We start from the raw sequence: 115,343 nt of genomic DNA, 5'->3' as shown, positions 1-115,343 counted from the left end.
GCATTAGGAGGGTTGACCTTATTTATACTAGGCATGAAAAAGAAAAAGATTCCTAAACTAGCAGCAGTCCTACACCCACTTATTGCTTTTGCAGGCTTACTTGCTCTGATTATTTATGTTTTACCCTAATTAACGTAAGGCCACGTCATGGTATAGAAATGCCTTGACGCTGTTGCCTGTTACTTTTATTCCGGCTCAAACCGATCTTTCAAACGCTGACGAACCAATTGAACCATATCTTGTGGCGCTTTATCCGGTGATCCTGTATTAAAAGGAGGTTCTGGATCATACTCCAAACCGAGTTGTAAGCACTGAGCGATAAGCTCATTAGTCAATTTTGAAGCCAAATAGAAAGCCATATCAATCCCAGCAGAAACTCCTGCAGCAGTAATAATTTTTCCATCGACAACAAATCGGTTTGGGGTAGGTGAAGCCCCCCATTGTGCTAATCTGTTCATTACTGCCCAATGGGTCGTTGCTTTAACACCCGACAATAGACCTGCAGCGCCCAAAATTAAACTTCCAGTACAAACCGAAGTAGTCCACAAGGTATGCTCATGAATTTTTCTAATCCACTCCAGAATTTCAGGATATTCACGTAATGCAGTCGCAGTGCCACCTCCTGGAATTACTAAAACATCTGTTTTTGAGATGTCGGCTAACGCATGTTCCGCGATTAAAGTAAGACCCGCTCCCGCATGAACTGGTCCAGGATTTAAACTTGCCCTTTGTACTGTAACACCAGGAAGCCTACTTAGTACTTCATAAGGCCCAATAGCATCCAGAGCAGTCATCCCCTCATAAAATAAAAATGTAATTTGCATGAATACTTTTCTCCTATGTTAGCATTTCTTAATCAATTGAACTTGTTTATGACATCAATTTCTTCAATTTAATAATCAATAACATATCATCATTTATTTGCAAATATATCGATCGAGCATAAATTTTTCTTTTTATTTGAAAAGCGCATCTTATAAAAATTTTAACTTTACGTGAGGTTCGCTAAAAACCTAATTAGTCCGGTCTTGATTTCGTTCAGAAAGTTACTTGATGCTGGAAAAATAATTATCATCACAGATCATTCTATAAATTTTCCAGCTTGCTGTTCTTTAGTTATAGCAAGCATGTATAACGATTTTAAAATACAATATAAAGATAAAATACAAATGTACATTCAAGCGGGCGGTGGACCTACTCTGTACCTCAATGAAAATCTATTTTTCCCCCTTAGTGGTTATTCGTTTTCTCGGGACAATTATTGGAGTCAATATAAAGCCATATATAAACCAAGTCGTCTCGACTTTAATTTACATCAAGATTTTGATTCCTATCCAAAATTTTGTATCGAATATGGATTCGTTTCCAAGCAGAAAAAATGGACACTAGAAGAGACTATTCACCTGCAAACGCAACGTTCTTTAATAGAACCAATGAGAAATGTGCGCCCTTACAATGTGACACTGCACAAGAAGCGCTTAATCTGACAGCATCCAGATAAGCAATTTAACGAGCAATGCTGGGACCTGCTATTCAACTCCTATGTCCTGCGAGCTGCTCACGGGCTCCAGGAGAATGGTCAAAATAAACCACATTGGTTAATAAGATCGAAACCGGATTCAGCGCACAAGCCGCGGAACATCCAAATCTGAATCGCTAACAGACTTTAGTCTGTTAATCGTTGGTTTCTACTCAGGATCAGGTCTTATGCTTTGCGAGAATATAAATATTGATTCAAAATAAAATACTTGGATCTACTAAGCAGTTCTTTACCCAAAGTACTTTGTGCCTGGATTTATCGCCACGCTTTAAAATAACTTGGCTTGATGGTACTTTAAATATTTGAGCAACATATTTTAATAATTCTTTATTAGCACGACCTTCAATTGGCGGAGTATTTAAGCGAATTTTAAGCGCTCCTTCATATATACCCACAATCTCTGTTTTTTGGCTCCAGGCTGAACATATAAATGCAAAATTAAATGTTCAGCTTCTCGTTTATACCACACAAATCCATGCTCATTGACGTTTTAACCTATTAAATAATGTATCATAAAGTGACAAATCATGAACAGAACAATTAATGACGAATATTTTTAGGAAGGTAATCCATGACACAATAACTCAAACATTTTGTGTTGATAATTTCAAGATTACGGAAATATGTAATTTCTTTTAAATAAAAATCGAAATGTTCTTGCATCGCTTCAAAATATCCCTTGATAACAACAGAGTAGCGCATTTTAGCTGCATGATGTATTTCAAGTACTTTAGAATATAATGAGATAATTTCCTGAGCAAATTCTGCATGCGCCATTTGAGCTCTATCAAAACAATTCACTTCCAGAAGCTTATATTTAAGTTTGTTGATTCGGACGATCATATTAAAAATATGATCAGAAATTTTTTCGGTTTGATTTTTATAATCCAAACCTAATAGAGTAGGAATAGAATAAATCGTATCGCGTATGTCATTTAAATCAGCAATATAGTTTCCCAATATTTTATTTTTATTCATGTCTATAAAGTTTGCCTGCAATTCTACCAAAGACAAAACAATACGTTTATAAGATTGTAGGTCTTTTTGAGCATGTTCGGAAAGAGCAAAATTATTGTTGGCTTTTAAATGTTCTATGTGTCCCATCACCATAAAACATGCATTTTTGATGTCTTCAAAAGTTAATAAGTCAAGCTCATTAGTCTCGATTTTTTCACCAATTTGCTCAATGACTTTTATCACATCATGAGATAACATTTTCAGTCCAAAATTTGATATCTCTTAATGTTGATTATAGTTTAGTATTGAACAATCTGTAGCTTATAAAACTCAACGCACTGGAGAAAAGTCAGTTTTGTTTATGGCGGTTTCTAAAGGCCACTATATGTGGCCCTATCTTTTGTCTTTATGCTAAATAGGTGAGATTAAATAAAACACCATTGGTGTAAAAATGATTAAGAGATAGGCCTGAGTTTAAGGTTTGACCTTCAGCACGACCTAACCTGCTTTTACCCCAATCAGCAAATTCATACCCAACTCCTACCTGCCAATGCTCATTCAGTGCTTTTTGCAAGCCAGCTCCCACTGTATAGGTAAAGCTTGTTTCAGTATGTGATGCAAAATTAGGGGTAGGCAGTGCTTCAAAAATGATAGGCGTATTATTAAATCCATGGGCATCATTAAAACCAACTCCGATGCTACCACTCACCCAAGGCATAGCCACAAGGCCCATTTCCGCCAATAATTTTGCTTTTACAGCAACATGAGTATGTTGTAACTTATAACTATAGATAAAATTGTCAAACTCTGGATCAGCATCATCCCAAATACTTCCATTCAATGAAGTATTGTTCGTGAAGCCAACGGCAACACCCAGTTGACCTTGAAGTGTTTGCGACAAGGTCTTTTGAATACCTAAAAAAACTTCTCCATCAAAAATAGCGTCATTAGATTCTTCCATTGTATATGTCTTGACAATATCTGGAGCTAACTCAATGGTCTGGGTTTCTGCACTCGCTCCCCATACAGGACCAGCGCTAAAGGTGCCTACCCAAGTCCAATCAGGTTTCGTTGGTCCCATTGTTCCTGCCTGGGCACTACCTATTAAAAAGCTCGTTGACAAAAACAACAAGCCCACCATTTTTTTCATGAAAAAACTCCTTTTCAATATCATTATCACCGCATATTAACAGACTCTATTAAAAAAAACCTCAATATTTGGAAACAGATTTTAAAAATTTTGCGAATTTAAATTCGATCTTATTTTTTATATTTTCGTTTTCATCCGTTCCTGCAATAATGGAAAAATTTTTTTATTATCAAACGACTATGGTCAAAAAATATCTAATACAGCATTTAAAAGCTGCCGTGTATATGCCTCTTTAGGATGTTGTAAAATAGTTGCACAAGGACCAAATTCGATCCCGACTCCATCTTTCATAACCAACACGTCATCGGCAATATAAGAAACGACCCCCATGTTATGAGTAATGAACAAATAGGAGACTCTTGTTTCTTGCTGTAATTCTTTTAATAAATTAAGGATTTGCGCCTGAACAGAAACATCTAAAGCACTAGTAGGCTCATCACAGATTAAGATGTCCGGCTCGGTGGCCAACGCCCTGGCAATACAAATTCTTTGTCTTTGCCCACCTGAGAATTGATGCGGATATCGCTGTAAACTGGTACTTGGCAAGTTAACATGATTTAATAGTTCTTTTTGTTTTTTGTGAATGAATGAATGTGCCATCCCTTGAGCATACATCCCTTCAGCAAGGATTTCCCCAACCGTCATACGCGGATTCATAGAAGAATAAGGATCCTGAAAAATAATTTGAACTTTTTTTCTATATTCTCTTAACGCTCGCCCCCTTAGCTTTAATACATTCTGACCTTTATACTGTATTTCTCCACCAACAACAGGTAGTAGACGCAATAAAGCGCGGCTGGTTGTTGTTTTGCCACAACCTGACTCGCCCACCAATGCTAAAGTTTTTCCTTGGTGCAACCGAAATGAAAGACCATCAACTGCTTTTAAGCACTCTTTATGACGACTAAATATCTTTTTTTTCTGAACAAAAGCAATAGATAAGTTCGTGACATGTAAAATAGTATTCATTTCACTATTAGTTGGGCTCCATTCTACTTTATTTTTTTCTAAAGGAGGTAATTCACTCAGCTCAGGATATAAATGACACCGCACAAGTTGCCCCTTTAAATCTTGTAATTGCGGCTGCTCCAATTGACATCGTGGAAAAGCATAAATACAACGAGGATGAAATCGGCAACCCGAAGGCATTTCATCCAAAGTAGGAACACATCCAGAAATGACAGACAAACGCTCTTCTCGTTTTGCAAAAGAAGGCACGGAATCTAGCAACTGCTGAACATAAGGATGTTGCGTCTGTCGTGAAAAAAATTCCTCTATGGGCGATTGGGCTACTATTTGACCTGCATACATCACACTCACATGAGTGGCCATTGCTTTTACTACACCTAAATCATGAGTGATCAATAGCATGCCCATCTTGCGAGTATTTTGTATTTTTTTTAATAAGTTAAGTATTTGTGCTTGAACCGTCACGTCTAAAGCTGTTGTTGGTTCATCTGCAATTAAAATATCTGGCTTACATGCTAAGGCCATTGCAATGACTACCCGTTGCTTCTGTCCCCCTGATAACTGATGCGGATATTGGTGAATTTTGATTTGAGGATGAGGCATTTCTACTTCGTGAAGGAGGGATAATAACGATTTTTCTAGTTCTTGAGAGGTAAGTGAATGGTGTTTGGTTAAAACTTCTCCTAACTGCTCCCCTATAGTCATTACTGGATTTAATGCCGTCATTGGCTCTTGAAAAATCATTGCAATCTTGCGGCCTCTTAATTGCCTCATCATGTATTCCGATAAATCAAGAATATCTTGTCCATCCACATAAATTTGACTTTCTATTCCATAGGCACCTGATTTAGGTAGTAAACGCATTAATGCCAGGGAAGTCAGGGACTTGCCACAACCCGATTCACCCAATAAAGCCAAGGTTTCACCTGGATGTAAATTAAAATTGAGTTGATCTAATGCTGGAACTATCTTTCGATGATCTTGAAATACTACCGATAATTGATGAATTTCGACACTCTTTTTTTGCATATTTCTTCTGATAATGCCTCGTTTTCTACTTGCCAAAAAAAGCTTCTTTAATATAGATTTACAAAGGAATATTCAACTACTGTAGCATAATATGTGGTAAAATAAACCTTAACTATTCACCTCAATTTTGATTATATTTTCATTGAAGCTGTGCTGAATTGTTACAATAGACTTAACTTATATTTGAGATATGCCCATGTCAGAAAACTACACTGCCCAAGCAATTGAAGTCTTAAGTGGACTTGAGCCCGTTCAGCGTCGTCCCGGTATGTATACCGATACGACTCGTCCAAATCATTTGGCTCAGGAAGTCATTGATAACAGCGTGGATGAGGTGTTAGCCGGTTTTGCCAGCCATATTCGCGTCACACTCCATGATGATGGCTCTATTGAAGTCGAAGATGATGGGCGCGGTATGCCTGTTGATTTACATCCACAATTAGGATTAAGTGGCGTCGAGGTCATCATGACCCGCCTGCATGCGGGCGGTAAATTTTCCGATAAAAACTATAGCTTTTCTGGTGGATTACATGGAGTCGGGGTCTCTGTTGTTAACGCACTTTCCGAACGCCTCGATGTGACCATCAAGCGCAATGGACTTGTTTATCAAATGTCGTTCGCTAATGGCGATAAATTATGTGAATTAAATGAAGTAGGCCTAACAAAAAAAAGAGATACTGGAACTACTATTCGTTTTTGGCCTAATTCCAAGTATTTTGATACGACCCGTATTTCAATCAAACATTTAATGCATGTACTTAGAGCAAAAGCAGTACTTTGTACTGGCTTATCCATGACTTTTATCAATAAAGTAAACAACGAGGAAATGCACTGGTGCTATGAAAAAGGTCTTATTGATTATTTAAATCAATCGTTACCTGATGGAGATTACTTACCTGAAGAGCCGTTTACTGGAGAGTTTAAAAGCGATGAGGCAACCGTTGACTGGGCCTTAGTTTGGTCAAATACAGCAAACACAGGCTTTAGTGAAAGTTATGTGAATTTAATTCCAACTGTCCAGGGCGGCACCCATGTAAATGGTTTACGCTCAGGTTTGTTTGATGCGATGGCTGAGTTTTGCGAATTAAGAAATTTGCTTCCCCGTGGCGTAAAACTCACTGCAGATGATCTGTGGGAGCCTTGTCAATACGTGTTATCTGTTAAAATGAAAGAGCCACAATTTGCAGGACAAACTAAAGAACGTTTGAGTTCTCGCCAAATTTCAGCTTTTGTCAGTAATGTAGTCAAAGATGCTTTTGCGCTGTGGTTAAATCAACATCGTAATCAGGGTGAAGCAATTGCTGCATTAACAATAGAGAGGGCACAAAAACGTTTAAAGCAAGCAAAACAGGTAGCTCGAAAACGAGTAAGCCAGGGACCTGCCCTACCTGGTAAATTGGCTGACTGTTTGCAAACTGATCTTAGCCAAGCCGAGCTGTTTTTAGTCGAAGGAGACTCCGCGGGCGGTTCGGCAAAACAAGCACGTAATAAGGACTTCCAAGCAATTTTACCTTTGCGAGGAAAAATTCTTAATACCTGGGAAGTAGATTCCTCTCAAGTTTTAGCCTCCCAAGAAATTCATGATATTTCCGTCGCTATAGGAGTAGATCCTGGTTCTGACGATCTCAGCGGGCTTCGTTATGGTAAATTATGCATTCTTGCGGATGCCGACTCAGATGGAGCACATATCGCAACATTAATTTGTGCTTTATTTTTACGTCATTTTAAACCCCTTGTCCAAGCAGGACATGTATTTGTTGCGATGCCCCCCCTTTATCGAATTGATGCAGGAAAAGAAGTTTATTACGCGCTAGATGATGAAGAAAAAAATCGTATTCTTAACCACCTAACCCAAACAAATCGCGCTAAAGCTAATGTTCAACGCTTTAAAGGGTTAGGAGAGATGAATCCGATACAATTACGTGAAACGACTATGGATCCGAACACACGGCGATTGGTTCAACTCACTCTAGGTGACCAAGGAGATGCCGAAGCGATTATGGATATGATGCTCAATAAAAAAAGAGCGAGTGATCGAAAAGTCTGGTTGGAAACGAAAGGGAATTTAGCAGAAATTTAGTTCTTCAATTTTAAAATTTTAATATTCAGCCCAGAATATTGCTGGGCTGAATATGCCAACTATTTAAAAAAGTATTTCCAGTTTTTTTCCGTTCGAAGTGATAGGCTTTTTTTATCTCTTAGGAGAGATAAAACTTTCTGACACTTTCTGCTGTTACTCTGTAATCGATAATTGCGATTAGAGAAGTCGAGATATTAATTCGCTCAATCCAGGCTATATCTTATACATAAACAGTTACCAGCCAGAACGATGGGGACATAGACAGGATCTAATAAAATTCTTATTCAAAATTCACATTAGCCTCATGTTAGTGTTCTCATGAGGAAATTATGAAACCTATTGAGGATATTAGAAATGAATTAAACGAATTATTTAAGCACAAAAAACGATTATAAATTTAAATCTCCAGAGCAAAAAACAGAATCTGATGAATATATATTATCTTTTGACACAGTAACTAACGAAGAAATAGATAGAGATAATAACACTTTTTATTATATCCTCTTTGCAGAGGAAATCAGTTATGAAATTTAAATATCCTTGAGATATTTGCATATTACAAGTATCCCTGGATTATCTGTAGCCTACACTCCGGGTCCCCCCTTCGAACTTTACCAGCAACTAAGGATAATATCGAAGCTCAATCTTATTATTCTCTGGGTCTAAAATATAAATAGAGATCCCAGATCCATGAGCTCCCCAGCGTTCTATAGGTCCCTCTTCAATGGGAATATTATGCGAAGTAATTCGTTTCTGTAATTCCTCCCATTCCTTTTTGTCCATAGAAAGACAGAAATGGTTTAAAGTATTCATATGCGACTGGTCTTTTTTCTCTCTAGACTTCATATCGATTAGAAATAAATCAACAATCGTATCAGCGTTAATTCGAACCGACGGAAAAGGCGTCTGCCCCGCACGAAACTCCTGAACCCGCTCGGAGGATAATCCCAGTACATCCACATAAAATCGCAACATGGCATCAATATTTCTTACATTTAACACAATATGATCCATAATTTTAGGCATTATTTTCCTTAATATAAAAAATTGTTCGCAGATAGATTACTTACTACTAAAAAATAAAGATATAGGAATCTTCTAGGTTATATGCCGAATAAGGGCATTTAATTTATCTTGCAATCCAGGTTTAGACGCTGCTGTCATTTTCATAAGTGAATTGCTCTTTTCAATCACAATAAGAATCATAAAAATCACAATAAGAGAAAGTATTTATCACATACCAACCTTCGAATGATGCTTGATAGTAAGCTTGCAGAAATATATGGAGTTGAAACAAGTGTGCCCGAAGCAGAATTTACTTTGATGGTTTAACTTTTGGTTATATCTTATTAAGTTATTTTTTTAAATAAATTTTCATCTAATTCATCTGAGATCAATCTATGACCATAAAATGGATACCGGATAACCAAATTGGTGAAGTGCAAAAAGATGGCTCCTTTACTCGCGCAGCTTCATATGGAGTAAGCATGATTAATGCTTACTTTTTTGATGAACTATCAAAACTTGGCGCGACCAATCAAGAAAAAAAATCTATTGGAAATTATTGAGACCGAATCCAAACTAGTACCTTCTTTGAAAGCTTTAGACATCATCGGTTTTTTCTCCCCTAAGGAGTGGTTGTAAAGCGATAACCAAGGGCGAATAATGATTATTTTGCTTTATTTTACGCAACAACCAGAAGCCGTTACCCCAGAAACTGTGAAACAATTAAAAGAAAAATCTGCTAATTTGGTGCCCCATTTGCAGAAAATGATTGATAAAATTTTAAATAGGTCTGCATCATGAAAAATCCCACTATTGCAATTGATCCAGACAAGCTAATCCCTGACAACAAACAAGGCATGATTACTGAAAATGGAACATTTTATCGTAAAGGAACATCACTAGCGACATTTGATAACGCAAAAAAATATCAAGCATTAATTGATAACGGTGTGAATGATGCCAATCATCCTGAAATTCAGAACACTATAAATGATCAACGATTTATTACCAATATGATGGCAGTAGGATTATATTTTTCTTTTTTTCCAGAAGCAGATTGGTTTGCTGATGAGCAACAAGAGGGTAGGATGATGCCTGCTTTGCTGATGCTACAGCAATACCCTAATAAACTTTCCCATGAATTACAACAACGCTTACTCTAATTAAAAACTAAGCTTAATCCCATTACCCGAGCTTTAATTGAAGAAACCTTGGATTATCATAAAAAATACATGGCACGACTCGGAGAAACAAAAAAATATTTATCTCATTTATTGATACAGTACATGCACAGCATGGCAAACCAAAATATTAGTGATATTGATGCACTCTGGCTAGATACACCAGAAAGTTGTTTCATTACCCCTTACGCTGATTAGCCTATCAAAGGCAAGAGTAACATTATAAATTTCATTAAAAACCATGTTGATCAAGTAATTTATCCAATTTCTAATGTGGATATTGAGATAGATTTAATAAAAGGCATTACTCATTTATACGCATTAAAGACTTTAAAAACTGAATCAAAAGAAAATCATATATCTAAAGAAAAACCTGCTTCGACTCAAGCCATAATAAATGTAGAATTTGTGCGTTTAGATGTCCCTTCCTGTCAGCCTATCTTAAAAGGGTTTGACGATTGGCGATTAGGCAATTGGAAAATTTACAATTGGACCGAAGTGTTTCCTTGCTCTAAATTTTAAGGATTTTATTCATGCTAAAAAACTCTTTTAAAATGCTTGGTCTTATTTTGCTCATATCTACTCGTTCATCCTTCGCTGCTTTATATCTAGAAACGCCCTTTCAAAAAGATTTATTGACTGATAGTAAGATGCATCTTTATCTCTGTGGGACTGGCGATCCAGAGGTAACGATGCAAAATATTCGTAAACCTGCCTGTCTTGCTATAATTGCCGATAAACAATTCATGCTCTTTGATGCAGGTGAAGGAACATCACAAACTTTAGCATCGATGGGTTTACCTTATGCTGCGATTCATAATGTGTTTATCACTCATTGGCATTCAGATCATTTCAGTGGCTTAGGGCAGGTAATTAATGCCTCTTGGAATAATGGACGAAATCAACCTATCAATGTCTATGGGCCCTATGGAGTAAAACAAGTAATAAAAGGATTAGCAAAAGCCTATCAACTGGATGTCATTTTCCGTGCCTCCAACAGCCAGGGGCGATTAGATCCGCAATTAGGATTTGGGATAGCTAAATTAGTGGATGCAGTAAAACATGATCACACCATTTATGATACTCCAAACATTAAAATTACTGCGTTTCCCGTTTCTCATGAACCTGTCTATCCAGCGTTGGGGTATGTTATACACTACAAAGGATGCAAAATAGTCATCAGTGGCGATACCAAAGTTAACCCTGCATTAGCCACTCACGCTAAGGATGCTGATATTTTAATTAATGAAGTGCTTAGTAACCCGTTAAACCAGGGGATATATCAAAAAGCCATAGCAAAAGTTGATAAACTGAATGCAGCATTTTCGTTAGAAACCAAGAACTATCATTCTGACTCATTAAAACTTGCGAAAATGGCGCAACAAGCCAGAGTAAAACATTTGGTTTTGACTCATTTTGTGCCTGCAATTCCAACCACATCAGATGCACAACAGGCTTTTGTCAAAGGAATGAGTAAATATTATACGGGGAAAATGACTATTAGCGCAGATAAAGATGAAATTATTATTGAATCAACAGAAACAACCTGTCAAATTCAATATAAACCAGCACCGCAACCCACGATCCCTGCATATAAAATTAATTAACTATTCTTAAGGGTCGTACCCATCGTATTTAACCTAATGAAGAGGAGTAACTATGAATGGTTTTTCTCAAGAAACATTTCCTAATGTGAATACCAATAATTATGAGCACATCAGGGATACCATAAAAACAGGAGACCTTTTATTTGCTTCAGGAAACTCATTGATGTCTTCGATGATTAAAGGAGCAACAAATAGTGTTTGGAGTCATGTTGCATTTATTGTTCGGCTGGAAGCAATTGACCGAATCATGATCATGGAAAGTGTTGAAACTGTAGGAGTCCGCACTGTTGCATTAAGCAATTATGTACGCAATTATAATGGCAGTGGACAAGGATATCCTGGAAAAATAATGATTGCCCGGTATCAGGATTTTCCAATTAATTCCTTTGCAAATCTTTCAAAACAGGCAGTTGATCTGCTGGGGTATCCCTACAATACAGAAGAAATTCTAAGAATTGCTGCACGCATAGGAATGAATGCTTTTGGTTTTGATAAAACAAGCCCCGAAGTCATTTCTTCCCATGCATTTATCTGTTCTGAATATGTATATACTTGCTATAAGTCTGTTGGAATTACTATAGATTATAACCAAGAGGGATTTATTGCTCCTGCAGACTTTGCCCGCTCGCCTAAAATTAATCCAATATGTTTTATTGCAACAGAATGATGCAATAAAACCATGGGCAAGGTGGCAATGGACCTTTGCTACTCATGCCCGGAAGCTTCCCCAATTTTTTTGTAATCGTGCTCCCCAAAAATAGCAGAAGCAAATGCATAATATTTAAACTCGAGCAAATTATTGCTAGGGTCCTTCAAGAAAAAAGATTGATGCTCAATTCGAGTATCTTTAAATCGTGTTTTAGGTGAAATTTCAAAAGGAATGTGTTGCATTTTAATTCTTGTGATAAAGCCATCAAAATGATCTCGCTCAAGAAAAATTAAACCAAAATGCCTTGGATAGATTCCTTCTTGAGACGGAAGAGTTAGATCTACTTTATGAGCCACAATTTGATGGCTACCGAAATTTAAAATCAATGCATTTTCGGATTCTCGTCCTAAAGAAAACCCTAATTTATAATGATAAAACTCTTTAGCTAAAGCTAAATCATGCACTGGAAATGCAAGATGAAATAATGTATTCATGAATTTGATTTCTTAGTTACTTTCTTGATTTCAGCATTTTTATCCATTTCCTTAGGTAGACGATTCCTCTTAGTATACCTATTTCCTGGATTTCCTGAGTCACTTTGTCTATGTTTAGGATTAATGGAACTATGAGATGAATTGTTCTTTTGCGTCATTTCATGCTCCCTGTAATGAATATTCTATAAGGATAGCAAAAGAAGAGCAAATTCGCGTAAAAATATATGTTTTAAATTAACAAATAAGTATGTAAGAATACTTATTCATTATTATTTCAATTTTATATAAAATGCATTTAAATATTTTGGATTATATAATTCACATTGATGTTTATCTAAACACTCTTGTGTCAAACTATGGATTTTGGACTTATTTAGCTTTATTCGCTGTAATTTTTTGCGAAACAGGTCTAGTAATAACTCCTTTTTTACCCGGAGATTCCTTGCTTTTTGCTGCTGGAAGCATTGCTGCTCAGCCTGGCAATCCATTACATGTTTTTATTTTGTTTTTATTACTTTTCTGTGCTTCGGTATTCGGAAATCAAATCAATTTCTTAATAGGGCGTTTACTGGGACCTCGTATTTTTTCGGCTGAAAAATCTTGGCTCCTCAATAAAAAGCATTTACAAGAAACTCATACATTTTACGAAAAACATGGGGGAAAAACGATTGTTTTCGCGCGTTTTTTACCTATTATACGCACCTTTGCACCTTTTGTGGCGGGTATTGGAACAATGAGTGTTATTCGTTTTACTCTATATAATTTAATAAGCGCATTTATATGGATTGCCAGTCTCTTAAGTCTTGGTTATTTTTTGGGATCCATCCCATTAATTAAGGACAACTTCGCTCTAGTCATTTATGGGATTATTTTTATTTCGATATTACCTCCTATTGTTACATTACTGAGTCGAAAACAAACTTGATTGAGCAAAATAATCCTTAGTGGCTTGATTGGCTCATTAGATCATTTTTGAAGGATGGTTACCCGCCTGCGCGGGCATGAGAGATTTTTTTCATGGATACAGGGAAATCAGGCTTTCTTAAAGATCTTGTCCTATTATTTTTGCGGAACATACTCAAAGCCATCATTTCACTAAGAGGCTTACCCTAAGAGACACTAAAATTATTCCGGGAGCAACAACTGCGATATCATGCCGTTTTGAATCCAGCCTTTTAAATAGGAAGCGGCCTGCATTCCTACTTCCTCCGGGTTTATCCAATGGCATAAGCCCTCACACAAAGCACCAAAAGAAAGACCTTGTGATAAATTATCTAAAGCCCAAGCCTCTTCACAAGACAAGCTATAAAACTGGATAAGGTATTCAGGTTTACGCCACACAATCCATGGAGTAGACTCCGAACTTTGTTGTAGCTCAGGCAATTTTTGCTCATGAACCAAGGCTTGCCAAAGAGGAATTGTATTACAAACGTAGTTGATTCGTTGCAAAGAAGGATGCAGAATAAATTGTAATCCTGCCCATGCTTCTGGAGGAACTGAAGCCATATCTTCAACCTGCACCACGTGTGCATCCACAGCATCAAAAGCCAAACTCATTTTCCATTCAAAATCAGCCAGTTCGGCTAAATGATGGTGTTCAGGATATTGGTTTTTAATAAAATCAGGGAGCAAATCTCCATACCATCGAATAGAGCGATAAGATGAGGGATGTGTATTAATATAAAGTGTAGCAAGCTCATTAAATTGCTCTGTACCTAAATAAGAATGTAACGCAGAAAAATTAGACGACAAACATTCGATCAATCGCAGTTGATAAGCATCACGATAAATACCTAAACGGGTATCTGCTGAAACCAGTTCAGTTTGAACAATTGAATTAAAAATATCTGATTGACCTGATAATAAAAACGTTTGAAATTGCTCTTGTAAATGCAGAAGTTCTGTCATGAAAGCACCTCTTCAAGGGTTACAGATTCGGCAATTTCCCGAGCATGCTTTATTTCTGCAAGCAAATCAACTAATGGTGGCATATTGTCATCTCGCTCTATCATAGTTGAGACAGCCCCCAATCGTTTTAACGTTGCTCCATAAAGATCCCAAACAGGCTCAATTACCGGTGCATCATGGGTGTCGATAATGTAATGGCCGTGATTGGAATGACCCGCTAAATGGATTTGAGCCACCCGCTCAGCAGGCATGGCAAAAATATAATCCAGAGGATCAAACTGGTGATTTATAGAACTCACATAAACATTATTTACATCGAGCAAAATATAACAATCTGCTTTATTCACAATTTCTAGAATAAATTCCCATTCTGTCATTTCAGATTGTTTGTAAGTAAGGTAGCTGGATACATTTTCAATTAAAATGGGGCGACCTAAAAATTCCTGAACTTGATGGATGCGAGAAACAATATGATTTACTGCTTGACACGTATATGGAATAGGCAATAAATCATGAGCGTTAACTCCATTAACTCCAGTCCAACATAAATGGTCAGAAATCCAAACTGGCTCAACTCGAGAAGCTAAATTTTTTAATTGCTGTAGATAATCACGATCTAAAGGATCTGAACTACCTAATGAAAGAGAAACACCATGCATTACTATAGGGTAATGGGTGCGAATTTGATCAAGATAATAAAGTGGTTTGCCACCGGGAACGAGATAATTTTCAGTTAATATCTCAAACCAATCTAAATCAGGTTTTTGTGTCAAGATTTCTTCATAATAATCAGGTCGTAATCCCAGACCAAAACCAAGAAAAGGCATGCGTGGAGCAATTTTATTTTGTGGGGTATTCATCATTAAACCCAATAAAAAACCAGGCATGAAATATACATGCCTGGTTCATACTATTATTTATCTAATTATTGAACAACAGTACCACCTGCTTTGTCACAATCTTCTTTACTCACTTCAGATATGCCTTTTCCTTTACAAGAATTTTGGCCTTTGCATGCATTATCAGCAGTTTTGCATGAACTTTGTCCTTTGCATGCATTACCACCTTGGCATTTCACTGTGCCAGTAGACGCGTCATTAGCAAAAGCAGGGGCTAGAGCAAACATAGAAGCAGCACCAAGAGCAAGAGCAACGCCTGTTAATTGTATCTTGTTCATTATAATTAATTCCTTTTAGAGTTAGTTAATAAGCTTAAAGGCAAAATATGATTTACCCGTTAGCATTTTAGGAAGTAATATTTAATTTTGTCAAGTTTGCCTCCTTGAAAATAAAGAACCAAAATTGGTCTACATGGTTATTTTTTAACCATTGACAGTCCTGCTAACTTAACCTATAGACTATATAACATTTATAAAGTTTTTGATTTATTTCGAAATGAGCTCTTATGAATAATGAAAAAAATAACATTCTTTATGTTGACGATGAAGTGAATAATCTTACCGCTTTTGTAGCAACATTTCGTCGTCACTTCAATGTGTTTACTGCTACCTCAGGACGCGAAGGTATAAAAATTATGCGTCATAATAATATTCAAATTGTCATTACTGATCAAAGAATGCCTGAGATGACGGGAGTACAATTTTTAGAATCCATTATTCCTGAATATCCTAATACCATCCGTATGATTTTAACAGGATTTACAGATATCGAGGCGATTATAAAAGCCATAAATACTGGGAGGGTATTTCGTTATATTACAAAACCTTGGGATCCAATTGAGTTAAAAATGGATATTGATACGGGTCTAAAAATGTGGAATCTTGAAAAAGAACGAATGTCTTTAGTTGAAAAACTAAACTATGAATTATCCTATCAAAAACGGGTTATGGATCTATTTCAAAGATATGTTCCTAAAAACATAGTAGATGAAATACTGCATGACCAAGACGGAGGCTCTTTAATTCAGGGTGAATATCGTATTGTCTCTGTAATGTTTATGGATATTCGTCAATTTACCACGATCTCTGGCAAGTTAGGTCCTGTTAAGACAGTAGAAATACTTAATGCTTATTTTGAATTAATGACCGAAATAATACGAAACCATCATGGGAGCGTTAATAAATTAATTGGGGATGGAATTCTAGCTTTATTTGGAGCGCCTGTATCTCATATTGATAACCAATTAAATGCTGTCTTTGCTGGCTTAGCTATGATAGATGCATTAAAAGAATTTAACAATAAATTCCATCACGAACTTGGCCGTGACATCACTATAGGGATTGGGATAAATACAGGAGAGGTTATTGTTGGTAATGTAGGAACCAGTGACCACATGGAATATACTGCTATTGGCGATACCGTAAATACTGCCTCACGAATCGAAGAACTGACCAAACACAAACCCAATACTTTGTTGATTAGCGAAACGACTTATAAACCAATTGCTGATGAAATCATCATTGAAGAATTAGAACCTCAAGTGATTAGAGGCAAAGAAGAAAAAATTAAACTTTATAGAGTCGTCGGAAGAAAACATGGAGCATGATAAAAAAAAACTGTGGGTAATGTTCCATCAGAATGTCATTACAGCTTTTTTTTATACAATGATGGGGTTTATAAGTAATATTTGGGCTATTCCTGACGCAATGGTATCCCCTCTTTGGCTTCAAGCGGGTTTCGCTTTAGCGATGGTACTTTGGTGTGGCAATCACGTTTTTTGGGGTATCGCACTTTCATCAGCAATTCTCACCATTAAAGTAGGGGACATAATATCCTGGCAAAACTTAATTGCTGATTCAATTGTAGGCATTGGCGCTGGATTACAAGCGATTTGGGCTGCTAAGTTTATTCAATACTATACTCATACAAAAACACCTTTTTATACAGTGAGAGATATTTTAATTTTTATATTCGGAGGTGATTTTCTCTTATCATTTACGAGCTGTACTATAAGCACTATTGGTTTAGCTGTATTTGGCTTGATTACCCCGGAATTAATGATTAAAACTTGGTTTATTTGGTGGATTAGTGACTCAATTGGAATTCTTGTGGTAACCCCTCTCATTATGACGTGGTATCATAATAAATTTTATTTTAACTGGAGGTTATTTCTTGAGTTTAGCGTCTTAGTTATTTTATTAGGTTGTACAATCAGTATACTCGATAAGTTGAGTCATCCTCGTCTCGCTTTTACTTTGCTCCCATTCTGTGTTTTAGCTGCTGTACGTTTCAATACACGAGTAGCGATAATCGTGGCTTTTTTAACTTCTCTAGCTGGGATTTGGCTCGATATATTTGTTTATCAATTTGGTATCATTGATCTTTCAACACGAATATTACTGTTACAATCATTTGTTGCCATTATATTTTTTACCACATTAATACTGTCAGCAGTAATTACTGAACATAGAAAAGCACAACAAGAGCTTCAGAAAGTGAATATCGAATTAGAATCTCGTGTAAAACAACGTACTCAAGATCTAAATGAAAAAAACAGCCAGCTTAATGATGCATTAGATACTTTAAAACAAGCACAAGCTCAATTAATTCAGGCTGAAAAAATGTCTTCTCTAGGAGTACTGACCGCAGGAATCGCCCATGAAATCAATAACCCCATTAATTTTATTTCGGCAAACATTGGCCCATTAAAAAATGATCTTGAAGACATCTTTCAGTTATTAAATAAATATAGAGAAATTACTTCTGAGACTCCTATACAAGAGAAATTATTAGAAATCACAAAATATTGTCAGGGAATTGACCTCGCTTTTACTTTGAAAGAAATTCACGATCTGCTTAATGGCATTGAAGAAGGTGCTAGACGGACAGCAAATATTGTAAAAGATCTACGTACTTTTTCGCGACTTGATGAAAGTGAATTGAAATGGGTTAATATTCATGAAAACATAGATTCTACGTTAACGCTATTACACAATCTGGTTCGTGATCGTATTACTATCAATAAAAACTATGGCAATATTCCTGAGGTAGAATGTTTTCCGGGAAAAATGAATCAAGTGTTCATGAACCTTATTACAAATGCAGCACAAGCCATTTCTGATCATGGTGAAATTACCATCAGCACTCTCAAGGAGAATGACAAAATTCTAATTAGTGTACGCGATACAGGTGCTGGAATGAATAAAGAGACAATGACCCAGATCTTTGAACCTTTTTTTACCACTAAACCTATAGGAAAAGGAACAGGTTTAGGTTTATCTATTTCCTACAGCATTATTCAAGATCATCACGGGACTATTTCAGTAAACAGCGCCCCAGGAAAAGGAACTGAATTTATCATAGCCCTTCCAATAGAACATGTCGCATAATTTAACGAATAACTTTTATTGGTATGAATATTAATCAGGCTTTAAATATTAAACAACGTTCACATCCTGTACAAGCTATTCGACTATAAGCTTCATTGATTAAGTTAATCATTAAAAGTATGCCTGCTTCAAAAACAAAGTCTATAATAAAAATAATAATTGAGATGAGTAATAATTATAAAAATGAATCATTCCTTATTCACAGAAAAAGAAATTTATGACTTCATAAAAATGTATGAGCCTTTTTGCAACCTTAGTGACGCTTGTCTTAAAAAACTGTCTCATACACTAGAGGTTGAATCTCATACTGGCGATGCCTTGCTTATAAAAAAAGGAGATTTCACAAATGATCTCTACATTCTCATCAAGGGCAGGCTTTTCTACCAGGTCACAGATGCAGAAGATAATGTAACTTATCAAGGTGAAATGAATGAAGGTTCCATTATTGGGGAAATGTCACTTCTATCTGATTTGCCTCGCTCTGCTAATGTATATACATTACGTGATAGTATTATTTTAAAATTATCAAAAAATAATTTCTTAAAATTAAGCAAAACATACCCTGAATTATTAAATAAAATCACGCAATTTACGATCAAACGGCTTACCAATTCTCTACAAGGTGTTCCTCCTCCCTCCTCTCGCAATAAATCAATCGCCATAATACCCATTAAACCAATACCAGATTTTGAATTTCAATTACAAGACATCATTTTTCGCCACTCCTATGGAGAAAAAATTCTTTTATTAACCAGTCGCTGCTTGGAAATTCAAAAAAACTTCTTGGATGCAGATGGCAACATGAGCAATGAGGGAATTTTATGGATTAACCAACAAGAAAAGGAGTTTTCTTTTATATTTTATCTTGCGGATGAAACACTAACAAATTGGACTAAATTTTGTATTCGTCAAGCTGATTCACTTGCTTTTTTAGCGATCGCAGAGGAGCATGATTTTGAATTATCGGAAGTAGAGCATTATATTATAGAAAGCCAACACCATTTTGCAAAACGAAGTATTTTATTAATTTTGCATAATACGGCAACGCGTCCAAATAACACTCAAAATTGGCTTCAGCAAAGATCCGTAAATGCACATTATCATCTTCGCAAAAATACAACAGCGGGTATTTCACGTATGATGCGTATTTTCACAGACAATACAATTTCATTGGTTTTAAGTGGCGGAGGAGCGCGAGGATTAGCTCATATTGGTGTCTATCGCTTATTAGAGGAACGTGGGATTCCTGTCGATTATATTGCCGGAACAAGTATGGGGGCCATGCTCGCTGCTACTTTTGCCATGGGATATACCTCCAGTGAAATTTTCGATTTAGTTGAGGAGTATTTAATTAAAGGGGCAAAAATAGATTTTACCTTTCCTTATATTGCAATAGCAGCGGGAAAAAGAGCTGCTGACAATCTTATGCGACTTTACGGTGAAAAAACCCAAATTGAGGATTTATGGCTTAACTATTTTTGCGTATCTACTGATTTAATTAGTCAAAATTCCTACGTACATGATAGAGGATTATTATGGGAATCGATACGGTCAAGTATTTCATTACCTTTTATTTATCCTCCGGTAGCTTTTAATGACAAACTACTCATCGATGGAGGGGTGCTCAACAATATACCTATCGATGTAATGAGGCGCTATTCTAACAGCAGTAAAATTATTGCGTCTAACATTAGTAGTAAGCATTCATTCCAACCCACACCATTGCCCTATTCACTCTCTGGTTGGAAATTGCTTTATAATAAATTTCTGGGGAGAAAAACGTTACCTATAAGCTTAGGCGAATTAGTTTTACAATTATTAACCATTAGTTCCCAACAAAACACAGACCGAGTAATGTCCATGGCAGATTATGGCATTTCTTTAAAAGTAGAACAGTTTGGTATATTAGATTTTAAAAAATATAAAGAAATTACAGATGCAGGTTACCAGCAAGCAAAAACTCAATTTAACATTCAAAGCGTAGCCGAATTATTAAAAAAATAACGCCTACTTTTTCATTTTTTTCGCCATGATCTGATCAAAAAGAGCTCTCTTTTCTGGAGACAATGAAACGCGACGCAAAGCCAGCATTTCTTCTACGGAACCTTGCACACAATCGGGTGTTAAACGATCAAGAATTAAAAACCCATTTAAATGATCTACTTCATGCTGCAAAACCCGGGCATAAAAGCCTTCCTCTGTTTGCTGATGAAATTGGCCTAATTCATCATAATAGCTCACATTAATTTGTTCATAGCGCGGTACTTTCCCAGACTTACTGGCTACAGAATAACACCCTTCAAAATCATGTTGAATCGCAGAACCTTCAGCAGGTGTGTAACTTGGATTTATCATAATATGCATGGGATAGAAGCGTTTCACATTATCACGTAATAATGTAGCTTCTTCTGGAATATAAATAGCAATGATCCGTTTCGGGAAATTAACTTGGGGAGCAGCAAGACCTACCCCACCAAGTTTTTGTAATTTGTTTTTCATTGCCTCAATTAAGTCTTTATCAGCTTGGTTCAATGGAAACTGCACTGCTTGAGCCTGATGCTTAAGAACCTGATGATACTCAGGTTGCTCTATAGTTACTATTTCCAGATCCATAGCTTGCCCCATGCCTCCCATGATGAAAAAAATTAGTCCAACAATAACCTTCATATTTACTAAGTAATTTATGGTTTATCTCACATTTTGCAGCGCTAATTACCAAATTTTGGCCAACAATTGCCTATAGCCTGTAACCACTCGTTCTGCAGTAAAAAAATGCTGTCGCTCATAAGTAGTCATGAGACCAATAACTTGCATTCCGGCAGCTTTTGCTGCGTTTACTCCATGAGGAGTATCTTCTATCACCAAACAATGGGATGGTAAAACATCTAATCGTTTAGCTGTCAATAAGTATCCCTCAGGTGAAGGTTTTCCGATTTGAACATCTTCGGCTGTAACGATAGTATCAAAATAAGCGCGTAGTTTTCCCTGTCTTACTTTAGAAAGAACGGCCATTATTTCGCTATGACTTGAACCGCTACAAATAGCAATTTTTTTCACTTTAGATGCAATTTTAAAGATAAATTGCTCAAAATCAGCCACTAAGGGCAGCGAATCACTTGAATTGATCATATGGATGTATGCGGTGCTTTTTTGTTGAATAAAATGATAAATTTCTGTATTGGAAAAACTAAATCCTTCATTTTTTAGTAGCCTAGGAAACATATCTTTATCTGCCAAGCCTAGATATTTCTCCATATACTGCCTATAACTTATTGTTATCCCCAAAGGTTTTAGTACTTCACAGCACGCTTCATAATGAATAGGTTCACTATCAAGAATAACTCCATCAAAATCAAAAATAATCGCATCAAGCATATATTTAATATCCATTTGGGCCATTAAGCAAATCATCCCTGAAATGTTATCATCTATCCAAGGTGTGGGTAAATCTAATCTTATTCAAGCAAAATTATGTGCAGCTATCCGATAATTGTAGTTTTATCTATTCAAGACTTTTCCGGGTTCACCGGTTTCAAGAGCAGGTTCTTCAAAAAAAACCACAGGCTCCTCGCTAGTCAGTTTTCTATTATTTTCTAATCCCATTAATTGCATGTTTTTAGAAACAGACTTACCTAATTGAGCCATTACTTGTGGGACATCAGATATTTCAGAATCATGACGTTCGTGAGTTGTTTTCTCCATAGAAGCCATACTCAAAGTTGCGGTATATTTTCCTTCAATTTTTCCTGTTTCTTGATTAATAAGCATTACATATGGGGGATGATATAACGAAGACGCCTCTCCATCGCATTTTATTTTATAAACGCTGCGTGTTTCACCATAATCAAAATCTGATTCAATACCTAAAACATGCTGGAAAAACGTTTTAAAGTTCTTTCCGTGCCCAAATAACCAACAATCTTGTTGCTCTAAGCCTTCAATGAGGGCTTTAGTATCTTTTATTTTATCACCGGAATAATCCAAGTTTTGACAAACGTCAGGCTTGCCATCAGCTCCAGATTCGAGAATTACCGGCATCCCATGAGTTTGTATGTTCTCTGCTGCGACCATTCTTTTTTTATAAAGTTGCTTGAAATCTTCATCACTAAAAATCCACATGGATATTTTTAAAAGAATTTTTTGGATAGGTGCTTTCCAAAATGAAAGTCGATCATATAATTTCTGCATATCTTTTTTTGATCGAACATCATATCCAGAGGGAGAGATACTATTTTCTACTAAAAAAGGAAGAATAGAAATTTGTGCATTATTAATTTCTACAGGAATCACCAATCCAGCTGTTTGCATCGCTCTATTCATCGGTGAAATCGCAATACGCGGATGTTGATTTGCAGGATAAAATAATAACCTGCCACTCAATTGATTGGTTATTTCCATGTTTTTTGCAGCTCTTTCGGAAATAGCGGCATTTGGACTTAACCCTAATCTCTTTTGTCCCCAGGTACTGCATTTCCCATGGCGAGTAAATAAAATATGAGCTGTAATTTCAACTCCTTTTGCTTGAAGGTAGAGTCTATCTGTTTCTTTGATTTGTTTTAATATTTTTCCACGTTGATCATCCTGGCTTTCATTTAATTGTTCTATGAGCTTACTAATTTCCTTGAGGTAATTTTCATGAATTGTTCTAAAAATTTCATTGCGTTGCTTGGATTCCTTTATTCCATCTAACTTTAATTTTTGAGTTTCGAGTAATTTTTTAAAAGACATTTACCATCTCATAAAACATAATGTATAATTATTTTACAATAAAAACACCTAATTGATAAGATAGCCTCATAAAATAGTTACTATGACTTGGGCTGCATCTAAACGAACTTCCTTGCCTAGAGGTAAAACACATCTTCTCGAGAAATGTCCGTAAGGGAAATTTTTAATGCACGGCGTATTAATCCGTAACGACCATTCCTCAATCACATCATCAATAGTCCCATCACGATCAGGGAAATACTTTGCAGTACAGCGAGCAAATTGGCCAAAAATAACTCCATTTACTTCCTCAAATAAACCAGCCATATCGAGCTGAGAAAGCCGGCTATCAACTTGATAAGGTTCGGCGCCTACATCTTCTATCACTAAAATAGAATTTTTTACTTCGGGTTGATAAGGTGTCCCCATTAATGAAACCCAGGACTCCAAATTGCCACCCACTAGTTTTCCTTGAACGATGCCTGGCTTCACTGTTTGACCTTCATGAATTTGGAAAGACTCCCCCCTGAGGCACGCCCAAAGTGTCGATTCAATTAAGGGATCAGGCTGTTCCCTGTCTAGATCGCCAAAAACAAATCCCGTACAAGAGATAATTCCCGCTTTTTTGAATAATCCTGCTTGTAACGCTGTAGTGTCACTAAATCCGCTTAAATATTTGGGATGTGCGCGTATAACCTCGTAATTAAGAAGAGGTAATATCCGTTGTGAACCATAGCCGCCCCCAATAGCCATAATCGTTTTAACCTCATTATCTATAAAACAATCCATGAGGTCTCTTGCTCGGTATTCATCTTCCCCCGCTAAAAAACGATCTCTAGCGAACACATGCTGTCCTACTTTCACTTTAAACCCTTTTTGTTGTAAATAAAAAGTGCCTTTCTCAAGTAAGCCAGGAAGCATTGGGCTGGATGGAGTAATCAACCCAATAGTATCACCTAATTTCAATGGCTGAGGGTAAAGGTAGTTCATCTTAGTTCTCCGAAATTTAGGTAATTTAGTCAACTCATAGGAGATTCAACTACAATTTGTCAACGGTTAGAAATTAGGTATTGAGTTAACATTTAGATTAATCTGTTGTTTGCTTGGTGCTACGTTTAAGTTAACGATTTTTGGTTATTTTTATCGAGCAAATACAAAAACGCAATCAGACTGGTAAACATATACAGCAACATATTCATATGGGAATGCCCAGCTTGATACTGAATGAATATTTCATCGGTAACCAAAAAACAAACAAACAAAGACATATTTAAGATAAATGCTTGCATCACTCGATATACATAATATTTCCCACATGTATAGTAAGAAATAAAGGCGCGCCAATAGAGCACTGCGATAGCCATCACCCATAAGTTGATTATTGAAAACAGGATAAGACACATCCGATCATTATCAAGCCAATACAATTTGAGGAATTGGTGAATCCAATCAAGATTATGAGAGGAAGCAGGAAAATCAGCTGGCAATAGATCAAACCCAACCATGAGATTACAAAAATCAGTCAAAAAGACGATAGAAATCCATAAGGCCCACATGAGGATAATACCCTGAGCAAAAATACGGAATGAGCGCTCCGTAACTGTATTGATATACATTTCTTCTTCCAAATATTAACTCCACAACGAAAGGTAAGTTCGGGACAAAAATCTATTAGATACTAACACATTGTACATACGCATAGTTTAATGAATTTGTACGTATGTTCAATATGCCATTGATCCTGAAAATTGATTGTCCTCTTTATGGCATCTCATTGGAAAGGTACCTCAAAAAATAACTGCTGATTCACAGTACACCACAAATACCAAAATTCCAGATCTATCTGCACTTGACTGCCTTGCATCAAAAATAATGTGATTTTTCGAGTCACCACAAGCAACGTGAAACTTGACAAAACAAGAAGTTGAACCAGAATTTATTAACAGGACTTTTTGCATGGATCACAAGGTTCATATGGAGGGAAATTATGGCCACTTCTAATAGACTTAAGGAACAATACCCTATGAGCGAAATAGAAGCAATTTACAGACGCCGGGCTGTACGTAATTACCTACCAAAAATACTAGACCGCGAAACAATCAACTCGTTACTTGATGCAGCAGTTCAAGCCCCTACCGCCATGCACGAAGAACCTTGGTCATTTGTGGTAATTCAAGACAAAGAAATGTTAAATAGCTTATCAAACAGTGTTAAGGCGCTTATCTACAGCGAAGCCAATAACTATCCGAAAACACAAATCAAACATCTATTGGAACTGGTGAATAATCCCGAATTTCATGCATTTTATAATGCAAGCACTTTAATCGTTATCTACAGTAAATATCATGGCCCTTTCGTCGCTGCTGATTGTTGGTTAGCAGCTGAAAATCTCATGCTAACGGCATGTGCCCAAGGACTGGGTACGTGTGTTATCGGGCTGGCAATTTCAGCTCTAAATACCCCTGAGTGGAAAATGAAACTGAATCTTCCATCAAATATAGTAGCTATTGCACCAATTATCGTAGGCATTCCTGCGGGTGAAACTCAAGTAGTACCTCGTAAATCACCAGAAATTTTAGTATGGAAATAAAATATTTTTAAGGACATAAATAATGAAAAAGAATCTATTAATATTCTTGTTATTAACACTCAGTTTCTCGGTAACCGGAAAAACATCCGATTTTATTCTTTGCAAAAGTAAATTTGCCTTATGCACTACAGCACCTTGTAATCCCATACCTGGAAAAAAAGGATGGGTTTCTTGTCACTGCACTGTCCAAGAAGGATATTCTGCAGGAGAAAAACCCTGTACTGGCGTAAAAAACACAAGCAAAGGACAAATCGTAAAATCACGCTATTATCCTATTAAAACTTTTGCGATTTGTAAGAATGATCGTCCTTGGGCCTGGTGTCTGGACAGTCCATGTACCATTGATAAAAAAGATCCTTCAAAAGCAAAATGTCTGTGTTCTGTGGTGCGCAACAAAGGACCTTATCTTATTGTTACGGATAAATATACTAAGAATACCTGTACTACTGGATTATATTCATCAGCAACAGTCCAAGGAGCAGAAGAGATCACCGATTTTTTAAAAGCTCACCAAGAACTTCGCCCTTTCCCTACTAAAATTCTTAACAAACACTAGGGGCTTCCCCGGATGGGGGATCGAATGTCAACAGCCTCTAGAATAATGAGAATTAGGTGGTTCATCTTATTAGTTATAAAAATAAGATGAACCTCAAACAGCTACAATAGACTATATCCCAAGAACCTCACATACAGATATAAAAATCTTTTCTATGCCCTTTATATCAAGCAACACGTTCACTTTAAAAAAAAGCCGACCATACTTTGCTCAAGAGCTTTGGTTCTCTGCCAGCAAATCATGGGTTGCTTTTTGATACGTATTTGAAAAATCATCCTGAACAACTACAGCCATATTATTAATTGCTTGTACAGTACCTGCTTTTTTAAGAACCCCTGTTTTAAATTGCCATTTGTTGGGTAATTTAAGCTTTGTGCCTAATTGTGCAAGCGATTGTTCTGTCTGGGGTGTTTTTTGGACACTGTAGGATTGCATGACATATACATTACCTTTAGGATCAATAAGTTCATAAACAGGTTTACCTGCATCATAAACCCATGTTGTTTGACGAGCTACCTGTAGTTGCTTATAGGGGGCGCCAGATCTAAATAAATCCCAGAAACTAATATGGAGTACACCTGCTTCACGCATCTTTAAGCCATTAAATGTTTTAACGTCAGGATTCACTAAATCGGAGTTTTTAAGTCCATCAATAACCCAATAACGAGGCCCGTTTAAGTGAACATGAGAAGAACCTGTTTCGTTCTTTACCACAGCTGGCGTGATTTTATCCCAAATTTTTTCCGGACAATTATTTAAACCAATCGTATTGTATACCGCGTAATCGGTTCTGCTTTTTTCTATAAGAATCTCGCAATATCGCTGTCCACGTAGATGAGATTTTTGTGCCGCAAATGAGAAAGCCGGTAACATTAATAAAGCAAAAATTAGACTTTTTTTGTAGCCAATATTCATTATTACTCCTGTAATTTGAATTGATAAGTCCTAAAGATGATACTCAACAAATGTGATAAAATATAGCTTATTTTTTAACAAGATGACTTTGAATACTGCTTATAAAGTGACAAAACATAACACAGACCCAACCGATTAACCCGCCTATAATAACATGCGTGAAGCGCTCTGAAGCTATACTCACCGAATGAGTTGCCAAGATTACGGCTATAGCAACAAACAAGCAACGAAAAGTATAGGCAATAATATAACGACGAAATGCCACTAGTGTTAAAAACACGCAGCAAGCAGCAAGTGTCAAATTTAAAGAAGTGTTAGGTATAAGAAATTGCCCTAAGAGAATACCTGAAGGGACACCAATCGAAACGCCAATAGCGCGTTGACGCAATTTTTGCGGGCTTGTCGCAACATCACCTGTTACCACACTTGCAGTTCCCCATATCATCCACTGTCCATTGCCCATATGAAAATACTCCACTAAAAATGCTGAAATACACACAGCAATCGCCATAGAAATCATATTTTCGATGTAAGGATTTTGCTCTCCAAAATCACCTAAACCACTGAGTCTTAGGGGATGATAATGAGTAAATTTCTTTTTATGAAATGCTCGTATTTTATCATATTGTGCTATTAATAAACCAGGAAGCAAAGCAACCAAGAAATAAGGTAAAAATTGCGGGGCTTGTTGCAGCAATTTTTCAGGTTGTGTTTCAGCAGCAAATTCTGTGGCAAGAATAATTGCGGGAATAAACGTCCAACTGCCCAAATGCCGTAGTTTACTCCCTTTCATTGTAATCCAGAATATAGTCATTGCGGCTAAGGAACAGGAAATAACATAAAGCACAGGCTTAAGTTGTGTTAAAAACAGTAAATAAAACATGCTAATCACAATAGCTCCATGGAGCAATACCCCTAATGCAGTCAATTCCAGCCGTTCCTCAACGATTAAAGTAGCCATGGTTAAAACAGAGGCTTGCAACCACAGAGGATTGTTTGTACTTAAATAAAGAAATGCAAAAGGGAGCAAAGCAAGAATACCGCGCAGCAAGGACCAAATCTTAATTTCATTCTTTAATGCGTTTACGGCTTTAAAAAAAATGTTCATACTAAACTTTTCAACTCATCTACAGAAACAATTGTGGCGATTTTTTCCATTAATTGGATAGAAGATAGATGCTCTTCTTGATTTACTGCCGCACAAATTTCCTCGACGATATAAACTTTGTAATCACGATCATGAGCATCACGTGCGGTGCTTTGCACGGCCCAAGAAGTGCTAACGCCTCCTAAAATGATACGTTCGATTTGATTTGCTCTTAACGCAGCATCAAGCGCAGTTCCATAAAATGCACTAATACGCGGCTTCACCAAGACTAAACTGTTGCCAATATGCAAATCCGGATGAAATTCGGTGCCTTTAGATCCTAATTTTAATGCATCCAACTCATGGATTTTTCCAAATACAGGAGAATGTTTAGGTTGTTCTAGATAATGTGCACTAAATCCCACTTTAACCATAATCTTTAGCCAGTTTTTCAATGTTGCGATTTGAAGTGCTTCATTCACCTTTTTAATGACATCACGCTCAAGAGCATGGGTGGCAGAACGTGCAATCTTCCCCTTAGGATGCATAATATCAATAATATAATCTAAACCTATAAATGCAGTACGCATCATTATCTCCTATAATTTTTTATCCAATAATAATTGATGGAATCATTTTATATTGTCCTACCTCAATAAATGGGACATAATCTAACCGATAATCAAATATATAGCCTAAATTGTGCCAAATTAATATACAAAAAATAAAGATTAAAATGTTACTATAGATAGCATTTCTGGTTAAAGAATAAGATGCATCGCAACTAAACCCTATATCAAAGAAACTCAATCAAATCAAAAGTTGGGACAAGGACTATTTTTTATGCAAAGGAAAAAGCTGTTATATTGCTGTTTTAGTTTGATGATGATGTTCGCTTCCTCAACGATGGCTTATGATGAACCTGTTGTCAATCTAGGTTATACCAGTTTCTATGACGGAAGCCCTCCCTCAGGACCAGGTTTTTATTTTCAAGATTATTTTCAATATTATACGAGTAACCGCTTTAATGACCAGAATGGTAATAAACTCCCACTTCCACGCACCGATCTGGATGTCATTGCTAATGTGACTCAGTTTATTTACGTCACCACGAAAAAAATTTTTGGAGCCACTCTCGGTTTTTCAACACTCCTACCCTGGGTTGTAGACGATAAAGTGGACGATGGCTTAAACAATAAAATACTTAAAGCAGAAAGTGGCCCTGGTGATTTATGGATTGGACCGGCGCTCCAATTTGATCCCATTATGCGCAAAGATGGCAAAGGGCCTTTATACGTTCAACGCATTGAATTAGACGTTATTGCACCGATAGGACGATATAGTAGTATCAATGCAATAAATCCCAGTAGTCACTTTTGGTCATTAAATCCTTATTGGGCATTCACCTTTTGGTTCACCCCCAAATTATCTACTGCAGCCCGTTTTCATTATCTCTGGAATGGAGTCAATCACAGTCCCAATGTTTCATTTGGACCTAACGTTCATTCGACTCAAGCCGGACAAGCTATTTTTGCTGATATCGCCGTAGGTTATGCAATTATTGAAAAATTTACCGTAGGCGTTAATGGTTATTTTTTCAATCAAATTACTGATACACGAGCCAATGGTGTTGGGGTACCTGGCAGAAAAGAAAGCGTTTGGGCAATTGGACCTGGTATGGTATATAGCCTGAGTAAAAATCATTTTGTCTTTTTGAATGTTTATTCGGAGCAAAACGCTAAAAATCGCCCTCAAGGCACTAATGGTGTACTGCGCTTTGTTACTCATTTTTAACTGTCGCCTATGCCACCATCAATACCCAACTGTGTAAGCACCACTTTTATCCAGAGTAATTTTGTCTGAAATACCACTTCAAAAAATGCTTTGAATTGGTTTTTTTCGATTTTTCAGACAAAATAAAATCAACAATATTAAGCCTGGGAAGGTATTTTATGGTTTTTTCTGATGCCTCTTAAAATCTAGGGCCTCGGTGCTCATCCATTTTATCTTTAATCGCCGCACCGACTAAAATAAGGGGAGAAGTGATGGCGGCGGCCACAGCAACACCTGCAGCAACAGTTGTGGTAACAACAGCGGCAGGAACTGCAGCAAAAAGTGTGGGAATGAATTTTCTTTTCTTTATATCAACGGAAAATCTTCCATGCCCAGGCTCTGCTGAACCATAGCCGCTGCTATCACCGGTGAAACAGCAGCATAGCCTAAGCCTTGAACCATCTTTCCATAACTCTCTTTTGCTTTTTCTACGTGAGTTTCGGGTTGGCATTCGTATGAATTTGGGAGGTCGTATGGTGATTGGTATCTATTTGTCATAATAATATTTTCTCGCTTTGGCTTTATAAAGTCGTATTGACTCTTTTACTTCTTTTTGAATCTTGAGTAGTGAATTTTACCGCGATAATATTAGGGAATATCTGTTGCTAGAGAATCAAACATTGGAAGGGGTATGCACATAATGAATGAATCTTTAAGATTTTAATAAGAGTGCCGTTGATAGAAGACTAAGATTTCATGAGAATGTTATGACTTTTCCATATAAAATTATTGATTTAACTCAAACCCTTTCTTCAGACAGCCCTTCATGGGATATTGGTTGTGGTTTTGCTCATCAAACGACTCTAAATTATGACGACTGTCCCTCCAGAGTAAAATTTAAAGTACAAAACATTGCTATGCCTGCAGGGATTGGAACACATCTTGATGCACCTGCTCACTGCATCAAAAATGGGCTTCATATCGCAGAATTGGATCTTGTTGGCCATCATCTTATCACTAATTGTTTTGTTATTGATGTAAGTCATAAATCTCACGAACATTATACCATTACAGAACAAGATCTTCTGGATTTTGAACACAAATATGAAATGATTTCGGAACACTCTTTCGTTATTTTTTATACTGGATGGGAAAAATTCTGGAATGATGCAGACAAATACAGAAATAATTTAGTATTTCCTTGCCTTAGTGAAAAAATTGCCGAATTACTACTGAAAAAAAATATTGCTGGCATAGGTATTGATACTTTATCACCTGACAGACCTGAAAATAACTATATAGTTCATCAATTGATGTTAGAAAACAAAAGATATATTGTAGAAAATATATGTAATGCATCAAAACTTCCCCCTTCAGGAGCGTATAGCATGGTGTTACCTATGAAAATTGCTGACTTAACTGAGGCTCCTATTCGTTTAATTGGTCTTTATTGATTTTGATTTTTTATTTTATATCAATATAATTATTTTATTGATTCCTCGCTCTGGAAATGCAATGAAAATCGCTATTATTGGTGGCTCCATCGCAGGTTGTGCTTTGGCCTTATTATTAAAGGATAAATCCCAAGTTACTGTTTTTGAACGAGGACATGACTTACAATCACGAGGAGCCGGCATTACTTTATCTGTTGAGCTATTACAATCCTTAATCAACAAAAATCTTATTGATAGAGATACTCCATCCCATAGTTTCAATACACGAAGCTTTTACTGTCAATCCAATGAAGATCCTGTTTTCGGCAAGTTTTTATGGCAACAAAACCTTTCAATGGCCAGCCTACATTGGGATACTTTGTTCACTAATTTAAGAAAAAGAATACCCAATCAAATATACCACCCAGATTGTAAAGTAGTAGAAGTACAGCTTCAGGAAGCAACTAAAATAGTGGTTTTAGAATCTGGAGAGAAATGTTTATTTGATTTTATCGTCTTTGCAGATGGGGCTCAGTCTATGGGACGAGAGCTAATATCACCTCAATCAAGACTTGAATATTCAGGATATGTAGCATGGAGAGGTACTTTAGATTTTAATGTAATAAGCAATAAATCACTTTTCAATACTCAGGGACTGTATTACTGCTTTAACAAAGGGCATTTATTAACTTATCCCATCTACCATCATCAAATTAATAAACTAAATTGGGTTTTTTATGAAAAATTAACCCTGGAAGAGCTAGAGGCATTAGGCTCCACCTCTTTGGTCAACTTTTCAACTAAAGCAAAACAACATCTACACCAATTAGCCCATAATAATTTACCCCAAATAGCCGCCCAAATCATACTCGATACTTCCTCACCCTTTATGCAAAAAATTGTGGATGTATGCGCCGATCAATTTACATATCAAGGAGCTCTTTTATTAGGAGATGCCAGTACTGTATTACGCCCCCATGTAGGAAATGGCTCTTCTCTAGCGATACAAGATGCTCTGAATCTTAATGAGTGTTTCATCCAAACTAATGACTTTCAACAAGCGATTGTTGCATGGGAAAAAGAGTCTCTTCCTAAAAGACTCGCTATGTATGATTTATCAAAACGAATGGCAGAAGCATTAGTTTTAAAGCCTGTAGTCTGGCAAGAAATGGATGAATCAAAAATGTCTTCGTGGTGGGAACAAATCATCCTAGGTGAGCAATGGTATACAACTATTGATCAAAAAAAATAGGGCCGTTGGTAATTGGTTTTCTTACTGTTCGCAGGTTATGCTTGAAAGATCCTCATTCTTAAACTTTGTGGGGTTAGAGAGCGCTTTTACAAACACCTTAAAAAGTATAGCGATTGGCAGGCTCAGGCCTGTCAAATCCCATTTGTTCAACTATATCAGCAACTTTTTCTTCATCATCCAATTTAATTCTGAGAAAATCCAAAGCTTCAGAAGGAATTGTAGCTTTATTTCCATCATTTTCGAATCTCACAATATGACTGAGCTGTTGACCATTGTGCTGCATAGGATATTTTTCTCCCGAACCATAATAGGAAAGCCCTTTGAATCCAAAGTCATCCAATAACTTCTTAAATGTTTGTGCATCTTGCGCATTATCAAAAGCCATTTTAAAGGTCCCCTTCATGTCCCCCTTACTTACTAAGGGGATATCGCTGTTTTTTGATACTGCCTTACTATCAACCATTTCTTGAATCACTGTGCTAACCTGGCTTGAACCTTCTTTTGGTAATGTTTGGCTTGATTTGGGTGAGGTTAGGATTGATTGAGGCACACTTGTATTCATGGTGTGTGGATTGGGTGAGTTCATTTGCTGTGTTTGATTAAAATGATCAACTAAACCTTGAAAACGACTTTTATCCGTACTTTTTTCCCAATTGGACGTTGAACTTCGCCTAAACTCATAGCCAACAATCCTATCATCGTGAATAACAAGACGTTGATTACCTCCTGAACTGTACATATGAGATTTAGAGGATTGCTTTTGTTGGGTTTGATTAAAGTGATCCACTAAGCCCTGAAAACGAGTTTTATCCGTACTTTTTTCCCAATTCGACGTTGAGCTTCGCCTAAATTCATAACCAACAATCTTATCATCTTGAACGACAAGGCGTTGATTACCACCAGAACTGTACACATGAGAAGATTGCTTTTGTTGGGTTTGATTAAAATGATCCACTAAGCCCTGAAAACGAGTTTTATCCGTACTTTTTTCCCAACTGGAGGTTGAACTTCGCCTAAATTCATAACCAACAATCTTATTATCTTGAACAACCAGACGCTGATTACCACCAGAGCTGTACACATGATTTGGCCGGGTAGATGAAAAAAGATTTTGAAAGGGATTACGATGATTCACCTGAGGCGGTGGCGTTGGTAATGGTGCTGTTGTAAATGATTGTGCATTTTGTTGTTTATTTTTAATTAATGTAGGAGAGGTTTTTTGTACGAGCGAGGGGCTTAAGTCCGACGTATCGGGTTGATTGAATCCCTGATCTTTTCCTGATTTTTTTCTAACATCCTTGAGTGCAACTTGGACTCCTTGCTGATATTGGATTTGGGCATTGGCATAGTAACCTGCTACTTGCGCTGTTTTTAGGGTATCTAATTTTGGCGCAGGAGAGTTTTCATCAAATTGCTTGTTTTTAATCATCATAGCAAATGCGGTTTGGGAATTACCAAGAATATTCTTCCCCTTCCCACCTGGACCAGTACCCCATTCTTCCTCTGGCTTTTGACCTTTACTTAAACTGCTCGTATCCTCAATAATAGTAGCAGGCCCCTGATTGTCGCCAAAAGCATCACCCAACTCAATGGATTTGTGAATGCTGTCGCGAAACTCTTGTGACTGCTGATATTTAGCTGCATTAATTTGCATTTGCACGAAAACTTTATCGTTATCCCATGCATTATTAAATCCATTAGGTGTCATGTATGCGTGATGCGCATTGGGAATATGGTAAGGACTGCCCGGATTTCTTAATCCACCAAGAATTGCCGCCGGACTTTTTTCATTTTGCCAAGCAGCTAAATATTGTTGTTTATATTCTGGTTTTATTTTTTGAAAATGCAGATAATGCTCAGAAGTTGGAAAATGAATTTTTCCTAAATGCGGGTCTACAAAATCATAGCCCTTACCCTTGTTATCATCAAAATTACTTAAAGCAAAATTCTCTTTTCCTCTCTCATAACCGGAAACACAAACATTTTTTCTATTCGGTGGACTTCCATCATTAAGATATAGTTGTCCGCCCATAATAGCCCCGCATACAAAGAAAAATATATATTTATATTATATACAACAATCTTACGAAGTGAGCAAAATCAGCACTAAAATCTGTCTTGTAGTCTAGATAAAGACACTGGATAGGAAAAAAATAATTGAAGAGTGTTTCACTATTTATGCTTCTCTCGTAGACTTCTCAGATAACGAGTACCCAAAAAGCCAGCCATCATTCCGGCAAAGTTCGCCCAATAAATTGGCCAAGAAAAAACACCAAGCCCTACAATATTAGGGCCAGGACAAACCCCAGTCATTCCCCAACCAATACCAAAAACGGCGGCTCCAAGCATAAGTTGCCAGTCAACTTTTTCTTTAGTAGGCAAATCATAACCTACATAGAGCAATGGTTTAACCAGCCATTTACGTAATTGGAACAAAAGAAAAGTCACCAATAAAGCAGTAGCGAAAGTGAGGTATAAATCGATACGAAATGTATCCGCACCAATTTTTAAACCAGATATAATGATATCTGGGCTATACATTCCTGTTAAAATTAAACCCAAACCAAATATTAAGCCAAGAATTAATGAAATAAGTCCTTTCATGTTCTATTTCCTTAATGAATCAGCCAAGCGGTAATAATCGCAATAGGAAAGAAAATTCCTACCGCTATCATAGAACGTTTACATAATAGAGATAAGCAGCATAATCCATGACCACTGGTACAACCGCTTCCAAGAAAGGTGCCTCCACCAACAAAAATTCCGCCAAGAAACATAAACCAATAACTTGTTTTAAAAATGGCGGTGGGATCTGCGACATTCTGAGTCAGATTAAAGAGTACCCCAGCTAAAAAATCCGGCTAAAAATAAAAGCTTATCCCTATTGGGTCTATGGGTTGTAAAATCCCATGAACCAAAAAGAATACCACTACACCCAAGAATTTTCCCTTGAAGCAATAACATCATTCCAGCAGCTAGCCCTAGAAGAATTCCCCCAAAAATTACTTTCATTTCAATGATCATTTTAGTTAGCCTTCTTTGCTTTCCATTTACTCCAACTCTCTGGATTCCCTTTCAAAAATTGTTGTGCAAACTGATAGAAACGAGAAAGAAAAAGAATTCTCTGCTCATAATAAGGCGTTAAGTAGGGATCGGCCCGATTCACATCAAATAAATTATAATAAGGTGGAATTGATGCATGACGTGCAATGATTTCATCAAAACTCACCTTATTCGCATTTTTTAACATATCATACATGACTAAAAAGGTAGTCGTACGCCCTTTACCACCTCGACAATGGATATGAAACCAAGAGTCTTTCGGTGCATTTTTTATTATGGTCACAAAGGCATCAACCTCAGAATCATTTGGGGCCATATGATCCGTTACATATAACCTATGATATTCAAAACCTAATCGAGAAACCAATTCCTTTTCACTTTCAATTTTTTTAACGGGTATGTTTTTGCCGCTTGAATACTCCTTTGCTGCAAACTGTTGCGAGGATAAAACACCTTTGGCTTTTTTCTCTACTTTTAATGTGTTAAGCCAATTTTCTTGTGCGATAAGACTTTGCTCATTACTTTTTCCTCGATTTATCCAATCATATTCACTCACCAAAGTTATTGCACGACCATTCAAATAACCATGGCTTTCCTGGCGTAAGTCTAACACCAACACAGATTTAGCCTCGATTTTCCTGTGTTTTGCAATGTAGTCTGCAATTTCTTTCCATCCTTTTTCACTGGGCTCTTCACTCCCTGAAATCCATAGCTCACTAATACCACAGTTATTGCCTTGATAAGCATCAGCAATCATAGATGCATCGCGTAACCATTTTAATGGAGAAGAAGAAAGCTCGCTGTCTTGAACAATACACGGGTTATTGATTGTCGCATCACACATGAGAGTCTCGGTTTGGGCAAAAAGAAATCCTTGAAATAATAATAGCGTCAAAGTAGCTATGATGCTCTTAAAATAGACCATGAATTAAACCCTAAGAGAAATATCAATCATTTTATGTTAATTATTTTTTTTTTACTGTAAGCCTGCAAAAATAAATAATTTTTTATTAGGGTCTGTTGACAATTCACCTGCCGCCTACGTGCCGCGGCTTGTCCGCGGCATCCAGTAGATGGTCAAATTAAAAGCTGAACAACCTAATTGATTGATTAATGGAAGCAAACTCATAATATAACGGCTCAGATACCAAGTATAAAACGAATTTGCAATGCTTAAACTTATGCTCAATGACGAGCGTTGGTCAAAGCTGAGGGTACAGCACAGAATTTATGACAAGCCCAATCTTGGTAGGATAGTTGAGGCAATGTTATATCGCATGCGGGTTGGGTGCCCTTGGCGTGACCTATCGATAGATTTTGGATGCTGGAATTGAATTTATCAACAATTTAATCGATGGTCATCTCAAAAAAAGTTAATTCAAATTTTTAAAACGCTTGTGCAAGAGCCCGATTTAGAATGGGAGTTTATTGATGGCAGTATTGTCAAAGCCCATCAACATAGTGCTGGCGTGCCTAATAAGGAAGAACAAGGCATTGGTAAGTCGGCTGCTGGAAATACAACGAAGATTCATATGGACGTTGATGCTCACGGATTACCTATTGATTTTGAAATAACAGGTGGCGAAGTGCATGATTGCAAAGTGGCACCAGAATTTATCGAAAAGTTACCTGCTGCAGAACATACTATTGCAGATAAGGGTTATGATAGCGAAGAGGTTCGAGATACCATTCGAAAAAAATCATCCATTCCCGTGATTCCAGGAAAGAGCAATTCTAAAACTGGCAATGCAGATATGGATTGGGGTATTTATAAATACAGACATCGAGTTGAAAATTTTTTTTTCAGAATAAAACACGTTCGTGCAATCGCCACAAGAGTTGATAAATTAAAGCGAAACGATGCTTCTCTTGTTGCTATGGCATGCGCATTTTTATGGCTACCTATGTAGCGCAGCTTCCGGTATTATCTCAGTGTTTGTCCAACAGTCAAGGAAGTACGATGAGTCTGGCTTATGTTTCTATTCTTGCGAGTCAGCATCATGGTACTCTTTACGTAGGGTCTACGTCAGACATCATTAAACGGACTTGGGAACACAAAAATAAAGTCAGTCCTGGTTTCACTGCTCAGTATAACGTACATATGATGGTCTATTATGAAGCATATGAATTATACGTTGAAGCAGCACGACGTGAAAAACGTTTCAAAAATTGGCCAAGACAATGGAAAATAAATTTAATAGAGAAACTAAACCCTCAATCGCGTGACCTGTATCAAGAAATTTGCCAATGATTTAGATCGAATGGATGCCGCGGACAAGAAGCGGCACGTAGGCGGCAGGTGAATTGTCAACAGACCCTAAGCTTTAATTTTAATGATGACAATAAGAATGGATAAATTGGCTCACGACGCAAGCAAAACGAGCGTCCCACAAATTTTGATGTCCTTTATCGGGAAAAGCGACCCATTTCTTTGGTTGATTTGCAAATTTGAAAAGAGTTAAACCCTGACTATAAGGAACAACCTCATCTAGTTGACCATGCAACATTAAGGTGGGTACATGAATCTTTTGAATACGTGATAAAGAATCATATTTATCGATTAAAGGAATGGGTAACCAAAAATAATGATATCGGGCTAAAGCAGTGAGTGATGTATAGGGTGATTGTAATACCAAAGCACAAATCGGAAACTCAGTAGCCAATTGAGTTGCAACCCCAGTACCCAAAGACTCACCATAAAGTATCATATTATTCCCTTGAATACCCTGTTGGTATAAAAATTGAATTGCTGCGCCACCATCCTGGTAAAGTCCTGCTTCTGTTGGGCTGCCAGGATTTCCTCCATACCCCCGGTATTCAAGTAATAGTACGCCGAATCCTTCTGAAAGAAATTGACGTACCAAACTCATACGATAGCCAATATGCCCCCCATTTCCATGCAAATACAAAATCGTCGGGTTATTATGCGTAGGCCGCTTGTACCAGGAATGCAGAATAAGTCCGCCAGTTTCATGTATTTGAACCACTTCCATATCTTGGGCTTGAAAATCTTTCGGATGAGGTTTTTCTTCATCAGGGAAATAAATAAAATGGCGTTGCAAGAAATACGCAATTAGGAACATTAAAAGAATCAGAAAGAGAAGAAGCAAAAATTGTTTTAGTATCATGAAATTTCTTCTAAATTTGTATTACTAAGTGTAATACCGCTCCCGATCATCGCGTCATTGAATAAAAAAGCAAGTTTATTTATCAATCGCATGATAATTCATTCGGTGCTGTATATACTAAATTATAGAATTAAGGAATCTTAAATGTCTTAAAATCAGGAGATGGTGGTGGAAAATAAGGAATGGCAGTTTTCACTATGGTATGTTCTGATGATTTTTTGGCTTATCTTCCTCATCCAAAATTTTTTTTTCGCACCAAGCCCGGTTGATGTCGCCTACAGTGATTTTATAAAGCTTTTGAAGGCAGATAAGTTGGATAATGTCTTATTAAGCGAAAGCTATATTACTGCAAATGTGAAAACAGAGGCCCTGGATGGATTGCTCCCCAAAGAAAAAATAAAAGAAATTGAGCATTCGAGCAGCAAAGAACATCAAATTACGACAGTCCGCATCAATGATCCTTCCCTTATTAGTAATTTAGAGACAGCAAAAGTAACATTTAATGGGGAGGCCGAGAATAAATGGCTAACCCTCATCTTATCTTGGGTTATTCCTGCGCTGCTTTTCTTCATTCTCTGGGGCTTTTTAATAAAACGCATGAGCTCAACTGCAGGTGGCGTATTAGATGTAGGGAAAAGCAAAGCTAAAGTATATATGGAAAAAAAAACGCATGTTTCTTTTCAAGATGTTGCGGGCGTAGATGAAGCAAAAACAGAACTAATGGAGGTAGTCGAATTCCTCAAAAATCCCCAACATTATACACGAATAGGAGCTCATATACCTAAAGGAGTTCTCTTGGTTGGTCCTCCTGGAACAGGAAAAACATTACTGGCACGCGCTGTTGCTGGCGAGGCGGGAGTGCCTTTTTTTTCTATTAATGGTTCAGAATTTGTAGAAATGTTTGTTGGGGTAGGGGCTGCACGAGTTCGCGATCTTTTTATCCATGCCCGAGAAGCAGCCCCAGCAATTATTTTTATCGATGAACTTGATGCTTTGGGCAGAGCACGCGGTGCCTATCCCATTGGTGGTGGGCATGACGAAAAGGAACAGACGTTAAATCAATTACTTTCGGAAATGGATGGTTTTGATCCCAGCGAAGGACTTATACTTCTTGCTGCAACAAACCGTCCAGAAATCCTTGATCCCGCCTTATTACGAGCCGGACGCTTTGATCGCCACGTATTGGTCGATCGGCCGGATAAAATAGGCAGAATAGAGATTCTTCAGGTACATTTGAAAAAAATAAAACAAGCACCAGATGTTGATCCCGAAAAAATTGCTGCATTAACTCCAGGCTTTTCTGGCGCTGATTTAGCAAATCTTGTTAATGAAGCAGCACTGCTTGCAACCCGCCATAATGCTGATTCTGTAAGCATGGATGATTTTACGAACGCGATAGAACGCATAGTAGCAGGTTTGGAGAAAAAGAACCGATTACTTAATCCCAACGAACGTAAAATAGTTGCCTATCATGAGATGGGGCATACTTTAGTTGCTCTTTCATTACCCAATGTAGATCAAGTTCATAAAGTCTCAATTATTCCACGAGGAATTGGAAGTTTAGGTTATACGATTCAACGCCCTACCGAAGATCGTTATCTCATGACTGAAGAGGAGTTAAAAAATAAAATGAAAGTGCTTCTAGGTGGAAGAGCAGCAGAATTTATTATTTTTGATCGCTTTTCAACCGGTGCGGCAGACGATCTTGCCAAAGCCACTGATATTGCTCGAAGCATGGTTATGCGTTATGGCATGGACAAAGTCCTTGGCCCAGTAACCTATCAAAAAGAACCCTCTTCTTTCTTGGAATTACCTATGGGACATAATGAACAAGAATTTAGCGATAAAACCGCATGTGAGATTGATGTAGCAGTTCGTAAAATAATCCAATCCGCATTTGATGATGCCGTAGATTTGATTAAAAAACATATTAAATCTTTGGAAACAGGGGCACAGTTGTTACTCCAAAAAGAAACCCTAAATGAAAAAGATTTAATTGCACTGAACATTAAATAATTATTCATTTGAGGGGTTGCACTGCACTTGTTTTATCAAAATGGATTAAACCATCAAACTGATACGGTAATTTTGTAAAAAAATAATGACTATAGCGCTCCGTATCTGGGCGGTAAATCACACCTATAGCCCTTTGCAACCGTGGAATTTTTAGATAATGCTCTAATTTCTCCTGCTTTAATAAGCTTAAGAAAAAATTTTCATATTTGACATGGTGAAAAAGATGCTCATAACTTCCAGGAAGGCCAGGTGTTACCTGTTTTTTCTGCCCGGCTCCGCCCCAATCTGATGCTGCCCTTACGGTTCCTTCATAGGTTGAAAAACCAAGGGAATAAGAGTGATTATCATATTGTTCTCGCACTAACTGACCAGGATTAAATTCGTTCCGTTCGCCCATTTCAGTTGCTCGAGCATCACCAATGTGTGAATTATGAGCCCAAATGATTATTTTAGCGGGTTTATTGAAGCGTGTTTCCAAATGATCCGCCAATACATTAAGCGTTTCGGCCATATGACGATCACGAATATTCCATGTCGAAACCCTGCCTTCAAGCATGGAACGATAATAATTTTCTGCATTTTTTACTAGCCGTGCATTTTGAGTTGCAAAAAAATATTCATCTTCCGTCGCTATCCCATTCCGATGTACATAATCAAATGCGTGATGCTGTAAATCAATAAGCTGGGTGATTGCCTCATGAATACATGATTTTTTAACTCCGGCTTGAATTAAATAACCATACATTTGCGGATCCTGATGCATATGATCAAAACACGCATAACGTTGTTTTGCCCGTGTTGCAGCTTGAGGATCAACTTTATTTAAAAAATCAATCACCGCTTGCATAGACGCGTTTAAACTGTATAAATCTAACCCGTAAAATCCGATTTTTTGTGCTGGAGGTAAATCATCATTGTGGTTACGTAACCATTCGAGAAATGGAGGCAATGTTGTATTACGCTACATCCAGGGTGGAAAACGTTTAAATGCAGCAAGAGAACATTCGCTCTGATTTGCATTTCCATCTCCTTGCAAATAGCGATGAACTCGATATACATCAGGCCAATCCCCTTCAATCGCTATGGCCATAAAACCATGTTCTTTAATGAGACGTTGGGATACGTTAATGCGTGCCTGATAAAACTCATGAGACCCATGAGACGCTTCTCCAATCATGACAAAGCGGGCAGCTCCAATTTGCTTTATTACAGCCGCATAATCTTCGCTTTGCTCCTCCAGTGGTATTGCTGAATGATTGAGTTCATCAAGTAATTTTTGCAATGCATCCTCACTCATAAAAATCTCCTTAGAGTATCTGACATTACTTTAACTTACATGATGCAGTAAAATGCTGGTCAAACCATTTTTGCGCTAAAATCGCCACCTCCTGTAACGTTCCAGGTTCTTCGAACAAATGGGTTGCTCCAGGAACTATCTCCAATCGAGTGGTACAGTGCATTTGGGACATTGCGTGTTGATTTAGCCCTATAACCACCTCATCATTACCACCAACAATCAGTAACGTAGGTGCTTTGACTTGAAGTAAATAATTTCCAGCTAAATCGGGTCGACCACCTCGCGATACAATTGCTTTAAATAGCTGAGGTTCTTGAGCAGCTGCTTCAAGAGCAGCACCTCCGCCAGTACTGGCGCCAAACAAACCAATAGAAAACTGATAAGGAGCCAATTCGTTGATGCACCAATAAGCCACCGTAATAAGGCGCGAAGCCAATAAATGAATATCAAACCGAAATTCACGGGTTACCTCATCAATAAGATCCTCTTGTGAGGTGAGTAAATCAAAGAGCAGCGTTGCATATTTTCCTTGATTCAAAATACTTGCCACATATTGATTACGTCTACTAAATCGACTACTACCACTACCATGTACAAAGAGAATAATTCCTTTAGCCTCTTCAGGTATCCTCAAGAGCCCCTTAAGATAGACATTTTTGCTTGGAATTGACACAGAATGTTCCATACCAGTAGTTAAGGTATTCATAACTATTCCTTTTTCATTCCCTTGATTATTCCAATTATAGACTGAAGCAAACTAATCGAGGCATTATTTAGTCCTCCATACTTAATATTTGAATTAAGTAATTCGCTTGCGTTAAGCGTTGTGCTAATGTGGCGCTAATTTTTTTATGAAAAATAAGTGCCGCTTCAGGATATAATTTTTCAAAATCTATAAGAGCATTTTGTGCTAATTTATAAAAAGAACACTCCTTCTCCGCACGTACTGAGGCAGTACGTGAAGTACCTAAATAAAACCCTATTTCACCAATAATTGTTCCTGCGCCACTTTTAGCGAGGCGAATTTCTCTATCATTTGATTTTAAAAAAATAGATACCTCTCCTGATTCAATAAAACAAATGGAGTCACTCGGCTCACCTTGTCTAAAAAGATACTCTCCAACCTTTATTTCAAATTTCTCTAAATATTGAGCAAAAAACTGTTGTTGATGTTCATTGGGAATCAACTGGTTTAATGTATTTACAATAATCGATTTTCCGGTTGGTTTGAGTTCTTGAGGAAGTTGTTTCAGCAGTTCCTGCTCGCACCATTCTAGCCCTTGATCAATATCGGGAAACAAAAGAATCTTAGAATGCTTATTTAATACTCTTTGCCTATAAAACTGATCGATTAAAAACTGAGAACAATGAGTAAAAATCAATTCTAAATTGATACTACGAATAAGTTGTTGTAAGCGAATAAAATTGAAATTAGCAGAAGAATCAAGGCCATTAACCAATTGAAAATCAAAAATTAAAAATTGAAATTTTTGCTTTTTTTCTGCAATTAAATGACTTATGCGATCTAATAATAATTTAGTACTACCAAAAAAAAGATAGCCTTGTAATTTAAATATAAGTATTTTATGACCGTTTTCCATGAGCCATTTTTGCTCATAAAAAGGTCTAATAACATTGCTGTGGTAATAGTCCTCAGTAATAGAATATTTAATGGCATCAATTTTTGCATAACGAATTACAAAACTGATGCAAGTAATAACCAGCCCAATAAAAATACCGGGTAAAAACCCGAAAATAGAAATAATGAATACAATAGAGATAAGGATTAGATAATCCATATGCGGTAGTTCATACCATCCATTATATAACCAATCATGCATCAACTTAAAAGCAATCGAAAGCAATAAACCGACTATTACAGGTATTGGTAAATAGGAAATAATACTGGAATTGAAAAAAAGAATAGCCAGACAAACACCACTTGCAATAATGCCTGAAATATGACTTGTTGCTCCCACATTTCGGTTAAATAGTGTGCCGCTAAGTGATAAATTACAAGGGAATGCAAAAAATAGTCCTCCTAGAATATTAGCTATCCCAGCTATCTTTAGCTCGTGCTCTACATCCGTATTTAGCTTTTCCGCTGTTTCTATACCACTAATATTGAGAAGTAATAAAACAATAATAAGGCCAATTAAACCCATTATATAGCCAAACTGGTGAACAATAATATTCCAATCAATTTGTCCGAGCATGGAAAAATCAAGCGCGTTAAAAATAAAAGTCGATGTAAATGTTGAAAGGAGCCAACCTGATTTTATCGCTTCTGCAGGAGACACCTGATTAAGATAAAGAAAAATTTGAATCAAAAGCGACAACAGAACTACTGATAATGGCAATACCCAAAATCGTTTATAAAAAAGTAATAAGAGAGCAAGCCCAAATGCAAGGCTTAATTGTATGATTGTCTGCGCATGTAATGTACTTTGAATGCTGAGGTCATGACTAATAAGACGTAAACTTGAACGAGCGATAATCCAGGCACTCCCTACTATAACCCCACCTAAAACCGGATAGGGCAAGAATCGGACAGCTTGCCCGAGTCTTAGGTAACCTAAAAAAAACATGGTGCAACCTACCATTAAAGAGACCAACATCAGGGTGACAATTAGGGTAGAGAAAAGAGATTTTTCTGTTAATGGCTGGGCAGCAATATGAGCGAATACAATCGCCAAAATAGCACCTACCGCAGGTTCAGGACGTGAGATACTAAATGAAATGGAGCTAAAACAAGAGCATAATAAATTAACAACAATTGAACCAATGAAGATACAACTAATTCCTAAACTAAGATATAGAGACAAGCGCCCTTTAAAAACCAACGCACTCACGGCAATGGCAATAATTGCCATTACAAAACCAGAAAGCACACCAGCAACAATATCCTTTGTAATTACAGGATTTTTTTTCTTCTTAGGCTTTGACAAGTATTACCCTTTATTGGAATCTCCTTGATAAATAGATTATAGTACACCTATATCTACTTACTTTAAGTACTTGAAAAAAATTGTAAAAATGAGGATTTAACCATCCATGCAAAACACTTATCCCTGGACTTTAAAAGAGCCAATCGATGTCTTTTTCTTTGACTGTGATGGCACACTTTCACTTATTGAAGGGATTAATGTGTTAGCGACGCTAAATGGCGTTGCAGAAAAAGTGCATCGTATTACAGCACGATGTATGGGGAAAACCGGAATGACTCCCCATGATTACCGCCAACGCTTGGATTATGTTCAGCCCACATTAAAGCAAATTCATGCATTGGCAAACCAATATAAACAACATATTGCTCCAGGAGCATTTGAACTGATTGAATTACTCCATCTCTTAAATAAGAAGGTGTATATCATCTCTGCTGGCATTAAAACATCGGTAGACTTATTTGCTCAAATGTTAGGAATCCCTACAAGTCATGTACTTGCCGTAGACGTATATTTCAATGAATGCGGAAATTATCAAGGCTTTGATGAAGAAAGTAATATGACTCAAGGCAATGGAAAAACAATAGAAATTTCCTCGAAACTTAAGCCAGGTGAACGCTCTTTGCTTGTCGGTGATGGAGTGAGTGATTGGGAGGCTCAAAATAAAGTAACTCGATTTATTGGTTTCGCTGGCTTAAATCCCAAAGACTGGGTAAAAAATCATTCTAAGTTCTATATCACCAATACCAGCTTTTACCCAATAATTCCTCTCAGCCTAACCGTTGATGAGTTGAAACAATTACCCCCGCAGTACTATGCTTACTATAAGCGGGGATTAAAAGAGATTGAGAGTTCTATTGTTCTGATTAAGGAGGATAAACATGTTCACGATTCAAGTTCTTGATAATATATCTCTTCAAGGCTTGAGTTTGTTTCATCCTGATCTTTATCAATTAGGTCTTAATCCCATAGATCCCGATGTCATTTTGGTACACTCCCATAAATTACATAATCATCCTTTCTCAAAGAACTTAAAGGCAGTAGCCCGGGCTGGAACAAGCACTAATAATATCCCTGTTGAAGCACTGACTAAAAAAGGTATTCCGGTGTTTTATGCTCCTGGAGCAAATACAAATGCCATAAAGGAATTAGTGATGGCAGCGATGATTATGGGTTACAGACATTTGGATCAAACTCAGACATTTCTTACTGATTTAACCAAAGCAAATAACCGGTTATTTGATCAAGAAATTGAAACTAAAAAGAAGAAATTTATTGGCCATGAGATTTCAGGTAAAACTTTAGGTGTTATTGGTTTAGGTAACGTAGGCGTAAAAGTTGCTAATGCAGCATTAGCTTTAGGTATGAAAGTATTAGGATTTGATGCAAACATGACTTTGAATAATGCTTTAGCACTTATGCCTGGAGTTGAAAAAGTTACCGATATGAATCTCTTATTGACTCATGCAGATATTATTACTTTGCATATTCCTTTAAATGTAGAGACTCAGCATTTAATTAATGAAGAAAATATTGTCCTATTAAAGCCCAATACACTTTTACTGAATTTTTCCCGAGAACAAATAGTGAGCGAACCCGCTATCTTACAACAATTAAATAATAATCAATTAATGGGTTATATTACTGATTTTCCAACAATTAACCTCGCAAATCATCCTAATGTTCTCTGCTTCCCTCATTTGGGAGCGAGCACTCAAGAAGCAGAACAAAGTGCTTCAGAAATGATTATTCGAAATATTTGTAATTATCTAGAACATGGCGGCATAGAATATTCGGTTAATTTTCCAAATATATCGCTGGCAGCGGCGCAAATACCTAATTGCCACCGTATACTTACTATTAACCAAAACACCCCTGGAGTAATAGGTAAAATTACCCAGAAAATCTCAAAAATGGAATATAATGTAGAGCAAATGGAAAATAAATCTCGAGGGTCAATAGCAATTAATCTTATTGATCTTTCTGGTCCAAAGGAATCACTTCCTCAACTTTGTAAACAATTAAAAGAAATCTCAAGTTTAATGCACGTACGACATATTTCAGTCCATAATAAACAGTAAAATTAGCTTTATGGCAGCAAATGAAGTCTTTTTACTACAACGTAAAGATGCTATGCTATGTAAAATTTTTACACAAAAACGCATAATCAATGTTTGGACTCAATCACAGAGTAGGAAAAGCCTTCTTTAATACCGCAAAGCATAATGAACTATTAGTAACAAGCCGTTTTTTTACGCTACAAGGAGAAGGACCGTATCGTGGGCACCCAGCTTACTTCATTCGTCTGGCTAAATGCAATCTAGCTTGCTCATTTTGTGATACCTATTTTGATTCTGGTGAATGGAGAAATTTCAACTCTTTGCTGGAAGAGGCTGACCAGGTTATCGAAGATTTTTTCAAAAACCGTAGCTTATCAATTCCTTCTTGGGCACAAGGTCTTACCAAAAAAATGGTGCTAGTAATTACCGGTGGAGAACCTTCATTACAACAAAATTTATCTGCATTTTTAGAAATGGCTCAACTTTATTTTCAATCGACTCAAATTGAATCAAATGGTATTTCTGCTCTACCTGCTCTCCCTGAAAGCACTACTTTGGTAGTAAGCCCTAAATGCCTGGAAAAAGCAGGTAAAGTCATTCGTTATCTAAAGCCCAATCCCAAAATGTTAGAGCGGGCTGATTGTTTGAAATTTGTGATCTCAGCTCCTGAAGACAATCAATATGCACCCTACAGTGACATTCCCTTATGGGCACATGAATGGGCAAAAAAAACGCACAAACAAATATTCATAAGCCCAATGAATATTTATCAAAAAGAACCTCAGCGTGTTAAAGCCATGCGTGATGAAGGTCGTGATCTCACTATGGCTGAGCGTTCTGAAATCAATGAAGTGGTTAGCTTTTGGGAGTCTGGGCTCCTGGATCTGAAAAGAAACCAACGTAACCATGAATACGCCGCAGAGTATTGTATGAGATATGGATTTATCCTCAACCTACAAATTCATCTTTATGCCGGTCTACCTTAGTAAGGATAAAAATCAGCAAACACCAATATTGCCTAGTAAAGGTAGGTTGAGCAAAAGAAAGCAAGCCATCAATCCCTGCTCACGCAAGCTCCCAGAAATCCCCATACGCATTCAATGAAAAAAGATACCCATGGCTTTGTTATAAATCAAACCGTAGCGACCATATCGTGACCACAACATGTGGGTGACTTGATTTGACCACAACCGTTAGGACACTTCGCTACTTGTATCTTGCCATCATCGGTTTTTATAGTATCACCCACTAATAATGTATCACATTTACTGCAGGTTATATTTTTTACCGCCATACCACATTTATGACATTTGTATTCCATGACACTATCTCCTTACAGTTAATTTTATTTGTTCAATATAGGCACAAAAATGGAATTTGTAAAATTTCAAATAAAATCTCTTACCGAGAACTATTAGGACTCCTGTATTGCAAGTACAATAAGGCAAGACCAATTAAAGGAATAAAAATATCACTCCAAAAAATAATTCCCGCATTACCAGGCGCAAAATTATTGGCAAATATCATTTGATAAATATGACCGCCTGCCGCCCCCCATAAAAACATGGAAGGAGCAAGCATAGTTGCTGCCCGAAAACCTAACCCGGCCCAAAAGCTTAAAACACCAACAAGACCAAATCCAAGACTTGCAAATCCTACTTCGAGTTGAAAGGGGCTTTGGCTCCAACCAATAAAAGCAGCAGCCATATCACCAAAGAAAACATGTACAAAAAAATTATAAATAAAACTGATTCCGATATTAAAAAGTAAAAAATATGCAAATAAAATATCGATGTATTTTGTTTTACTCATAGGTTTTTTTTGCAATAATATAGAAATACCAGCAGAAATAACGCTCAAAATAAACAGCGTCAAAGTAAAATTTGACAAAATAAAAACTATAAACGCTTCCATACTTTGTTCCTTGTCGTAAAATATGCAAATACAATAATACTAATGGATTAGAGTACCATTTTACGCAATCTCAAGGCATTGATAATCACTGAAACAGAACTTAAAGCCATTGCTATTGCTGCAACAATAGGATTTAAAAGTAATCCTGTGAGTGGATAAAGCACCCCAGCTGCCAAAGGGATACCTAATCCATTATAGATAAAAGCAAAAAAAAGATTCTGGCGTATGTTTTCCATAGTCACTTGAGACAGATGATGTGCTTTTACGATGCCATTTAAATCACCATGCAATAATGTGATCCTCGCACTTTCAATCGCAACATCAGTACCTGTTCCCATGGCAATACCAATGTCAGCAACCACTAGAGCTGGAGCATCATTCACCCCATCTCCGGCCATTGCCACGATGAAACCTTTTTCTTTTAATTCATGCACGATCCGACGCTTGTCCTCAGGCATAATCTCTGCAACAACATTTTTAATTCCTAAACTCTTTGCTACTGATTCAGCAGTTGCCTGACTATCTCCTGTAAGCATAAAAAGCTCAATATTACTTTTTTGTAACGCACGTATCGCCTCTGGCGTGCTTGGTTTAATCGGATCTGCTACTGCTAAAAGAGCAACGACATGGTCTTCTATAGCAAGAAACATCACCGAAGAACCTTGGGAACGTAGCGCATCCGCTTGATGAATTAGTGCCTCATCTTCCATACGATACTTTTGCATCAACCGAATACTTCCAACAGCAATTTGCAAATCATTCACACGACCACGAATCCCTTTCCCTGGTAGCGCTTCAAAATGTGTTACGGCTGCAAAAGATAATTGTTTTTCTTTGGCAGCACCAATGATGGCATAGGCTAGAGGATGCTCACTATGAAGCTCGAGAGCCGCCGCTAAAGCCAATAGTTCATCCACTTCAAATTCTTTAGTGGTGATAATTTGTGTTAACTTCGGTTGTCCTAATGTTAACGTCCCAGTTTTATCCACAACGAGCACATTAATCTTTTCCATCTGCTCAAGTGCCAGAGCATTCTTAACTAAGATTCCATTCTGAGCCCCTTTACCCACTCCCACCATAATGGACATGGGTGTTGCCAGTCCTAATGCGCAAGGACAGGCAATAATTAATACAGAGACCGCTGCGAGCAAACCATAACTAAATGCCGGCTGAGGGCCTATGAAAAACCAAATTAAAAAAGCGACTAGTGCAATTAAAATGACTCCTGGCACAAACCAACTTGAAATCGTGTCAGCTAATCGTTGAATGGGAGCTCTACTTCGTTGTGCGTCACTAACCATTTGTACAATATGTGCAAGCATGGTATCACTGCCAATGTGTTCTGCCTTCATAACAAAGCTGCCATTCTGATTTATTGTTGCGCCAATCAATTTAGATCCCACATCTTTACTTACTGGCATCGCCTCTCCAGTAACCATAGACTCATCGACGTTACTATGTCCTTCAATGACCTCTCCATCTACAGGAATTTTTTCACCAGGTCGAACTCGTAGTTTGTCTCCAACCCGAACTTGGTCGAGTGTTATTTCTTCCTCATTACCTTTAGGATCAATTCGATGAGCACTTTCGGGTGCTAAATTCAATAAAGCTCGAATAGCGCCTCCAGTTTGCTCTCGTGCTTTTAACTCCAACATTTGTCCCAGTAGAACAAGAGTTGTTATGACTGCCGCTGCCTCAAAATAAACATTGATTAACCCTTTATTGCGAAATGCAATGGGAAATGCTCCTGGAAACATCAAAACAATGGTACTGTAAATCCAAGCAACACCTATGCCCATAGCAATTAAAGTAAACATATTTAAGTGGCGTGTTTTAAGTGATTGTAGCGCGCGCTCAAAAAAGACTAACCCGCACCCAAAAACAACAGGAGTTGCAAATATAAATTGAATCCATGCCGATTGATTTGCAGAGAGAACATCAAAAAATATATGTCCACTCATTTCCAATACAAATACAGGGATGGTCAACACCAATGCAAGCCAAAACCGAAATTTCATGCCTTTATATTCAGAGTTATCTCCTTCCAAAGACACCGTTTCTCGCTCTAGTGCCATACCGCACAGAGGACAAACTCCTGGGCCTGGTTGACGAATTTCAGGATGCATAGGACAGGTAAACATACCCATTGCAATTTCACTTTCAGGTAAATCTTGCTGATGCATGTGATGAAGACATGATTGACGCTCATCTGCCGATTCATTCTTTTTTAGGTGGTGATGTTCATGATCATTAGGTCCATTTTTCATTGATCATATACCTATTTGGTCCATCATATAAAAGAATTATAGCCTCATAATAAAGGCCTTGGTGCAACAAAACCAAGGATTAGACCTGAATCATGAACTACTGATTATGCTTCGCTGCGCCAAACTCTCTTTTCCAGCTCATAAATCAGCAATCGTATACTTATCATTTTCTAACAGCTTAGTAATAATCTGATTAAATTCAGCAGCGATGAGATCTTTAGCTTGTGTTGTTAATGGACCATTTATGGAAAATAGATATTCACCTTTTTGATTTTTTGAAAATAAAATCCAAAGAACATGGCTATTTGTAGGACGATCCTCGCTGCTAAAATGATTCGCATACTGATATTTTAAAGAGGAAACATCCAAATCATGACTGGGCTTACCAAAAAAAGAAGGCGTGATATTAATCAATACTCTTAACCGTTCTGGCTTTTGCAAAGGAATATTTGTTTTAAATAACTTGTTCAGCTTCAGTTTAATTGTTGTTGAGTAATCAATCACTTCCGCCCAACTTAAATACTTAAGATAAAAATCAATGAGTTTCGAGTCGAGCTTACTTTCTTTAAATTGTTTGGTTAACCAAAACTTATTCCATTTATAGCGTAAATAATGAGTCATCGCCAATCCTGCTCCTTGAAACTCATTATTTTTAATTACATGAGAACATTTTTGATAAGGGGCTGCTTTCAATTGTTGCTCATCAATTGCTTTAATGAAATCAATAAAACGATACTCTTCCTTTAAAGCACTATTTATTTTTTTATATTCAGAGAACAAACCCACAATTGAATTATACTGACTCCCTTCCCTCCCACTATGAATTTGGATAAAGGGTACATTTTTTTGACGACTCAATTTATAAAATGCAATATGGCAAACTGCAATTAATCCTGTGCTTACGTTCATATTTTTTGTTTTATGCCACTCAATAAATTGTTCTGCTCGACGAGAATCAATTGGATAATGGAATAAATATTTTTTCTGGCTGGCCGTAGACATGAAATACTGGGGCCCCAAGTACAGCATTTTAAATGCTTTATTGTAATCACGCCAAAAATCAATTTTCTCATTTAAGTTTTTTTCATAGAGAGAATTATTTTTTTTGACATAATTAAGAAAAGAATCTCTTTCTGGCTCTATACTTATCTCCTCTCCCTGAGTCAGCATGTCATAACATGTTTTGAATTGACTCAATACCAGATCACATGAAGGGCCATCGACGATAATATGAGGTATCACTATATGTAATTCATGTAAATCACTATTTATCTTATAGAGATAAACGCGAATTAAAGGTTGCTCACTTAAAGGAATTGCACGCAGCATATTCTTTTGAAATTCATGACTCAGCTCTTTAGGTTCACTCTCTAAAGAAACGTCTCTATAAATTAATGCAAACCGACCTTGCCTATTCAATACTTGAACCGGCTCTTCTTTATTAAAGTTCAACCAAAATGTACTATTTCTCTTAACCACATAATCAAATGCTTGAGCAACATATTCTTTATTGAGTTTACCTTGGATCTGTAATTGAGTACCTATATTATAAGGATACTCTCGTTTGTTAAGCACCCAAAATACGTATTGAAAATCACATAAAGGAACTGCTTCCTGCAGTGAGTTTTCAATAAGTTGGCTCTCTGTTTTATAATTAAAATTAAAGAAATTTTGTAACTCATCAACAATGCTTTTTGCTATTTTACGTATCGTTGGTTTATTAATGAAATACTCTATAGACAAATTAAGCGTAGGACATTGCAATTTATCATGAATTCGATTTCTAATTTCAATCGCCATTAATGAATCCAATCCTAATGAAAATAGCCCATCATCAATTTTGATTTGCTCAATAGTATCCAACCCTAAAACATCAGCAACAATTTCTCGCAAGGATTGGCCTAATAATGCCATAGATTCTTCTTGAGTATGCTGACGCAAAACATTTAAAAAATGTTGATCCACTGGAGTATTCTTAACCAGGTCAGACAACCAAGGTTGTTTAGGTACAAATTTAAAATAAATTTCCCAATTAATAGGACATACAGCAATTTGCACCAACTGACTTTTTAATAAAACATCAAGAATATCGATACTGGATTTATCCAGTGAAGTAAATCCACGCTGTTGTATTGCTTGTGATAAATTAGCAGTCATCCCTATAGCATCAAAAGGCCCCCAATTTATAGCGATGGCAGGTAATCCTTGTTGTCGCCTTAAATAAGCCAGTCCATCCAAGAATCCATTGGCTGCAACATAATTTGCTTGTCCTCGTGCCCCTAATACCGAGGCTGATGATGAAAACAGCACAAACAGATCCAAAGGAATTTCTTGGGTTAATTGATGCAAAATTAAAGCACTATCCATTTTCGCGCTTAATACGGGCTGCATCTCCTCATCACTTAAATTGATTAAGAGACCATCTTGCACCCTACCTGCAAGATGAAATATTCCCTGTAATGGGTATGGACCTTGCTCAATCTCAGCAATAACTTTTTCCATTTGCTGATAATTACTGGCATCCGCTTGATAATGCTGAATAAATATATTTTTCTTTCGAGCTCGATTAATCAATTCCTTTATAGAGTCTGGGCATTCGGATCTGCTTGTAATAATAATATGTTGGGCCCCTCGATACATGAGGTACTCAATTAATAATCGTGCCAAACCACCTGTTCCGCCTGTGATCAAATAACTCGCATCACTTTTAAATAACATTTGCTCTGGAGTGAGGTTCGTTGGCAACTGCATTTTCTTAAGTCTTGGAATATAAACGGAATCTCTAACTGCAAATTGATTTTCTGCATTATTCGTTGAGAATAAAATGTTTAGAATAGTGGACAAAGTACTCTTGGCATCCAAATCAACAATATAATTTTTATTGAGCTCAAGTTCATTGCTAAAGGTTTTCCAAAAAGAACTCGCCATAGTATGATAGGGATTAACTTTGTCCTTCTCATCAATCGCATAAGCATTTTCTGTGACCAAAATAAAACTATTGGGCCGTAACTTAAATAATTTCTGGCACAAATGAAATAAGGCATTGAATTGGTCTTGATGATACAAGAAAACAATGTTCTTGTTTTCAATATTTTTTATCTCATTGAGATTGTCTATGAATTGATAATTAAGATCAGCAAGCACTTTTTTGGCGTGGACAGGATCAGAGGCAATCACCAAGAGTTCGGGAATTTCTGTTTGCACCGATAAATTAAACTTAAGCGTATTCCATCGAATATGATAAAGATGTTGAAGATTAGGTTCATACGAAATGAAATGTGCTCGAGTAACTTTTCGTAATTTAAGCTTTTCTATCTCACCAATCAGTAATCCTGAGTTATCATAAAATTTTACATCAAAACAAAGTTCATTCTCATTTTCAGAGGCTCGTTGCGTGAGATGCATCCAAGCATTCCGAGGGGCTTCTTGAAAAGTAATCATACGCGCAAATGTATAAGGTACATAAGTTGAATGCGCAACATGATTCATAACAAACAACCAAATGCTTTGCATAGCCCCATCAAGCAAAAGAGGATGATAATAGTAATTTTGTGCATCAGCAGTTTTTGGTAATACTACTTTTGAAAGTATGTTTTCATTATCGATATAAGTCTCTTGTAACACATGAAGCTTTTCATCATAAAAATAAGAATGCGATTTAAAATACTCATATATTTGTAACGATTTGATATGGCGAGCAAAAGAGGATTTTAAGGTATCAAGATCAACAGATCCAGGTATCGATGGCGCTACGAGACCAATTTCCATTTCTGAAAATAATTGCCAGTTGTCCTCGTGTTTCGCAAAGATGTTTATTTTGAATTGACTCTCATTTTGGGGTTTCACTTGCACCTGAAATTCTTGTTCGATTTTAGGATATAAAGGACGTTCTATATGAAACTTTTCAATACAAAAAACATTGCGTTTTAAAACTAATTTAGCGGCAGCCAAGCCTGATTCAATATAGGCAGTTGCTGGTAATACAACTTTATCAAAGATGTAATTTTGCTGGATATAGGAAAAATGATCTAAATTCAGTTTATTGCAAAATAAATATTCATTTCCAGGGAGAGAAAACATTTGCCCTAAAAGAGGATGAACGACATCCAAAGAAGCATTTTGAGGAGACTTTTTTTCAACCCAAAACTCAACAAGATCAAATGGATAATAAGGTAAATTGACCTTAGCATAACCGTTGCCAGCAGCTTTATAATAAGAAACCCAGTCAACCTCTTTGCCTTGTAGATAAAGATTGAATACTGATTTGAGTGCTGAATCATTAAAATGAAGCGCCTCATTGAACTGAGCAGTCTCTAATAATTGGCTCGCCTCTTTAGCGGTTTGGGCTACTAGAGCAACTCGATAACTATGATGTTCGCGACAGGTAGCGGCGGTAAAGCAGATATCACCAAAATCATCCGTCGTTGTCGCCAAATAGTGTTGATAAGTTTCAGCTAAATTATCTAAGGAAGTTTGGGACTTAGCTGAGAAAACAAGCAGATGAGGCTTACTCACTTTTAATGGTGATTCGCTGCGTACCTCCCGCGGTTTATCCGCAGGCACCATAGAGAGTGTACGATTACCGGATCCAGCGGATAAACCGTGGGGCGTGACATATGAGTCAGTTTCAACAGCATGAATACCATTAGCTGTTAACGGGGAGGCAGAAAACTCTTGTAAAATTACATGTGCATTAGTCCCGCTAAACCCAAATGCATTCACTCCTGCGCATTTGGGTTTAGTATCAGTATTCCAATCGATTTTTTGCAATGCAAGACGTGTTTCACCTAAATGTATATGAGGATTTAATTTTTGAAAATTCAAAAGCGGGTAAATTTTTTTCTTTTGCAAACTGATGACTGCTTTAATAATACTTGCAACCCCAGCAGCACTCTCAAGATGGCCAATATTGGTTTTGACCGCGCCCAGATATAATGGATTATCTGGACCGCGTCCTTTTCCATAAACTTTATTAATTGCATGGACTTCAATGGGATCACCCAAAGGAGTGCCTGTTCCATGCGCCTCAATAAAGCTGATATCACTGCTGGATAAGTCAGTTTGACTTAAGGCTTTCATCATCACTTCTTCTTGGCTTAACCCATTAGGAACAGTTAATCCTGCAGATCTCCCATCATTATTAACCGCTGAGGCTTTAATGACAGCTAAAATGGTATCTTTATCACGTAATGCATCAGACAGTCTTTTTAAGAAAAGCACACCACACCCTTCTGCGCGAGCATAACCGTCTGCATGTTCATCAAAAGTTTTACACTCTCCATCCGGAGATAACGCTTTCGCTTTACATAAAGTAACATTGGATTCTGGCATTAATAAAACGTTAACACCACCTGCTAACGCATAATCGACTTCCCTATTTTTTAAGCTTTGGCATGCGTAATGAATTGCGACCATCGATGAAGAACATGCCGTGTCTACACTTATAGATGGTCCTTTAAAGTCAAAAGCGTAGGCAACTCGTCCTGGAATAAGATTAGAGACGTTACCTGTAATAGAATAAACGCTTAATTCTTCATTAGAAAAACCTGACTTTTCGAGTTGGGCATAATATTCATTAGGACCTACCCCAGCAAACACGCCAGTTAAGCTACCACGTAAATTCTCAGGGGTGTAGTTTGCATGTTCTAGAGCATGGTACGAACACGCTAAAAATATTCGTTGTTGCGGTTCCATCAACTTGGCTTCACGAGGACTAATTCCAAAAAAATTGGCATCAAAACCTTTGATATTTGTAATTAATCCCAGTTTCTTGACATATGATTTTCCTGGAGCATCCATATTGGGATCATAATATGTCTTATTATCCCAACGCTCAATGGGAATCTCTCTCATACCACTTCGCCCTTCTTCGAGCAATGCCTCAAAAGCAGCGATATCTGGGGCATTAGGAAAATTACAGCTCATACCAATAATAGCAATTGAATCATCTATTTTTTCTACTTTAGATTTAGGCGCTTGCTTTTTAATTAAATTCTTATCCAGTTCAGATTCTATATATTGAGCAAGTTTATTAATCGATGGATAATCAAAGCCAATAGTGGCAGTTACTTTAAGTGTTGGCGCTAAGTTTTCCTTAAGCTTGGTAGCCAGCTCTGTAATCATCAGTGAGTCAAACCCAAGTTCAAAAAATCCTTCATTCTCATCCAAATCCTCAGCATCTGATATCTCAAGAATTTCTTTACAAATGCTAGTTACCATTTCGTTACACACTTGCAATCGATTTTCTGCATTCACCTCCAGATAATCATTAAGCCATGCTGATAAATTTTGATCCGATATATGACTTACACCAATAAGATTATTCTCCAGAAACTGATGAAAAGCAGGCAATGGTTTGGGAACAAAATCAAGCATAAACTTGAGGTAGTCAGGTGAAATAATGGCCGCATGGCTCAACTGCTCATTGATGAGAATTTTAATAAAAGCATGACCTTGCTCATTGCTAATTAAGGATTGCTTTAGACCTTGATCTTGTGAGCGCTTCTTTGCCATGCCCACTTCTCCCCAAGGCCCCCAATCAATTGCTACACCCACCATGCCTAGACGCTGTCGCTCAGCAATTAACGCATCCAAAAAGCTATTTGTGCCACTATATACTGACTCCCTATTACTACCAAATACTGATGAAATCGAAGAATAAACGACAAAAAAATCCAAATTAATGTTTTGACTCAGTTCATGTAAATACCATCCGCCCAGTACTTTGGCAGAAAACAAATAATCCACATCATTATCGGTATGTTCAATTAATGGTGCTTTAACCGCGGCACCAGCTGCATGAATAATTCCCTTGAGTAAACCATCACTATTCAGCTCTAAAAGCATAGCCTGTAGTTTTTCTTTATCGGTAATATCCAAACTGATCGCACGAATTGTCCTTCCTGTATAATTGTATTTTAATTTTTTTATTGCTTCTTCTATTGCAGGTTTATTTACATTTCTTGAAGTAAGAATAATTTCTCTTGCTCCGGAGGAAAGTAATGCTTGTGCGGTTACCAAACCTAAACCACCACAACCACCCGTGATCAAATAACGTCCTTCACCATAAAGCGAACGCCGTCGGTCTACTAATTTGTTTTTTTTCAAACGTGCAATGAATCGTTTCTTATCTCTATAGGCAACAATATGCTCGTAATAGGGATCATCATTATAATTTATTTCATCAATGACTTGCGCAATATAATCTTCATCATCCGTTTTTTCAGAATCAATAAGTATCGTATGAAATTGAGGTAGCTCTAATACCAAAGTACGGCAAAATCCAATCAAAGAGCTATTACTTAAATTAAGTGTGCCGGAAGCAAGTTCAGTAATTGCATTTGTAGTAAGCACAATGAGCTGTAATTTAATGGATTTCTCATTTAGCTCTTTGATCAAAGTTAATAATTTTTTTAATGTATTTTTTTGAAAAGTAACATTGGATTCAATATCGTTGTCTATAGGAAAATCCAAACCCATTGCAAATAGAACCCCAGTGAGTTTCTCTAAGGGATAATTATCCTCTTCAAAAACCACAGATAACCCCTGGGCTTCGAAACTGGATGCGAGATGTTTCGCCCCGAGAAGCAACCAGTGATTGCCCTGGATTTTACGCTGATTTTTAGTACAAGATTGATGCTGCCATTGTAATTGGAAGCACCAATCTTTAGGCATGGCTATCTCTTTTAACTTATCTTTTGTTTCGAACCAATGTTCTTCACGATCAAACTCGTATAAAGGCAACTTAACTTTTAGAAAAAAATTATCCCCAAAAATTGTTTCTTCATTGTCCTTATCTCGGGTATGTTCAGACGTTAATCCTGCTGCAAGAGTATTATAATAATGAAACCAATCAATCTTGACCCCATCTTGATATGCAGTCTGTAATTGCTCCAATGCCATTGATTGGTGCAAAAATAAAGGAGTGTTTTTTTCTTTTTTGATTTGATAAATCTTATATTCATTTTGTTCAAGAAAAGATGCAGCTTCTTTTGCGGTTTTTGCTTTGACTGCTACTCGAAATAAGAAATGATTGCGGCATGTTGCTGCGGTATAGCAGATATCGGCAAACTCTTTATCAGTGCTTGCTAAGAATTTTTGATAACTTGTCAAAAGTAACTCAAGAGCAGTTTTGCTTTTTGCTGAAATCAATAACAAAGACTCTTGCGGTAAAATACGAGACTCTACCTCTCGTAGCGGCACTTCTTGTAAGACAGCATGCGCATTGGCACCACTAAATCCAAATGAACTGACACCCGCGCACCTTAACCCTTTTTGTTTATGCCAATCCATAGTACTTAATGGAATAATTGTATTTTTTAGCTCAATTTGTGGATTTAATTTCTTAAAATTAAGGTGTTTAAAGAATTGGTGTGTATGTAAACTTAAAACTGTTTTAATCACTCCTGCCACGCCCGAAGCACTTTCTGAATGGCCTATATTTGTTTTAACTGAGCTGATGTAAAGCGGATTTTCTTGACTGTGGGCTTCACTAAAAATTTTAGTGAGCGCATTCACTTCAATAGGATCAGCAAGTGGTGTGCCTGTGCCATGCGCTTCGATATAATCAATATCAGCCGGGGAAAGATTTGCTTTCGCAAGTGCGCTCCGTATTACTTCTTCTTGCGCAATCCCATTAGGAACCGTAAAGCCCCCGCTCTTACCATCACTGTTAATTGAAGTCCCTTTAATGACTGCAAGAATCGTGTCCCTATCCTTGAGAGCGGTACTTAAACGTTTTAAAACAATAACACCACATCCTTCACTACGCGCATAACCGTCAGCATCTTCACTAAATGTCTTACAGCGACTTTCAGGAGATAACATTCTTGCTTTTGAAAGGGTAATATTTGAATCAGGAGCAAGTAAAATATTGACACCGCCCGCTAAGGCCATATCACAATCACCAGACTGTAAACTCACACACGCATCATGAATTGCAGTCATAGAGGAAGAACATGCCGTATCAATTGCCTGTATCGGGCCATGAAAATCAAAAGCATAAGCCACTCGTCCAGGAATTGCATTCAACACATTTCCCGTAGCGAAATAAATATTTAGATCATCCAACCCCACGCCTAAACCTGCTAAAAGCCGTGGATACTCGTTCGTGCCAACACCGACAAAGACACCGGTTTTACTGTCTTTTATGTTAGTCAGAGGGAGATTCGCATTCTCTAAAGCATGGTAGCTTGTTTCTAAAAACACACGTAACTGTGGTGACATCAGTTTGGCTTCGCGTGGACTAATATTAAAGAACTCAGCATCAAAATTTCTGATGTGCTCTATAAGTCCAAGTTGTTTGATGTAAAGTCGCCCTAGAGCATTCACATCGGGATCATAAAATTTTTCATTATCCCAACGATCTAAGGGAATATCGACCATACCGCTTTCCCCTCGTTCTAAAAGGGATAAAAATTCATCAATATTTGTGGCTTTGGGAAAACGACAACTCATGCCTATAATAGCAATAGGTTCATTATTAAGAACGTTGACGGTGGGTTGGCGGACAACCGGATCTGGCAACAGGATCTGTTGTAAATGTCTTGCAAGTTTATCCACCGTTAAAAAAGCTGGGGTCGATATTTTATAAGAAAACGTTTCATAAATGCTTTGATCAAGTTCTCCGAGTAGTTCTTGAGTCAATCCTAGAGAACTGAAATCTTCATATTCATCAATATGTTCTCTTTTTAGAAGCGTTTGTATTTTTGCAGCCAGTTGATTTTTGATGATTTCAACTTGTTGCTCCCTGGATTGTTGTTGCAATTCAGCGGGTACGTTTTTTACCCTTGACTCATGCCAATACGATTTTCTATCAAAATGATACAGAGGCAAATCTACCTTATAATATGGAAGGGCATTTGGGGCTATTTTAATATTAAATCCAGCGAGATAAGTTTCATAAATGTTCTGAGCATCAGGAATTATTTCTTTCTCATCTTTTTTGACAGTTACTTTGTGTAATTCATAATCCTGGGACTCAATCTTTTTGATCAACGCATTCTTGTCACTCGCAATGATGGCGCAGCGATATTTGAAATGGTCCCGACAATCAATTAGCGTATAACAAATATCCTTCAAGCAAGCCGAAGTATTTTTAAGATAGGAGACATAATTGGTTATCATATGCTTCAACGAGGACTCACTATTCGCTGAAATAACAAAACACTTGGGTTGGTCATCATCTATGCTTTCTGACCTTACTGTATTATCTGCCTCCTCAATAATCACGCTCACATTAGTACCACTAAAACCAAAATTAGATACTTGTACACAGCGTTTTTTATTTTCAAGCTTTTTAAATTCCATTTCTTGAGTTGGGAATAATGCAGGTATTTTCTGTGGATTAATTGCTTGATTTGGTTTTGAATAATGTAGGTTTGGAGGAATTTTTTCATACTGTAAAGCACAAATCACTTTAATCAGTGAAGCAATTCCTGATGAGGCGATACTATGACCTACATTACTCTTTAATGCCCCGATAATCAGAGGTTTCTCTTCAGAATGCAGATTTTGATGTACCTGTTGGATTGCATTAAATTCAATCGAATCACCCACAATAGTACCTGTTCCATGAGCTTCCAGATAATCGATATCACCTGCGGTCACATGAGCCTGGGCTAATGCTTCTTGATGAAGTGCAATTTGAGCCTTAATATTTGGTGCCACTAATACTGTACCATCATCCCCATCTTGATTCATAACAACACTTTTTATTACCGCAAAAATAGTATTATTGTCTTTAATCGCATCGCTTAAACGTTTTACAATCACAACACCACAGCCTTCACTGCGTACAAAACCATCCGCTTTTATATCAAAACTACTGCATTGATCATGGGCTGATAACATGTTTGCTTTAGTTAAGCCTATAAAATTTTCAGGACAGAGATTCAGGTGAACCCCGCCAACAATTGCCAGCGAACACTGCTCCATTCTTAATGAACCAGCAGCAAGACAAAGCGCGGATAAAGAAGAAGAACAGGCAGTATCCACGGCCAAACTTGGTCCTTTTAAGTTGAGAAAATGAGAGAGTCTTCCTGCCGCGGCACTATTTGCCGCCCCAATTTGAGTGTATGCATTAAACTCAATATTGTCTTTATAATTCAGTTGACTGTAATCTTGGGCTGACGTGCCATAGAAGACACCTGTATTTGAGTTGCTAAGTGAGCCAAGTGTAAGGTTAGCGTGATTCAAAGCGCGAATTGCCACCTCCAAAAAAAGTCGATGTTGAGGATCCATTTGTTTCGCTTCAACAGTGGCGATTTTAAAAAAAGAAGCATCAAATAACTGCGGATTATTAAGAAAACCTCCCTTGCGGCCAATTATTTTATCAGCTTTGTCACGCTCAGGATCATAATACTCATCAACATTCCAACGGTTTTTGGGTACTTCTTTAATCGGTGATTGTCCTTTAAGCAACATTGAATAAAATGAATCAATGTCTTCTACATCTGAATCCATCCCAGGAAATTGACAATTCATGCCAATAATTGCAAGGGGCTCATTAAGAATATCATTTAGATTAATTTCCTGATTTTTTTTCACCACTTAAAATGCTCCCATACCACCAGATGCAGTATTAAAAAAATAAAAAATAACAATAATAGGAATTTATAACAAGACACTCGATCTTTCGCGAGAGAAACAGAGCTTATATAACTGTAAATGAATACCGCAAAAGCACTTGTAGCGATCAGACAAAAGATGCGGTTATGCAAGAGGTCTATTGCTGAACATTAGTTTCTTTTATATGCTTATTCAACACATCCCCACTAAATTTATTTTCATATGAAAACAATAATGTCATGGCTCAAAGATATATTTTCAAAATCCTCTGCAAAAGAACATCATGACACTCATACTTATTTAATAGCACAAAATGATACCGAAGAACAAAAAAATCTAGAACATAGAATCAATTTCTACGAAAATTATTTTTCCCTGATTGCTTCAGGTGCCCGATTAAAACTCGTAGAAGCAATGTTTAGTTTGAACCTATTCGCTTTATTTGAAAAAAATGAATTCGTTTTAGAACAAGAAATCATCGAAAAATTAGGATTAATGCCCATCAGAGCAAAAAAATGGTTGCATCTGCTTAGTTGTGAATATTTTTTAATCAAAAATGAAATAAATGGTGAACCTGCTTATAAATTAACCGATGAGTTTTACCAGTTAATGCACAGTCATCGCTGGTGGAATATGCAGTTCTTTTTTAATAGCTGGAATGTCGCTGCAGAAGAAAGTCTTACTGACGTATTACGTTATGGTAAAGTCAAAACAAGTGTTTCCTGGCCTCCCAAAAAAGATACGGAAGTGGTATGGCTAGAGGATTGGATGATGCGAACAGCAGAGCAACCGATTCGTTGTATTTTAGATCATATCAACTTTAAAAAAGTATCCGCTCTTTTAGATGTAGGAGGTGGAGATGGTACCATGGCCTGTGCTTTCGTTACCGAACACCCTCATTTAAAAGCTGCAGTATATAACTTACCCAAGTCAGCTGTAATGGCAAGAAAAACCATTAATGATAAAAATTTAAGCAATCAAGTAAGTGTTATTGAGGGCGACTTTATTAAAGAAGATAGCTTTCCTAAAGGTTTTGATCTTATTTTATTTACGCGAGTACTTTTTGACTGGAATGAGCAAGTTGATAGAAAACTATTAACTATGGCTTTTCAAGCATTACCTAAAAATGGTCTTGTAGGTATTTGTGAATTTTATAAAGAAGAAAATAATGATCGTTGTCTTTCAGCAGAGTATCGTTATATTTTTCACGATGATTTTACACCCCATGTGATGAAAACCGCCGAAGAGTACCGACGCATGCTGACTGAAATTGGCTTCACAATTATTCGAGAAAATATAGATGAAAAACCAGCTTTCTCTTATTGCTCATTAATTTTAGCCGAAAAATAATGACACATAGGTCTTACAATTTTCAAACAAATCTTTAAATCCTTCTATAGAAAAAATATTTAATGATTAAATAAGATAATCTATCACCGAATCACATTGATTGAAGGTTTGCCCCTACATTTTTACTGCTCAAACCGAATTACTCTTACTATCCATGTTTTTTGAAACTTAACTCTTCATTAAGAAGTCCTTCACAATTTTCATACTCCAATCAACATATGATCTTGTTGGAACAAACTCCCTTAATTTTGGCTCGATAAAATAGAAATTAAGAACACTAATTTACGTTCTTCATCTTTGTTGGGAGAAAAACATGGTCTCATTTAAAAAAGAATTAGTATTCAATATTGAAGATGTTGAATGCCCAGAATTAAAAATGCATCTGGAAAATATTGCATTATTTAGTGTGGGTATTTTACAGCACGCTGCTGTATTTTGTAATCAAGCTCAATCAATTGACAAGGAGCATGTGGATATAGTCATTCCTGATGATTTTAATATTTGGGAGCACAGTGAGGTTTTAATTGAAACGAATAGGATAGGTACATCTAATATGAAGATCGAATATGGTTCCACGATAACTGAAGTTGGAGACCATAAAAAAGGAATTTATTACCAGATTCAGCTCGAGCTGGAATATCGTGTTAAAGCATGGCAAAAAGCGCTTGAAAATTGTGATATGGGGGATAAAGCAAAATATCAGCGCTTCATTAATCAAGCAAGTGCTCTTTCTCTTGCATTAGCTCTTGGAAAATTGCATTTTCAAGCCATGATACCCGAGACAGCCGCCTTAGACTCCTTAAAATCTTGCCAAGAGTTTATTAGCCGGTGTGGCGATGAAAAACTAAAAAGTGATCTTTTATCGGATATCAATCAATTTGAAGCGCTTATTAAAAAACATCGATACTTACATTATGATGAATCTTCATCGGAAAGGCATTCAATTAGGGATGCAAGAGAAACTTATGAAAATGCCTCCAACTATTATAAAAATATAAAAGAAGCTCTTGAGTCGTCTAATTTACCTCAAGAAGCGAAAGAACATATGGCTGAAAAAATTGATTATGCTTTTGAGTGTTTTAAAAATAAAAATGATTTAAATTTGCAAGTACCTTTATTTAAATTTAGTGAAGAAGAATATTTTGAAAAATTTCAGGATAAAGCGCAGAAAATTTCCATTGGTTTAAGTACCGCCGCACTGGCTTTAACCGCAGCATCATTCAGTCCCGCCGCACCTATAACCGCTCCAGCGGCTATGGCTTTAGGTCTTGCATCGCTTGCGCTGACCTCTCCTAGTATTGCAAAAAATATAGGAGGAGCCATTTATAATAGGACTCAATATGGACTCTCCCCTACGAAAGGAGAAGTAATAACGGGTATCATGGCCCCAACATTATTAGCATTAAAAACTACGCCACTCCCCTCTCATATAGCCAGTAGTACTGTCAATGGAGTACAAAAGGGAATAACCATGGCAAAAACTTCTCATGGGGTAAAAAGATGTGTCACATTACCATACGATGGGAAAAGAGCTATGGAGGACACTGTCAAAAAATTTATAAATGAGTTTAAGAGTAACAATGAGGGAATAATTGAACGCAAATTAGATACAGGAAAATATCGCCTGCAGATACAGGGAATGAAAGAAAGTGATTTATCAGAGTCAAAGGAAAATTCTGATGTTGTATCAATAAAAATTTGAATAGATAGTAACCTCTTTGTTTTTTATAGAAAAAATAGCGGATACCTGTTGCAAGTTTCTTAATATTTTCTTAATGATTTGTTGTTATCATTGGTCAAGTTTTGATAATTTTGAGGGAAAGTTAAATGTTAAATGAGCACGATGTATCTGCCTTCATTGAGTTAGATAATACTAAAAAATTGAAAAAAGAAAAAAAACAAGTCTCATGGCTAGATGGAAAAGATAACGGAGAAATCGATGATCGATTCCTTGATGTAAGAACAGCAGCTTCATCATCAAAAAAACTTATAGATAAAAAAATCCGTCATTTAATGGATGAGGGTTACACCGAAATTGAAGCAGCATCCCTTGCAGGAAAACCAATAACTCCAAGTGGTAAAATGATTTTAAATCATCCAACTTTTTATACATCTCCAGAACGCATTAAGCAACAAAAAGAAGAAAGCAATCGATATAGCTTTTTTTCTATGAAAAATATCGGATTAGGGGTTTTAGCATTAGGTGCTGCTGCAACATTAGGAATAGTTTTATCAAATAAGAGTAAATAGCAAAAAATTAAACTGTATATCAATAACAAACTCCATTGCCTAAGCTCATCAGCGTGTCTCTGTCTTTGCTCACGTCTCTAAAAAAGAGATGTGAGCAAAGATGAATGTAATTTACAAAAATACAATCAATTAATTATAATTTGCGTCGTTGCCAGTGAATTGTATCCATCATCTAACATTAATTTTATGTCATAGACTCCTGGTGTAAGTGGCCAACTGGCATGAGATTTATACCAATTAGTCCAGTTTCCTTGTACGTTTTTGTTTGAATATTGAATAATTCCATTGATTTCTCCATGAGTGTAAAGTCGAACGGTTTCATTCAGGGCCTTATGTCTATTTTTAGGAGAAATACTTATATAATCATAGAAATACCCTGGAGAATTTTTCCAGATAATCTTAATGGGTTCGCCCGATTTTAGTACTTTTTTCGAGACCATAATCCGCGGTTTTTTAGTGCTATATTCTCCTCTTACAGGAAATAATTTCATGTGGTGTATCGGAAAATAAGATGCTCTAACTTTAAAGTGCGACACGATCGCCCGATGATCTGATGGCCAAGGCGAAAGAGAGAGAGTAACATTCTGTCCATGTTTTTCACCGATGAGCTGACTATTAATCACTTGAGCAGGACCTGAGGAAAAAATAAAATCAATACGGTCAGGTAAATCTTTATTAGAAGGATTATAATCATCAATTGAGTGTTTTACTGCTGTTCGGTTTGCAGGCCAGGTAAAACTTGGCGATTTGTAAGCATTGGGAACGATGTGTCGATATGAATCTACAAAACCCTTGTTTGCCGCATATTGAGTAACGGGCCAATTCATAACGTAACGGTGATTACGTTGTCTTTGTAGCGTTGCACGAGACCAATCCAAATGGGAAGGTGAATTGAAGTCCCCGGTTAAAAATACAGGCACTCCTTCTTTGGCTAGAATGGCTAATTCATCAAAAACAGGTTTTATTTCTGAGAAACGTACTTTCAGTTCGTTGCTACGTACCATGCGTGCATCAAAGCCTTGATTAATAAGACTGGGACCATACGGTTCATCAGGTAAATGTACGTTTGCTACAGCCACAAACTGTTGAGGTTTTACTTCAATTAAAACAAATCGTTGTTGTGGGACTGTTTTGTATAATGGAAATCGTGAAATAACATGGTGATAGGGATCATAATGCCAATTTAATACTTTTGCTAAACGCTTCATATTTCCCCATGCCTCTTGAATACCGACTACATCCGCTTTAGATTGTTTAATTGCTTTAACCACCTGATTAAAATCAATTTGTGTTCCACCATTTTCAATATTAAACGTCATGATAACAAACGGCTTTTCATTTAACTTTGCATGAGCAGTATCAATAATGAATAAGAGAATAAAAAATATAAAAATACTGGATTGGAGTTGAAACAGCCTTAAGCAATTCATCTTGCTGCCCTTAATTTCATGTGATTTCGAGAGAATGATTTTATAAGATCCAGTAGCAATCTGGAATCGTTCAGCCTGTAAAGGCATTTATGATACAATAAAGGCTCATATCTTGCTTTTTGAGGAAGGAATAACATGATAACTCATCGTATGGATCTGCGTTCTTATCATACTGAGTGTCATAGCCATGCCCATGAATTTGCGCAGTTAGTATTGCCATTAGTTGGATCCTTGGAGCTGGAAGCAGGAAGTTACTCAGGTGTAATAAACGAGAATAGTGGTATATACATTGCGCCCAATGAACAACATTGCTTTGCAGGAAGTCCTAAAAATCTATTTTTAGTAGTTGATCTTAAGGCTCAAAATCATCCCGATGGATACCGCTCCCACGAATTTATGCTCACAAAAACCATTAAGAGTCTCGTACAATTTGCCCATGAGTACTTAACTGTTCAGGAAGAAGATTTTTTTGCCGATTCATTAATCAATCAGTTGTTGATTCATTTTGCAACAAATTCTTTCTCAGCGAAAGGAGATCAAACAGTAATTAAAGCAAAAAATTGGATTGATCGTTATTTTGCAGATGTTATAGATATAAGTAAAGTAGCAAAGTATTGTCATTTGAGTGTGAGTCAATTACAACGTCGCTTCAAACACGTTATGGGATATAGCCTTGCAGAATATTGGCGCGCTCAAAAACTACAGCATGCGAAACGATTATTGCCTTTAAAGAATTGTTCAATTGAAGCGATCGCTTTTTCAGTAGGTTATGAGAACTTATCTGCATTTAGTCGTCGATTTACACAAACATTTGGTGAGTCTCCTTCACAATGGAGAGCAAAAGCGTTGAACAGCACAAAAAATGCAGAAAATGGATAACTTTTTCTGAATTTAACTCTGCTAAACTAATCTTCTTAATGAGTTATAATTAGAGATGTGAATGAATAAATCTACCACCTATTTTCTGCAAGGTATGTGCTTTCTTATTCTGGCCCAGATTATGGTAGGCGTGAATATTGTTGCTTCTAAGTATGTGCTGTCTTCTATCCCCATTCTTTTTATATTAGCACTACGATTTACACTAGCCGCGATTATTTTATTTTTTTTGCATTGGCTCACCCCTGCAAAAAAAACATCCATGAGCTATTATTTTTTCAAATTAAACCAAAAAGATTGGTTTTTTATAATCGCACAAGCCCTTTCTGCAGGAGTGCTGTTTAACTTCTTTATGTTAGGGGGGTTACAATACACCGATGCTAATATAGCGGGTATTATTACCAGTGCATTACCAGCACTTATTGCACTCATGTCTTGGATTATTCTTAGTGAAAAAATATCAGGGAAAAAAATTATTTGTGTGGGGTTTGCCACTTTAGGCCTAGCCATTATTGGATTTAGTAAATTAAACGGTGTTCAAGCAAGCCACTCATTTTTAGGGGACATGCTTGTTTTGCTCTCTCTTATACCCGAAGCAACCTACTATATCTTAAGTAAAATGCATACACCTCCGCTTCCAGTATTTTTAATTTCTTCCGTACTTAATGCAATAAATGCCATATTATTGATGTTTTGCCTGTTTTTTTGTTCCTGGGATAATTTATCAATTCATTTTTTTGATTGGCTTATTTTATTTATTTTAGGTTTGAGCACAGGTCTTTTTTATGTTTTTTGGTTTCTGGGTTGCCAAAAAGTAGATGGCGTGATGGCTTCATTATCCACAGCGGTAATGCCATTAGCTACCGTAATTCTTGCATGGCTAATACTCGGTGAGCACTTAACCACAAGCCAAGCTATAGGCATGGGGATGGTTCTTCTCTCAATTGCGGCTTATGCGAGACGGTAGAAAAAAAAGATGGATATAGCCTATGATGCATTTATGACAACGATAAAATTAGGAATCCAAATTGATTGCTCAAAAAAAATGGGCGCATTTCTCTCATGAATCAGATATCGGTGTGCGAGGGTGTGGTTCTACTTTATCTGAGGCATTTGCCATGGGAGCTCTGGCATTAACTCATGTCATTACTCATCAATTAATTCAACCGCTTAAAAAGGTTCACATAAGCTGCGAAGCTCCCAGTCAAGAGATTTTATTCGTTGACTGGTTGAATGCCATTATTTACAACATGGCAATCCATGAGATGCTTTTTAGCCAGTTTGATGTCACGATTAAAGGACTAAAATTAGCTGCTGTAGTGACAGGAGAGCAAGTGGATAGTGTTCGGCATCAACCCGCAGTGGAAGTTAAAGGAGCTACCTTTACCGAATTAAAAGTTTATCAAAGTAATCAAACTTGGATAGCACAATGCGTTGTTGATGTATAATTACCAGAATAATCAATTGTAATGCATCTTCATTCAGTAACTAAGGCAAAATCAATGGACTTAAATTTATTGGAAAAAATCAGCGATTTTGAATGGCAGATTCCCAAGCACGGTAAAATGAGGGTACCCGGATTTATTTTTGCTTCGGAAGACTTATTGCGCGATATGGATATGAAGGTTTATGAACAACTGTCTCGTGTGGCCACATTACCTGGAATTGTTGGTGGCTCATATGCTATGCCTGATGCTCATTGGGGATATGGATTTCCTATTGGCGGCGTCGCGGCATTTGATCCTGAGCATGAAGGAGTGGTATCCGCAGGAGGAGTTGGTTTTGATATTTCGTGTGGTGTAAGACTCTTAAGCACTGGTCTTAAACGGGAAGAATTTGAACCTTACAAAGAACAAATGGCGAATGCTTTATTTACGCATATTCCAGCCGGTGTAGGCAGCAAAAGCCGTATTAATCTGACAATGAAACAAATGGATGATATGTTACGTGGCGGCGCTGTTTGGGCGGTCAAGCAAGGATACGGAGATAAGGAAGATTTAGAACGTATTGAAGATTATGGTCGCGTTGATGGGGCATTACCAGCGCATGTTTCAGAACATGCAAAAAAACGTCAAAAAAATGAAATGGGTACTTTAGGATCCGGTAACCATTACTTAGAAATTCAGGAAGTAAAAAAAATATATTGTGACAAAACTGCGACAGCATTTGGTTTAGCTCAGGGCGACGTGGTGGTAAGTATTCATTGCGGTTCGCGCGGCTTAGGCCATCAAATAGGAACTGATTTTCTACGTTCCATGTTAATTGATGCGCAACAACGCGGGATTCAACTCATTGATCGTGAACTCGCTTGTGCACCTATTCGTTCGTCTATGGGGGAGCGTTATTTAGGGGCAATGCGCGCCGGAATTAATTGTGCCTTAGCAAACCGTGAAATCATTACCCATTTTATGCGAGAAGTTTTTCAAGATGAAATGCCTGGCACCAAAATAAGACTTATCTATGATGTTTCTCATAATACCTGTAAGGAAGAAACGCATCAAATAGAAGGCAAATCAAAACGTTTGTTTGTGCATCGTAAAGGTGCTACACGGGCTTTTGGACCAGGTCATCCTCAATTAACTGCTTCTTTTAGGCATGTAGGTCAACCCGTCATTATTGGGGGCAGTATGGGAACCGCCTCTTATGTTTTAGCAGGAACAACAAATGCCGAAAATAAGTCTTTTGGTTCAGCCTGTCATGGTGCTGGACGTGCTATGAGTCGACATCAGGCAACAAAACAATGGCAAGGGCAAGATATCATCAAGCAATTAGCCCAACAAGGCATTTTGATTCGCAGCAGTTCCTATCGTGGAGTAGCAGAAGAAGCTCCAGGGGCTTATAAAAATGTGGATCTTGTTGTTGATGCAGCCCAAGACTCCGGCTTAACTAAGAAAGTAGCCAGATTAATACCTATTGTTTGCGTGAAAGGCTAATTCGCATTTTGTATATTTATTTATCTTTTCTATCTGCTATAGCACTCATAAATTTGAAACATGAATTCATTTGACATCAATACTCATAAATGAAGCCTTATTTTCTCAGTGGGAAACTAAAAATAATTGCTCTCAAGAGATACATATGCGTATACTTCCCAAGAGAAATTGACAAAGAACATTATGAACACAGATCAAAAAATCACCTGCCCAACATGCCAAAAACAAAATACCTGGTGCCCAGATAACCCATTCAGACCTTTTTGTTCTGACCGCTGCAAACTCATTGATCTAGGTGAGTGGGCGAATGAATCCCGAAAAATTCCTGGAAATACTACTGATCCAATGCGTCCATCGGATACTAATGCGCTCCAAGAAGAGTTGGGTGATAATTTCCTCTAACACAATCTATGCTCACACGATGCCCTGCACCCAGTATCCTGCGGACAAGCAGCAGCACGCGCGAAACAAGCACTTGTCAGGATTTAGTGAGAAATTACCCAAATGCTCTTCAACTTTATTATTTAAATAATTAAGAATCATATTCGCTCTTGTTATTTAATTATTTTTGAATAAGAATTTATTTTAATCTACATAGAGCTCATTATGCCTCCGGAAACCGCTGTTGATAATATAACCTTATTAAAACAAGTTATTGAAACTCAAAGTATTCTAGCCAGGGCTCGCTTCGATCTCCAAGCTTTTATGCAACTAGTAGCCAATGAAATGCATGAGCTTACCCCAGCAACAGGAACAGTGATTGAGTTGGTAGAGGGTAATTTTATGGTCTATAAAGCGGTGACTGGCACTGTTACAAACTACCATGATCTTAAATTGCCAATCACTAACAGTATTTCAGGACTTTGTATTGTCGAAAACCGAGTTTTAATTTCTCCAGATACAGAAAAGGACCCTCGAGTAAATTTAGAAGCATGTAAAAAAGTATCTGCTCGCTCTTTAGTCGTCGCGCCATTAGTTTATTCTGACAACCCAGTTGGGGTAATAAAAATTCTTTCGAAACATCCTAATGCGTTTCATGAATTACATGTAAAAATTTTGGAACTTATGGCAGGGTTCATCGCCTCAGGATTAAAACATCAGCTTTTATTTCAAGAAAAACTAAGTGCTATTAAGAAGTTAAAAAAAGCGCAAGAGCGTTTATCTCACATGGCAAAACATGATTTTTTAACAAAATTACCTAACAGAAAGTTTTTTGTTAGTGTTTTGAGTCGGTCTATGGAAAAAGCCAAACGTAATAAGCAATTAATTGCTTTGATGTATTTAGATATAGATCATTTTAAATGGATTAATGACAATTTAGGGCACAACATGGGCGATAAATTATTAGTTAAATTCGCTACTTTCCTGAAAAAAAACGTTCGTAAATATGATTTAGTAGTTCGTCTGGGCGGAGATGAATTTGTTATATTATTTGATGACCTCAACGAGGAAGTGGATGCTGTTAAAATAGCAGAAAAAATCATCACTAATTTAAATCTAGATCCGTTTTTTAATAGCAATGAACTTAAAGTTTCTACAAGTATCGGTATTTCATTTTATCGTGGGGAACCACTCAACCCGAACGAATTGGTAAAACAAGCTGATGAAGCATTATATTTGGCAAAATCGAAAGGAAAAAATGGTTATATGATTTTTAAATAAACAATAAATACAGTGCTGTTTGATTTTAAGCATTTCTTGTCATGATAATCTTTTAATTGACTTGTCTCACTGAGTTTTTAACATCCTCATAAGCTGTATTTCTTAAAACATCTCCGTGCGCGCTAATAAGATGTTTAAATTTCAATTTTAATAAATGAGTAAAATCATTTCCTTGTACTCCAGTGGCTTTAAGCCAAATAGGTGAGATTCGCGCTTTTGCAATTTCCCCTTGAGATATGGCCATTTTAGCAGTCTCTTCACTAAAAAATTGATCCACACTCACCCAATTTTTAATACTGTCACAACTAATAATAATGCCCTCATCATTATCAAGATATAGAAATCCTTCTGCGGGAGTGGCGTTTTTAAACATAAAAAACTGAGTGTTTTTTATGGGTAACTTATCAGCATCCTTTAAATATTGTGTTGAAGAATGGTGAGGGGCATTCGCGTGCTCTCTAGGTTGAACCGTCCATAAACAGGCCTTGTAACGATCTAAATAAAATGGATCATCTCTGCCATGAAAAGCGCCAATACGAATGACATGCTTCACATCCCCCAAGGTATCAAGCGCTCGTAATCCGTCCTCATTCAGACGCACCGTATTAATCAGTGCTAAATCACCATTACTCGCAATGATAGTCATGTTTCTGCTGTGTTGAATCTTCTTATTCTCAAAATGAGTGATGTTTGAACCTCGTACCACATAGATACCTTCAAATTCTTTAATAATCTCGCCATGAGGCCATACAGGAGAATACTCTGACATAATACCTTCCGCTTACTAAAATTTTATCAAAAGTAGTGTTCTCTTTGAAAACAAATATACATCCAAGAGGAGCATGAAGCTCCTCCTGCTCAATTACATAAATTGTCTCACACAACGAACCCTAACCGTTGCATTCTTATCCAGGTTCTTTGGATTTCCCTCAGTAAAATTTTCACCCATTGCATTATAAGCTGGACTCACAGATGACTCAGTGGAGCTCCAATAATCACTTGCGAGGTCAAACCCACCTATGTTTGCATAGTATGCCCATAGGCAATGGAGTTGTTCTGAAGAGGGTAAGAACCAATCCGTATAACCTCCCCCATTATATGTGGCGCAAAGCCTTGCTGCATAACTGCTACTTGACCCCAACGTATTGACAATCGCTTGTGTATTGCTCGCACCATCTATGGTGCTTTGGGCTCCTGGACCTATGGCCGTTCCATAACCTCCCCACATAACTCCCGAACTAATGTCCGAAGTTGCTGCGATTAGGTGTAACAATCCTCCACTATCACAGGCAACTATCCCCCCACCATAACTTTGTCCTATCTGTGGTGCAAAAACGGTTAATGAAGTACTTCCTGAGACTGAGTTTTTAGTAGCAATAATATTAGTTGTTGCCGCAACTCCTTGTGCAGTTACCAATCCTTCACTCCCTACTGCATTAGATACAGTAGCAATACTTCCATTGGCAGATTGCCAGTATACTTCAGTAGTAATATCTTTAATCGTTGAATCAGTATAAGTACCTGTTGCTCTCATTTGCTGGGTTGAATTAATGCCTCTGGGAATAGAACTATCTGTCGGCGTTACTGTAATCCCTGTGAGCAAAGCCGCTGAGACCGTAATGCCCGTTGTACCTGAGATGCCATTCAAACTCGCCTGAAGTGTAGCGTGGCCTAAACTCACTGATTGAGCCAAGCCTTGGGTTCCGGTCGCATTGGAGATTGTAACAACACTCGTATCAGAAGTAGTCCAGGTCACATCAGTAGTTAAATTTTCCTCAGATGCATCTGAAAAGATTCCCTTAGCTTTATATTGTTGGCTGGTTCCCAATGGAAGAGACGCATTTTCGGGAACCACAACAATAGAATCAAGAACCGCTTCGATGATGTTTAGCGGAGCAACCCCCGTGACCCCACTTAAACTTGCACTAATTAGGGTACTACCAACTCCTTTTCCTACAGCTGCTCCAGGACTATCTGGCGCATTGGAAATAGTCGCCACATTTGTATCACTTGATGCCCAAGCTACTTCTTTAGTTAGATCTTGCGTTGTGTTGTCGGTATAAATACCTTTGGCGCTATATTGCTGCGAGTAGCCATTAGGTAAAGAAATATTATAGGGACTAACTACTATGGAGGTGAGCTGAGCTGGAGTCACAGTTAGAAATGCATTACCAGACACACCTCCATAAGTTGCAGTAATCATACTTCCTCCGGTGCCAACACCTAGAGCTAATCCCGGAGTATCAGGAGCATTTTCAATGCTTGCAACCAAAGGATTAGAAGAGCTCCATGTAACAAAAGAAGTTAAATCCTCAGTACTGTTATCTGAATAGACTCCTGTTGCCATAAATTGTTGCCCTGTTCCTTTATGGATGGAAGGATTAACAGGAGTGACCTGGATTAAACTTAAGGTTGCTGCAGTTACTTTCAATGAAGTACTCATCGTTTGACCTGCATAAGCAGCGGTAATGGTGGTTGTACCTATTGCATTTCCTGTAGCCAGTCCTTGGCTTCCTGAAGCATTAGAGATGGCAGCTACAGCTGAATTTGAGGATGTCCAATTCACTTGGGTTGTCAAATCCAAAGTAGTTCCGTTGGATAAGATACCCGTTGCTGTAAATTGCTGCTTTGTACCGTTAGCAATTGACGGATCTGTTGGTGTAATCTGAAGCTGGGTCACTACCGCTGCATTAACTTGTATGGGTGCTGAACCTGATATACCTTTGAATGAGGCAGATATAGTTGCATCACCCACATTAACGCCAGTAACGACTCCATAAGATCCCGAAGAATTCGAAACAGTTGCAATAGAGGGAGCTGAAGAATGCCACTCTACGCTTTGTGTCAAATTTTTATGGATTTGATTAGCAAAAAAACCTACAGCGTAAAATTTTCTGCTTAACCCCTGCGGCACCGTAGAATTCAGCAAAGGCCGCCCATGATAAACTTTAATAGCAAGCAAAGGTGCCACTTTAATGCTTAAAATGGATTCCGCGCTTGGCCGTGAACATAAAAAAGGACTTGGACTCGGATCTTTAGGTCCCTGAGTTTTACAAACCATAGGGCCTCCTAAATAAGAAGGAGGAAGTTCATTTCCATTCAATAGCAAAGAGAGCATACAGGATTGATTCGGCGCTAGAGTAAAAGGGCTTTTACAGTTTTCTAAACCACTCGTATTTTGGCTAATCCCTTTTATTGGGACCATGGTTAATGTGCGTGTTAATTTGGTGTTATTGGTAACTTGATAGTTTACTTTTACTGTCCCGGTACTAGGAACTATTACTTGGGTTGGTGTGGTTGCCACTACACTGAAAGTCGGTTTAGAAAGTGCCATTCCCAAAATAGGGATACATAATCCTAAAATTACCAGACCTATACGTGTCATCAAAGAAGCAAATCTACATGTCATAGTATATCCTTAAACTAGGAAGCTGAGGCTAACTTGTGGTATTTAAATAATTTTATTGATCTATCTTATATGATAAGAAATAATTTTTGTATCGTTTAAAATTAAATAATTGCTTAAAGATCTCTAACCTTCTAGATGACTTCGATTGCAGTGTGCGCACAATCCTTTGATTTCTACCGTACAATTTATAATTGAAAATTCAATGGAGTCAGCTGATTCTTTTACGGGTGTAAAATCTATAATGCATTCTAACTCTTTGACAAAATCACATTGATTGCATATAAGAAATTGTGCTTGCCCCACATGATGTCCATGCAAACAAGCGACATAAGATTTAAGACTGTCAATACAATGAATAAATCCTTCTTGGTGCCAAAATTGAATTGCACGATAAACCGTAGGGGGTTTGGGGTTCTCAACTTCCATAGATAATTTTTGTAATATCTCATAAGCACTTAAAGGCACTCTTTCTGCGATTAAGATTTTGAGGACACGCTCCCTTGGCTCCGTAAATCGATAACCATGGTTCACGCAATGCTTATAGGCTTTGTCCAACAAATTATGCTTCATCAAATCAACTTTTAGGTTTTTATGTTTAAGTGAAATAGTGTATCACAGTCTTCATTTCACGAAAAAAGAATCCATCCCCGAAGGACTAATTATTTTGCCGCATAAAATTCTTAATCCTTTCCCCTTCACTTATGTATAAAAATTACTTAATTATCCTTGTTCTTTAGCAATGAATCGTTATAATGTAACACTTTAATGGCATTGGTGTGCAATTTGAAAATTTTTGAGCCACTTTCCTTTTGGATTTTTGGGGGTAAAAAACCATGTATTATAATTATCGATTGTACTTTTCAGATGATGTTCAACTACTCGATCCGATGAAAACCAAAGAAAAAATTGAACACATTTTGAATGAAACCAAGGAGTTGGGTTTAGTCCGAATGGCAATCGATTTGGACAGTCAAAATAAAAGCATCAGTTTATTATGCAAATCCAAAGATGCTCTTGCCCTACAAACTAAAGTAACCCAGCTATTATTGACAGAAAATATCGCTGTAGGCGAGACAATAGAAAAAGAAGCACTTGCAGATGAAGAAGAGATAGTATGCGAAGTGCCTCAACATACATCGAGCACCGAACACCCTGTCCCTATTAAGAAACGCAAAAAAAAATCCAAACACAATCACTCGCATCACCATGCTCATGGACATTGTCCTGATCAATGCCAAAATCATTCCCCCGATCATAATCATGCTCACTCCCATGGCCATACACATGACCATGTGCATGGTCATGAGAACCATTGGTTTAAAGCAGCCTTAGGTCTGCTTTGGGGAATAGGCTTACTCGCTCTGTCTATTGCAAGTTTTAATATTCCTATGACTGCCTATTATGTCATAACGGGGCTGACCACTTTAATGACATTATATTTGGGACGTACTGTTTACCAATCCGCATGGGAGGCATTACGGGAAAAAAAATGGGATACATCGGCTTTATATACAATAAGTACTTTGACCATTGTTGCTGTGTCCATTATCAGTCTGTTTGTCCCTAGCTTGCCGATGATGTTTGAAGCAGCACCTCTTGTTTTAGCGTTCTGGCATTTAGCCGAGGGGATTGAACATACTTTAGTAGATGAAATTAATAAAAATTTAGATGTGCGTGATTGTATTGCTCCATTAGTTTTATTAAAAGGCAATCCGGATAAGGAGATTTCCGTCAAAAAGCTAATACCTAATGACATCATAATAGTAAAACAAGGACAAGTTATTCCTGTTGATGGCGTATTAACTGAAAAAGCACTACTTTATACTACACGTATCGATGGCTCACCCCAACTTAAAGAATTTCAACCAGGCGATATAGTAAAAGCAGGCATGCGTTTAGCCGATCATATTCCTTCACTGCAAATGCGTGTTACAAAAACATATCAAAACTCTTATCTCTCATTGATCGCAAAAAATATTAATCAAGCAAATAATGAAAAAGCCCCTATTGAATTGTTTGCGGAGCGAGTTTTAAAATATTTCATTCCCGGATTGCTCGCAGTAGCAGCTATTTCAGGTATTGTCATAAGTACATTGTTTACTCCTGCGCTGGCCATTCATTGTCTTGTATCGGTTCTTGTAAGCGCCTGTCCTTGTGCTTTAAGTTTAATTACCCCCATGGCAGTTAAAATCGGAATGAAAAAGGCTTCCGAACAAGGAATTCAATTTAAAAACGGAAAAGCATTACAAGCTGCCGCTGATATAGATACCATTGTTTTTGATTTAAATGGCACCCTAACTAAAGGTGAGGTGGTAGTAGATACACTGCGGATTGACGATAAAAAATTCCTACGTCATATTGCGTTATTAGAAAGTCAATCGGATCATCCCGTAGCAAAAATCATTAAATCATACCTACACACCCAACCCGTTGTATCCAATGAATATTTAGACATCAGTTCCATTGACAAAAGCCATCATTCAGGCATAAAAGGCATGATCAATGGCGAAACCTATATGGTCGGTAATAAAGACATGCTTTTAGCAAATGGAATTACACAAATAACCAAGCCTTATGATAACCCTGAAAATGGCTCCGTTTATATTGTGCGTGGCGAAAAAGTAATAGGACAAATAGCACTTACCGACCCTTTGCGTGATGATGCTATTGCAACAGTAAATCACCTGAAACGTCTTGGTAAAACAGTACATATTTGCACAGGAGCCGATAGAGCAACCGCAGAGCGATACGCATCATTATTAGGTGTTTCTAAAGCGAATATTTGTGCAAATACAGTGGGCGCCATCACGAAACCTGGTGAAATATCTAAAACCAGCTATATCCAAAAATTAAAAAGTAAAGGCTATAAAGTAGCAATGGTGGGCGATGCAGCCAATGATCTTACCGCGATTGCCTACTCAAATATAGGTATCGCTGTAAGATCGGATATTGGAGATACTATCACGCAACAACATGCTGGAATAGTCATCCAACAAGGATTGTTATTTCCTATTGCCACTGCTTTTGATGTCGCTCAGAAAACCAAAGATAATATTTATCAAAACTTATTTGTGAGTTTAGCTTATAATTCAACAATCACTTTAGTGGCAGCTGGACTATTTGTTGCTTTAGGTTTTACACTTAATCCTGCGATTGGTGTTGCATTAGTGGTGCTTGAATCCACAATTGTATTAGCCAATTTATATCGTTTTAAACAACAGGAAATTGTGTCCGCTACATCAAACAGTAAAAATGGAGTCATGGATCTGGAGCCCTCTGAAAATACTACTTCAAAAGTTTTAAATGCATTGGGCTATCGTTCACAACCTAAAACAAATTTAGCTGCAGCGCAAAAACTTGATGCAATAAATGCTCAATCAAGAAGCTTATTTGCACCTCAAGAGAGTTATACCAAACATTCCCTTACTGGAGCTCAGCAAGAAGTTCTGTGCCAAATCTGAGATCAGAACCTGTTGCAATTGGCTCAAACTGTCTAGGTGTTGTGCTTTACCCACAACACCTGGTTTTATCAACTGATGGTTAAAAAAAATCAAGCAGGATTAAAGTTATCCCATTAATTGGTTTTATCTATGCAAGCGACAGAGGAAATATGTGATTTCTAACAATCAGTTAGGTCATTTTTAGTTAAAACAAAAAGCAATTGACACAATGTTCAATCAAATGACATAATGAATTTTTTATTACATATTGATGTTTTTTAGTATGCAACACATAAGCGTTCAACAAATGATAATGCGCTGCCTGGACACTGTTGTCGAGGTTGGGCGGAGTTATTTGAAAAAAGCGCTAACAAATTAATCTTCACCAACACCAGTGTCCAGGTTCGTGACTCTGGTTCAGAAATCTTCAAACATAAAGCGCTCAAATTCAATTTTTAGTCGCACTAATTTTAATAATTTTTGCTGCTGAATTTAACCCAGATTTCCATCTATAAAAACAAAATGGACTTATTGGGGACTATATGAGGTGATTGTTATGAGTTCTAGCGTAACCGACATTTTATCAAAAATTTTTAATGTAGAGTTTGTATTGAAATCTTACATCCAACGCCATATTAAAGGCGTTCTGCCAAAATATACTTATTCTGAAGAATCGGGAGTGAATCCAGCTTTTCAACGTATCGAGGAAGTTGATGCCCCTCTTAAACCTAATGAAAAACGTATATTTGCATTACGTAGTGATTTTATTCTAGCGACTGGAGTTAAAAACTCAGAACAGCAACATGGTTATCATGGATTAAAAGAAACGTTTAAAAAATCACAATATTCATACTTAAATTGGAAGGATCGATATGGCCACCCTTCCCTTGCTGTAGCCGATAATAATTACGATGGGACGGTGCTTTATGCTGGATTTATTTGTCAACGGAGGGGATATTTGCAGGTTTTCTTATCCTCCGGAAGATACAATCGTTGTCATCGAGCTGAAGAGAGCATTTTTCCGCTAACAAAAGAACAAATTCATGTCATTGAGTCTTATCTATCATTAAAACTTCAAAAAGCATATGGACTCCAAAAAATAATATTTTATGATACAACTCCAGAACAAGATAACATTGATTCAGCATTATTTTTTAAAAATAAACCGTTTCCTAAAAGTAAAAGTTCTAGAATCTATCAATCCTCAGCAATTAGCGAAGCAGTTAAAATAGCACATCGTGACTCATGCTTTGAACATGCTCAAAACTATATTAAATGCAACATCCCTCCGGTGAAACCCAAATACAGCTATTGTGGCGAAGGAAGTATCAATCCAGGCTATCAAGATATTACAAGCATTCATTCTCCTTTAAAGCCACAAGAAAAGCGTATCTGGGCCTTGCGCAGCGACTTTATTTTGGCCACAGGTGTAAAAAATGCTTATGAAAAGGAATACGGATATACGGGATTTAAGAACAGTTTTAGTAAGTCCCTTCATTCATTTTTAAATTGGAACGATCGTTATGGTCATCCCTCATTAACATTACCCGAAGGCGATTATGACGGCTCTGTATTTTATGCAGGATATATTTGCCAACGAAAAGGTTATTTGCAAGTATATCTTGTCTCAGGAAGATTTGAGCGAAATGATTTAAATGAGGAACAAACTCGTATATTAGAAGCCTATATTGCTGCCCAGTTTCAGGCAGTATATGGTACTCAAGAAATTGTGTTCGACTACGGAGACTCAAATATTCCAAGTTATCATGCTGCATTTTTTAGTGACAGAGTATTTGAAAAAACCAATCCTCAACGTCGTTACAATCAATCATCAATTCAGAAGATTCTCCAAAATATTCCTAGTAATCAACACGAACAAGTGGAAAAGAGTAACTATTTTTCAATTTAAAAACACAGGGAATGGATGCCCTCCTTTTTATTATGTAGAAATATCGCCTATGGTGTACTCTGTAATTTATCCTTGCTAAACTATTCGTGTTAATTAATATCTTATTGTTTTATCAAAAAATTAGGGTTTGTTAACAATTCATTCGACCCTGATAGTTATTATAACGTTCAGAGATAAACCAGCTATGCCACGTCCTTTTAATACTCAAGAATTGCAACAGTGTCTTGACGAAATCGCTAAAATACCTATTAGTGAAGTGAAGTATTATCTATTATTAGCCCTTAATTCTATTAAAAAAGCCGATGCACACCAATACCATGATTTTTTAAAGGAGCTAACCCATTTAAGTATCAAATTAATTCGATTTTTACGGCCAGAAAATGCTACTCTACCTCACAAGTTGCTTATTGAAATTAATCAATCCTATCAAAAACTCCGTGAATTTTCTAAGACGAATACAAAGGCTGTTGTCGTGGGCTATGCCATAATTAACCTCGGCGCCACATTACTATCTATCTTTACTGGAGTTCTAGGCGGGCTTGTAGGATCAATTGCTGGATTAATAAGAAGCATTTGGGATTTAAACAACCCCTTGAGTTATTTGAAAGATGGAGCGATCACTGGTTTTGCTTTTGGCGCAGCTATTGGTTTCAGAGCACCCAAAAAAATATTTAAAAATGAACTTACAAGACAATTAAAATTTTGCATTGATAGGCTCGAAGAGTGTTTACTCGATATGCATGAACAAAAAGTAAAACCTTTTGCCTATTATAAAATACTAGTAAAAACGAGATTATTAAAAGATTGTTTTGATAATAATAAAGAATCCTACAAAAAATTTTTAAGGGAAATACAAACGTTTCAAATAGCAACATTGAGTGCACAATTTGTCAGCGAAAATCTTGAAGGTTATCTAGGGCATCATGCTTGCATTATTCTTTCATTGCCCAATCAGAATAAACCTGAACTTATCGAGTTTTCATTAGGTGAGTCTAATGTGATATCGCGGCGACTTACTCAACATGAAGAACGAAAAGTCACAGGTGCAAAAATTATAGAAATGATGGCGTTTCATCAGCAACTTCAAGAAACACAGCCATGTACTTATAACTATGTATTAACCAAAATGAAAGCAGGAGAAAACGATTGTTTTCGCTATATTGAGAAAATTCTACTCTGCACTGGTCAAAAAACAACAAAATTGCAGCGTTTTGACGGGAGCGAAAATTGGATTGGAAAAAATATAATAGGCTTTTTTGTTGAGAAACTAAGTCCTTTTAAACAAAATGTTTTTGAAAATGAACCTTATTACGAGCAAAAACTATCCCAAAACAAGTTATCTTTTTAAATCTAGCAGCATCTTTTTTCTAATAATTAGGCCTTCGCAAGCATGTGGTGGCTTTTAACTGATACATTGATAAATCCCTAAAAGATGCTTTAGTTAAAAACCTCTTTTAGGGTTCATCTCACTTAGCGTCAACTCAAAACAAGCTATATCCAACGACGTATTTGTTGTTCTACCGCAATAGATAATAAACGATGTGCCATGTCAGTTGGATGAAGTTCATCAGCGAAAACATACCCATTTGAGCCCATGGTACATACTATTGCAGGTACATAAGAAGGCAACACACCTGGTGTAAGTGGAACGACATAACCACATACAGGGGAATTATAGTTAGTAAAGTAAAATGACTCACCCCCTATTACATAAGGCTTTCCTGCTTTAGTTGCAAGAATAACATTATCCAGGAGATCGTAAACATCTACATATAGAATTTTAGTACCATATTTGGCTTTAACTCTACCTAATTCTTGATTGAGCATGGAGTTGAAGGTAAATGTTGCAGTCTTCATATCACCTGGAAGTGAAGGAGGAGCCAATCCAACAGTTACCAGATCATTTATGAACGGCGTATAACCAATATTAGGCAAACTCAAAACGACTACCCTCTTCGCTCCATGTTTGCTAAGTAAAGCTATTTCTTCAGCTATATTTTTTGCTGCCGCATTTGCGGTTTCCAAGAGCAGAAGTTGAAATATTGGTGATGTTGATGAGGTACTAAACACGGTAAGAAGATCGTTTGCACCCGACCAAATGAAAATCATGGCGTTGGGATCTATAGTAGGATGCGTTGTCAAAAACTGATTGACTTGAGCATGCAAGGAAGGAGCCCATTTCAAACCAAATCCTATCGAATTAGTAGAACTACCACCAGCAGCATAATCAATACCTTTGAGCATGCCCGAAACAGGGCAAGCAGGACTTGGACATTGTGACTGAATAGGTGGAGTAGTATTATTTGTTACCTCATCGTTAGGAAGATTAGGGTAAGTAATTGGATATTGAGTAGGTGAAGTTAATGCAAAACCTTTGATATCTCGTGCCACGTATTGTGACCAAGTATAACCTTCATAAGTAGTAAATGTAGGTGCTTTACCTGGAGGAGTTGGAAAATAATCGTTATAACCACTATCGCTTAAACTATCACCAAAAAAATAAACTTGGCTAATCCTATCAAAAGGTATTGCGTGTGCCGAATTGACTAAACTCAAACATACAACAGCTAATCTGGCTGAGCGAGAAATATTCCTCTGTATGTGCTTCATTACTTTTTTTAACATGCGACCGCCTCCTTGAATTAGTTAAATTTGTATCGGGCAGCCAGTGCCACAATATCAACTGAACCGCTGTAGTTCGCTGATACCTGATTTACTTCTAATGGGGCAGTGCTCGTTGCACTACTTCCACTTGCCTGAGTGACATTGACCGTTTGATCTTGGAGGAAGATATGTGCATAAGCAGCATCAATCGATATGTGTTTATTAACTGTATAACTTGCACCAATATTTACCCAATAACGATCAGAATCCGGAATACGTGGATCTCTAAAGCTAGTGGTTGGGGTCTCATCATAAGCAATACCACCACGGAAGGTCCATACAGGAGTCCAATGATACTCTGCACCTAATGCACCAAACCATGCATTTCTCCAGCGAGTTTGAATCGTGCTGTTGGTGGCAAAAGCATCTGGCATATTTATACTAATTTGGTTGAAAACATCCCAGAAATTGATTTGTGCTGAAGCTTTGAGTGTCCAATTAGCGATATCATGTGCCGCGCTTAATGTTAAAATTTGCGGTGTTTTAACAGCTGTGTTAACTCGAGTTTGTGCATTAAACAAAAAATTTGGTGATGGGGCTGGAACTGTCTCACCTGGTAAAACATATTGTTGACCATGACCTTTTAGTGTCTCTGCAATTTGAGAGCGATAACCTATACCAAGGCGTGTGTTGACAAACGGTTTATAGAGAATTCCTAAATTATAGCCATAACCCCAACCTTCTCCTCTGAGATGGGTTGGAAAATTTGCTGCAATTAGAGCATCAATAGGAGCAACTCCAGTATAAGCTCCGTTAAAATTGGAAAAAGTTGCCTGCATCCATTGAGCTTGAAAACCACCGCCTATAGCCAATTTATCATTAATTGCATAAGAAAGTGCGGGATTAATATCTATAGTTTTAACCGAACTATAAACAGCAGCAAAACGCACTACAGAATCGTAGTCATAAGCTGTTTTCAAACCGTAAGGGGCAATTAAAGCCAATCCAGCAACAAATTTATTATTAATTCGCCAACCAAAATATCCATCCGGAACAAATGCAGAAGGTGAAACACTTCCTTGGCGATGGTTCCCTTTAACTGTCGCAGTAATGCTACTAGGGGGAATTCCTGGAATATTAACAGTATGTCTCGCGTGTGCATCAGTCATTTTAGCATGCGGAAAAAGCTCGCTTGCCCCTAGGTAGCCTTGAGTTCCTGTTAAAGTTGATAATGTCGCTGGATTAATAAACATTGCTGAGACATCATTATTTGCTGCTGCTGCACCGGCAGTTGCATCACCTTGTAAGCTAGGGCTAGTCTCATTAATTTGAAAGCCAGCAGCGAAAGATGTAGGGCTCAAAATAGATTGTGATACTAGAATGGCAATTACAGATAGTCGTGATTGTGAATATAAACATCCCATGATTATAGCATCCTTTGCTAAGGGTAGAACTCTTAATTTTGCACAATACCTTCATCTGTGTCTATAAGATCATTAAGTTAATAAGTACTTAAATTTTAAATAATTTTCATTAAAAGCTGTTGACATTTATCCATAGCCTACAATTCCTGTTTTGATCATTAAAGTAATAACCTCATTTCTCTCTAATGTCTGTATATGAAATGCAGGAAGTGGACAATTTAGAATAACTTAAAACTAACTATAAAAAGTAGGTTTGTTGACAATTCATTCTGCCCTCTTCTTACAAAACTGGATATGTAGGCCCCTAATTGTCAACAGACCCTAATTTTTTGCAAAAGGGCTAGGAACATAATTATATCCAGCTGCTAAATTTTGATACAAATTAACCACAGTAATTAATTGCTCCAGCTTATGTTGATTGACTTCAATCGCAAGTTCGTCCAGCCTCACTTTTTCTTTGATCAAACTCAGATGACTGATAATTCCTCTTTGATACAATGTCTGGTTTAAACGATAAGCCTTGCTGAGCTCTCGTTCTGCTTTGAGCACATCATTTAGACGTTGAGTATACAATTCATGGGCTGACAAATCATTAGTGACATCCCTAAGCACTTTACGCAAAGTATCGCTGTATCGATAATATGAAGCTTTGTCCAATCCTTTAGCTTTCACTAATTGTCCATAGGTCGATGCCCTTAAAAATGGAACTTCAACAATGGCTTGGTTAAAATGAATTGCCTGGCCTAATTGTCCGCCATTTTCAACTTTGGCAATTTCCCCTCGAGCCATTGCTAAGTTAATTGCTGGTAATAAATGTGCAAAAGCAATACCAATCCCGGCATTAGCGGCAAATAACTCCTGTTTCGCTTGCTCCATGTCAGGTCGATTTTCAATAATATTTATTGGAAGCGCGCCAATAATCATTTTTTGACCATTTAAATCCTTGAAACGACGATGCACGAAAATCTTATCTGGATTTTCATCTAATAAATAATGCAACGCATTTTCACTAATCACAATATTTTGTTGTACTACTCGTTCTTTCGCTTGGATTAAAGAAAGCTCGGTTTTAGCGAGATCTATTTCTGTTCGAGCATATAAACCGCCCTGATACATAGTCTGGGCAATCGTAATTAGTTTAGAAAGGTCATGTTCCAATCCATGCAGCAGCGTTAATCGCTCTATCTGGCTCAAATAATTAAAGTAATTACTCACAATCTGACTAATCACTGCTAAGCGCACACTATGATACATTGCTTTTGTCACTTTTAATTCATATTTGGCTTTTTGTTGTTCTTTAATCTGTTTAAAAATATTCAGAGTATAAGTGGGCACTACAGTGAGCAAAACGCCTGGAAAACCAAGATAGGGAAATGAAGAGTAACCCGCATTACCAGTAACATCAGGAATCCAGTTCAACTGTACACGCCTTAACTCACCTTGGGCTGCCTCGATATGGGCAACAGCGGCATTAATATCATTATTATAAATTAAACCTCTATCAATAAATGAATTTAAATTTGGATCGTTAAATTGTTTCCACCATGCAAAACAAGGTAGGTTTTCATTGGAGTTCTTATAATGAGCACCCTTAGCAGCCCACTGCTCGGGAACCACCAGGACAGGCTTTTGAGTATGTGTAATACAAGAACTTAGAATGAAACTCAAAGTGAGGCAGCCAATTGTCCTTATCAATTTACTCTCCAATGTATTTTTTCCTTTGGCTTTGGTTTTCTCGTGCAAGCTGCTGGAGTATGTTTTGAGTTTCTAATTCCAATAATTCATTACGATGAGGTGATAAAACAAATAATCTACGTATATTATGATAAGCTTGTTGTACCACTGAGCTGAAAAAAGACAATTCTTCAAGAAAATTTATTTCTGGATGAGTCTCATGCTTTGCTGCATCAACAAAAGCATACAAATCCAATATGTTTGTGTTCAATGCAATACTTACTTGTAAATAAGTACTATCGCGCATGGGTCGTTGGATCACTATATGAAAGAGTTTATTTAAACGGGTAATAATTCTTTTTTGTAAATCAAGATAAAATTTGCGTGATAATTGGCTGCCGCGAAATACGAAAAACTCAAACATGAAACACAATAAAAAAGCAACGACGGTGGACAACAGATAATCAAAAAAGAAGTTAGGCACAGCGTAATTATTCCCTCCATAATAATCAGTGCCTAACGAGGTCAAAGTCACTGTAAAAATAGTTGGAAACGCATAAAGTTTACCTAAAGAAAAATATGCCATAAACACGATAAAAGGAATAACAATCAAAATTAAACGAAAATCTATTTGCCCCATAACCCACAAAAAATAAGACAGAAGCAATCCCAAAACAGCCCCCCAAAATCGGTGGGTAGTACGTAATAAGCTTGCCCCCTTATCAAAACCCGCATAAATCATCATTACAGCAAAACCTATCCATCCTGCATGAGAATATCCCATCACCCTTTGGACTGCTAAAGCGGTGGCAAAAACAAGACAAATCTGAAGTGCTCGTGTTTTTCGATAATCTATATTTTTAAACACAGATAATTCCAAGAATGTACTAATTTATTTAAAATAACCCAAGGCGTTTCGGCTAAATCACAAGGCCGTTCTTTTTCAATAGCTTCTTTAAAAACATGGAGCTTTTGAATAAATAAGTTAATTTTTTCACTATCCATCATAATAGCCTCAGCCTCCGTAACACTAACAAGTAAATGCAGTTGATTCATAAGTAAATTAATCTTCCAAATCGAACGCAGTGGAAAAGAACGAGGCAACATCCTGGCATAGCGTACTAAATGAGTCGTATGACCGCGGACAGGATCAAAAATAATTCTTTGATTGGCAACCATTAAGGATAAATGTTCCGTAATTTGTGCCATCAATAATAATAATGATCTTAACCAAAGACGATAATAATAGCTGCGAGGAAAAAAAGCTAATGCAGCAAAGACTACTGCCATTGCAATAAAAGTGTTTAAGCAATTATTTAGAACTGCATAAACACTCGTATTAATATCTCCATACAATAATGAATAAGCGCCCAAACTTAATGCAACAGGGGCAATGACAATGGTATGCATTCTGCTTTTAATAGCAATTAAGTACAGCAGAAACGAATAAAAAAATGCAAAAACAGGAAAAAAGGGGGTAATAGAAAAAATATCAAAAAGAAACGCACTAATAGCAGACCATAATATACAATAAAAAAGCAGTAAGTTTTTTTTCTTCATTGTTTCACCCACTACTTCGGCAGCCATTGCAGTTAGCGGAATATAAAAATAATAAAAGTAAGGGTTGGGAATGGAAAAAACGAAATTAACCGCAAAAAGAATCAATAAAACATAAGCGGCTTTCATTCCATTCACACGGTGATTTCCGTAAGGATCATAGGCTTCAATGATGTGGGTGAGTCTTGATATAAACATAGGCGCTAGCACCAGGATGAAGAGGATATTCAGGATCCGGATCAAGAATTTCTATCTGGATTGGAAAACGTTGTGGCTCCAAAAGCCATTGATTGTTACTGCCTACTTTCTGCTGCTGCGTCCGTGGATCAGTTGTTTGCCGGTCCGCAGCCCATATAGTATTGACTATTCGCCCATGAAAGATTTTATTAAAATAATACATACGAAGTATTATGTACACTTTATCACCAGGCCTTACGCGACGTAAGTCAGTTTCATATAAATTTGCTTGTACCCACCACTTTGACGTATCAATAAATGAGAATAAGGGTTCATGAATTTTAACTGGTGTTCCTGGACCAATATAAAGATTATCAACTACGCCATCAGTCGGAGCTCTGACTGTAGTTAAGTCAAGGTTAACGCGAGCATTATGTTTTTCTGCTTTGAGTGCTTTAATGAGTTTTCTTTGCTGAATGATTTGCTGATCTTCAATAGCAATTTGCTTTTTGAGTGAATCCATCTTTTGTTCCAACGAATGCAAGTCATAATCAAGCGTGCGCACTTCAAGTTTTGACAATGCCTCGCGAACACTAGGTGCTTTTTTTAATTGATATTCAAACTTTGCTTTTTCGTAAGCATATTTTGCAGCAGCTAATAATGTTTCAGTTTTTTGTGTTTGCCGATTAATCACTTTGAGAGACTCTATTGCTTCTTCATGCCGTGCTTTTGCGTATTCATACGCTAAACAATAAGGTTTCTGATAAACCTCAAATAACGGCTGATCTTTTTTGACCATACTCCCATTATGTACATAAATCTTAGTAATAAAACCGGAAACATCTGCTGCAACAGGTGTCACATTAGTCACCACAAAAGCATGACTTGTAAAAGGAATCAAATAAGAAAAAATATGATAAATACCAATTAATACACTGATAACAATCACGATGACAGGTAAATTAATCTCATTTTTTGAGACTTTAAATATCCTTTTCATGGAATACCTTTTTTAAATCATTTATGCAGATTAAAATTTTTGCTAGTGTAGGTAAACATTAACTTTACAGTAAACAGCAATTTTTTCCAAAACTACTGCAAACAACGTATTATAGAGCATGAGCTAAATTTGCAAATGCACTTTTAGAAACTAATTTTTATTTTTAAATGTTCTGAATAAAATCTTGTGTTTGGTATACTTGATGAAAATGAGGACGCGTTCATTAGTGCTGTAAAGGGAGGGAGCATGACAAGCGAAATTAAGATTCCAACTGTAGAAATTACCGTAGTACGAATTTATACCTTAGAACGAGCCGAAAATATTCCTTCTATTTTAAATTATCTGCAAAATGAAGCCAAAATTCGCGGGATAAGTGTTTTTCGCGCTATTAGTGGCTTTGGTGAAACAAATGTCCATAATGGTTCTTTTCTAGAAATACCCTTTTCTCTTCCTATAATTATTGAGTTTTTTGACGAACACGCAAAAATTACTGTAGCTTTAGAATACTTAACTAAAATAATAAAAAAAGAACACCTTATTTTCTTTCCTGCTCGAGCAAATGCTTAAGATAATTGATTAAGTGTTATGCAGCCCTAAATCACAATACCCCTTAAATAGGCTTAGGAATAAATATGTCTTCTCAGATACAACTATTTAGTGACATTGAACCCATGTTGCTCCACTATAAAAATACAAATGCTCTAAGAAGAAGAGTTATGCTGCTAGATGCACTTAGTGCCGTACAAAAATTATCTGGGCACATAATATCTAAAGGTGACGCAAAGGAACACTATAAAGTATTATGTTATACTGCAACATTAATTAACTATGCCGATGTTTTAAACCGAATCGAAAATCAACAATTTTTTGATATTTTGTTTGATTTCTATAAAATGGACATTGATGCTGAGTTATGCGATTGGTTTGAATTTGGTTCGCCAGGACAAATGAGATTAAAAAAACCCATCTCTGAATATACTCCTCAAATTTGGGAAAAATTCCGTACTGCTCAAAAAGAACATCTTAAAAAAACTGGCCAAGAAGGCACCTTTAATTTAGATCAACTCGATATTAATCATCCACCAGTAAATCAATTATATCCAATTCAAATTCAAATGTTCAGGAAGCTTTTCAATGAGGCTGTAGATAGAATAAATGTTGATGCGAAAGGACAAATTCGCTTTGCAAAACGTCATGGCCTCTATCAATTACCAGGTGGGGGTATGGTTGAAGCAAGCGACCTCCCCACAGTTGAGGGGTGGACATATAGAATGCTTCAAGAACATCTGGAAGAAGAACATGCCAATCTGTTTATAAAAGCTGCGCCATTATATAATGAATTAGATAAAACTATATTTGAGCAGCGTTTATTAGAGATATTAGGCAGTCAACAAGCCCTATCATTACCCAATGATTTCCGGAAAACTTTAAAAAAATAATTCACGAGGAACATACAAATGCTACCTGTCTGCACAGTATGATAAAGACAATCGATGAACAAAAAGAAAATGAAAAGAATGACCATGTAAGAAAATCATTAATCGAATTACGAGCCCTGATGCAGGTACAAACCTTTCAGTTAACTCCTTTATTCGCTGAAGCTTTTGAATACATCAAAAAAAACTCAAAATGCATAAATATAAAGCAAGTCCTCGACACACGCGCCGCGGGTGGTTTTCAAATATCGCACGTCTTTATATGCAACCATCCCTTAGAGGAGTGGTTTCGAGAGAAGTTTCATGGCCTCAATGATGAGTTAGGAGATGATCTTAGTGGATCGAAAATTGAACGATTGACTTTACTTGAAAGCATCGCTCAGTTTAAAAAAATTAAATTTTCTCACTTATTGATCGGGTTAGCAGCCTACAATGATGCTTTGGATAAAGATGTATTACAAATAAATATTGTCTGGGATAATTATCACTTTGCTGCGGCCCGCAAAGCGATTGTCTCACACTTACCCGATTTTTGAAGCTATCTTATTATTGGCAGACACCAGCAAATAGTTTAGATACTTTCCCCATATTATAAGTATTACAATTGATCATAAAAACTTGTGCCATCCATGGAAAGAATTCTAGAAGTATTCTATTCTTAATAAGCTTGAATTACTCCAAGCTTATTTTAAATAAAATTTTTTATAAGGACAGTAATAATGGATGCATGGAATAGTGTAATTTTTATGAAAAGTAACAAACCTATGTCTGCTATGAATGAAATGGCAAAATGGGATGGCGTACAAAAAATGTGGTCTACAACAGGTGAATGGGATTGGTGCATTCAATTAGATCCAAAAACATCATCTCCTGAAAAAGCTGAAGCCTTTGTTGCTCGTATGCGTGAAGGTCACTGGGCAACAGAAACCAAAACCAATTGGTGGAAAGAAGTTCCTGCAAAATAAAGAGTCAGCTCGGAGCAAAAGCTCCGAGCTTATGAAAAATTGCATTAAAAATCATCGCCCCCCCTAATTATTCAAAAATTCTCTTTAGTTTCAACAAATCCATCTAATCATCAAACTGCATTTACTTTAAAAATATTGTAAATATTTTATACTTAAAACATACAAGCAATAAGAGGGATCACAGATGGAAAATAAAAAAGGAGAAGTTGACTTTAAAGTAATTTTTGAATCGATCCCGGGTCTTTATCTTATTTTAGATAAGAATTTTACGATTATTGCGGCAAGTAATAATTATCTGCGCTCTACAATGGTTACTAGAGAACAAATTATAGGTAAGAATATATTTAAAGCATTTCCAGATAATCCAGAAGATCCCCACGCGACAGGAGAAATTAATTTACGTGCCTCATTAAATAGAGTCTTAAAAAATAAAACCCATGACACCATGGCAATTCAAAAATACGATATTCGTCTTCCGCGAGAAAAAGGAGGTGGATATGAGGAACGGTATTGGAGTCCAATTAATTTACCTGTTTTAGATGCCCGTAACCGAGTTAAATATATTATCCACCGAGTTGAAGATGTTACAGAATACATTCAATTAAAAAAATCTCGTTCTGAACAACTAAAAATTATGGAAGAACTTCGTACCCGAGCCGGAGAAATGGAAATCGAAATTTATCAACGCGCCCAGGAAATTCAGACAGTAAATAAACAATTGCAAGAGGTAAATAGTCACTTAGCCTTATTGGATCAAATGAAAACTCAATTTTTTGCAAACATTAGTCATGAATTACGCACACCGCTGATGTTAATTTTAGGACCAATCGATACATTATTACGAGATAAACCACTAACACCCTCACAAACAAAAAAATTACGCTTAATAAAAGAGAATGCTCTTCTCTTATCAAAACATGTGAATGATTTATTAGATATTGCAAAATTTGATGCAGCAAAATTAGAAATCAGTTATTACAATATTGATTTTGTGCGCCTTATTAGAAAAGTATTATCTTTATTTGAAGCAGATATTGAAGCGAAAAAATTTCAAGTTTCTTGTGATTTACCTAAAGAGCTCTTCATTCAGATTGATGGTGAAAAAATGGAGCGTGTCATCCTTAACCTGCTCTCCAATTCAATTAAATTTAATCCAATTCATGGCAAAATAAAGCTCAAATTATACAAAAAAATAATTATGCCGAATTTTGTATTGAAGATAATGGCCCTGGAATCCCTTCGCAATTTAAAGAGGCAATTTTTGAACGTTTCTTCCAAATGGAGGAAAGCTTGTATCATTCAGCAGGTACTGGTTTAGGATTAGCAATTGTAAAAGATTTTGTGGCGTTACATAAAGGTACGATTAATGTGCAGCAATCAAAATTAGGTGGTGCACTTTTTGTCATTCAAATTCCACTAAAAGCCCCGGAAAACCAACTAGTACATCCTAAACAACCCCCATTAGGAATGCTTGAAATACCTCGTTATGTAAAAAAACAACTAAAAACCAGAGTCCTGCAAACAAAAGGGGTAAAAAATGCCAACAGCCCTCTGATTTTAATAGTAGAAGATAATTTAGCAATGAATGAATTTTTATGTGACATTTTAAGTAAAGATTACCGCATTACCTGTGCTCAAGACGGTAAAGAAGGTTTAGACAAAGCGATCGAGCTGCTTCCCCATGTAATTATCAGTGATATCATGATGCCTAATATGAATGGAATCGAAATGGTTCATGCTATAAGAAAGCATTCCTCCTTGATTTCCACCCCTATTATGATTGTCACTGCGAAAGCAGATGATGATCTTCGTGTGCGCATACTCCAAGAAGGCGCCCAAGACTACATGACAAAACCTTTTTCAACTCAAGAGCTTAAAGCACGAATTGCAAATTTAATTTTAGTTAAAAATGCAGAAGATGAATTAGAGCGCTTTGTTTATTTAGCGTCTCATGATTTAAAATCACCATTACCCGCAATAGAACATCTGGTTTCATGGATTGAAGAAGATACCGAAAACCAACTGACCCCTCAGTCTCGAAAATATCTGACCTTTTTAAGGCAGCGCGCTTATCGAATGTCGAATTTATTGGATGGGCTATTAAAATATGCTCAAGCTGGGGTGATACATTCAAAAATTGAGACAATTAACTTTCCCGAATTAGTAAGTAATGTTGCTCATAAAGTAGATACTGCAAACGATTTCGATATTCATTGCGATCGATGCTCTTTTCCTATCAAAGCAGAAAAAACACCATTACAAGAAGTTCTTTATGAACTAATTGATAATAGTGTAAAACATCATCATCTTCATAAGGGGCACATTAAAGTGGGCGTTGTTGAAAAAAAACGTTACTATGAGTTTTTTGTTGCTGATGATGGGCCGGGAATAGAAAGTGCCTATCAAGATCGAATTTTTCAACTTTTTCAAACGCTGCAACCTCGTGATATTTTCGAAAGTTGCGGAGTAGGACTTAGTATCGCAAAAAAAATTGTTGAAACCCATGGCTCGAATATATGGGTCGAATCCGCCAAAGACCAAGGTGCTGTATTCCATTTTACCTGGCCCAAACGCACAGAAAATTTAAAAGGTATAGAAAAATAAATGACTTTTACGTGCAAGAAAAGGCAAAAACAACTGGTACATGAGAACGTTTGAAACAACATAAATTTTTTTCCTTTTATATCGAACTCTCATTAACTTAATGACTTTAGGCTATAATGTAGAAATTGTACCTAAATTAGACTCTAGACATGCAAAATACATCCCTGCAGAACCAATTTAAACAAGCTTATCAAGAAGTCGTTGAACTTCATGTCCAAATACAGGATTTATTTCACAAAAAATGGTTAATGAAGAGCGATTGCCTTTTTTAAGTTATTTTCATCCGAATTTTACTATAATCCAGCCCGATGGAATCTTAAGAGATTATGTATGGCTTAGCACTTGGTATCTTAATGCAGCAGGTTCGCGTCCTGAGGTAACCATTAAAATCGAACAATTTAAAGAGATCTTTTCTTGCGCGGATAATGTTATCGTGAGCTATGAAGAATTACAACGGCTCCCTGAAAACGAGCATTTGAGACGCTTATCCACTGCAATTTTTGTTCCGACGAACAATCCGAAACAACCATTGCTTTGGCGACATTTGCATGAAACTTGGATTAAGTAGCAGAAATAGCATGAGTAAAATAATAATTTTAAAAGACCATGCGCTGGCACAAGCCGATGAACTTATTACCTTATTAAAAAACAATAAGAACTTAGAAATTATAGAGTTTCAGGATTGTCTCGTTAGCGCGCTTGAAGACATTGCTCAAAAAAATAAGACCGTACTTATTGCATTGGGAAATCAATGCGAATTGGGATGGAATATATCAAACAAGATTCATGCATTTAAAGCAATAATTTTGATTCATCCCAAAGTACTTAGCAATTATTTAACGATGAGCCATCAACATCCGTGTATGATTATTCATTCTCCCCAAAATTCATTTATAACACCTCACCAATTAACTGCCATTTCACGTCCCAGACCTGATATCGCTCAATTTATTAGTTCATCACACAATATTCTAGAATATCAACAAGAAATATTTGCATTTATGCAACAATATTTACAAGCTCCTGAAGAAGCTGATCTCGCACGTATTATCCGCGACACGGATATTTTGAAAATGTTGCCCGCACCCAATCCAGGAGCCATCCGAATTCTGGAGGAGAATAAGGTTACAGTGGGAATAGTAGTACCCGATAAAAATCCTCCTTTTGAACACATCAATCCTGGATATAAAAATGAAATTCATTTCGTAGTATCGGGCACTGCTCAATTTCGGCATGGTAGTACCAACCAAAAAGTACTGGTTAATCCAGGTGATTTCGTTTATGTCAAAGCATTTGAAAAACATGAATGGACTGATTGGTCTGATGATTTTAAACTCATCTTCATGCAATGGGAGATAGAATGATCTCTATAAAACTGGATGCCATCCAGAACGCTCCTACCCCATGTCAGAATCTAAAATAGCTATCAAACAGTACAACAATCTTTTCTGGATCTAAAAAATTATTATGAACAATTTTTATAACTTTCTGATTCAAAATAGATCAACCTATGCTATTATTTGTCGTTTAAATTTTATTAAGGACATTTTAATGCCGTTTACCGATCAGTTTATTAATACTCAAAACTTGAATTCAGCTCTTAAGGTATTAGAACTTTCTTCACAGAACTTACAAGATCTATCCTCAGAAAAGATTTTAGATGAAATAAAAAAAGCTTATAAAAAAAAGGCTCTTAAAGTCCATCCTGATAAAAATCAATTGCCGAATGCAGCAGAACAATTTAAAGAACTTTCTCATGTCTATAATTTATTTGAAGACGCATACGCCCATGGCCATTTTGATTTTCTCTTTAAAACGCCAACTGCGCCACATATAAACCCAACTCCGGCGAAGAGCACTTTAAATACCGATTACAAAACCTGGCGAGATGAAGTAGTAAAAGACTACAGTGAATCACCGTCACTAAGACACGCATCACAAAATTCTTTTTTTGCTGAAAAATTATTTCATGTGTTAGAAACACAATACCCATCGGTCTTCTCAATTCCTGTTACTGAAACCTTTGCATCCATTATTGCAAAACATATTTTTCTATTTCGGCAGCACTATGGTTATGAACATGATAGAGCAACACAAGAATATCCAAATTCAGAATTGTTTCGTAACTTAGCGCATGATCTTGTACACAATGGATTTAACCTAATGCCGGAGGCTACTAATGCTTATGTTAGATTTAAAATGCAGGATATTTCGTTTAATCCTATTGCCGGCACACATGTTAATCTATTTGTTCATAATGAATTTAAAAATTGGTTTAAGAGTATTCCACTTCAAAACCCGACCCTTTGGGAAGGTGTCATTCTATTCAAAATAGACAATAATACGGTGTCGATTAACAAAGGCAAAGGAACCCCTGGAATTCAAATTAAAAAATCAAGCGAAGCTTTCGTCGCTTTCAACAACATGACTGCCGATGCCAAATCCAGTTCTGAAAGACAAGAACATCTTTTGGGATTTTTAAATTTAATAGATACGTACATCAAAACATTACAAAAAGCGAAGGGATTGGAAGGTGTTTCTATTGCGTTTAGGCCAATTGATATTCATTTCTCAGGTATCAAAGGCACACATACTCAACTATTTCCCGAACCTGAATTTGAGCAATGGTTTGCCAATCTCCCTATTAGAAAGGCAATAAAAGCGGAAGAGAATATATCTTTTTATAAAGTTGATGAGGACACTTTATCCATTAATACAGGTCCAGGAACATCTGGGATTCAGATTAAAAAAAACCAGCATGTATTCGAAGCTATGAATAATCTCACCGCAGACTCACAATACCAAACAAGGGAAAAAAGAACACAGAATTTGATTCGCTTTTTAAAACGCTTGGATACCCATGTAACTCAATTTTCTGATACAGAACAAAATATTCCCTCAAATCAGTTTGACTTGTAACCCAGAGTCATATCAGGAGTTATTGGTTCGGCTAACTAGGTGTTGCGCTTTGTGCGCGACACCCAACTTAGAATGAATAATCAGCAAACCCTAAATAGAATATAAATAATTTAAATGAAACATATTTCAACACATTGAAATACGCTCTATTTTTACTCATCGCTTGTCAAATTTCTATAGCCTCATCAGGCCAAACACCACATTGTACTTGCCCAATATGCTTCTTTTGTAAAAAAAGCATCACGAGACGAGATTGGCCAATACCACCACCAATCGTTTGGGGTAAAGCACCGGAGATTAATTTCTGATGCCAATCATAATCCAAACGATGTTGGGCACCAGTTAATGCTAATTGATATTTTAACATGGCTTCATTGACTCTAATGCCCATAGAAGAAAGTTCAAAAGCATCCTCAAGTACTGGATTCCATACTAAAATATCCCCATTTAATCCAGTTAAACCTACTTCATTCACCGAGCTCCAATCATCATAATCCGGGGCACGTACATCATGAGGTTTTCCATCGGACAAAGCACCTCCTATCCCAATTAAAAAAACTGCCCCATATTTTCTAGTAATCTCTCGTTCCCTTTCTTTTGGAGATAAATTAGGGTACAAAGCAAGCAGCTCTTCTGTATAAACAAAATGTATGTATTGGGGTAAAAATTGATTTAAACCATAAAGATCACTAACAGCTTTTTCTGTTTCTTTGATTGCATCATAAAGTTCAATGACTGTCTTTTTCAAATAACTTAAACAGCGATCCTGATCGTCTATAACTCGCTCCCAATCCCATTGATCGACAAAAACAGAATGGGTAGCGCTTAGTACTTCTTCATCAGGTCTTAAAGCACGCATATGAGTATAAATACCATCTCCAGCTTGAAAGTCACGTTCGCCTAGTAACTTTCTTTTCCATTTTGCCAGTGAATGGACAACCTCATACTTACGATCAGGTATGGCTTTAACTCTCACGGAAACAGCTTGTTCTGTGCCGGATAAGTTATCTTGTACCCCATCACCCACACATGCTAATAATGGACCTTGTACCTCAACGAGACCTAATTTTTGTTCTAATTCACGTGAAAAAAAAGTTTTAACAAAGCTTATTTGCTTTTGTTTTTCAATAAAGGACTGCTTCATAATACTACCTCAGATATAATTGAATGTTATATTATATTGAATTTTTCCATTATTTTTATTATTAAATTAAAATAAACATAGATATTAAATATAAAATTCAATAAAATTACATTTTTATTAAAAAATATTTAAAAAATCACAATGAAAGACCTAGAAAATTATCAGATCGACAATCTTGATAAAAAAATACTCCATGCCTTAATGAAAAATGCGCGCACCGCTTATGCAGAATTAGCCAAGGCATATGCTGTAAGCCCTGCTACGATTCATGTACGGGTAGAAAAAATGCGACAGGCGGGTATTATTGAAGGGGTGCATGTACATATTAATCCCAAACGATTAGGGTATGATGTTTGTTGTTTTATAGGTATAACGCTTAATCATGCAAAAGATTACCAATCTGCGCTTAAAAAATTAGAAGATCTAGAAGAGGTTATTGAAGCTTATTATACTATTGGTCATCATTTTAATATCTTTATTAAAGTGATGTGTCAATCAATTGATGCGTTACAACAGCTCTTGGTGAATAAAATTCAACTTATTGAGGAAATACATTCGACGGAAACACTGATTTCATTGCAAAATCCTATCATGCGCTCAGTAACTCCTTGAGCGTAACTACATCTATCTTTCTCTTCCAACTTTACCTGTCAATCAAATGAAAGTAACCAGGTCAAACCTGGTTTCTGGTATACATCATTTATAAGCTTACATAGGGATAAGTCGTTGAAAGAGATTCTTTCGCAGTAAGACTTAAAGAGTTTTTAAAGAAAGTCAGGTGAACTTTATTTTCTAACTGTATTTTCTTTTCATATAAAATTGAATCCACAACGTGTTGTTCTTCTGTGGATAATTTATCGGAAAATAATAACAACTCTCCCTGTGCATCTGGACAAATATTTGCATCAGATAACAAATCATTGAGGTGATTTAATTGTTTATTTCCCACAGCAGGATCTAAGAAACGCATTTTACGTGCCAGCTTACTTAACAGGATTAATTTATAAATCTGCGGAATATTTTTTTCATCGTGCACGAGCGTATAAAGTTCTCGAAGCTTTTGTAGATACATCACTAAGGTATCTGTTTCATGCTTATTCCCAAGAGAATACTTAAGAGCCATATAAGCATATAAATAAAAAATAAAGCTCTTCGTTTTAGGATGAATTTCAATTGCATCTTTGTACGATCCAAAAACTAATTTTTTTCCATGGGTTGTTTTGACACTCGCGTAATAATTGCTTTCCGGGATCATCAAAAGCTTTATTGTATCATCCTTAAGCAACTGTTTAGCTACTGCTCCGCTGGCTTCAGTATAATGATCTTCATGGAGCATTTTTTTCAATAAATTCAAACGTTGCTCACGCCCTGCACTATCATTTTTCCCAAATCCAAAGCTAATTCGTGTTCCAAATGATGTTGTTCGCAGCAAAAAGCAATGATTGATTTCATTTTGATCTTCAATAATTAGGATACAATTATACTTCACGGGAATATCTTGGGGAGCAACACCTCTTTGAAACTCTTCAAAAGTGAGTAACTGACCACCAATTGGTTTATAAGTGTCGAGATATAAATTATAGAGGTGAGCGATTTCATGCTCTTCAAGGCTATTGATTATGCGTTCGCCCGTTTGGGAAATTTTTTTAATAACTAACATTATTTATCACTTTTATACGTGTTTGAACTTTTACTAGATGACGAATTGAATATGCTCCACGGTTTTGAATTAAAACAGAACATCATGCATATTTCTAATAAATCACTAACCTTGATCTTTAAACTCTTGATGTCATTTTTATAAAAAATAAGTCCATTTTAGAGTCTACTTGATATTTGAATGAGTATTCTAAATGAAAAATAATAAAAAAAAGCCTATTATTAAAAATAAGCGTAAACTCATTAAAGCTCTAGACCCTCCCTCCTAGATCATGCAGCGCCAACGTATAAAGCGTCGGACGTATGAACGCTACGAGAACAACGCTGGAATTTTAAAAAAAGCCACACGAGAAATTGGTATAAGAATATTAAAGTACAAAGAAATTTAAGAAACAAGAATAACTAAATTGCAAGTAGCGATAAAAAATTGATTTATAACCTTGGAGATTTAATATCGCTACAATTGTATTGTATCACTCGAAACTTAACTAATTATTAATAGCTTTTACTTTTTCATAGACTGAAAATCATTGCATGATGCACTTGTATTGCCTTGCAATATCGCTGCCAAAATTTGAAGTTGTGGACGCGATAAAGTATCGAATCCATTTAAATTGGCCACTGAAGGCCATAATTCAATCGATTGTGCAGAATATTGAGCTCCGGTTTTGAAAACATAACACAAATTATCATTTTTGTCGGCTGCCAATACAGAGGGAGAAACCGTTTGAAAATCAGCATATGCCCCATTGACAACGAAGCTCAATATGTTTTGATATATTTGCTGCAAATTACTATTCATGGACGATGCTTGATTTAAACCCTGATTACTGAGAATACATGCCCCATTTCCAGCGCATTGTTGCATCACACTGTACGAGAAAGTGAAGTTAGGTTTTGAACTCTCCGTTTGCATAGGAAAAAATGGACTAATAGGAAAATCAAGCCAAGTGCTCTTCCAGGCAGCATAATGTAGATTTATAGCATTTGACAAACAATTTTGTTGGGCAAGATCTGTATAACCTGCACTGATTAACGCATTTTGCGCATTGGGATCAGCCCATGAAATAAAGGGTTCATCTGTAGAGGAAGCGCAAGAGGTAACACTGATTTCGCGTATCAATGGCTCTTCATCATAAGTATAACCGTTTATATCAGTTGCATTAGCTAAAGCTGATAAAAAGCTTGTCCAATTATCTAAATAATCCTCCTCCCACCAGTGGCCCACTGTGCCCTTCTGAGTTACATTACCTTTTTGAGCGACAATATTTATAGGCGCATTTCCATTTAAACTTTTTACCCAGGCCGGAGCAGCAAATCCCGCCCAAACCCTCAATTTAGCAGTAATTTTTGCATTGGGATTGGCTTGATTGTATGAATTAATGGCGCTAAGTGCTTGATCAATACTTGTTGTATCAAGCGTAATACTGCCGTTTCCATCAGGCGGATTAGGTTGCAATTGTGCCCATGTCACATTAATTACAGTACCACCAAAAAGTTGTACCGTATTGGGCAGCGTTAACTTATCTAAAGAATTATTCGGAGAAGGAGGATCAATACTGTCCTGCTTATTATAAAAAGTAATATCACCCATATTCACTAAACCGTGTACCGGGGAGTTATTGGGTGAATTAGCAGCAAAAGATTGGTTTGCAAGAGTTAACGTTAATATCGTTGATAAAGTTGTTGTTTTAAAGAAATTCATAAAGGCCACTTATTATAAAACAGATGAAGACTCATTTTGAGGTAATACGAATAAGCTATTTTATATGTAATGTTTCTGAATCACTAGTCAAAAATAGAACTCTTATGATACCGGCGAATTTAAAAATGATGCACTTTTTTATATAAGTCTTGATATAATCCATATACTGACCTGTAAAATAATTCTAACGATGATACATCCTACATCTGAATCATTAATGGCAAAGCGTTTTATGGTAATTGGCGTTTTATCTGCAATGTTTGCCACAATTTTTGGAGCTTTTGCTGCTCATGCTTTAAAGACAAAATTTAGTGCTTATCAAATGGGTATTTTTCAAACTGGAGTTTTTTATCAATTTATCCATAGCTTGGCTTTATTATGTGCAGGCATGATTCTTTGTCAATTCAATTCACAAATCATAAGAGTGTCAGGGTGGTTATTTTTTGCCGGTATTTTGTTCTTTTCGGGTAGCTTATACGTCCTGAGTTTGACAAAAATAAAAATCATTGGAATGATTACTCCCATCGGTGGAGCATGTTTTATCGCGGCTTGGCTATTGCTGGCTGTAGGAATATACAAAACCAATTAAGGGATAGCTCCTCTATCAAATAATACGGTCAGAACCGAATGATCTTTATAAATCGATTCTGACTTTACTAATATTATAAGAGCACGCAGGTTAATGAAGAAGCTTTTTCTTGCTCATCATTTTGATGTTCTCTATTTATTTCATCTAAGAAAATCTTACCCCCTCTTTTTAGATTCAATTTAGAGCCTGCGAGTTTAGGAACAGCTTGAGATGAGCTCACTGAAGTTTCAAGCATTTCAATACCCAAGTTTAAGTAATAAACTGTTCGAATCTCACTATTCACAAACCCTTGCACATTCCGTTGGTAATATTCAAGTGGCGTTTCTTCCATAGTGGAAGCGCTAAAAAAAGAGCTTGAGGTTATTTTATTCAATTCGACATTACGATTTTTGAAAAGTGCTTTCATCGTGTTGGTAAAAAATGGGATGCATGATGCATTATCATTAAAACTACGGTAAAACGGGCAGGCAAAGCCCTCTTCTCCAATTTGAAAAAATATTTTTCCATCTACTTTTTTACAAAAATCTTTACTGGCATAAAGAGATAAGGTAATCGTAGAAATTTTTAAAGTATCCTCTTCAATGATTTCATCAGCAAGATGTCTTCTTCCTTTTAAATAAGTGGCTATGGTTTCATATAAATCAGAGGGAATTTTATCCTTGTCGATAAGAGTATATGGCGTTTTAAAGGTTGCCCCTTTCATCGCCTGATAGGTAGATTCATCAATGAAAATTCTTAATGAAATGGGTGTTTGCCCCTCTTTTAAATGCCCCACATATTCGGAAACCAGGTGTTTAGTATGAGCAAGTACTCCTGGAAGTTCGGTAACTTTATTGAGTGCGCGTGTCGTACCAGAGGCTTTGTATTTCACTTCAACTGCATAACGCAAAGGCTCATTAATCTGATTTTCCCCATTAAAAACTTGAGGATGAATAATCCCTCTTAATCCACCACTCCCGACAAAATAATCCGTTTCAGGATATTGTTTTTTTAACTCATTCAAGTCGTTCACTTCTTGGTATTGAATTTTAATCCCAATTGATGTGGCATATTCCCTAAGTTTTTTTTCCAAATCACTAATTGTGACTTTAGAATGGATACTCTCTAATATCTCTCCAAAGCCATTACTCTTATCCATTCCAGCAAAAGAACTTTGTTCCACATACATAGCGTGATTACGTATAGGAATCTCATATTTTTCAAACATTAGGATTTCTTTTTCTGGGAATTGCAGTTTTAATTGTATGGCACCTAAAAGGCCAATAGGGCCTGCGCCAATAAAAATTACATCAGTCATAATCTATTGATAACATATAAAAAAACAGGAGGGTATAATATCAGGTAACATTATATTTGCATCTGATTTTTAAAGACAAAATCATTGCTATTAAATACAGTATGACAGACTCTTTACTCACCCATCAACAAATAGATAATGAGCATATTGCAATTTAAAATGTATAAATTATAGTGCAAAGAATTTTTAAGTTTTACTCAACGAGGGTAGATGAGTAAGCATGACTGACCTAGTTGCTTTTTTGCCAAAATACCGAGAAAACCCTCATTGTAATTAGCGGATTTATTATGCATTTTTTAAACAGTTATACGTTCAAGTTATTCTAGGAGTTTTCATCGGTATTCTTTTAGGTATTGTTGCTCCCACACTAGCGGTCTCATTTAAACCCTTTGCTGATTTATTCATAAAACTAATAAAAATGATGATAACACCCATCATTTTCCTAACACTTGTTTCCGGTATTGCTGCAATGAGTGATTTAAAGACCGTTGGTAAAATTGGCGGTATTGCACTGATTTATTTTTTAATAACAACCATTTGCGCCCTAGCATTGGGGCTGGTAGTAGCAAATATAGTTAAGCCAGGCGCAGGAATGAATATAGATCCCTCTTCTTTAAATATCTCCGAAGCACAATCTTACCTGGGTAAAACAGAACAGATAAATAATGTCCAGGATTTTGTTCTGAACATTGTTCCTGAAACCTTTTTTAGTGCCTTTGTCTCTGGGGAAATTCTGCAAGTGTTGTTTGTTGCAATCATTTTTGCGTTAGGATTGATGTCATATGGAAGTAAAGGAAAATTTATTCTGGAAGGATTCGAACACTTGACCAAAATATTTTTTAATATCATTCATGCGATGATGCATTATGCTCCTATAGCAGCTTTTGCTGCTATGGCCTACACCGTAGGTCAATATGGCGCCCATTCTTTACTGGGATTGACCGAATTGTTGCTTTGCTTTTACTTAACGTGCATTGCATTTATACTTGTCTTGCTGGGCAGCGTCCTCTATTTTGTTTTAGGTTTAAATGTCTTCAAAGTAATCCAGTATTTTAAAACCGAAATTTTTATCGTTTTTGCAACCTCTTCTTCTGAAACAGTAATGCCAAACTTACTGGAAAAATTAACTGAATTAGGTTGTGATAAATCAGTAGTGGATCTGGTGATCCCTACAGGTTACTCTTTTAATTTAGATGGAACGGCGATTTATCTTACTCTTGCAGCTTTATTTATTGCACAAGCAACCAACTCAAATTTACCCCTTGATCAGCAAATTTTTTATTAATGATTATGATTATCAGTTCCAAAGGAGCGGCAGGTGTTACAGGCAGTGGTTTTATTATATTGGCCAGCTCTTTAGCCGCTGTAGGAACCATTCCTGTCGCCGGCGTAGTTATAATTCTTGGGGTGGATCGTTTTATGTCGGGAGGACGATCTTTAACTAATATGATTGGCAACGCCATTGCTGCATTGATTATTTCAAAATGGCAAAAAGCGATTAATATGAAAAAAGTTCATGAAAAACTCTAGAAAAATGGCTTTACATCAGGTAGGCAGTTCCCCCCATTGCCTACAGGAACTATTATTCACACTGGTTATGAAGCAAAATAGAAGATAATTTTGTAATATGTTCTTTTCCTGGTAAAAACTCAATGCCCCATAATGAATATAATGGCCTATTACCTAGAGTATAGCGCCCATCAGCAAGAATTAGGGGGGATTGCTGGGCAATAACTACGTAATTGTCACTAAACCACGAAAATACAGCTAAATCATATTGTTGCTCTGGTGTAAAACGTGCACGACTGAGGTTAGAAAAAAGTGGAATTTGTGCCACAGACATGATAGAACTTCTCTTTAAAATGGGTGTGTGAACCTCTTTAATAATGAGGCATTGGTGATTCTTTGCAATGACACGCCAATAAAAGGAACTTGCTAACGCAGGCATTGCACGAATGCGTGTTAAGCGTAGTTTTTGCTGAGTAGCAAATGCTTGTATGCTTTGAAGTGCGCGGTGATGTTGGATGCTATTAAAGAGCAAGAGCATGCTTGCAAATAGCAAACCTAACATAACCCCCTTTTGATCTTGATGGATAATAGTCCACGTAAGACCTAATATTAAAGGGATAGTAAACAGGGGATCAACAATAGCAATGATATCCCAACTAATCCGTTTATCACTCATTGGCCATAGTAACATAGTCCCATAAGAAGTGAGTGCATCGAGAAGTCCGTGGGTAGCATAACCCACTAAAGCGGTACATAAAGTAACCTTCCAACATGCCCTGTAACGGGAAAAACACAAAAAGAATAGAGCTACCAATATTCCACCCACAGGGATAAACAAGAGTGAATGCGTAAAATTACGGTGCCACAATTCTAAACTCATAGGATCATTTTTAAAATGAATAAAAATATCCAAATCGGGTGCCATAGCCGCTAATGCACCGACCTCCCACGGAATATGCTTTTTATATTTTCCAAAAAGTGCTTGTGCGCAGGAAGCACCTAGTGCTGCATGAGTAACAGGATCCATACCTTATCTCGCCAAATAAATTAAAGTCTACTTATTTCAAAAAATCCTACCTTTGTTCCGCGAGACATGCATTGCTAAATATTTAATAACAAAAATCAGGCACCATCTTAGTGTTGGTGCATGAAGAGCGTACGGCTTTTAGATTACTGGGATGGGGTTGGTTTTGTAGCCAGCGAATTCTCAGTACAATTATCAGCAACTTTATCGATGCCCGCTTCATATTCTTTATCAGTCATATTATCTGATTGTTTAATAAGATCCATCAGTTGTGGTTGGGCGCACTGGCAATAAGCATTAATTAATTTCTTATCATCATCTGTTTGTTCTGGTAAAACAACGCTCCATCTATCGAGACAATAATCATTAATGTCACTCTCTTTGGCTTTACTTAAAGTAATTTCATCTTCTAGGGAGTCCATCGCATCATGCAATAGAGTTCTTGACATGCAGCGCTGAATGGCCTTTTTGACCGCAGTTTCATTATCCAAGGGTTGTTTTGCCGCACAACTGCAATATTTTTCACCAAAATTTTTATAATCTACTTTATCTTTAGCCTTACCAGCATTTTTCATCCAAGCATCTGTACATATAGTTTGGAAATCTCCACTTTGTTGTTGCGTATCTGCATATACAGTAAGAGAAAAAAGCATTGTAAGAACAATAGCTGGTCTTTTTAACGAGGAAAAAGTCATTGTATATCACTCCTTTGATTGAAAATGGTGTCTTCCCTAATTGAGGATAGCGTATGAATTATAGGTAATCTACTATTTTATCGTCCCTATCAAAATGGAACCGCTACCCTTTTCTTTGGGCATAATAATAAATTCCAATAAGAACAAACCATAGCAAACCAGCTAATAATATTTTTCTACCCTCAGGGCTAAACAATAGACCTATAAAAATGGCAAGAATCAATAGGAGGGCAAGATAATAAGTGTAAGGATAAAATGGGGCCTTCCATTTCAACACGTCAGTTTTATCGGAGACAATCGATTTTCTGATAATAGGTTGACTGAGTATAATCATTAGCCACGAAAATAAAAATCCGAAACCCGATAAACTAGCGAGCCATGCATAAGCATTTGATGAATACAATGACATTAATGCTCCTAAATAAAGTACAGAGCTGCTTAATGCAACGGCATAAACAGGTGTTTTTCTGTGCGGATGAATGTAGGTAAAAAATTTGGGAAAATAACCCTCGCGGGCTAATGATAAAAACATACGGGAAGTGGCATAAATTCCAGCATCGATGCAAGATAATGCTGCTATTAACACCACAAAATTCATTATGTTTCCCAATACCAGTCCATATTGTTTTCCACCTAATAGGGTTATTGCATCCACAAAAGGGCTGGAGCTTAAGCCAGCTTGTTGCCATGGCAAAATCATAATTAATACGGCAGTTGAAACCAGATAAAGAATAATGATTCGCAAGGTTATTCCTTTAATTACTTTGGGTATATCTTTTTCAACATTTAAACTTTCTTCAGCTGCCGTGCCCAGTGATTCGACACCACCATAGGCAAAAATTACTAACAATGCGGCACTGATAATACCGTTTAGGCCGTGAGGTGCAAATTGAGATACAGTGAAGGGTTTTAAATCGTGATGCATGGGGACTCCTAATGCAAGAAGTCCAAGAATAATAAATCCTAATAATGCGATAATCTTAATTAAACTGAGCCAAAACTCTATTTCACCAAAAAAATGGGCGCTGATCATATTGATGATCATCATCGTGGTAGCAATTAGAAAACAAAATTTCCAAATCGCAATTGTTGGAAACCAAAGGTGTAAAAAAGTTCCTGCGGCAATCGCCTCTGAAGCAGGACCTATCAAAAACGCGAGCCAATAAGTTAAACCCGTTAGAAAACCCATTAAAGGATTAAAAGCCATTCTGGCATAAACCTGGAAGGACCCAGAAACAGGTATCGCAACAACCATTTCGGCCAAAAGCATGGTTACCAACAATGCAATAACTCCACCGACGAAATAATCAATTAAAACGGCAGGGCCTGCTAACTCAATAGCGCCACCAGCTCCAAGAAAATAGCCAGCACCAATAACACCACCTACCGACATCATCATTAAATGTCTGGCTTTAAAACTCCGTTTTAATTTATTTTTTACCATAATGTTTTATTCGTTGTAAGTAAGGCTCAACCTTCTTCGTTATATTAAAACACCCCTCTCGGGTTTGCCAAAGCAATTAATGTTGTATGCAAATAGTCGCAGTAATCTTATTTCGGAGGTAGATAACAATAATGAACACCCAAGTATATAAATCCGAGGTACCTATTCCGTAGAAGCATTATGCATTCTCCCTTTTCCTATTTCCTTAAGATTAATTTAAATATTTTTCTTTAGTATTAACTTTTAAGTTATAAAAAATAGGATCAATAGTATGAAATTTAAAGACATAACCTCAGAAGAGTTAATAAAAAAGATAAACGCATTAAAAGAAGGTGCTGAGTGTCATCCCATGTGGGGCACTATTTTTTTAACCATCACACCAAATCAAAATAAGGTACTTCCCTTAGAAAGAGAATATAAACCACAGCATGATTTCGCAGGAAGAATCTCACAGTATTACCAAAACCAGCGTAATAATAAAAATTTCGTGCAAAAAGCTGAGGAAAAGCTCCGCCAAAATAATTTCTATGGCCAGTATTATAATAACAACGAAGCCTCTTTAAAGTCACACCTCAATTTGAATAATATAGGTGAGTTAGATGAAAAAATTGTATTAGGATTAATTAAACTCTTAATTGACGAAGCTGAATCAAACCAAAATGGAGCAAAATTTTTTTTTAAAATTATTCAACCCTCTTATAATACTCATGATCGATTTAAAAATACGGATCAAATCACCATTTATTTTGATAAATACTCATCATTATCGGATATCGTAAGGCTATCCCAAAAGATAGAATCGTATTTAAGTAGTAAAATTCCTGAGAATACAATTAAACTTGGCCCCAAGGACAGTTTTGGTTTTAATTCTTTTGTTTCAGCACGATTTGATACCAATAAACTGCTTGCAGAATACTGTGAATATCCTTTTTTTGACCTGGAGCTTAAAAAGTTTTTCGATCGCTACAGCATAGATGAACTTAATCATATTCCCATTGGTGCCCTTGAAGCGGTTTTCAATAAAATCATTACTTCAGAACAAATTACAAATCTTGGCAATAGAGAGCACAAGGCGCTAAGTGAACAAGATAGTCAATTTGTGCAAACAGAATTTGATATAATGGTTCATAATCCCAAAAACTATCTAGACTCTGTAGAGGAAAATAATTTAGTAAAAGAAGAACAAAAAAGAGAAATAGAGCAAATTAACGAAATAAAACAAACAATTTATAAGTTCAATTTTGATTTTAATTCCTGTAATACCGCAGAAGAAATTAATGAAAAATTAGAAGAAAAAACAGACGAATTGGAAAACCATGCCAAGTCACTTTTAAATTTACAAAAAACAGTAGATTCAACTATTTATGATACCATTCTACAGGTAATAGCGCAAAAAAACCTACACCTTCTAGAAGCAGCCCAAGCTTCTTTAAGAAATCTGGGCTCCCCTACACTCCCTATAAGTGTGCAAGAAAGCGAACACCTTCTAAATAAGCCAAGTTTAAATCCCCATGCTGTTAAAAAATTTGAGCAAGTATTAAAAAAGATTAAAGACAAAGCCGATGAATTAACCGATTTAACTTCTCTTGGTCTAGCAAAAAAACAAGTTGCCTTATCACTTTATACCGAGCTAAGTCATGAATTCCAACAATATAAATCTGGTGGAACAAACTTTGAAACTTTTAAAAATAACTGCGACAACTATATAAAGGATGCTCGACCCACTTTAGAAATACATCGTGATGGAGGCTGGAAAGAGTTATTCGTGAATATCCTAAAGACTATTGCAAGCCTGGGAACTATCCCTTTATATAATTATTGTAGCAGCCAGGGAACCTATTTTTTCTCCCCGGTTAAAACTGATTCGATTAATAGGGTAGAAAAAGTGGAGAGTGCAATTAACGATTTCCAGGAAAAAGCGGATCAACCACCACTATGTTGATTTTAAATTTATTTTCTATTTATTGGGTCTGTTAATATTTGACTCCTTTTCTGATTCATATATTGGGTAACAGCAGAATATTTATCAGAGAGGAGTCGATCTGGTATTAATCAAAATTTCAATATCTCTACAGATATCAACTAAAATTTGTTGAGGAAGAGAAAGCATTCCTTCACTAAAGATTCAAAAATCTCCAATAATGCTATTTATTCTTATTTTGAGAAAGCGATGAATCTTTTTCATCTTTAATAAGCATCTAAGAGTATTTATCTCCACCTGAAAATTGTTTTAATAAAGCTGGATACTTTCATTTGGGAGTTTGTTCAATACTAAACACTCAGAAAAGAAAAATAGGGTACTCATTAAAATTGATTTGAAATAGGTAACCATGCTACAAGATCAAAAAGTCCCCTCCAAGATAATATAAAAATCAGATAAGCCTGACAAAGAGCAATTTTTTGAAATACTATAATCTCTTGTTGAATAAAGTACATACAAAAAACAATCATCATAGTGAGGAAAATATGATAGAAATAAAAAAATTGAATGAATTACATATTGATGCATTGTCTGCTTATCTCAAAAATCATCAAGAAACCACGATGTTCATTAGAAACAATTTATATTACTCAGGAATCACTTACCAAGATACACCATTTCACGGCGAATATTATGGCTCTTTCGAAAATCACCATCTTAATGGAGTTTTAGTTCATTATTGGAATGGGAATATAATGATGCAAGCTGAAAATTTTTCGATATTATCAGCATTAGTTGACGCATTTAAACGGGATAGATCAAGACCAATTGCTGGGATATTGGGTGAAGACTCTCAAGCTCGCTTTGTTATTGATAAGCTAAACTTGCAATCGCCTTCTCTATTTGCAGTCAATTATCAAGAAAAGCTGTTTTTACTTGATCTTGAAAAAATGATAATACCTGCTGAACTTCATACCTATCACTGCAGCATCAAGCCAATACAAGAGTGCTCCATAGAGGTCATCAAAGAATGGCTGATTGCTTATCATATAGAAGCTCTTGGAGACGATATTAATGATCCCAAACTCGAAGAATCCATAATTAATGAAATACAAGATACGCAATTGAGTAAAAATCGATGGGTTTTATATGTTGATAATACCCCAGTTTCACTATGTGGATTCAATGCTAGTTTACCTGATATTGTCCAGCTAGGCCCCGTTTATACTCCCCCTTCGTTCAGAAATAAAGGTTTTGCCAGAACCGTGGTCTCTCTTTGTTTAAAGCAGGCTGCTACCAATAGAGTCAAAAGAGCTATTTTATTCACCAAGGAGCCTTCTGCTATACGCGCTTATAAATCTCTGGGCTTTCAAGAAATAGGGACATATCGATTGGCATTATTTAGAAAATAATGAATGGAGTCCTTTGATCGCATGGAAATAGCACGTATGACAGCCATTTCTTTCCGCTTCATTCGATTCTTCAGGGAATTTCTATTCTCAACTGTCCCTAATAAAGATTAATTTAATCAAGCAAACTATTTGGTGTGAAAAACGGTGCTTGATTGCTATAGCGTACAATCAGTACTTTCGTCATACAGCGGGAAACAGTCATTACAGAAAATTTGCGGGGATGGTCTTGAGGAACGAGTATCAAATAATCTAATATCATCGAGTTACTCCACAACTCCCTGTTGTAGAGCCATAACTAAGGAGTGTTATGATTGTTATCTTCGTCCATGGTTGGAGTGTCACACATACCAATACTTATGGCGAGCTTCCTCAATGGCTTGAAACTCAGAGCAAAAACGGTATGCTGGATATCCAAGTGGGCAATATTTATCTCGGGCATTACATTAGCTTTGACGATACAGTGACATTTGACGATATAGCCCGTGCTTTTGATCAGGCCGTACGTGATGAAATTACTGATAAACTAGGAGATGGCGAGCGTTTTGCATGTATTACTCATTCTACCGGTGGGCCTATTGTTCGAAAATGGATGGATTTATACTTTAAAAATAATCTTAACCAATGCCCATTAAGCCATCTTATCATGCTATCCCCCTCCAACCATGGCTCTGCTCTTGCACAGCTAGGGAAATCCCGGCTAGGCCGTATAAAAAGTTTTTTTGAAGGTGTTGAGCCAGGACAGAACGTACTTGATTGGCTTGAGCTCGGAAGTGATCTTAGCTGGCAACTTAATGAAAGTTGGCTCTCTTATGATTGCACTGCTAATGGCATCTATTCCTTTGTACTTACGGGCCAGAAAATTGATCGCCAACTTTATGACGCACTTAACTCCTACACGGGAGAAACCGGATCTGATGGTGTGGTACGTGTACCTGCGGCAAATATGAATTACAGTCTATTGAAATTACATCAGGAGGGAAATAACGGTGACAGTCTTATTGTCTCCAAAATGACACGCACAAAAAAAATGGCATTTGGAATTCTACCTGGATGTTCACACTCCGGTAAAAAAATGGGAATTATTCGTAGTGTTACCCTGGCTAATGCAGCCATTCATCCTACTGCAATATGGGTCCTGCGATGCTTGCAAGTAAAAAATCGTGATTCCTATAATACCTTAACAAAAGAGCTAGATAAGGTTACTCAAGAAACTCAGAAAAATGAGCATACAGAAACTGTGAAAACGCTCATCTCCAAGCGCGACTACATCACTAATCGCTACTCTATGATTATTTTCCGGCTTCTAGATGACCGAGGCAATCATCTTGTCGATTATGATCTTTATCTAACTGCTGGCCCCCAATATAGTGAGCTGGCGCTCCCTAAAGGTTTCTTCGTAGATCGCCAGCGAAACCTGAATAATCGAGGAAAACTCACTTATTTTCTGAACTACGATATCATGGAGTCCGGGATTAATACGCCAAAAATGCAAGGTAATTTGGGATTTCGTGTCAAAGCGTATCCTGAGGCAAGTGACCGAGCTCTTGCCTACTATAGGTTACTCGATTTTCATTCCTCATTTGCTGACATTAACAAAATTCTTCATCCTAATGAGACCGTAATGGTTGAAATCATGCTTCAACGCCGAGTAGACACAACTGTCTCCCGTATCACTAACAATCTTACCCCAACAAAAATAGGCGTGAAACCGACCGGTAAAAAAGTAGATTAACATCCCGCCTGCTTCCAAAGTTAAAAAAAATTCTCTATTAGAAACTTAACATGATGCCTTGCTTTGGTTTAATCAACTCTACGCCAATATCATTTTCCTGAGACAACTCGTTCATAACCTGGCTGTCTGGATCTTCCTTAGAATTTGCAAAGTCAACTAATCTGG

Annotated in this window: 99 protein-coding genes and 3 pseudogenes (2 of these 102 running past the window's edge); 52 read left to right on the top strand and 50 right to left on the bottom strand. The window is 36.8% G+C overall.

Annotation, left to right across the window (positions count from 1 at the left end):
- A protein-coding gene (locus EL220_RS03800) for a hypothetical protein (RefSeq protein ID WP_027271053.1) crosses the window boundary here: on the top strand, window positions 1-129 show its final stretch. 219 nt of this gene lie to the left of the window's left edge; 129 of the gene's 348 nt are visible here — the last part of the coding sequence; its start codon lies beyond the left edge, outside the window; the stop codon is at window positions 127-129.
- A gap of 56 nt (window positions 130-185) precedes the next feature.
- On the opposite strand, the gene EL220_RS03795 is transcribed toward EL220_RS03800, so the two are convergent.
- The gene (locus tag EL220_RS03795) at window positions 186-824 is read right to left on the bottom strand and encodes a DJ-1/PfpI family protein (protein WP_027271054.1); all 639 of its coding nucleotides are present in this window, start codon (window positions 822-824) and stop codon (window positions 186-188) included.
- A gap of 345 nt (window positions 825-1,169) precedes the next feature.
- Between EL220_RS03795 and EL220_RS03790 the strand changes: the two genes are divergently transcribed.
- Window positions 1,170-1,487 (top strand): hypothetical protein, encoded by a 318-nt coding sequence (locus EL220_RS03790; RefSeq protein ID WP_128130820.1) that lies wholly within the window; start codon window positions 1,170-1,172, stop codon window positions 1,485-1,487.
- Window positions 1,488-1,734: 247 nt separating this feature from the next.
- Here the strand turns inward: EL220_RS03790 and EL220_RS03785 are convergent.
- The 4 genes and pseudogenes from EL220_RS03785 to EL220_RS03770 all read right to left on the bottom strand — a co-directional run bounded on the left by EL220_RS03785 (window position 1,735) and on the right by EL220_RS03770 (window position 5,645).
- Window positions 1,735-2,009, bottom strand: a pseudogene (locus tag EL220_RS03785) (DUF167 domain-containing protein).
- 71 nt (window positions 2,010-2,080) lie between these two features.
- Window positions 2,081-2,755, bottom strand: a complete 675-nt coding sequence (locus EL220_RS03780) for a hypothetical protein (protein ID WP_027271057.1) — start codon at window positions 2,753-2,755, stop codon at window positions 2,081-2,083.
- Between the two features lie 148 nt (window positions 2,756-2,903).
- Window positions 2,904-3,647: an outer membrane protein gene (locus EL220_RS03775; protein ID WP_027271058.1), complete on the bottom strand. Its 744-nt coding sequence runs from the start codon at window positions 3,645-3,647 to the stop codon at window positions 2,904-2,906.
- 183 nt (window positions 3,648-3,830) lie between these two features.
- Window positions 3,831-5,645 (bottom strand): ABC transporter ATP-binding protein, encoded by a 1,815-nt coding sequence (locus EL220_RS03770; protein ID WP_027271059.1) that lies wholly within the window; start codon window positions 5,643-5,645, stop codon window positions 3,831-3,833.
- 196 nt (window positions 5,646-5,841) lie between these two features.
- Here EL220_RS03770 and parE point away from each other — a divergent pair, with 196 nt between their 5' ends.
- Window positions 5,842-7,725 (top strand): DNA topoisomerase IV subunit B, encoded by a 1,884-nt coding sequence (gene parE, locus EL220_RS03765; RefSeq protein WP_027271060.1) that lies wholly within the window; start codon window positions 5,842-5,844, stop codon window positions 7,723-7,725.
- 621 nt (window positions 7,726-8,346) lie between these two features.
- On the opposite strand, the gene EL220_RS03755 is transcribed toward parE, so the two are convergent.
- Window positions 8,347-8,751, bottom strand: a complete 405-nt coding sequence (locus tag EL220_RS03755; protein WP_027271061.1) for a VOC family protein — start codon at window positions 8,749-8,751, stop codon at window positions 8,347-8,349.
- Between the two features lie 374 nt (window positions 8,752-9,125).
- Here EL220_RS03755 and EL220_RS18565 point away from each other — a divergent pair, with 374 nt between their 5' ends.
- The 6 genes from EL220_RS18565 (at window position 9,126) to EL220_RS03735 (ending at window position 12,185) form a co-directional block, all read left to right on the top strand.
- The gene (locus tag EL220_RS18565) at window positions 9,126-9,293 is read left to right on the top strand and encodes a hypothetical protein (RefSeq protein WP_232002609.1); all 168 of its coding nucleotides are present in this window, start codon (window positions 9,126-9,128) and stop codon (window positions 9,291-9,293) included.
- Between the two features lie 97 nt (window positions 9,294-9,390).
- A complete protein-coding gene (locus EL220_RS18560) occupies window positions 9,391-9,531 on the top strand; it encodes a hypothetical protein (protein ID WP_232002608.1) in 141 nt (46 codons plus the stop codon).
- Window positions 9,528-9,893: a hypothetical protein gene (locus EL220_RS18555; protein WP_232002607.1), complete on the top strand. Its 366-nt coding sequence runs from the start codon at window positions 9,528-9,530 to the stop codon at window positions 9,891-9,893. Before EL220_RS18560 ends, EL220_RS18555 begins: the two co-directional genes overlap by 4 nt.
- A 48-nt stretch (window positions 9,894-9,941) precedes the next feature.
- Window positions 9,942-10,109, top strand: a complete 168-nt coding sequence (locus EL220_RS18550; protein WP_232002606.1) for a hypothetical protein — start codon at window positions 9,942-9,944, stop codon at window positions 10,107-10,109.
- A gap of 335 nt (window positions 10,110-10,444) precedes the next feature.
- The gene (locus EL220_RS03740) at window positions 10,445-11,518 is read left to right on the top strand and encodes an MBL fold metallo-hydrolase (RefSeq protein ID WP_027271062.1); all 1,074 of its coding nucleotides are present in this window, start codon (window positions 10,445-10,447) and stop codon (window positions 11,516-11,518) included.
- Window positions 11,519-11,570: 52 nt separating this feature from the next.
- Window positions 11,571-12,185, top strand: coding sequence for a YiiX/YebB-like N1pC/P60 family cysteine hydrolase (locus tag EL220_RS03735; RefSeq protein ID WP_027271063.1), 615 nt, complete (start codon window positions 11,571-11,573; stop codon window positions 12,183-12,185).
- A 38-nt stretch (window positions 12,186-12,223) separates the two neighbouring features.
- Here the strand turns inward: EL220_RS03735 and EL220_RS03730 are convergent, their stop codons facing one another.
- Together EL220_RS03730 and EL220_RS18125 are read right to left on the bottom strand one after the other, a co-directional pair.
- Entirely contained in the window at window positions 12,224-12,661 is a 438-nt protein-coding gene (locus EL220_RS03730) for a VOC family protein (RefSeq protein ID WP_027271064.1), read from the bottom strand.
- A complete protein-coding gene (locus EL220_RS18125; protein WP_155833969.1) occupies window positions 12,658-12,819 on the bottom strand; it encodes a hypothetical protein in 162 nt (53 codons plus the stop codon). The genes EL220_RS03730 and EL220_RS18125 overlap by 4 nt, the downstream gene beginning before the upstream one ends.
- A 131-nt stretch (window positions 12,820-12,950) precedes the next feature.
- Here EL220_RS18125 and EL220_RS03725 point away from each other — a divergent pair, with 131 nt between their 5' ends.
- On the top strand, window positions 12,951-13,586 hold the full coding sequence (locus EL220_RS03725) for a DedA family protein (RefSeq protein WP_027271065.1): 636 nt from the start codon (window positions 12,951-12,953) through the stop codon (window positions 13,584-13,586).
- A 200-nt stretch (window positions 13,587-13,786) separates the two neighbouring features.
- On the opposite strand, the gene EL220_RS03720 is transcribed toward EL220_RS03725, so the two are convergent.
- The 3 genes from EL220_RS03720 to bufA2 all read right to left on the bottom strand — a co-directional run bounded on the left by EL220_RS03720 (window position 13,787) and on the right by bufA2 (window position 15,746).
- Entirely contained in the window at window positions 13,787-14,569 is a 783-nt protein-coding gene (locus tag EL220_RS03720) for an HvfC/BufC N-terminal domain-containing protein (protein ID WP_027271066.1), read from the bottom strand.
- Window positions 14,566-15,429 (bottom strand): MNIO family bufferin maturase, encoded by an 864-nt coding sequence (gene bufB / locus EL220_RS03715; protein WP_027271067.1) that lies wholly within the window; start codon window positions 15,427-15,429, stop codon window positions 14,566-14,568. Before bufB ends, EL220_RS03720 begins: the two co-directional genes overlap by 4 nt.
- A 65-nt stretch (window positions 15,430-15,494) precedes the next feature.
- Window positions 15,495-15,746, bottom strand: coding sequence for a BufA2 family periplasmic bufferin-type metallophore (gene bufA2, locus EL220_RS03710; RefSeq protein ID WP_027271068.1), 252 nt, complete (start codon window positions 15,744-15,746; stop codon window positions 15,495-15,497).
- 227 nt (window positions 15,747-15,973) lie between these two features.
- Between bufA2 and EL220_RS03705 the strand changes: the two genes are divergently transcribed.
- From EL220_RS03705 to EL220_RS03695, 3 genes are all read left to right on the top strand, one after another.
- A complete protein-coding gene (locus EL220_RS03705; protein WP_027271069.1) occupies window positions 15,974-17,074 on the top strand; it encodes an adenylate/guanylate cyclase domain-containing protein in 1,101 nt (366 codons plus the stop codon).
- Window positions 17,064-18,857: an ATP-binding protein gene (locus EL220_RS03700; RefSeq protein WP_027271070.1), complete on the top strand. Its 1,794-nt coding sequence runs from the start codon at window positions 17,064-17,066 to the stop codon at window positions 18,855-18,857. Before EL220_RS03705 ends, EL220_RS03700 begins: the two co-directional genes overlap by 11 nt.
- Before the next feature lie 183 nt (window positions 18,858-19,040).
- Window positions 19,041-20,861 (top strand): patatin-like phospholipase family protein, encoded by a 1,821-nt coding sequence (locus tag EL220_RS03695; protein ID WP_027271071.1) that lies wholly within the window; start codon window positions 19,041-19,043, stop codon window positions 20,859-20,861.
- A gap of 3 nt (window positions 20,862-20,864) precedes the next feature.
- Here EL220_RS03695 and def read toward each other — a convergent pair whose 3' ends face one another.
- The 5 genes from def to EL220_RS03670 all read right to left on the bottom strand — a co-directional run bounded on the left by def (window position 20,865) and on the right by EL220_RS03670 (window position 25,180).
- Window positions 20,865-21,470 carry a peptide deformylase gene (gene def / locus EL220_RS03690; RefSeq protein WP_027271072.1) on the bottom strand — a complete coding sequence of 202 codons (606 nt, stop codon included), beginning with the start codon at window positions 21,468-21,470 and terminating at the stop codon, window positions 20,865-20,867.
- Between the two features lie 99 nt (window positions 21,471-21,569).
- On the bottom strand, window positions 21,570-22,232 hold the full coding sequence (locus tag EL220_RS03685) for an HAD family hydrolase (RefSeq protein ID WP_027271073.1): 663 nt from the start codon (window positions 22,230-22,232) through the stop codon (window positions 21,570-21,572).
- A gap of 123 nt (window positions 22,233-22,355) precedes the next feature.
- Complete coding sequence (locus EL220_RS03680) at window positions 22,356-23,585, bottom strand: histidine phosphatase family protein (protein ID WP_027271074.1); 1,230 nt, start codon at window positions 23,583-23,585, stop codon at window positions 22,356-22,358.
- Between the two features lie 66 nt (window positions 23,586-23,651).
- Window positions 23,652-24,554, bottom strand: a complete 903-nt coding sequence (locus tag EL220_RS03675; protein WP_027271075.1) for a S66 peptidase family protein — start codon at window positions 24,552-24,554, stop codon at window positions 23,652-23,654.
- A 125-nt stretch (window positions 24,555-24,679) separates the two neighbouring features.
- Window positions 24,680-25,180 (bottom strand): hypothetical protein, encoded by a 501-nt coding sequence (locus EL220_RS03670; RefSeq protein ID WP_035906039.1) that lies wholly within the window; start codon window positions 25,178-25,180, stop codon window positions 24,680-24,682.
- A gap of 371 nt (window positions 25,181-25,551) precedes the next feature.
- Here EL220_RS03670 and EL220_RS03665 point away from each other — a divergent pair, with 371 nt between their 5' ends.
- Entirely contained in the window at window positions 25,552-26,154 is a 603-nt protein-coding gene (locus tag EL220_RS03665) for a nitroreductase family protein (protein ID WP_027271077.1), read from the top strand.
- Window positions 26,155-26,176: 22 nt separating this feature from the next.
- Window positions 26,177-26,710 carry a hypothetical protein gene (locus EL220_RS03660; protein ID WP_027271078.1) on the top strand — a complete coding sequence of 178 codons (534 nt, stop codon included), beginning with the start codon at window positions 26,177-26,179 and terminating at the stop codon, window positions 26,708-26,710.
- A gap of 210 nt (window positions 26,711-26,920) precedes the next feature.
- Here EL220_RS03660 and EL220_RS03655 read toward each other — a convergent pair whose 3' ends face one another.
- The 3 genes from EL220_RS03655 to EL220_RS03645 all read right to left on the bottom strand — a co-directional run bounded on the left by EL220_RS03655 (window position 26,921) and on the right by EL220_RS03645 (window position 29,305).
- Window positions 26,921-27,625 (bottom strand): hypothetical protein, encoded by a 705-nt coding sequence (locus EL220_RS03655; RefSeq protein ID WP_027271079.1) that lies wholly within the window; start codon window positions 27,623-27,625, stop codon window positions 26,921-26,923.
- Between the two features lie 67 nt (window positions 27,626-27,692).
- Complete coding sequence (locus EL220_RS03650) at window positions 27,693-28,733, bottom strand: FUSC family protein (RefSeq protein WP_027271080.1); 1,041 nt, start codon at window positions 28,731-28,733, stop codon at window positions 27,693-27,695.
- On the bottom strand, window positions 28,730-29,305 hold the full coding sequence (locus tag EL220_RS03645; RefSeq protein ID WP_232002603.1) for a cysteine hydrolase family protein: 576 nt from the start codon (window positions 29,303-29,305) through the stop codon (window positions 28,730-28,732). The genes EL220_RS03650 and EL220_RS03645 overlap by 4 nt, the downstream gene beginning before the upstream one ends.
- 250 nt (window positions 29,306-29,555) lie before the next feature.
- On the opposite strand from EL220_RS03645, the gene EL220_RS03640 reads away from it, so the two are divergent.
- A complete protein-coding gene (locus EL220_RS03640; RefSeq protein ID WP_035906041.1) occupies window positions 29,556-30,506 on the top strand; it encodes a SphA family protein in 951 nt (316 codons plus the stop codon).
- A gap of 178 nt (window positions 30,507-30,684) precedes the next feature.
- Here the strand turns inward: EL220_RS03640 and EL220_RS03635 are convergent, their stop codons facing one another.
- Window positions 30,685-30,996 carry a hypothetical protein gene (locus EL220_RS03635; protein WP_232002602.1) on the bottom strand — a complete coding sequence of 104 codons (312 nt, stop codon included), beginning with the start codon at window positions 30,994-30,996 and terminating at the stop codon, window positions 30,685-30,687.
- A 256-nt stretch (window positions 30,997-31,252) separates the two neighbouring features.
- On the opposite strand from EL220_RS03635, the gene EL220_RS03630 reads away from it, so the two are divergent.
- Both EL220_RS03630 and EL220_RS03625 read left to right on the top strand, forming a co-directional pair.
- A complete protein-coding gene (locus EL220_RS03630) occupies window positions 31,253-31,939 on the top strand; it encodes a cyclase family protein (protein ID WP_027271083.1) in 687 nt (228 codons plus the stop codon).
- A 61-nt stretch (window positions 31,940-32,000) separates the two neighbouring features.
- Window positions 32,001-33,170: an FAD-dependent monooxygenase gene (locus tag EL220_RS03625; RefSeq protein ID WP_027271084.1), complete on the top strand. Its 1,170-nt coding sequence runs from the start codon at window positions 32,001-32,003 to the stop codon at window positions 33,168-33,170.
- Between the two features lie 97 nt (window positions 33,171-33,267).
- Here the strand turns inward: EL220_RS03625 and EL220_RS03620 are convergent, their stop codons facing one another.
- The 4 genes from EL220_RS03620 to EL220_RS03605 all read right to left on the bottom strand — a co-directional run bounded on the left by EL220_RS03620 (window position 33,268) and on the right by EL220_RS03605 (window position 37,158).
- Window positions 33,268-35,202 carry an NADAR family protein gene (locus EL220_RS03620; protein ID WP_232002601.1) on the bottom strand — a complete coding sequence of 645 codons (1,935 nt, stop codon included), beginning with the start codon at window positions 35,200-35,202 and terminating at the stop codon, window positions 33,268-33,270.
- A 140-nt stretch (window positions 35,203-35,342) separates the two neighbouring features.
- Entirely contained in the window at window positions 35,343-35,774 is a 432-nt protein-coding gene (locus tag EL220_RS03615; RefSeq protein ID WP_027271085.1) for a DUF6691 family protein, read from the bottom strand.
- A 228-nt stretch (window positions 35,775-36,002) separates the two neighbouring features.
- A complete protein-coding gene (locus EL220_RS18545; protein WP_232002600.1) occupies window positions 36,003-36,194 on the bottom strand; it encodes a hypothetical protein in 192 nt (63 codons plus the stop codon).
- 1 nt (window position 36,195) lies between these two features.
- Window positions 36,196-37,158 carry a phosphatase domain-containing protein gene (locus EL220_RS03605; RefSeq protein WP_027271086.1) on the bottom strand — a complete coding sequence of 321 codons (963 nt, stop codon included), beginning with the start codon at window positions 37,156-37,158 and terminating at the stop codon, window positions 36,196-36,198.
- 244 nt (window positions 37,159-37,402) lie between these two features.
- Here EL220_RS03605 and EL220_RS03600 point away from each other — a divergent pair.
- Together EL220_RS03600 and EL220_RS03595 are read left to right on the top strand one after the other, a co-directional pair.
- A pseudogene (locus EL220_RS03600) lies at window positions 37,403-38,143 on the top strand (IS5 family transposase).
- A gap of 50 nt (window positions 38,144-38,193) precedes the next feature.
- Window positions 38,194-38,484 carry a GIY-YIG nuclease family protein gene (locus EL220_RS03595; RefSeq protein WP_128130971.1) on the top strand — a complete coding sequence of 97 codons (291 nt, stop codon included), beginning with the start codon at window positions 38,194-38,196 and terminating at the stop codon, window positions 38,482-38,484.
- A gap of 79 nt (window positions 38,485-38,563) precedes the next feature.
- On the opposite strand, the gene EL220_RS03590 is transcribed toward EL220_RS03595, so the two are convergent.
- Entirely contained in the window at window positions 38,564-39,361 is a 798-nt protein-coding gene (locus EL220_RS03590; protein WP_035906189.1) for an alpha/beta hydrolase, read from the bottom strand.
- Between the two features lie 162 nt (window positions 39,362-39,523).
- Here EL220_RS03590 and ftsH point away from each other — a divergent pair, with 162 nt between their 5' ends.
- Window positions 39,524-41,377 carry an ATP-dependent zinc metalloprotease FtsH gene (gene ftsH, locus EL220_RS03585; RefSeq protein WP_035906188.1) on the top strand — a complete coding sequence of 618 codons (1,854 nt, stop codon included), beginning with the start codon at window positions 39,524-39,526 and terminating at the stop codon, window positions 41,375-41,377.
- 4 nt (window positions 41,378-41,381) lie between these two features.
- Here the strand turns inward: ftsH and EL220_RS03580 are convergent.
- The 3 genes and pseudogenes from EL220_RS03580 to EL220_RS03570 form a co-directional block, all read right to left on the bottom strand.
- Window positions 41,382-42,467 (bottom strand): annotated as a pseudogene (locus tag EL220_RS03580) (erythromycin esterase family protein).
- Between the two features lie 232 nt (window positions 42,468-42,699).
- On the bottom strand, window positions 42,700-43,380 hold the full coding sequence (locus EL220_RS03575) for a dienelactone hydrolase family protein (protein ID WP_027271500.1): 681 nt from the start codon (window positions 43,378-43,380) through the stop codon (window positions 42,700-42,702).
- A 67-nt stretch (window positions 43,381-43,447) separates the two neighbouring features.
- Window positions 43,448-45,622: a SulP family inorganic anion transporter gene (locus tag EL220_RS03570; protein WP_027271499.1), complete on the bottom strand. Its 2,175-nt coding sequence runs from the start codon at window positions 45,620-45,622 to the stop codon at window positions 43,448-43,450.
- A 106-nt stretch (window positions 45,623-45,728) separates the two neighbouring features.
- Here EL220_RS03570 and EL220_RS03565 point away from each other — a divergent pair, with 106 nt between their 5' ends.
- From EL220_RS03565 to EL220_RS03555, 3 genes are all read left to right on the top strand, one after another.
- Window positions 45,729-46,523, top strand: coding sequence for an HAD-IB family phosphatase (locus tag EL220_RS03565; RefSeq protein WP_027271498.1), 795 nt, complete (start codon window positions 45,729-45,731; stop codon window positions 46,521-46,523).
- Window positions 46,501-47,700: a 3-phosphoglycerate dehydrogenase family protein gene (locus EL220_RS03560; protein WP_027271497.1), complete on the top strand. Its 1,200-nt coding sequence runs from the start codon at window positions 46,501-46,503 to the stop codon at window positions 47,698-47,700. The genes EL220_RS03565 and EL220_RS03560 overlap by 23 nt, the downstream gene beginning before the upstream one ends.
- Before the next feature lie 89 nt (window positions 47,701-47,789).
- Window positions 47,790-48,665: a 7-carboxy-7-deazaguanine synthase QueE gene (locus EL220_RS03555; protein WP_027271496.1), complete on the top strand. Its 876-nt coding sequence runs from the start codon at window positions 47,790-47,792 to the stop codon at window positions 48,663-48,665.
- A gap of 146 nt (window positions 48,666-48,811) precedes the next feature.
- Here the strand turns inward: EL220_RS03555 and EL220_RS03550 are convergent, their stop codons facing one another.
- From EL220_RS03550 to EL220_RS03535, 4 genes are all read right to left on the bottom strand, one after another.
- The gene (locus EL220_RS03550; RefSeq protein ID WP_027271495.1) at window positions 48,812-49,000 is read right to left on the bottom strand and encodes a hypothetical protein; all 189 of its coding nucleotides are present in this window, start codon (window positions 48,998-49,000) and stop codon (window positions 48,812-48,814) included.
- 80 nt (window positions 49,001-49,080) lie between these two features.
- Window positions 49,081-49,593 carry a DUF6790 family protein gene (locus EL220_RS03545; protein WP_027271494.1) on the bottom strand — a complete coding sequence of 171 codons (513 nt, stop codon included), beginning with the start codon at window positions 49,591-49,593 and terminating at the stop codon, window positions 49,081-49,083.
- A gap of 47 nt (window positions 49,594-49,640) precedes the next feature.
- Entirely contained in the window at window positions 49,641-51,860 is a 2,220-nt protein-coding gene (locus tag EL220_RS03540) for a copper-transporting P-type ATPase (protein WP_027271493.1), read from the bottom strand.
- A 138-nt stretch (window positions 51,861-51,998) separates the two neighbouring features.
- Complete coding sequence (locus EL220_RS03535) at window positions 51,999-63,410, bottom strand: SDR family NAD(P)-dependent oxidoreductase (RefSeq protein WP_027271492.1); 11,412 nt, start codon at window positions 63,408-63,410, stop codon at window positions 51,999-52,001.
- A 240-nt stretch (window positions 63,411-63,650) separates the two neighbouring features.
- Between EL220_RS03535 and EL220_RS03530 the strand changes: the two genes are divergently transcribed.
- From EL220_RS03530 to EL220_RS03520, 3 genes are all read left to right on the top strand, one after another.
- Window positions 63,651-64,778: a methyltransferase gene (locus EL220_RS03530; protein ID WP_027271491.1), complete on the top strand. Its 1,128-nt coding sequence runs from the start codon at window positions 63,651-63,653 to the stop codon at window positions 64,776-64,778.
- Window positions 64,779-65,091: 313 nt separating this feature from the next.
- Window positions 65,092-66,480: a hypothetical protein gene (locus tag EL220_RS03525; protein WP_027271490.1), complete on the top strand. Its 1,389-nt coding sequence runs from the start codon at window positions 65,092-65,094 to the stop codon at window positions 66,478-66,480.
- Window positions 66,481-66,605: 125 nt separating this feature from the next.
- On the top strand, window positions 66,606-67,028 hold the full coding sequence (locus EL220_RS03520; protein WP_027271489.1) for a hypothetical protein: 423 nt from the start codon (window positions 66,606-66,608) through the stop codon (window positions 67,026-67,028).
- A 125-nt stretch (window positions 67,029-67,153) separates the two neighbouring features.
- Here EL220_RS03520 and EL220_RS03515 read toward each other — a convergent pair whose 3' ends face one another.
- Window positions 67,154-68,545, bottom strand: coding sequence for an endonuclease/exonuclease/phosphatase family protein (locus EL220_RS03515; protein ID WP_027271488.1), 1,392 nt, complete (start codon window positions 68,543-68,545; stop codon window positions 67,154-67,156).
- A gap of 48 nt (window positions 68,546-68,593) precedes the next feature.
- Between EL220_RS03515 and EL220_RS03510 the strand changes: the two genes are divergently transcribed.
- From EL220_RS03510 to EL220_RS03485, 6 genes are all read left to right on the top strand, one after another.
- A complete protein-coding gene (locus EL220_RS03510) occupies window positions 68,594-69,337 on the top strand; it encodes an AraC family transcriptional regulator (RefSeq protein ID WP_027271487.1) in 744 nt (247 codons plus the stop codon).
- Window positions 69,338-69,398: 61 nt separating this feature from the next.
- Complete coding sequence (locus tag EL220_RS03505) at window positions 69,399-70,301, top strand: DMT family transporter (protein ID WP_027271486.1); 903 nt, start codon at window positions 69,399-69,401, stop codon at window positions 70,299-70,301.
- A gap of 61 nt (window positions 70,302-70,362) precedes the next feature.
- Complete coding sequence (locus EL220_RS03500; RefSeq protein ID WP_035906185.1) at window positions 70,363-70,782, top strand: archease; 420 nt, start codon at window positions 70,363-70,365, stop codon at window positions 70,780-70,782.
- Window positions 70,783-70,836: 54 nt separating this feature from the next.
- Complete coding sequence (locus EL220_RS03495; RefSeq protein ID WP_027271484.1) at window positions 70,837-72,267, top strand: RtcB family protein; 1,431 nt, start codon at window positions 70,837-70,839, stop codon at window positions 72,265-72,267.
- 183 nt (window positions 72,268-72,450) lie between these two features.
- The gene (gene yacG, locus EL220_RS03490) at window positions 72,451-72,669 is read left to right on the top strand and encodes a DNA gyrase inhibitor YacG (RefSeq protein ID WP_027271483.1); all 219 of its coding nucleotides are present in this window, start codon (window positions 72,451-72,453) and stop codon (window positions 72,667-72,669) included.
- Window positions 72,670-72,873: 204 nt separating this feature from the next.
- Window positions 72,874-73,929, top strand: coding sequence for a sensor domain-containing diguanylate cyclase (locus tag EL220_RS03485; protein ID WP_027271482.1), 1,056 nt, complete (start codon window positions 72,874-72,876; stop codon window positions 73,927-73,929).
- 52 nt (window positions 73,930-73,981) lie between these two features.
- Here the strand turns inward: EL220_RS03485 and EL220_RS03480 are convergent, their stop codons facing one another.
- The 3 genes from EL220_RS03480 to EL220_RS03470 all read right to left on the bottom strand — a co-directional run bounded on the left by EL220_RS03480 (window position 73,982) and on the right by EL220_RS03470 (window position 77,908).
- A complete protein-coding gene (locus EL220_RS03480; protein WP_027271481.1) occupies window positions 73,982-74,698 on the bottom strand; it encodes a hypothetical protein in 717 nt (238 codons plus the stop codon).
- Between the two features lie 93 nt (window positions 74,699-74,791).
- Complete coding sequence (locus EL220_RS03475; RefSeq protein WP_027271480.1) at window positions 74,792-77,338, bottom strand: Ig-like domain-containing protein; 2,547 nt, start codon at window positions 77,336-77,338, stop codon at window positions 74,792-74,794.
- 123 nt (window positions 77,339-77,461) lie between these two features.
- Complete coding sequence (locus EL220_RS03470; RefSeq protein WP_027271479.1) at window positions 77,462-77,908, bottom strand: Fur family transcriptional regulator; 447 nt, start codon at window positions 77,906-77,908, stop codon at window positions 77,462-77,464.
- Window positions 77,909-78,171: 263 nt separating this feature from the next.
- On the opposite strand from EL220_RS03470, the gene EL220_RS03465 reads away from it, so the two are divergent.
- From EL220_RS03465 to EL220_RS03455, 3 genes are all read left to right on the top strand, one after another.
- Window positions 78,172-80,799: a heavy metal translocating P-type ATPase gene (locus EL220_RS03465; RefSeq protein ID WP_027271478.1), complete on the top strand. Its 2,628-nt coding sequence runs from the start codon at window positions 78,172-78,174 to the stop codon at window positions 80,797-80,799.
- A gap of 535 nt (window positions 80,800-81,334) precedes the next feature.
- Window positions 81,335-82,687 carry a hypothetical protein gene (locus EL220_RS03460; protein ID WP_027271477.1) on the top strand — a complete coding sequence of 451 codons (1,353 nt, stop codon included), beginning with the start codon at window positions 81,335-81,337 and terminating at the stop codon, window positions 82,685-82,687.
- 184 nt (window positions 82,688-82,871) lie between these two features.
- Window positions 82,872-84,035 (top strand): hypothetical protein, encoded by a 1,164-nt coding sequence (locus tag EL220_RS03455; RefSeq protein ID WP_027271476.1) that lies wholly within the window; start codon window positions 82,872-82,874, stop codon window positions 84,033-84,035.
- A 143-nt stretch (window positions 84,036-84,178) separates the two neighbouring features.
- On the opposite strand, the gene EL220_RS03450 is transcribed toward EL220_RS03455, so the two are convergent.
- The 6 genes from EL220_RS03450 to EL220_RS03425 form a co-directional block, all read right to left on the bottom strand.
- Entirely contained in the window at window positions 84,179-85,312 is a 1,134-nt protein-coding gene (locus EL220_RS03450; protein ID WP_027271475.1) for an SGNH/GDSL hydrolase family protein, read from the bottom strand.
- 17 nt (window positions 85,313-85,329) lie between these two features.
- Window positions 85,330-86,715, bottom strand: coding sequence for an OmpP1/FadL family transporter (locus EL220_RS03445; protein ID WP_035906182.1), 1,386 nt, complete (start codon window positions 86,713-86,715; stop codon window positions 85,330-85,332).
- A 321-nt stretch (window positions 86,716-87,036) separates the two neighbouring features.
- Window positions 87,037-88,410: a TolC family protein gene (locus EL220_RS03440; RefSeq protein ID WP_027271473.1), complete on the bottom strand. Its 1,374-nt coding sequence runs from the start codon at window positions 88,408-88,410 to the stop codon at window positions 87,037-87,039.
- A 1-nt stretch (window position 88,411) separates the two neighbouring features.
- Window positions 88,412-89,257: an FUSC family protein gene (locus EL220_RS03435; protein WP_232002598.1), complete on the bottom strand. Its 846-nt coding sequence runs from the start codon at window positions 89,255-89,257 to the stop codon at window positions 88,412-88,414.
- Entirely contained in the window at window positions 89,242-90,144 is a 903-nt protein-coding gene (locus EL220_RS03430) for a hypothetical protein (protein ID WP_027271471.1), read from the bottom strand. The genes EL220_RS03435 and EL220_RS03430 overlap by 16 nt, the downstream gene beginning before the upstream one ends.
- Window positions 90,113-91,123, bottom strand: a complete 1,011-nt coding sequence (locus EL220_RS03425) for an HlyD family secretion protein (protein ID WP_035906179.1) — start codon at window positions 91,121-91,123, stop codon at window positions 90,113-90,115. The genes EL220_RS03430 and EL220_RS03425 overlap by 32 nt, the downstream gene beginning before the upstream one ends.
- Before the next feature lie 246 nt (window positions 91,124-91,369).
- Here EL220_RS03425 and EL220_RS03420 point away from each other — a divergent pair, with 246 nt between their 5' ends.
- The 9 genes from EL220_RS03420 (at window position 91,370) to EL220_RS03390 (ending at window position 99,047) form a co-directional block, all read left to right on the top strand.
- Entirely contained in the window at window positions 91,370-91,690 is a 321-nt protein-coding gene (locus EL220_RS03420) for a DUF190 domain-containing protein (RefSeq protein ID WP_027271469.1), read from the top strand.
- Window positions 91,691-91,755: 65 nt separating this feature from the next.
- Window positions 91,756-92,562 (top strand): hypothetical protein, encoded by an 807-nt coding sequence (locus EL220_RS18540; protein WP_232002597.1) that lies wholly within the window; start codon window positions 91,756-91,758, stop codon window positions 92,560-92,562.
- A gap of 38 nt (window positions 92,563-92,600) precedes the next feature.
- A complete protein-coding gene (locus EL220_RS18535; protein ID WP_232002596.1) occupies window positions 92,601-93,095 on the top strand; it encodes a hypothetical protein in 495 nt (164 codons plus the stop codon).
- A gap of 183 nt (window positions 93,096-93,278) precedes the next feature.
- Window positions 93,279-93,524 carry a hypothetical protein gene (locus EL220_RS03410; RefSeq protein ID WP_027271467.1) on the top strand — a complete coding sequence of 82 codons (246 nt, stop codon included), beginning with the start codon at window positions 93,279-93,281 and terminating at the stop codon, window positions 93,522-93,524.
- 184 nt (window positions 93,525-93,708) lie between these two features.
- Complete coding sequence (locus EL220_RS18530) at window positions 93,709-94,842, top strand: histidine kinase dimerization/phospho-acceptor domain-containing protein (protein WP_232002595.1); 1,134 nt, start codon at window positions 93,709-93,711, stop codon at window positions 94,840-94,842.
- On the top strand, window positions 94,737-96,128 hold the full coding sequence (locus EL220_RS18525; RefSeq protein WP_331852663.1) for an ATP-binding protein: 1,392 nt from the start codon (window positions 94,737-94,739) through the stop codon (window positions 96,126-96,128). The genes EL220_RS18530 and EL220_RS18525 overlap by 106 nt, the downstream gene beginning before the upstream one ends.
- Before the next feature lie 241 nt (window positions 96,129-96,369).
- Complete coding sequence (locus EL220_RS03400) at window positions 96,370-96,696, top strand: hypothetical protein (protein WP_232002594.1); 327 nt, start codon at window positions 96,370-96,372, stop codon at window positions 96,694-96,696.
- A 10-nt stretch (window positions 96,697-96,706) separates the two neighbouring features.
- The gene (locus tag EL220_RS03395; protein WP_027271464.1) at window positions 96,707-97,492 is read left to right on the top strand and encodes a cupin domain-containing protein; all 786 of its coding nucleotides are present in this window, start codon (window positions 96,707-96,709) and stop codon (window positions 97,490-97,492) included.
- A 187-nt stretch (window positions 97,493-97,679) separates the two neighbouring features.
- Entirely contained in the window at window positions 97,680-99,047 is a 1,368-nt protein-coding gene (locus EL220_RS03390; RefSeq protein ID WP_027271463.1) for a DnaJ domain-containing protein, read from the top strand.
- Window positions 99,048-99,213: 166 nt separating this feature from the next.
- On the opposite strand, the gene asnA is transcribed toward EL220_RS03390, so the two are convergent.
- On the bottom strand, window positions 99,214-100,191 hold the full coding sequence (asnA, locus tag EL220_RS03385) for an aspartate--ammonia ligase (RefSeq protein ID WP_027271462.1): 978 nt from the start codon (window positions 100,189-100,191) through the stop codon (window positions 99,214-99,216).
- 141 nt (window positions 100,192-100,332) lie between these two features.
- Between asnA and asnC the strand changes: the two genes are divergently transcribed.
- Window positions 100,333-100,803, top strand: a complete 471-nt coding sequence (asnC, locus tag EL220_RS03380) for a transcriptional regulator AsnC (RefSeq protein ID WP_027271461.1) — start codon at window positions 100,333-100,335, stop codon at window positions 100,801-100,803.
- Between the two features lie 88 nt (window positions 100,804-100,891).
- Here asnC and EL220_RS03375 read toward each other — a convergent pair whose 3' ends face one another.
- Both EL220_RS03375 and EL220_RS03370 read right to left on the bottom strand, forming a co-directional pair.
- Complete coding sequence (locus tag EL220_RS03375; RefSeq protein ID WP_027271460.1) at window positions 100,892-101,851, bottom strand: hypothetical protein; 960 nt, start codon at window positions 101,849-101,851, stop codon at window positions 100,892-100,894.
- A 504-nt stretch (window positions 101,852-102,355) separates the two neighbouring features.
- The gene (locus tag EL220_RS03370; RefSeq protein WP_232002593.1) at window positions 102,356-103,555 is read right to left on the bottom strand and encodes a hypothetical protein; all 1,200 of its coding nucleotides are present in this window, start codon (window positions 103,553-103,555) and stop codon (window positions 102,356-102,358) included.
- A gap of 190 nt (window positions 103,556-103,745) precedes the next feature.
- Between EL220_RS03370 and EL220_RS03365 the strand changes: the two genes are divergently transcribed.
- Window positions 103,746-104,144: a DUF423 domain-containing protein gene (locus tag EL220_RS03365; protein ID WP_027271458.1), complete on the top strand. Its 399-nt coding sequence runs from the start codon at window positions 103,746-103,748 to the stop codon at window positions 104,142-104,144.
- 73 nt (window positions 104,145-104,217) lie between these two features.
- Here the strand turns inward: EL220_RS03365 and EL220_RS18520 are convergent, their stop codons facing one another.
- Window positions 104,218-105,441, bottom strand: coding sequence for a hypothetical protein (locus tag EL220_RS18520; protein ID WP_232002592.1), 1,224 nt, complete (start codon window positions 105,439-105,441; stop codon window positions 104,218-104,220).
- A gap of 280 nt (window positions 105,442-105,721) precedes the next feature.
- Between EL220_RS18520 and EL220_RS03350 the strand changes: the two genes are divergently transcribed.
- Together EL220_RS03350 and EL220_RS19480 are read left to right on the top strand one after the other, a co-directional pair.
- Window positions 105,722-106,726 (top strand): cation:dicarboxylate symporter family transporter, encoded by a 1,005-nt coding sequence (locus EL220_RS03350; protein WP_331852662.1) that lies wholly within the window; start codon window positions 105,722-105,724, stop codon window positions 106,724-106,726.
- Window positions 106,727-106,731: 5 nt separating this feature from the next.
- Window positions 106,732-106,971 (top strand): cation:dicarboxylate symporter family transporter, encoded by a 240-nt coding sequence (locus tag EL220_RS19480; RefSeq protein ID WP_269471002.1) that lies wholly within the window; start codon window positions 106,732-106,734, stop codon window positions 106,969-106,971.
- Window positions 106,972-107,023: 52 nt separating this feature from the next.
- On the opposite strand, the gene EL220_RS03345 is transcribed toward EL220_RS19480, so the two are convergent.
- The 3 genes from EL220_RS03345 to EL220_RS03335 all read right to left on the bottom strand — a co-directional run bounded on the left by EL220_RS03345 (window position 107,024) and on the right by EL220_RS03335 (window position 110,113).
- A complete protein-coding gene (locus EL220_RS03345; protein ID WP_027271455.1) occupies window positions 107,024-107,977 on the bottom strand; it encodes a metal-dependent hydrolase in 954 nt (317 codons plus the stop codon).
- Between the two features lie 143 nt (window positions 107,978-108,120).
- Complete coding sequence (locus tag EL220_RS03340; RefSeq protein ID WP_027271454.1) at window positions 108,121-108,669, bottom strand: hypothetical protein; 549 nt, start codon at window positions 108,667-108,669, stop codon at window positions 108,121-108,123.
- 103 nt (window positions 108,670-108,772) lie between these two features.
- A complete protein-coding gene (locus EL220_RS03335) occupies window positions 108,773-110,113 on the bottom strand; it encodes an amino acid permease (protein WP_035906177.1) in 1,341 nt (446 codons plus the stop codon).
- Window positions 110,114-110,384: 271 nt separating this feature from the next.
- Between EL220_RS03335 and EL220_RS03330 the strand changes: the two genes are divergently transcribed.
- The 3 genes from EL220_RS03330 to plaB all read left to right on the top strand — a co-directional run bounded on the left by EL220_RS03330 (window position 110,385) and on the right by plaB (window position 115,178).
- Complete coding sequence (locus EL220_RS03330) at window positions 110,385-112,055, top strand: hypothetical protein (protein ID WP_027271452.1); 1,671 nt, start codon at window positions 110,385-110,387, stop codon at window positions 112,053-112,055.
- 524 nt (window positions 112,056-112,579) lie between these two features.
- Entirely contained in the window at window positions 112,580-113,446 is an 867-nt protein-coding gene (locus EL220_RS03325; protein ID WP_027271451.1) for a GNAT family N-acetyltransferase, read from the top strand.
- Between the two features lie 307 nt (window positions 113,447-113,753).
- Entirely contained in the window at window positions 113,754-115,178 is a 1,425-nt protein-coding gene (gene plaB, locus EL220_RS03320; RefSeq protein WP_027271450.1) for a phospholipase PlaB, read from the top strand.
- A 37-nt stretch (window positions 115,179-115,215) separates the two neighbouring features.
- Here plaB and EL220_RS03315 read toward each other — a convergent pair whose 3' ends face one another.
- On the bottom strand, window positions 115,216-115,343 hold the final stretch of the coding sequence (locus EL220_RS03315; protein ID WP_027271449.1) for an MBL fold metallo-hydrolase. 856 nt of this gene lie beyond the right edge of the window; only the last 128 of its 984 coding nucleotides appear in the window; the start codon falls outside the window, past its right edge; it ends in the stop codon at window positions 115,216-115,218.

Origin of the sequence: Legionella sainthelensi (assembly GCF_900637685.1) — a bacterium.
Lineage (GTDB): Bacteria > Pseudomonadota > Gammaproteobacteria > Legionellales > Legionellaceae > Legionella > Legionella sainthelensi.
Note: the sequence above shows the minus strand (reverse complement) of the source record. Positions and strands in the feature narration are given on the sequence as shown.

Excerpts from the sequence above, each read along its gene's own strand:
- EL220_RS03795 (WP_027271054.1), bottom strand. The coding sequence starts at position 824 with ATGCAAATTACATTTTTATTTTATGAGGGGATGACTGCTCTGGATGCT.
- EL220_RS03790 (WP_128130820.1), top strand. The coding sequence starts at position 1,170 with ATGTACATTCAAGCGGGCGGTGGACCTACTCTGTACCTCAATGAAAAT.
- EL220_RS03780 (WP_027271057.1), bottom strand. The coding sequence starts at position 2,755 with ATGTTATCTCATGATGTGATAAAAGTCATTGAGCAAATTGGTGAAAAA.
- EL220_RS03775 (WP_027271058.1), bottom strand. The coding sequence starts at position 3,647 with ATGAAAAAAATGGTGGGCTTGTTGTTTTTGTCAACGAGCTTTTTAATA.
- EL220_RS03770 (WP_027271059.1), bottom strand. The coding sequence starts at position 5,645 with ATGCAAAAAAAGAGTGTCGAAATTCATCAATTATCGGTAGTATTTCAA.
- parE (WP_027271060.1), top strand. The coding sequence starts at position 5,842 with ATGTCAGAAAACTACACTGCCCAAGCAATTGAAGTCTTAAGTGGACTT.
- EL220_RS03755 (WP_027271061.1), bottom strand. The coding sequence starts at position 8,751 with ATGCCTAAAATTATGGATCATATTGTGTTAAATGTAAGAAATATTGAT.
- EL220_RS18565 (WP_232002609.1), top strand. The coding sequence starts at position 9,126 with ATGACCATAAAATGGATACCGGATAACCAAATTGGTGAAGTGCAAAAA.
- EL220_RS18560 (WP_232002608.1), top strand. The coding sequence starts at position 9,391 with ATGATTATTTTGCTTTATTTTACGCAACAACCAGAAGCCGTTACCCCA.
- EL220_RS18555 (WP_232002607.1), top strand. The coding sequence starts at position 9,528 with ATGAAAAATCCCACTATTGCAATTGATCCAGACAAGCTAATCCCTGAC.
- EL220_RS03740 (WP_027271062.1), top strand. The coding sequence starts at position 10,445 with ATGCTAAAAAACTCTTTTAAAATGCTTGGTCTTATTTTGCTCATATCT.
- EL220_RS03735 (WP_027271063.1), top strand. The coding sequence starts at position 11,571 with ATGAATGGTTTTTCTCAAGAAACATTTCCTAATGTGAATACCAATAAT.
- EL220_RS03730 (WP_027271064.1), bottom strand. The coding sequence starts at position 12,661 with ATGAATACATTATTTCATCTTGCATTTCCAGTGCATGATTTAGCTTTA.
- EL220_RS18125 (WP_155833969.1), bottom strand. The coding sequence starts at position 12,819 with ATGACGCAAAAGAACAATTCATCTCATAGTTCCATTAATCCTAAACAT.
- EL220_RS03725 (WP_027271065.1), top strand. The coding sequence starts at position 12,951 with ATGCATTTAAATATTTTGGATTATATAATTCACATTGATGTTTATCTA.
- EL220_RS03720 (WP_027271066.1), bottom strand. The coding sequence starts at position 14,569 with ATGACAGAACTTCTGCATTTACAAGAGCAATTTCAAACGTTTTTATTA.
- bufB (WP_027271067.1), bottom strand. The coding sequence starts at position 15,429 with ATGAATACCCCACAAAATAAAATTGCTCCACGCATGCCTTTTCTTGGT.
- bufA2 (WP_027271068.1), bottom strand. The coding sequence starts at position 15,746 with ATGAACAAGATACAATTAACAGGCGTTGCTCTTGCTCTTGGTGCTGCT.
- EL220_RS03705 (WP_027271069.1), top strand. The coding sequence starts at position 15,974 with ATGAATAATGAAAAAAATAACATTCTTTATGTTGACGATGAAGTGAAT.
- EL220_RS03700 (WP_027271070.1), top strand. The coding sequence starts at position 17,064 with ATGGAGCATGATAAAAAAAAACTGTGGGTAATGTTCCATCAGAATGTC.
- EL220_RS03695 (WP_027271071.1), top strand. The coding sequence starts at position 19,041 with ATGAATCATTCCTTATTCACAGAAAAAGAAATTTATGACTTCATAAAA.
- def (WP_027271072.1), bottom strand. The coding sequence starts at position 21,470 with ATGGATCTGGAAATAGTAACTATAGAGCAACCTGAGTATCATCAGGTT.
- EL220_RS03685 (WP_027271073.1), bottom strand. The coding sequence starts at position 22,232 with ATGCTTGATGCGATTATTTTTGATTTTGATGGAGTTATTCTTGATAGT.
- EL220_RS03680 (WP_027271074.1), bottom strand. The coding sequence starts at position 23,585 with ATGTCTTTTAAAAAATTACTCGAAACTCAAAAATTAAAGTTAGATGGA.
- EL220_RS03675 (WP_027271075.1), bottom strand. The coding sequence starts at position 24,554 with ATGAACTACCTTTACCCTCAGCCATTGAAATTAGGTGATACTATTGGG.
- EL220_RS03670 (WP_035906039.1), bottom strand. The coding sequence starts at position 25,180 with ATGTATATCAATACAGTTACGGAGCGCTCATTCCGTATTTTTGCTCAG.
- EL220_RS03665 (WP_027271077.1), top strand. The coding sequence starts at position 25,552 with ATGGCCACTTCTAATAGACTTAAGGAACAATACCCTATGAGCGAAATA.
- EL220_RS03660 (WP_027271078.1), top strand. The coding sequence starts at position 26,177 with ATGAAAAAGAATCTATTAATATTCTTGTTATTAACACTCAGTTTCTCG.
- EL220_RS03655 (WP_027271079.1), bottom strand. The coding sequence starts at position 27,625 with ATGAATATTGGCTACAAAAAAAGTCTAATTTTTGCTTTATTAATGTTA.
- EL220_RS03650 (WP_027271080.1), bottom strand. The coding sequence starts at position 28,733 with ATGAACATTTTTTTTAAAGCCGTAAACGCATTAAAGAATGAAATTAAG.
- EL220_RS03645 (WP_232002603.1), bottom strand. The coding sequence starts at position 29,305 with ATGATGCGTACTGCATTTATAGGTTTAGATTATATTATTGATATTATG.
- EL220_RS03640 (WP_035906041.1), top strand. The coding sequence starts at position 29,556 with ATGCAAAGGAAAAAGCTGTTATATTGCTGTTTTAGTTTGATGATGATG.
- EL220_RS03635 (WP_232002602.1), bottom strand. The coding sequence starts at position 30,996 with ATGCCAACCCGAAACTCACGTAGAAAAAGCAAAAGAGAGTTATGGAAA.
- EL220_RS03630 (WP_027271083.1), top strand. The coding sequence starts at position 31,253 with ATGACTTTTCCATATAAAATTATTGATTTAACTCAAACCCTTTCTTCA.
- EL220_RS03625 (WP_027271084.1), top strand. The coding sequence starts at position 32,001 with ATGAAAATCGCTATTATTGGTGGCTCCATCGCAGGTTGTGCTTTGGCC.
- EL220_RS03620 (WP_232002601.1), bottom strand. The coding sequence starts at position 35,202 with ATGGGCGGACAACTATATCTTAATGATGGAAGTCCACCGAATAGAAAA.
- EL220_RS03615 (WP_027271085.1), bottom strand. The coding sequence starts at position 35,774 with ATGAAAGGACTTATTTCATTAATTCTTGGCTTAATATTTGGTTTGGGT.
- EL220_RS18545 (WP_232002600.1), bottom strand. The coding sequence starts at position 36,194 with ATGATCATTGAAATGAAAGTAATTTTTGGGGGAATTCTTCTAGGGCTA.
- EL220_RS03605 (WP_027271086.1), bottom strand. The coding sequence starts at position 37,158 with ATGGTCTATTTTAAGAGCATCATAGCTACTTTGACGCTATTATTATTT.
- EL220_RS03595 (WP_128130971.1), top strand. The coding sequence starts at position 38,194 with ATGAGTCTGGCTTATGTTTCTATTCTTGCGAGTCAGCATCATGGTACT.
- EL220_RS03590 (WP_035906189.1), bottom strand. The coding sequence starts at position 39,361 with ATGATACTAAAACAATTTTTGCTTCTTCTCTTTCTGATTCTTTTAATG.
- ftsH (WP_035906188.1), top strand. The coding sequence starts at position 39,524 with ATGGTGGTGGAAAATAAGGAATGGCAGTTTTCACTATGGTATGTTCTG.
- EL220_RS03575 (WP_027271500.1), bottom strand. The coding sequence starts at position 43,380 with ATGAATACCTTAACTACTGGTATGGAACATTCTGTGTCAATTCCAAGC.
- EL220_RS03565 (WP_027271498.1), top strand. The coding sequence starts at position 45,729 with ATGCAAAACACTTATCCCTGGACTTTAAAAGAGCCAATCGATGTCTTT.
- EL220_RS03560 (WP_027271497.1), top strand. The coding sequence starts at position 46,501 with ATGTTCACGATTCAAGTTCTTGATAATATATCTCTTCAAGGCTTGAGT.
- EL220_RS03555 (WP_027271496.1), top strand. The coding sequence starts at position 47,790 with ATGTTTGGACTCAATCACAGAGTAGGAAAAGCCTTCTTTAATACCGCA.
- EL220_RS03550 (WP_027271495.1), bottom strand. The coding sequence starts at position 49,000 with ATGGAATACAAATGTCATAAATGTGGTATGGCGGTAAAAAATATAACC.
- EL220_RS03545 (WP_027271494.1), bottom strand. The coding sequence starts at position 49,593 with ATGGAAGCGTTTATAGTTTTTATTTTGTCAAATTTTACTTTGACGCTG.
- EL220_RS03540 (WP_027271493.1), bottom strand. The coding sequence starts at position 51,860 with ATGAAAAATGGACCTAATGATCATGAACATCACCACCTAAAAAAGAAT.
- EL220_RS03530 (WP_027271491.1), top strand. The coding sequence starts at position 63,651 with ATGAAAACAATAATGTCATGGCTCAAAGATATATTTTCAAAATCCTCT.
- EL220_RS03525 (WP_027271490.1), top strand. The coding sequence starts at position 65,092 with ATGGTCTCATTTAAAAAAGAATTAGTATTCAATATTGAAGATGTTGAA.
- EL220_RS03520 (WP_027271489.1), top strand. The coding sequence starts at position 66,606 with ATGTTAAATGAGCACGATGTATCTGCCTTCATTGAGTTAGATAATACT.
- EL220_RS03515 (WP_027271488.1), bottom strand. The coding sequence starts at position 68,545 with ATGCCTTTACAGGCTGAACGATTCCAGATTGCTACTGGATCTTATAAA.
- EL220_RS03510 (WP_027271487.1), top strand. The coding sequence starts at position 68,594 with ATGATAACTCATCGTATGGATCTGCGTTCTTATCATACTGAGTGTCAT.
- EL220_RS03505 (WP_027271486.1), top strand. The coding sequence starts at position 69,399 with ATGAATAAATCTACCACCTATTTTCTGCAAGGTATGTGCTTTCTTATT.
- EL220_RS03495 (WP_027271484.1), top strand. The coding sequence starts at position 70,837 with ATGGACTTAAATTTATTGGAAAAAATCAGCGATTTTGAATGGCAGATT.
- yacG (WP_027271483.1), top strand. The coding sequence starts at position 72,451 with ATGAACACAGATCAAAAAATCACCTGCCCAACATGCCAAAAACAAAAT.
- EL220_RS03485 (WP_027271482.1), top strand. The coding sequence starts at position 72,874 with ATGCCTCCGGAAACCGCTGTTGATAATATAACCTTATTAAAACAAGTT.
- EL220_RS03480 (WP_027271481.1), bottom strand. The coding sequence starts at position 74,698 with ATGTCAGAGTATTCTCCTGTATGGCCTCATGGCGAGATTATTAAAGAA.
- EL220_RS03475 (WP_027271480.1), bottom strand. The coding sequence starts at position 77,338 with ATGACATGTAGATTTGCTTCTTTGATGACACGTATAGGTCTGGTAATT.
- EL220_RS03470 (WP_027271479.1), bottom strand. The coding sequence starts at position 77,908 with ATGAAGCATAATTTGTTGGACAAAGCCTATAAGCATTGCGTGAACCAT.
- EL220_RS03465 (WP_027271478.1), top strand. The coding sequence starts at position 78,172 with ATGTATTATAATTATCGATTGTACTTTTCAGATGATGTTCAACTACTC.
- EL220_RS03460 (WP_027271477.1), top strand. The coding sequence starts at position 81,335 with ATGAGTTCTAGCGTAACCGACATTTTATCAAAAATTTTTAATGTAGAG.
- EL220_RS03455 (WP_027271476.1), top strand. The coding sequence starts at position 82,872 with ATGCCACGTCCTTTTAATACTCAAGAATTGCAACAGTGTCTTGACGAA.
- EL220_RS03450 (WP_027271475.1), bottom strand. The coding sequence starts at position 85,312 with ATGTTAAAAAAAGTAATGAAGCACATACAGAGGAATATTTCTCGCTCA.
- EL220_RS03445 (WP_035906182.1), bottom strand. The coding sequence starts at position 86,715 with ATGGGATGTTTATATTCACAATCACGACTATCTGTAATTGCCATTCTA.
- EL220_RS03430 (WP_027271471.1), bottom strand. The coding sequence starts at position 90,144 with ATGTTTATATCAAGACTCACCCACATCATTGAAGCCTATGATCCTTAC.
- EL220_RS03425 (WP_035906179.1), bottom strand. The coding sequence starts at position 91,123 with ATGAAAAGGATATTTAAAGTCTCAAAAAATGAGATTAATTTACCTGTC.
- EL220_RS03420 (WP_027271469.1), top strand. The coding sequence starts at position 91,370 with ATGACAAGCGAAATTAAGATTCCAACTGTAGAAATTACCGTAGTACGA.
- EL220_RS18540 (WP_232002597.1), top strand. The coding sequence starts at position 91,756 with ATGTCTTCTCAGATACAACTATTTAGTGACATTGAACCCATGTTGCTC.
- EL220_RS18535 (WP_232002596.1), top strand. The coding sequence starts at position 92,601 with ATGATAAAGACAATCGATGAACAAAAAGAAAATGAAAAGAATGACCAT.
- EL220_RS03410 (WP_027271467.1), top strand. The coding sequence starts at position 93,279 with ATGGATGCATGGAATAGTGTAATTTTTATGAAAAGTAACAAACCTATG.
- EL220_RS18530 (WP_232002595.1), top strand. The coding sequence starts at position 93,709 with ATGGAAAATAAAAAAGGAGAAGTTGACTTTAAAGTAATTTTTGAATCG.
- EL220_RS03400 (WP_232002594.1), top strand. The coding sequence starts at position 96,370 with ATGGTTAATGAAGAGCGATTGCCTTTTTTAAGTTATTTTCATCCGAAT.
- EL220_RS03395 (WP_027271464.1), top strand. The coding sequence starts at position 96,707 with ATGAGTAAAATAATAATTTTAAAAGACCATGCGCTGGCACAAGCCGAT.
- EL220_RS03390 (WP_027271463.1), top strand. The coding sequence starts at position 97,680 with ATGCCGTTTACCGATCAGTTTATTAATACTCAAAACTTGAATTCAGCT.
- asnA (WP_027271462.1), bottom strand. The coding sequence starts at position 100,191 with ATGAAGCAGTCCTTTATTGAAAAACAAAAGCAAATAAGCTTTGTTAAA.
- asnC (WP_027271461.1), top strand. The coding sequence starts at position 100,333 with ATGAAAGACCTAGAAAATTATCAGATCGACAATCTTGATAAAAAAATA.
- EL220_RS03375 (WP_027271460.1), bottom strand. The coding sequence starts at position 101,851 with ATGTTAGTTATTAAAAAAATTTCCCAAACGGGCGAACGCATAATCAAT.
- EL220_RS03370 (WP_232002593.1), bottom strand. The coding sequence starts at position 103,555 with ATGAATTTCTTTAAAACAACAACTTTATCAACGATATTAACGTTAACT.
- EL220_RS03365 (WP_027271458.1), top strand. The coding sequence starts at position 103,746 with ATGATACATCCTACATCTGAATCATTAATGGCAAAGCGTTTTATGGTA.
- EL220_RS18520 (WP_232002592.1), bottom strand. The coding sequence starts at position 105,441 with ATGACTGATGTAATTTTTATTGGCGCAGGCCCTATTGGCCTTTTAGGT.
- EL220_RS19480 (WP_269471002.1), top strand. The coding sequence starts at position 106,732 with ATGATTATCAGTTCCAAAGGAGCGGCAGGTGTTACAGGCAGTGGTTTT.
- EL220_RS03345 (WP_027271455.1), bottom strand. The coding sequence starts at position 107,977 with ATGGATCCTGTTACTCATGCAGCACTAGGTGCTTCCTGCGCACAAGCA.
- EL220_RS03340 (WP_027271454.1), bottom strand. The coding sequence starts at position 108,669 with ATGACTTTTTCCTCGTTAAAAAGACCAGCTATTGTTCTTACAATGCTT.
- EL220_RS03335 (WP_035906177.1), bottom strand. The coding sequence starts at position 110,113 with ATGGTAAAAAATAAATTAAAACGGAGTTTTAAAGCCAGACATTTAATG.
- EL220_RS03330 (WP_027271452.1), top strand. The coding sequence starts at position 110,385 with ATGAAATTTAAAGACATAACCTCAGAAGAGTTAATAAAAAAGATAAAC.
- EL220_RS03325 (WP_027271451.1), top strand. The coding sequence starts at position 112,580 with ATGATAGAAATAAAAAAATTGAATGAATTACATATTGATGCATTGTCT.
- plaB (WP_027271450.1), top strand. The coding sequence starts at position 113,754 with ATGATTGTTATCTTCGTCCATGGTTGGAGTGTCACACATACCAATACT.